At 54.5% G+C, this 115,343-nt stretch carries 104 protein-coding genes and 1 riboswitch (1 of these 105 running past the window's edge); of the genes, 47 read left to right on the forward strand and 57 right to left on the reverse strand.

All coding sequences use genetic code 11. From position 1 onward, the window contains the following. On the forward strand, positions 1 to 296 hold a 296-nt coding region (locus R9X49_RS17150; RefSeq protein WP_319849578.1), incomplete at its 5' end, for a hypothetical protein. Positions 297 to 340: 44 nt separating this feature from the next. Here R9X49_RS17150 and murI read toward each other — a convergent pair. Further along, a complete protein-coding gene (gene murI, locus R9X49_RS17155; protein WP_319849579.1) occupies positions 341 to 1,198 on the reverse strand; it encodes a glutamate racemase in 858 nt (285 codons plus the stop codon). Next, positions 1,143 to 3,038 (reverse strand): TonB-dependent vitamin B12 receptor BtuB, encoded by a 1,896-nt coding sequence (gene btuB, locus R9X49_RS17160; protein ID WP_319849580.1) that lies wholly within the window; start codon positions 3,036 to 3,038, stop codon positions 1,143 to 1,145. Before btuB ends, murI begins: the two co-directional genes overlap by 56 nt. Before the next feature lie 65 nt (positions 3,039 to 3,103). Next, positions 3,104 to 3,337, reverse strand: a riboswitch (cobalamin riboswitch). A gap of 131 nt (positions 3,338 to 3,468) precedes the next feature. Between btuB and trmA the strand changes: the two genes are divergently transcribed. After that, complete coding sequence (trmA, locus tag R9X49_RS17165; protein WP_319849581.1) at positions 3,469 to 4,572, forward strand: tRNA (uridine(54)-C5)-methyltransferase TrmA; 1,104 nt, start codon at positions 3,469 to 3,471, stop codon at positions 4,570 to 4,572. Positions 4,573 to 4,611: 39 nt separating this feature from the next. On the opposite strand, the gene R9X49_RS17170 is transcribed toward trmA, so the two are convergent. Both R9X49_RS17170 and fabR read right to left on the reverse strand, forming a co-directional pair. Next, on the reverse strand, positions 4,612 to 4,998 hold the full coding sequence (locus R9X49_RS17170) for a YijD family membrane protein (protein WP_319849582.1): 387 nt from the start codon (positions 4,996 to 4,998) through the stop codon (positions 4,612 to 4,614). 35 nt (positions 4,999 to 5,033) lie between these two features. Then, positions 5,034 to 5,663, reverse strand: a complete 630-nt coding sequence (fabR, locus tag R9X49_RS17175) for an HTH-type transcriptional repressor FabR (protein WP_010308157.1) — start codon at positions 5,661 to 5,663, stop codon at positions 5,034 to 5,036. A 212-nt stretch (positions 5,664 to 5,875) separates the two neighbouring features. Between fabR and sthA the strand changes: the two genes are divergently transcribed. Beyond that, the gene (sthA, locus tag R9X49_RS17180) at positions 5,876 to 7,282 is read left to right on the forward strand and encodes a Si-specific NAD(P)(+) transhydrogenase (protein ID WP_012772922.1); all 1,407 of its coding nucleotides are present in this window, start codon (positions 5,876 to 5,878) and stop codon (positions 7,280 to 7,282) included. Here sthA and oxyR read toward each other — a convergent pair. The 10 genes from oxyR to metB form a co-directional block, all read right to left on the reverse strand. Beyond that, positions 7,274 to 8,182: a DNA-binding transcriptional regulator OxyR gene (oxyR, locus tag R9X49_RS17185; protein WP_010281486.1), complete on the reverse strand. Its 909-nt coding sequence runs from the start codon at positions 8,180 to 8,182 to the stop codon at positions 7,274 to 7,276. The genes sthA and oxyR overlap by 9 nt on opposite strands. A gap of 551 nt (positions 8,183 to 8,733) precedes the next feature. Continuing rightward, positions 8,734 to 9,630 (reverse strand): methylenetetrahydrofolate reductase, encoded by an 897-nt coding sequence (gene metF, locus R9X49_RS17190; protein ID WP_319849583.1) that lies wholly within the window; start codon positions 9,628 to 9,630, stop codon positions 8,734 to 8,736. A 597-nt stretch (positions 9,631 to 10,227) separates the two neighbouring features. Next, positions 10,228 to 11,085, reverse strand: coding sequence for a phosphodiesterase (locus R9X49_RS17195; RefSeq protein ID WP_319849584.1), 858 nt, complete (start codon positions 11,083 to 11,085; stop codon positions 10,228 to 10,230). Then, positions 11,037 to 12,041 (reverse strand): LacI family DNA-binding transcriptional regulator, encoded by a 1,005-nt coding sequence (locus R9X49_RS17200; RefSeq protein ID WP_319849585.1) that lies wholly within the window; start codon positions 12,039 to 12,041, stop codon positions 11,037 to 11,039. Before R9X49_RS17200 ends, R9X49_RS17195 begins: the two co-directional genes overlap by 49 nt. Then, positions 12,038 to 12,844 (reverse strand): ABC transporter permease, encoded by an 807-nt coding sequence (locus R9X49_RS17205; protein WP_012772917.1) that lies wholly within the window; start codon positions 12,842 to 12,844, stop codon positions 12,038 to 12,040. The genes R9X49_RS17200 and R9X49_RS17205 overlap by 4 nt, the downstream gene beginning before the upstream one ends. Continuing rightward, positions 12,841 to 13,680, reverse strand: coding sequence for a sugar ABC transporter permease (locus R9X49_RS17210; RefSeq protein ID WP_319849586.1), 840 nt, complete (start codon positions 13,678 to 13,680; stop codon positions 12,841 to 12,843). Before R9X49_RS17210 ends, R9X49_RS17205 begins: the two co-directional genes overlap by 4 nt. Before the next feature lie 183 nt (positions 13,681 to 13,863). Then, the gene (locus R9X49_RS17215; protein ID WP_104209604.1) at positions 13,864 to 14,997 is read right to left on the reverse strand and encodes an extracellular solute-binding protein; all 1,134 of its coding nucleotides are present in this window, start codon (positions 14,995 to 14,997) and stop codon (positions 13,864 to 13,866) included. A gap of 22 nt (positions 14,998 to 15,019) precedes the next feature. Beyond that, positions 15,020 to 16,186, reverse strand: coding sequence for an ABC transporter ATP-binding protein (locus tag R9X49_RS17220; RefSeq protein WP_319849587.1), 1,167 nt, complete (start codon positions 16,184 to 16,186; stop codon positions 15,020 to 15,022). Positions 16,187 to 16,674: 488 nt separating this feature from the next. Further along, positions 16,675 to 19,110, reverse strand: a complete 2,436-nt coding sequence (locus R9X49_RS17225) for a bifunctional aspartate kinase/homoserine dehydrogenase II (RefSeq protein WP_319849588.1) — start codon at positions 19,108 to 19,110, stop codon at positions 16,675 to 16,677. Positions 19,111 to 19,112: 2 nt separating this feature from the next. Next, positions 19,113 to 20,273 (reverse strand): cystathionine gamma-synthase, encoded by a 1,161-nt coding sequence (metB, locus tag R9X49_RS17230; RefSeq protein WP_319849589.1) that lies wholly within the window; start codon positions 20,271 to 20,273, stop codon positions 19,113 to 19,115. Between the two features lie 187 nt (positions 20,274 to 20,460). Here metB and metJ point away from each other — a divergent pair, with 187 nt between their 5' ends. From metJ to R9X49_RS17250, 4 genes are all read left to right on the forward strand, one after another. Further along, positions 20,461 to 20,778 (forward strand): met regulon transcriptional regulator MetJ, encoded by a 318-nt coding sequence (gene metJ, locus R9X49_RS17235; protein ID WP_005973355.1) that lies wholly within the window; start codon positions 20,461 to 20,463, stop codon positions 20,776 to 20,778. Positions 20,779 to 20,993: 215 nt separating this feature from the next. Next, on the forward strand, positions 20,994 to 21,791 hold the full coding sequence (locus tag R9X49_RS17240; protein ID WP_319849591.1) for an ABC transporter ATP-binding protein: 798 nt from the start codon (positions 20,994 to 20,996) through the stop codon (positions 21,789 to 21,791). Positions 21,792 to 21,800: 9 nt separating this feature from the next. Next, a complete protein-coding gene (locus R9X49_RS17245; protein WP_319849592.1) occupies positions 21,801 to 22,763 on the forward strand; it encodes an ABC transporter substrate-binding protein in 963 nt (320 codons plus the stop codon). Further along, entirely contained in the window at positions 22,760 to 23,773 is a 1,014-nt protein-coding gene (locus tag R9X49_RS17250) for an iron ABC transporter permease (protein ID WP_319849593.1), read from the forward strand. The genes R9X49_RS17245 and R9X49_RS17250 overlap by 4 nt, the downstream gene beginning before the upstream one ends. 101 nt (positions 23,774 to 23,874) lie before the next feature. Here R9X49_RS17250 and rpmE read toward each other — a convergent pair whose 3' ends face one another. Continuing rightward, on the reverse strand, positions 23,875 to 24,090 hold the full coding sequence (rpmE, locus tag R9X49_RS17255; RefSeq protein ID WP_012772907.1) for a 50S ribosomal protein L31: 216 nt from the start codon (positions 24,088 to 24,090) through the stop codon (positions 23,875 to 23,877). A gap of 272 nt (positions 24,091 to 24,362) precedes the next feature. On the opposite strand from rpmE, the gene priA reads away from it, so the two are divergent. The 7 genes from priA to rraA all read left to right on the forward strand — a co-directional run bounded on the left by priA (position 24,363) and on the right by rraA (position 32,494). Continuing rightward, positions 24,363 to 26,561 (forward strand): primosomal protein N', encoded by a 2,199-nt coding sequence (gene priA, locus R9X49_RS17260; RefSeq protein ID WP_319849594.1) that lies wholly within the window; start codon positions 24,363 to 24,365, stop codon positions 26,559 to 26,561. A gap of 321 nt (positions 26,562 to 26,882) precedes the next feature. Then, positions 26,883 to 27,893: a DNA-binding transcriptional regulator CytR gene (cytR, locus tag R9X49_RS17265; protein ID WP_413775897.1), complete on the forward strand. Its 1,011-nt coding sequence runs from the start codon at positions 26,883 to 26,885 to the stop codon at positions 27,891 to 27,893. 88 nt (positions 27,894 to 27,981) lie between these two features. After that, a complete protein-coding gene (gene ftsN / locus R9X49_RS17270; protein WP_319849596.1) occupies positions 27,982 to 28,857 on the forward strand; it encodes a cell division protein FtsN in 876 nt (291 codons plus the stop codon). Between the two features lie 83 nt (positions 28,858 to 28,940). After that, positions 28,941 to 29,471 carry an ATP-dependent protease subunit HslV gene (gene hslV, locus R9X49_RS17275; RefSeq protein ID WP_005973334.1) on the forward strand — a complete coding sequence of 177 codons (531 nt, stop codon included), beginning with the start codon at positions 28,941 to 28,943 and terminating at the stop codon, positions 29,469 to 29,471. A 9-nt stretch (positions 29,472 to 29,480) separates the two neighbouring features. Next, positions 29,481 to 30,812 (forward strand): HslU--HslV peptidase ATPase subunit, encoded by a 1,332-nt coding sequence (gene hslU, locus R9X49_RS17280; protein ID WP_319849597.1) that lies wholly within the window; start codon positions 29,481 to 29,483, stop codon positions 30,810 to 30,812. A gap of 145 nt (positions 30,813 to 30,957) precedes the next feature. Further along, a complete protein-coding gene (locus R9X49_RS17285; protein WP_319849598.1) occupies positions 30,958 to 31,875 on the forward strand; it encodes a 1,4-dihydroxy-2-naphthoate polyprenyltransferase in 918 nt (305 codons plus the stop codon). Positions 31,876 to 32,008: 133 nt separating this feature from the next. Next, positions 32,009 to 32,494, forward strand: coding sequence for a ribonuclease E activity regulator RraA (gene rraA, locus R9X49_RS17290; RefSeq protein ID WP_180743875.1), 486 nt, complete (start codon positions 32,009 to 32,011; stop codon positions 32,492 to 32,494). Positions 32,495 to 32,611: 117 nt separating this feature from the next. Here the strand turns inward: rraA and zapB are convergent, their stop codons facing one another. Next, positions 32,612 to 32,851: a septal ring assembly protein ZapB gene (gene zapB, locus R9X49_RS17295; protein WP_010281529.1), complete on the reverse strand. Its 240-nt coding sequence runs from the start codon at positions 32,849 to 32,851 to the stop codon at positions 32,612 to 32,614. Between the two features lie 696 nt (positions 32,852 to 33,547). On the opposite strand from zapB, the gene R9X49_RS17300 reads away from it, so the two are divergent. From R9X49_RS17300 to fpr, 4 genes are all read left to right on the forward strand, one after another. Further along, positions 33,548 to 34,387, forward strand: a complete 840-nt coding sequence (locus R9X49_RS17300; protein ID WP_319849599.1) for an MIP/aquaporin family protein — start codon at positions 33,548 to 33,550, stop codon at positions 34,385 to 34,387. Between the two features lie 53 nt (positions 34,388 to 34,440). Beyond that, positions 34,441 to 35,952 carry a glycerol kinase GlpK gene (glpK, locus tag R9X49_RS17305; protein ID WP_319849600.1) on the forward strand — a complete coding sequence of 504 codons (1,512 nt, stop codon included), beginning with the start codon at positions 34,441 to 34,443 and terminating at the stop codon, positions 35,950 to 35,952. Between the two features lie 325 nt (positions 35,953 to 36,277). After that, the gene (glpX, locus tag R9X49_RS17310; protein ID WP_319849602.1) at positions 36,278 to 37,288 is read left to right on the forward strand and encodes a class II fructose-bisphosphatase; all 1,011 of its coding nucleotides are present in this window, start codon (positions 36,278 to 36,280) and stop codon (positions 37,286 to 37,288) included. 174 nt (positions 37,289 to 37,462) lie between these two features. Next, positions 37,463 to 38,209: a ferredoxin--NADP(+) reductase gene (gene fpr, locus R9X49_RS17315; RefSeq protein ID WP_319849603.1), complete on the forward strand. Its 747-nt coding sequence runs from the start codon at positions 37,463 to 37,465 to the stop codon at positions 38,207 to 38,209. Between the two features lie 17 nt (positions 38,210 to 38,226). Here the strand turns inward: fpr and R9X49_RS17320 are convergent, their stop codons facing one another. After that, the gene (locus tag R9X49_RS17320) at positions 38,227 to 38,649 is read right to left on the reverse strand and encodes a DUF805 domain-containing protein (RefSeq protein ID WP_319849604.1); all 423 of its coding nucleotides are present in this window, start codon (positions 38,647 to 38,649) and stop codon (positions 38,227 to 38,229) included. 237 nt (positions 38,650 to 38,886) lie between these two features. Between R9X49_RS17320 and R9X49_RS17325 the strand changes: the two genes are divergently transcribed. After that, entirely contained in the window at positions 38,887 to 39,486 is a 600-nt protein-coding gene (locus R9X49_RS17325) for a YiiQ family protein (protein WP_319849605.1), read from the forward strand. A gap of 180 nt (positions 39,487 to 39,666) precedes the next feature. Then, a complete protein-coding gene (gene tpiA / locus R9X49_RS17330) occupies positions 39,667 to 40,434 on the forward strand; it encodes a triose-phosphate isomerase (RefSeq protein WP_319849606.1) in 768 nt (255 codons plus the stop codon). 138 nt (positions 40,435 to 40,572) lie between these two features. Here the strand turns inward: tpiA and aguA are convergent, their stop codons facing one another. From aguA to R9X49_RS17365, 7 genes are all read right to left on the reverse strand, one after another. Continuing rightward, positions 40,573 to 41,676: an agmatine deiminase gene (aguA, locus tag R9X49_RS17335; RefSeq protein ID WP_319849607.1), complete on the reverse strand. Its 1,104-nt coding sequence runs from the start codon at positions 41,674 to 41,676 to the stop codon at positions 40,573 to 40,575. Positions 41,677 to 41,679: 3 nt separating this feature from the next. Beyond that, the gene (gene aguB, locus R9X49_RS17340; protein WP_205531411.1) at positions 41,680 to 42,564 is read right to left on the reverse strand and encodes an N-carbamoylputrescine amidase; all 885 of its coding nucleotides are present in this window, start codon (positions 42,562 to 42,564) and stop codon (positions 41,680 to 41,682) included. Positions 42,565 to 42,888: 324 nt separating this feature from the next. Continuing rightward, positions 42,889 to 43,647, reverse strand: a complete 759-nt coding sequence (locus tag R9X49_RS17345; RefSeq protein ID WP_319849609.1) for an ABC transporter ATP-binding protein — start codon at positions 43,645 to 43,647, stop codon at positions 42,889 to 42,891. 17 nt (positions 43,648 to 43,664) lie between these two features. Continuing rightward, positions 43,665 to 45,263, reverse strand: coding sequence for an ABC transporter permease (locus tag R9X49_RS17350; RefSeq protein WP_319849610.1), 1,599 nt, complete (start codon positions 45,261 to 45,263; stop codon positions 43,665 to 43,667). A 21-nt stretch (positions 45,264 to 45,284) separates the two neighbouring features. Next, complete coding sequence (locus R9X49_RS17355) at positions 45,285 to 45,686, reverse strand: ExbD/TolR family protein (RefSeq protein WP_319849611.1); 402 nt, start codon at positions 45,684 to 45,686, stop codon at positions 45,285 to 45,287. A gap of 1 nt (position 45,687) precedes the next feature. Continuing rightward, positions 45,688 to 46,404, reverse strand: a complete 717-nt coding sequence (locus R9X49_RS17360; protein WP_319849612.1) for a MotA/TolQ/ExbB proton channel family protein — start codon at positions 46,402 to 46,404, stop codon at positions 45,688 to 45,690. Positions 46,405 to 46,414: 10 nt separating this feature from the next. Then, complete coding sequence (locus tag R9X49_RS17365) at positions 46,415 to 47,278, reverse strand: energy transducer TonB (RefSeq protein ID WP_319849614.1); 864 nt, start codon at positions 47,276 to 47,278, stop codon at positions 46,415 to 46,417. Positions 47,279 to 47,724: 446 nt separating this feature from the next. Here R9X49_RS17365 and R9X49_RS17370 point away from each other — a divergent pair, with 446 nt between their 5' ends. The 4 genes from R9X49_RS17370 (at position 47,725) to R9X49_RS17385 (ending at position 54,619) form a co-directional block, all read left to right on the forward strand. After that, the gene (locus tag R9X49_RS17370; protein WP_319849615.1) at positions 47,725 to 48,732 is read left to right on the forward strand and encodes an ABC transporter substrate-binding protein; all 1,008 of its coding nucleotides are present in this window, start codon (positions 47,725 to 47,727) and stop codon (positions 48,730 to 48,732) included. Between the two features lie 85 nt (positions 48,733 to 48,817). Beyond that, the gene (locus R9X49_RS17375) at positions 48,818 to 51,103 is read left to right on the forward strand and encodes a TonB-dependent receptor (protein ID WP_319849616.1); all 2,286 of its coding nucleotides are present in this window, start codon (positions 48,818 to 48,820) and stop codon (positions 51,101 to 51,103) included. A 4-nt stretch (positions 51,104 to 51,107) separates the two neighbouring features. Continuing rightward, positions 51,108 to 53,891: a Tat pathway signal sequence domain protein gene (locus R9X49_RS17380; protein ID WP_319849617.1), complete on the forward strand. Its 2,784-nt coding sequence runs from the start codon at positions 51,108 to 51,110 to the stop codon at positions 53,889 to 53,891. Continuing rightward, positions 53,891 to 54,619, forward strand: coding sequence for a DUF6250 domain-containing protein (locus R9X49_RS17385; protein ID WP_319849618.1), 729 nt, complete (start codon positions 53,891 to 53,893; stop codon positions 54,617 to 54,619). The genes R9X49_RS17380 and R9X49_RS17385 overlap by 1 nt, the downstream gene beginning before the upstream one ends. On the opposite strand, the gene R9X49_RS17390 is transcribed toward R9X49_RS17385, so the two are convergent. The 7 genes from R9X49_RS17390 to cpxP form a co-directional block, all read right to left on the reverse strand. After that, positions 54,606 to 55,535, reverse strand: coding sequence for a LysR family transcriptional regulator (locus R9X49_RS17390; RefSeq protein WP_319849782.1), 930 nt, complete (start codon positions 55,533 to 55,535; stop codon positions 54,606 to 54,608). The genes R9X49_RS17385 and R9X49_RS17390 overlap by 14 nt on opposite strands. A 537-nt stretch (positions 55,536 to 56,072) precedes the next feature. Further along, positions 56,073 to 57,035 (reverse strand): 6-phosphofructokinase, encoded by a 963-nt coding sequence (gene pfkA, locus R9X49_RS17395; RefSeq protein WP_010306854.1) that lies wholly within the window; start codon positions 57,033 to 57,035, stop codon positions 56,073 to 56,075. A 205-nt stretch (positions 57,036 to 57,240) separates the two neighbouring features. After that, on the reverse strand, positions 57,241 to 58,143 hold the full coding sequence (gene fieF / locus R9X49_RS17400) for a CDF family cation-efflux transporter FieF (RefSeq protein ID WP_319849783.1): 903 nt from the start codon (positions 58,141 to 58,143) through the stop codon (positions 57,241 to 57,243). A 59-nt stretch (positions 58,144 to 58,202) separates the two neighbouring features. Then, positions 58,203 to 59,390, reverse strand: coding sequence for a sugar transporter (locus R9X49_RS17405; protein ID WP_319849619.1), 1,188 nt, complete (start codon positions 59,388 to 59,390; stop codon positions 58,203 to 58,205). 375 nt (positions 59,391 to 59,765) lie between these two features. After that, complete coding sequence (locus tag R9X49_RS17410) at positions 59,766 to 60,128, reverse strand: type II toxin-antitoxin system HicB family antitoxin (RefSeq protein WP_319849620.1); 363 nt, start codon at positions 60,126 to 60,128, stop codon at positions 59,766 to 59,768. Next, positions 60,125 to 60,400, reverse strand: a complete 276-nt coding sequence (locus R9X49_RS17415; protein ID WP_319849784.1) for a type II toxin-antitoxin system HicA family toxin — start codon at positions 60,398 to 60,400, stop codon at positions 60,125 to 60,127. Before R9X49_RS17415 ends, R9X49_RS17410 begins: the two co-directional genes overlap by 4 nt. A gap of 234 nt (positions 60,401 to 60,634) precedes the next feature. Beyond that, entirely contained in the window at positions 60,635 to 61,144 is a 510-nt protein-coding gene (cpxP, locus tag R9X49_RS17420; RefSeq protein WP_319849621.1) for a cell-envelope stress modulator CpxP, read from the reverse strand. A gap of 153 nt (positions 61,145 to 61,297) precedes the next feature. Here cpxP and cpxR point away from each other — a divergent pair, with 153 nt between their 5' ends. From cpxR to R9X49_RS17440, 4 genes are all read left to right on the forward strand, one after another. Beyond that, positions 61,298 to 61,996 (forward strand): envelope stress response regulator transcription factor CpxR, encoded by a 699-nt coding sequence (gene cpxR, locus R9X49_RS17425; protein WP_319849622.1) that lies wholly within the window; start codon positions 61,298 to 61,300, stop codon positions 61,994 to 61,996. Then, positions 61,993 to 63,363, forward strand: coding sequence for an envelope stress sensor histidine kinase CpxA (gene cpxA, locus R9X49_RS17430; protein ID WP_010281575.1), 1,371 nt, complete (start codon positions 61,993 to 61,995; stop codon positions 63,361 to 63,363). The genes cpxR and cpxA overlap by 4 nt, the downstream gene beginning before the upstream one ends. Before the next feature lie 198 nt (positions 63,364 to 63,561). Then, complete coding sequence (locus tag R9X49_RS17435; protein ID WP_319849623.1) at positions 63,562 to 65,736, forward strand: hypothetical protein; 2,175 nt, start codon at positions 63,562 to 63,564, stop codon at positions 65,734 to 65,736. Then, the gene (locus tag R9X49_RS17440; protein WP_319849624.1) at positions 65,706 to 66,506 is read left to right on the forward strand and encodes a DUF3142 domain-containing protein; all 801 of its coding nucleotides are present in this window, start codon (positions 65,706 to 65,708) and stop codon (positions 66,504 to 66,506) included. The genes R9X49_RS17435 and R9X49_RS17440 overlap by 31 nt, the downstream gene beginning before the upstream one ends. A gap of 10 nt (positions 66,507 to 66,516) precedes the next feature. Here R9X49_RS17440 and R9X49_RS17445 read toward each other — a convergent pair whose 3' ends face one another. Further along, the gene (locus tag R9X49_RS17445; protein WP_319849625.1) at positions 66,517 to 66,981 is read right to left on the reverse strand and encodes a tRNA (cytidine(34)-2'-O)-methyltransferase; all 465 of its coding nucleotides are present in this window, start codon (positions 66,979 to 66,981) and stop codon (positions 66,517 to 66,519) included. A gap of 261 nt (positions 66,982 to 67,242) precedes the next feature. On the opposite strand from R9X49_RS17445, the gene R9X49_RS17450 reads away from it, so the two are divergent. Beyond that, positions 67,243 to 67,539 (forward strand): hypothetical protein, encoded by a 297-nt coding sequence (locus tag R9X49_RS17450; protein WP_319849626.1) that lies wholly within the window; start codon positions 67,243 to 67,245, stop codon positions 67,537 to 67,539. Positions 67,540 to 67,883: 344 nt separating this feature from the next. Here R9X49_RS17450 and R9X49_RS17455 read toward each other — a convergent pair whose 3' ends face one another. The 11 genes from R9X49_RS17455 to ygbI all read right to left on the reverse strand — a co-directional run bounded on the left by R9X49_RS17455 (position 67,884) and on the right by ygbI (position 78,770). Continuing rightward, positions 67,884 to 68,840 carry an AEC family transporter gene (locus R9X49_RS17455; RefSeq protein WP_137741539.1) on the reverse strand — a complete coding sequence of 319 codons (957 nt, stop codon included), beginning with the start codon at positions 68,838 to 68,840 and terminating at the stop codon, positions 67,884 to 67,886. Positions 68,841 to 69,046: 206 nt separating this feature from the next. Then, entirely contained in the window at positions 69,047 to 69,796 is a 750-nt protein-coding gene (ugpQ, locus tag R9X49_RS17460; RefSeq protein WP_319849627.1) for a glycerophosphodiester phosphodiesterase, read from the reverse strand. Continuing rightward, positions 69,796 to 70,869: a sn-glycerol-3-phosphate import ATP-binding protein UgpC gene (locus R9X49_RS17465; RefSeq protein ID WP_319849628.1), complete on the reverse strand. Its 1,074-nt coding sequence runs from the start codon at positions 70,867 to 70,869 to the stop codon at positions 69,796 to 69,798. Before R9X49_RS17465 ends, ugpQ begins: the two co-directional genes overlap by 1 nt. Positions 70,870 to 70,894: 25 nt before the next feature. Next, the gene (ugpE, locus tag R9X49_RS17470; protein ID WP_319849629.1) at positions 70,895 to 71,740 is read right to left on the reverse strand and encodes a sn-glycerol-3-phosphate ABC transporter permease UgpE; all 846 of its coding nucleotides are present in this window, start codon (positions 71,738 to 71,740) and stop codon (positions 70,895 to 70,897) included. A 27-nt stretch (positions 71,741 to 71,767) separates the two neighbouring features. Then, entirely contained in the window at positions 71,768 to 72,655 is an 888-nt protein-coding gene (gene ugpA / locus R9X49_RS17475; protein ID WP_181845690.1) for a sn-glycerol-3-phosphate ABC transporter permease UgpA, read from the reverse strand. 72 nt (positions 72,656 to 72,727) lie between these two features. Continuing rightward, positions 72,728 to 74,062 (reverse strand): sn-glycerol-3-phosphate ABC transporter substrate-binding protein UgpB, encoded by a 1,335-nt coding sequence (ugpB, locus tag R9X49_RS17480; RefSeq protein ID WP_039491924.1) that lies wholly within the window; start codon positions 74,060 to 74,062, stop codon positions 72,728 to 72,730. A gap of 268 nt (positions 74,063 to 74,330) precedes the next feature. After that, positions 74,331 to 74,747, reverse strand: a complete 417-nt coding sequence (locus R9X49_RS17485; RefSeq protein WP_319849785.1) for a hypothetical protein — start codon at positions 74,745 to 74,747, stop codon at positions 74,331 to 74,333. A 220-nt stretch (positions 74,748 to 74,967) separates the two neighbouring features. After that, a complete protein-coding gene (gene feoC / locus R9X49_RS17490) occupies positions 74,968 to 75,204 on the reverse strand; it encodes a [Fe-S]-dependent transcriptional repressor FeoC (RefSeq protein ID WP_182100775.1) in 237 nt (78 codons plus the stop codon). An 11-nt stretch (positions 75,205 to 75,215) separates the two neighbouring features. Then, complete coding sequence (gene feoB, locus R9X49_RS17495; RefSeq protein WP_319849630.1) at positions 75,216 to 77,537, reverse strand: Fe(2+) transporter permease subunit FeoB; 2,322 nt, start codon at positions 77,535 to 77,537, stop codon at positions 75,216 to 75,218. 30 nt (positions 77,538 to 77,567) lie between these two features. Continuing rightward, the gene (feoA, locus tag R9X49_RS17500) at positions 77,568 to 77,795 is read right to left on the reverse strand and encodes a ferrous iron transporter A (protein ID WP_182100773.1); all 228 of its coding nucleotides are present in this window, start codon (positions 77,793 to 77,795) and stop codon (positions 77,568 to 77,570) included. A 213-nt stretch (positions 77,796 to 78,008) separates the two neighbouring features. Next, positions 78,009 to 78,770 carry a DNA-binding transcriptional repressor YgbI gene (gene ygbI, locus R9X49_RS17505; RefSeq protein WP_319849786.1) on the reverse strand — a complete coding sequence of 254 codons (762 nt, stop codon included), beginning with the start codon at positions 78,768 to 78,770 and terminating at the stop codon, positions 78,009 to 78,011. Positions 78,771 to 79,106: 336 nt separating this feature from the next. Here ygbI and ltnD point away from each other — a divergent pair, with 336 nt between their 5' ends. The 9 genes from ltnD (at position 79,107) to R9X49_RS17550 (ending at position 92,893) form a co-directional block, all read left to right on the forward strand. Next, complete coding sequence (ltnD, locus tag R9X49_RS17510) at positions 79,107 to 80,021, forward strand: L-threonate dehydrogenase (protein ID WP_319849631.1); 915 nt, start codon at positions 79,107 to 79,109, stop codon at positions 80,019 to 80,021. Next, complete coding sequence (otnK, locus tag R9X49_RS17515) at positions 80,018 to 81,292, forward strand: 3-oxo-tetronate kinase (RefSeq protein ID WP_319849633.1); 1,275 nt, start codon at positions 80,018 to 80,020, stop codon at positions 81,290 to 81,292. Before ltnD ends, otnK begins: the two co-directional genes overlap by 4 nt. Beyond that, entirely contained in the window at positions 81,289 to 81,945 is a 657-nt protein-coding gene (otnC, locus tag R9X49_RS17520) for a 3-oxo-tetronate 4-phosphate decarboxylase (protein ID WP_319849634.1), read from the forward strand. The genes otnK and otnC overlap by 4 nt, the downstream gene beginning before the upstream one ends. A 33-nt stretch (positions 81,946 to 81,978) precedes the next feature. Continuing rightward, positions 81,979 to 82,761 carry a 2-oxo-tetronate isomerase gene (otnI, locus tag R9X49_RS17525; RefSeq protein ID WP_319849635.1) on the forward strand — a complete coding sequence of 261 codons (783 nt, stop codon included), beginning with the start codon at positions 81,979 to 81,981 and terminating at the stop codon, positions 82,759 to 82,761. 187 nt (positions 82,762 to 82,948) lie between these two features. Next, on the forward strand, positions 82,949 to 84,307 hold the full coding sequence (locus tag R9X49_RS17530; protein WP_225086456.1) for a GntP family transporter: 1,359 nt from the start codon (positions 82,949 to 82,951) through the stop codon (positions 84,305 to 84,307). Positions 84,308 to 84,612: 305 nt separating this feature from the next. Continuing rightward, the gene (locus tag R9X49_RS17535) at positions 84,613 to 86,292 is read left to right on the forward strand and encodes a methyl-accepting chemotaxis protein (protein ID WP_319849636.1); all 1,680 of its coding nucleotides are present in this window, start codon (positions 84,613 to 84,615) and stop codon (positions 86,290 to 86,292) included. Between the two features lie 285 nt (positions 86,293 to 86,577). Beyond that, on the forward strand, positions 86,578 to 88,248 hold the full coding sequence (locus tag R9X49_RS17540; protein WP_319849637.1) for a methyl-accepting chemotaxis protein: 1,671 nt from the start codon (positions 86,578 to 86,580) through the stop codon (positions 88,246 to 88,248). 735 nt (positions 88,249 to 88,983) lie between these two features. Further along, positions 88,984 to 90,654 carry a methyl-accepting chemotaxis protein gene (locus tag R9X49_RS17545; protein ID WP_319849638.1) on the forward strand — a complete coding sequence of 557 codons (1,671 nt, stop codon included), beginning with the start codon at positions 88,984 to 88,986 and terminating at the stop codon, positions 90,652 to 90,654. 592 nt (positions 90,655 to 91,246) lie between these two features. Then, the gene (locus tag R9X49_RS17550) at positions 91,247 to 92,893 is read left to right on the forward strand and encodes a methyl-accepting chemotaxis protein (RefSeq protein ID WP_319849639.1); all 1,647 of its coding nucleotides are present in this window, start codon (positions 91,247 to 91,249) and stop codon (positions 92,891 to 92,893) included. A gap of 90 nt (positions 92,894 to 92,983) precedes the next feature. On the opposite strand, the gene R9X49_RS17555 is transcribed toward R9X49_RS17550, so the two are convergent. The 6 genes from R9X49_RS17555 to R9X49_RS17580 all read right to left on the reverse strand — a co-directional run bounded on the left by R9X49_RS17555 (position 92,984) and on the right by R9X49_RS17580 (position 99,242). After that, positions 92,984 to 94,174, reverse strand: a complete 1,191-nt coding sequence (locus R9X49_RS17555) for a PLP-dependent aminotransferase family protein (protein ID WP_319849640.1) — start codon at positions 94,172 to 94,174, stop codon at positions 92,984 to 92,986. Positions 94,175 to 94,302: 128 nt separating this feature from the next. Beyond that, positions 94,303 to 95,004 (reverse strand): high-affinity branched-chain amino acid ABC transporter ATP-binding protein LivF, encoded by a 702-nt coding sequence (livF, locus tag R9X49_RS17560; protein ID WP_012772851.1) that lies wholly within the window; start codon positions 95,002 to 95,004, stop codon positions 94,303 to 94,305. A 5-nt stretch (positions 95,005 to 95,009) separates the two neighbouring features. Then, the gene (gene livG, locus R9X49_RS17565) at positions 95,010 to 95,780 is read right to left on the reverse strand and encodes a high-affinity branched-chain amino acid ABC transporter ATP-binding protein LivG (RefSeq protein WP_010306533.1); all 771 of its coding nucleotides are present in this window, start codon (positions 95,778 to 95,780) and stop codon (positions 95,010 to 95,012) included. Then, positions 95,777 to 97,051: a high-affinity branched-chain amino acid ABC transporter permease LivM gene (locus R9X49_RS17570; protein ID WP_319849642.1), complete on the reverse strand. Its 1,275-nt coding sequence runs from the start codon at positions 97,049 to 97,051 to the stop codon at positions 95,777 to 95,779. Before R9X49_RS17570 ends, livG begins: the two co-directional genes overlap by 4 nt. Beyond that, on the reverse strand, positions 97,048 to 97,974 hold the full coding sequence (livH, locus tag R9X49_RS17575) for a high-affinity branched-chain amino acid ABC transporter permease LivH (RefSeq protein WP_319849643.1): 927 nt from the start codon (positions 97,972 to 97,974) through the stop codon (positions 97,048 to 97,050). The genes R9X49_RS17570 and livH overlap by 4 nt, the downstream gene beginning before the upstream one ends. Before the next feature lie 155 nt (positions 97,975 to 98,129). Then, entirely contained in the window at positions 98,130 to 99,242 is a 1,113-nt protein-coding gene (locus tag R9X49_RS17580) for a branched-chain amino acid ABC transporter substrate-binding protein (protein WP_319849644.1), read from the reverse strand. Between the two features lie 404 nt (positions 99,243 to 99,646). Here R9X49_RS17580 and panM point away from each other — a divergent pair, with 404 nt between their 5' ends. Continuing rightward, positions 99,647 to 100,093 (forward strand): aspartate 1-decarboxylase autocleavage activator PanM, encoded by a 447-nt coding sequence (gene panM, locus R9X49_RS17585; protein WP_319849645.1) that lies wholly within the window; start codon positions 99,647 to 99,649, stop codon positions 100,091 to 100,093. A gap of 81 nt (positions 100,094 to 100,174) precedes the next feature. Here the strand turns inward: panM and rpoH are convergent, their stop codons facing one another. The 4 genes from rpoH to ftsY form a co-directional block, all read right to left on the reverse strand. Further along, entirely contained in the window at positions 100,175 to 101,032 is an 858-nt protein-coding gene (gene rpoH / locus R9X49_RS17590) for an RNA polymerase sigma factor RpoH (RefSeq protein ID WP_319849646.1), read from the reverse strand. Between the two features lie 356 nt (positions 101,033 to 101,388). Beyond that, positions 101,389 to 102,357, reverse strand: coding sequence for a permease-like cell division protein FtsX (ftsX, locus tag R9X49_RS17595; RefSeq protein ID WP_319849647.1), 969 nt, complete (start codon positions 102,355 to 102,357; stop codon positions 101,389 to 101,391). Then, positions 102,347 to 103,018 carry a cell division ATP-binding protein FtsE gene (gene ftsE, locus R9X49_RS17600; protein ID WP_012772843.1) on the reverse strand — a complete coding sequence of 224 codons (672 nt, stop codon included), beginning with the start codon at positions 103,016 to 103,018 and terminating at the stop codon, positions 102,347 to 102,349. Before ftsE ends, ftsX begins: the two co-directional genes overlap by 11 nt. Positions 103,019 to 103,023: 5 nt before the next feature. After that, positions 103,024 to 104,517 carry a signal recognition particle-docking protein FtsY gene (ftsY, locus tag R9X49_RS17605; RefSeq protein ID WP_319849648.1) on the reverse strand — a complete coding sequence of 498 codons (1,494 nt, stop codon included), beginning with the start codon at positions 104,515 to 104,517 and terminating at the stop codon, positions 103,024 to 103,026. A 349-nt stretch (positions 104,518 to 104,866) separates the two neighbouring features. Between ftsY and rsmD the strand changes: the two genes are divergently transcribed. Together rsmD and R9X49_RS17615 are read left to right on the forward strand one after the other, a co-directional pair. Next, a complete protein-coding gene (gene rsmD, locus R9X49_RS17610) occupies positions 104,867 to 105,442 on the forward strand; it encodes a 16S rRNA (guanine(966)-N(2))-methyltransferase (RefSeq protein WP_319849649.1) in 576 nt (191 codons plus the stop codon). A gap of 26 nt (positions 105,443 to 105,468) precedes the next feature. Next, positions 105,469 to 105,747, forward strand: coding sequence for a DUF1145 family protein (locus R9X49_RS17615; protein ID WP_319849650.1), 279 nt, complete (start codon positions 105,469 to 105,471; stop codon positions 105,745 to 105,747). A gap of 3 nt (positions 105,748 to 105,750) precedes the next feature. Here the strand turns inward: R9X49_RS17615 and R9X49_RS17620 are convergent, their stop codons facing one another. Both R9X49_RS17620 and R9X49_RS17625 read right to left on the reverse strand, forming a co-directional pair. Beyond that, a complete protein-coding gene (locus R9X49_RS17620) occupies positions 105,751 to 106,110 on the reverse strand; it encodes a DUF2500 domain-containing protein (RefSeq protein WP_319849651.1) in 360 nt (119 codons plus the stop codon). Next, positions 106,110 to 106,430, reverse strand: a complete 321-nt coding sequence (locus R9X49_RS17625; RefSeq protein WP_319849653.1) for a DUF1820 family protein — start codon at positions 106,428 to 106,430, stop codon at positions 106,110 to 106,112. The genes R9X49_RS17620 and R9X49_RS17625 overlap by 1 nt, the downstream gene beginning before the upstream one ends. A 191-nt stretch (positions 106,431 to 106,621) precedes the next feature. On the opposite strand from R9X49_RS17625, the gene R9X49_RS17630 reads away from it, so the two are divergent. Continuing rightward, a complete protein-coding gene (locus R9X49_RS17630) occupies positions 106,622 to 107,251 on the forward strand; it encodes a lysoplasmalogenase (protein ID WP_319849654.1) in 630 nt (209 codons plus the stop codon). A gap of 94 nt (positions 107,252 to 107,345) precedes the next feature. After that, entirely contained in the window at positions 107,346 to 109,712 is a 2,367-nt protein-coding gene (locus R9X49_RS17635; RefSeq protein ID WP_319849655.1) for a zinc/cadmium/mercury/lead-transporting ATPase, read from the forward strand. Between the two features lie 134 nt (positions 109,713 to 109,846). Here the strand turns inward: R9X49_RS17635 and tusA are convergent, their stop codons facing one another. Further along, positions 109,847 to 110,092: a sulfurtransferase TusA gene (gene tusA, locus R9X49_RS17640; protein WP_039350002.1), complete on the reverse strand. Its 246-nt coding sequence runs from the start codon at positions 110,090 to 110,092 to the stop codon at positions 109,847 to 109,849. Positions 110,093 to 110,308: 216 nt separating this feature from the next. Here tusA and R9X49_RS17645 point away from each other — a divergent pair, with 216 nt between their 5' ends. Both R9X49_RS17645 and R9X49_RS17650 read left to right on the forward strand, forming a co-directional pair. Next, positions 110,309 to 110,986 carry a 7-cyano-7-deazaguanine/7-aminomethyl-7-deazaguanine transporter gene (locus R9X49_RS17645; RefSeq protein ID WP_319849656.1) on the forward strand — a complete coding sequence of 226 codons (678 nt, stop codon included), beginning with the start codon at positions 110,309 to 110,311 and terminating at the stop codon, positions 110,984 to 110,986. 311 nt (positions 110,987 to 111,297) lie between these two features. Further along, positions 111,298 to 111,864 carry a DcrB family lipoprotein gene (locus R9X49_RS17650; RefSeq protein WP_012772832.1) on the forward strand — a complete coding sequence of 189 codons (567 nt, stop codon included), beginning with the start codon at positions 111,298 to 111,300 and terminating at the stop codon, positions 111,862 to 111,864. 49 nt (positions 111,865 to 111,913) lie between these two features. On the opposite strand, the gene R9X49_RS17655 is transcribed toward R9X49_RS17650, so the two are convergent. Then, entirely contained in the window at positions 111,914 to 113,110 is a 1,197-nt protein-coding gene (locus tag R9X49_RS17655; RefSeq protein WP_319849657.1) for an MFS transporter, read from the reverse strand. 129 nt (positions 113,111 to 113,239) lie between these two features. On the opposite strand from R9X49_RS17655, the gene yhjD reads away from it, so the two are divergent. Both yhjD and R9X49_RS17665 read left to right on the forward strand, forming a co-directional pair. Further along, the gene (gene yhjD, locus R9X49_RS17660) at positions 113,240 to 114,256 is read left to right on the forward strand and encodes an inner membrane protein YhjD (protein WP_319849658.1); all 1,017 of its coding nucleotides are present in this window, start codon (positions 113,240 to 113,242) and stop codon (positions 114,254 to 114,256) included. A 166-nt stretch (positions 114,257 to 114,422) separates the two neighbouring features. Then, a protein-coding gene (locus R9X49_RS17665; protein ID WP_319849659.1) for a sugar kinase crosses the window boundary here: on the forward strand, positions 114,423 to 115,343 show its 5' portion. It continues 12 nt past the right edge of the window; the window shows 921 of its 933 coding nt (coding positions 1–921); the start codon lies at positions 114,423 to 114,425; the stop codon falls past the right edge of the window.

The raw sequence follows: 115,343 nt of genomic DNA on the forward strand, positions 1-115,343 counted from the left end.
AAGAATTAAAACTGTTTATTCGTAATGAATTTACTGTTGTTCACTCTTCAAGACTTTTTATATCGTTAAGATACGGTCTTGTGAGTGCCCACACAGATTGTCTGATTAAATTGTTAAAGAGCAGTGCCACATCTTCCGTGGCGCGGGCCGCATATATTATGCGTTTCCGCTGTGAAGTCAAGTCATTACTGACCGCCTTCGTTGAATCTTTTTTCCTGTTACCGCAACCGCGTGTCGCTGTTGCCGTGTCAGTGGAGGCGCATTATAGGGACTTCTCGCCGCCTGACAAGCGCTAAATTCAAAATAATTATCGTTTGTCTACTATTTACCCACAAGGCTATTAAAGTGGCAGTTTTTCCAGCGAATCGAAGCCATAACGCTGCAATATTGGCCACAGCGTAGCGACTTTAGGTGTAATCGCCAGGCAATAAACCAGATTCTTATCTGTCGAAAGTGGCGGATTATCCAGATTGGCAATTAGCCACGCGGTTCTTCTGGCAATAGCGGCACCAGAATCGACAAGACGTGTTCCATCTGGCAACGCCGCTTTCAGCTCTTCTGCTAACAACGGAAAATGCGTACAACCCAGTACAACCGTATCTGGCGGTTCCGGTAAACGTAGCCAAGGGCGCAGAATTTTTTGCAGTTCGGAAATTGAGATCGTCTCACCCTGCAATTTCGCTTCTGCTAACTCGACCAGTTCTGACGATCCCAGTGACAAAATCTGGCAATCCGTCGCAAAACGGGTAATCAGTTCGTGCGTATAGGGGCGTTGAACCGTTGCGCGCGTCGCCAATAGGCCAACAACGCCGTTGCGCGTCAGTTTAGCTGCAGGCTTCACCGCAGGGACGACGCCCACGACAGGGAAAGTAAAACGCTCACGTAATGCAGGAAGGGAAATAGTACTCGCCGTATTACAGGCAATCACAACCAGTGCGAGCTGATGACGTAGTTGGACTGCGTTAACAATCTCAACCACGCGCTCAATAATAAACTGCTGTGATTTCTCACCATAGGGAAACGCTTCGTTATCGAATGCGTATATATAGTGAAGATCCGGCAAGAGCTGCCGGATTTCATCATAAACAGACAGCCCGCCTACGCCGGAATCGAAGACCAGAACCGTAGGACGGGATGGCAGGTTAGAAGGTATAGCTTCCGGTGAGATAGTATTCTCGCCCTGCCGTGCGGTAGCCATATGCCGTCTCGTAATCTTTATCAAACAGGTTGGCGATTCTACCACGAACTGTCAGATGAGAGGTGATCGGATATGAGGCGGAAACATCAACCGTACTGTAGCTAGGTAGGCGGCGGGTATTTGCTGCATTATCAAACCGCTTACCTACATACTGGTAGCTCAGATTAAAATCGACGTCATACAGGTTCCAATCAACTTGGTACTTCGCTTGCTGCTTCGCACGACGGGCCAAAACCTTATCATTTTCATCGTTGCGGGCATCAAGATAGTCCAAAGTGATTTGATGATTCAGCACACCAGTCTCAAATGATCCCGTCCACTCCAGCCCCTTCATCGTTGCTGCATCAACGTTATAATAAGTCCCAGTATTTGTTGCAAAAGCATACTCATACGCGATCAGATTATCGATCTTATTAATATAACCCGACAAACGCCAACTTAATGGCCCGGTTAAACCTTCCAATCCGGCTTCCCATTGTTTCGACTCTTCAGGCTTTAGGTTTTCATTTGATTCAATATCGAAACGCTTCTGCCCATACAACTGTCCCAAAGTGGGTGCCTGAAAGCCTGTCGCATAGGAGAGGGTTACTCGGTAATCGGGGAAAAATTCCCAGCCTGATGCAAGCTGCCAAGTACCATGTCTACCAAATTTCTCATGGTCATCACCGCGTACAGATCCTTCCAGAATAACAGCACCATATTGCTGTTGCGCGGTTAAATAGGCTCCTGAGTTATCCTGCTTATAGCGGTTACTCTCGCGGTTTAGTGTATTAAAACTAACACCTTCTGAAGTTAACTTCTGCTGGCGCCAGTCAATACCCGCACTGACCATACCATGGCTGAGCGCCAAGGTATTCCCCCACAGCACGTCATATTGGTCAATATCATCTTGAGAGTTATAAGCACCATAGCGCCCTTGAGTACTGAGATATTGGATTGAAGTATATTTCTGATAGCTGGCAATCAACTGAGAAGCATAATTTTCCTGGGAGAATCGCAACCCGCCACTATAGGTATGGTTGTAGCTCTGCTGTTCATTTTGAATAGGAAAACCAAAGTCTTGGGAAAGCGCATCATAGTCACCGTTGCTGCCATAACCGTAGCCACGGAAGAACCCAGAAATTGAATCGTTAAACTGATGTTCAACACCTGCCCAGAATGTTTTATTGCGCCAGCCATCTTTATCTGAGTCTAACGCCTGATTAGATGAATCCGGGTAAACATTGAATCCCCGAGTATCCTGATAAGCTCCAGCTAAAGAGACTCGTGTGCTATCACCAACCGACTGATGCAAACTTCCACTATATTCCTGATAGCGGTTCGAACCAGCCCCTGCATTAAGTACTGTTTTATTTTCTGTTGTTTGCGTAATGATATTAACCACGCCACCAATAGCGTCGGCACCGTATACCGCCGAGCGTGGACCACGCATAAACTCAATGCGCTGTACTAAAGCAATAGGGATAAGGTTGAAATCTGGATCGCCCGTAATACCGTATTTAGCAATAGGGACACCATCAATGAGTACCAACGTATGACGTGCTTCCGAGCCCCGAATATACATTGATGCGCTTTGTCCCAACCCACCAGTCTGAGCAATATTCACCCCTGGCAATCGACGCATAACTTCCAAAACATTCTTCGCTTGCCACCGATTGATGTCATCACGAGTGACCACGTCAATTGCCGCCAGCACCGAAGAAACCGGCTGCGCGAAGCGATTTGCCGTTACTACCATGTCATCGGTATTTTTTTCCGATGACGGATTTTGACTTTCCTGCGCCCAGCCAGAAAATGCCGTGACGGAAAGCGCCGTCAGCAGCGAAACTTTTTTAATCATTGTTAAAGCATCCGAGAAATAATAAGGATGCCGCAGGCTCTGCTAATAGCACGCGATATGCAGAACCAATTGCGACGTATTCCGGCAGGTCTTCGGGCTTGGATGCCGTTGTTACCACAAACCGTCAATGACGGTAAGGGATACAACGAAAGCGATGACTTCCCATCCTCAAAAGTTGAAGACAGTGTCTGCATAATAATGCTATCGCCGGGGCTTTCCTTACCGCTGCGCGTCAGCTCCAGATTTACACTGGATTCCCTTTTGACTTGTGATACAAGGCCGGACGCTCATCCTACAATCGCGAATTGCGGAAGTCTAGACTTCCATATCACTACAGGATAATAACGTAACAAAACTGGACTTCCTGGCCGGATTCCCTACAATTCCCGGCCAATAACACCCTTTTAGACGCTGTTCAGACGAGAAAACCATGACGCCAGAAATCCTGCCCATCGAACAATACGACGACCAGCTTGCAGAGAAAACCGAGCGTCTGCGTGGCATGATGGCACCGTTCAATGCACCGGAACCTGTCGTCTTCCGTTCTCCCGCCAGCCACTATCGGATGCGTGCCGAATTCCGCATCTGGCACGAGGGTGACGAGCTTTACCACATCATGTTTGACCAACAAACCAAACAGCGCATTCGGGTCGATCGCTTTCCGGCAGCCAGTGAGTTAATCAATCGCCTGATGCCAGAGCTGCTTGCTGCAATCCAGCCCGATTCCGTTCTGCGCCGCAAACTGTTCCAGATAGACTATCTGTCCACCCTGAGCGGCGAAGTGATCGTTTCACTGCTGTATCACCGCGCACTGGACGAGGAGTGGCAGGAGCATGCCCGTGCGCTGCGCGATAGCCTGACGGCGCAGGGGTTCCGTCTACAGCTGATTGGTCGTGCGACAAAAACCAAAATCTGCCTCGACCGCGATTATGTTGATGAATGCCTGCCGGTTGCAGGTCGGGATATGATTTACCGACAGGTAGAAAACAGCTTCACGCAGCCGAATGCCGCAATCAATATTCAGATGCTGGAATGGGCGCTGGATGCGACGGCGGGATCGACAGGGGATTTGCTAGAGCTGTATTGCGGTAACGGCAATTTTTCACTCGCGCTGGCAAGAAATTTCGAACGCGTACTGGCAACTGAGATCGCCAAGCCATCCGTCGCGGCGGCACAGTATAATATTACGGCGAACCAGATAGAGAACGTGCAGATTATCCGTATGGCAGCAGAAGAATTTACGCAAGCCATGCAAGGTGTGCGTCAGTTTAATCGCCTACAGGGCATCGATCTGACAAGCTACCAGTGCGAGACCATTTTTGTTGACCCGCCGCGCAGCGGACTGGATGACGAAACGGTGAAACTGGTGCAGGCGTATCCGCGTATTCTTTATATTTCCTGCAACCCGGAAACGCTGAGCCATAACTTGCAAACGCTCTCAGAAACCCACGACATTCGCCGTCTGGCGCTGTTTGATCAATTCCCTTACACCCATCACATGGAGTGTGGCGTGCTGTTGGAAAAACGTCAGTAACGCATACAATCTGGCGGGCTACCCCGCCAGCATCACCTGCTATAACGTCTCGCTCTCTTCTGCGGATACGGAATCCGCCTCTTTTCTGCGGCGCAGTTTCAGGCCAATCCAGAAAACCAGTACCACGCACAGGATTGAAGGAATAAAGTTCGATCCAATGGCAGGATATTCAACGCGCACAATGGCACTGTAAATCAATAAGCCCAACAGAAAACTGGCCGCCGCCAGCATCGGAATACCTTCCGGCATACTGTGGTGCAAATAGCGTTGATGCAGGCAATAAATGGACAAAACCAGCGCAATCAGGGGAAAAATCGAGAACGGAACAATACTGCTGAACAAGGCGGCGAATGCGCCATTGACGGATAAGCCCGCAATCAACGCCAGCACCAGCGTACCTTTTTCTTGGTGAGGTTTTTCTGTCATGGTTTCTCCCTTTTCATGTTGTTGGTATAGAGGCTCTATGGCACGGTAAAGCTACTATCGTGTTCTTTTCTGTACCAGTAATAAGCACCTTTGGCGATCATCCGCAGTTGCAGTACCAGTCGTTCTTCCAGCTGTTTACGCTGTTCCAGAGAAACATCCAGGGCTTCTGCCCCCGCGCTGAAAACAATGGTCACCATCGCTTCCGACTGCGCTTCCGCAAAACTGCGGGGAATATGGTTTTCCACCTCAAGATAATCCGCCAGTTCAGCGATAAAATGCTGAATTTCGCGCGCGACTGCCGCACGGAAAGCGGCCGACGTACCTGAACGTTCACGCAGCAACAGCCGGAACGCATTAGGATTATTGCCGATAAACTCCATGAAGGTGGAAACCGACGTCCTGATTACGCTACCGGTCTTGGCAATACGCTGCCGAGCCTGTCGCATTAACTGACGCAGCATCAGCCCGCTTTCGTCAACCATTGTCAGCCCCAGTTCATCCACATCACGAAAATGACGATAGAAAGACGTCGGCGCGATACCCGCTTCGCGGGCAACTTCACGCAGACTCAGGCTGGCAAAACTGCGCTCAGCGCTTAACTGGCTAAATGCAGCTTCAATAAGGGAACGACGAGTCCGTTCTTTTTGTTGTGCTCTGACACCCATTATGCTGCCCAAATGATCTACTCCCCTTTCCAGAGGGGCACTATAGCAAACTTTATTGTCCGCAGAATGAGACAAAGTTTGCCATATTAAGAATGTGAGAATCTGTTTCCATAGTAAAGGCAGGGATGATTGGGTTCTGCCGCAGTCGATGCTACAATCGCACGATGTTAAGGCCACGTTATTATTTTGTATAAAAACAGGTTTAACCTACCATGACTCTAGAACATCAATTCGATTATGATGCCATTGTGATTGGTTCCGGTCCCGGCGGTGAAGGTGCAGCAATGGGATTGGCCAAGCACGGTGCCAAAATTGCGGTGATTGAACGTCACTACAATGTCGGCGGCGGCTGTACCCACTGGGGTACGATTCCTTCCAAAGCCCTCCGCCACGCCGTCAGCCGTATTATCGAGTTCAATCAAAACCCCCTCTACAGTGACAACTCCCGCATTATCCGCTCCTCATTTTCCGACATCCTGCGCCACGCCGACAGCGTCATTGGTCAGCAAACCCGTATGCGACAAGGATTTTATGAGCGTAACCAGTGTGAGTTGTTCTCCGGCGAAGCCAGCTTCATCGACGCCCATACGATCGCCGTTCACTACCCAGACAACACCCATGAAACGCTGACCGCTGCAAATATCATTATCGCGACCGGTTCACGTCCGTATCATCCGGCAGAAGTCGACTTCAACCACCCGCGCATTTACGACAGCGACTCGATTCTGCAACTCGATCATGAGCCTCAGCACGTCATCATTTACGGCGCGGGCGTTATCGGCTGCGAATATGCTTCTATCTTTCGCGGCCTGAGCGTTAAAGTCGATTTAATCAATACCCGCGATAGGCTACTGGCGTTCCTCGATCAGGAAATGTCGGATGCCCTGTCCTACCATTTCTGGAACAACGGCGTGGTAATCCGCCACAACGAAGAGTTCGAGAGTATTGAAGGGCTGTCCGACGGCGTTATCGTTAATCTGAAGTCAGGCAAAAAGATGAAGGCAGACTGCCTGCTCTATGCCAACGGGCGCACGGGGAATACGGAAACGCTGGGGCTGGAGAATATTGGTCTGAGCACCGACAGCCGCGGCCAGCTCAAGGTCAACAGCATGTACCAGACGGCGCTGGCGCATATTTATGCCATTGGTGATGTCATCGGCTATCCCAGCCTGGCATCCGCGGCGTACGATCAGGGTCGGCTCGCCGCGCAGGCGATTATCAAAGGCGATGCCAGCGCGCATCTGATCGAAGATATCCCAACCGGCATTTATACCATCCCGGAAATCAGCTCCGTGGGGAAAACCGAGCAAGAGCTCACTGCAATGAAAGTGCCTTACGAAGTCGGGCGCGCGCAGTTCAAACATCTGGCGCGAGCGCAGATTGTCGGGATGAATGTGGGGAGCTTGAAGATTCTGTTCCACCGCGAAACCAAACAGATTCTGGGTATTCACTGCTTTGGTGAGCGCGCCGCGGAAATTATCCACATCGGACAGGCCATCATGGAACAAAAAGGTGAAGGCAATACTATCGAATATTTCGTTAATACCACCTTCAACTATCCAACCATGGCAGAAGCGTACCGCGTAGCGGCGCTAAACGGGCTTAACCGCTTATTTTGACAGGTTTTCCATATAGCCCTGCATATGCTCGCGGATGGTATCAGCAAGTTGCTCATAACGTCCGCGCAGCGGTGAACCGGGGCGATACACCAGCGCGATAGTGCGCTTGGGCTCCGGTTTATAGCACGGCAAATAGCAGACGCCGTCGCGTTCGCGTTCACGCGGAACCGACAACGACGGCAGCAGTGTAATACCGCTTCCGGCAGCGACCATATTACGCAACGTCTCCAGGCTGGTCGCCCGGAAATGCGTATCTTCATCCGCCCCCGCCTGAAAACAAAAGCCCATGGCCTGATCGCGTAGGCAGTGGCCGTCTTCCAGCATCAGCAGCTTCTCACCCGCCAGATCTGACATCGCCACACGTTCGCGGTTCGCCCAAGGGTGATCCTGATAAATGGCCAGCTTCATCGGCTCATCAAAGAGGGGAACTTCGATAAAGGCTTCGGACTCTTTCACCATCGCGAGAATGGCGCAGTCCAGTTTGCCGCTGTCCAACTGGGCCAGCAACTGGTGGGTTTGCGCTTCGTGCAGATACATTTCGAGTTTGGGAAACGTGCGATGCAGCATTGGAATAATTTGCGGCAGCAGATAAGGTCCCACCGTGGGGATCAGGCCGATATGCAAAGGCCCGGACATGGTTTCGCCCTGCTGGCTCGCCATCTCTTTTAGTACTTTTACCTCGCGTAATACCGTTCGTGCCTGCTCGACCAGCAACAGCCCCGCTTGCGTAAACAAGACTTTGCGACTGGTTCGCTCCAGCAACATCACGCCGAGTTCATCTTCCAGTTTACGAATCTGTCCACTGAGTGTTGGCTGACTCACATGGCAGGAATCTGCCGCACGCCGAAAGTGACGATGTTCTGCCAGCGCGACAAGATACTCTAAGTCCCGAATATTCATTATTATTCTCCTTATCATGATAGCTAACAGCGATAGATAGGATATCAATGAACGACAATCCCTATCAACATCCAAAATGAATAATATATCCCACCGAAGCGTATCTATTTATTTCTACAGGAATAAAACAATACTTTTACGATTTCGGTACTACTTGGGTATCTGCCAGACTCCAGCCACGCTATAACAAGCGGGCTAACATCTTCAAGCGATTTGGCAGTGACAGCATTTTGTGTGCGTCGGGCAACAATACCCTTGCGAACGATGTCTGGAAAGCTGACCAGCGGCAAAGCAAGGAAAGCATCGAAACTGGTGAAGAGAAAATAGGATTGAATATTCAGAGGGGGTAGTTAATAGGAGATAGTTAATAGGGGATAGTTAATCACGTCGCCGCGTGACCATCATACTGTGATGCGCCATGCGAATAGGAATCTCATCCCTGAGACTCCCCCTTTTCATGGCCGCTGTAAGTAACGTTGAAAGGTATTCCGATACCATTATTCTTCATCACCGCATGCGGCCTCGTTCTTCCTGAAATCTTGCGCGTCGCCTCAGCGCGCCACATCAGGGCGGACGCCCAGCGTATGGCAAATCGCGTAGCTCAGCTCGGCACGGTTCAGCGTATAGAAATGGAAATCTTTTACGCCTTCGCGGCTGAGAATTTTCACCATGTCCATAGCGATAGACGCCCCCACCATTTTGCGGGTTTCGGGATCGTTATCCAGGCCGTCAAACATGGTCGTCATCCAACTCGGCACACGGACGTTCGTCATCGTGGCAAACTTTTGCAGTTGCTTGAAGTTCGACACGGGCAGGATGCCCGGTACAATTTCTACATCGATACCCGTCGCCACACAGCGATCGCGGAATCGCAGGTAGCTTTCTACGTCGAAAAAGAACTGTGTAATCGCGCGATTCGCGCCGGCATCAATCTTGTGCTTCAGGTTAATCAAATCAGCCTGCGCGCTTTTCGCTTCAGGGTGTACTTCGGGATAGGCAGCAACGGAAATATCGAAATCGCCAACCTCTTTCAGCAGGGAAACCAGATCCGCCGCGTACATATCCGGTTTGCCACCTTCTGGCGGCAAGTCGCCACGCAGCGCGACAATATGGCGGATACCGCTCTGCCAGTAATCCTGAGCGATTTCACGCAGCTGTTCACGCGAAGCATCAATGCAGGTCAGGTGAGGCGCGGCTTCCAGACCGGTACGCTCTTTAATCGTTTTGATAATGCTGTGAGTACGGTCACGCTCGCCAGAGTTCGCCCCGTAGGTCACGGAAACAAACTTGGGTTTCAGGCTGCTCAGCCGATCGATAGAGCTCCACAGGGTTTCTTCCATATCGCTAGTACGCGGCGGGAAAAACTCGAACGACACATTAATTCGCCCCTGCAATTCCGCCAGACTTTGATTCAGCGCTTCCCGCTGGTTTGCGTGAAAAAAGCTCATACCTGCTACCCCGTTGACCGTGATTGTTATTATCATTCGCCACACGTCTATACGTTTAGACGTCTATATAGAAAATGACGTAATCTGCTTAAAGAGTCAACGCTTTTCAGCACGGCAAGCCGTGATGATTGCTCACGGTAAATGAAAAAAGTTCATGATGAGTTTCCGCAACACGCTGTCTTGTAGTCACATTGTTATGTCAACGCAGAGACGGTTTCGTGCGCGATAATGTCGTTATTTTCATGCTACTTCGTAGCACGCGCCCGACATGGGGCCGCTCAAACGCCGCTCGCCCCATGACCCCAGGCTTTCGGCGGGAATTATGCCGCTGACGCGGTTCCATCGGTGTTCCTGACCGCTAACCGAGCCGCCAGTGACGCGATTACTCACCCCATAAATGGGGTTCGCCCTGCGGGCCAGCACAAGTGCTGTTCAAAACGTCTTTGACGTTTTGTCCAACGCGGCACTGGCTTTCGCGACATCCTGTCGCTCACTCGGCGGTCAAGCCCACCGCTGCATAATTTTTTACGCCGGATAACAGCAAAACCGTCTCTCAGACTGCATAAAAAATATGATTAAACGAAAGAGAGCACGCCATCAGCCACCAGGAAAATCGTGAAAATGTACGGTATGCCCTTCTTCCGTCGTCAGAAAAATGGCGTACTGCGGGGCTTCCAGGCTGACCTCAAATCCCGGAGCGAAACGTAGGGCGGACTGGTGATTGGTGCCGCGTATCGTGGTGAACGATATTCCTCGCCAACCGCCGCTGGCAGGCCGATGGACGTGCCCTGCGGAAATATGCCGCACATTGCCGAAACGGCGGCACACCTGATACAGCGCCTCTGCCGCTTCGGGAGCCAATCGCACGCTATCCAGCGCCGGAAGCCCGATCGACATCGGAGGGTGATGCAAGAACAGGAACACGTTCTTTTCTTCCGCAGCCTGAAGCTGTTGCTCCAGCCACGCCAGCCGCGTAGAACACAGCGTTCCAGCCACCTCGCCGGCCTGCAACGAGTCCAGCAGAATGACACAATCATCCCCCACGGACGTCACGTTCTGCACAAACCCGTTTTCATCCGCCAGCGTCGGGAACTGGGCCAAAAACGCCTCCCGGTCGTCATGATTCCCCATCGTCACACGCCAGGGAACCTGGAGTTCAGCCAGCGCCGAGGCCAGAAACGTATAGGATGCCGCACTGCCGTCATCAGACAGATCGCCGGAGATCACCACCAGATCGGTATCGCGGTGGTGTACATTGATATCGGCAATCGCTGCCTTCAACTGCTGTTCGGGATCGCGACCGTGCAAATTGCCGCCTTGTGCGGTCAGATGGAGATCGGAAAGTTGAATCAGTTTCATATTATCCTCGGTTTTCACTATCCACGCGCTCTTGCCCGTCACTGCCGTTACGCCGACTGGCGGCGGATTAGCGGGGCAGCCACTTTCGCTCGACACGCGGGTTCTTGTACCTGAGACTGGCGTCGATCGAGCAACGCCAACGCCTGTGCCGCCATCGTTGCGGGATCCTGACGAAACGTCGTCAACGCATAGGCATCCCACCCTGCGGCCGGAATATCATCAAATCCGATCACCATGAGATCCTGTGGAACGGCAAGCCCAAACTGCTTTGCGCGATCGATCACGCCGAACGCGACTAAATCGTTAACGCAGAACACCGCATCTGGCCTGACGGCTTCAGGAAGCGAAAACAGCGTCTGCCCGACCACCAGCCCATCGTCATAATCCGTATCGCCGCCGCGCACCACGGCCACGGGCAGCCCTAACGCCCGCGCCTCATCACAAAACGCCTGTTCACGTTCAATGATATTGGGCGTTGCCGAAGCCGCTCCGGCCAGCGCCAGGCGCGTTCTGCCCGATGAGGCAAACAACCGCGCCGCCATACGAGCTGCGGTGTCATTATCAATGTGTACGCTGTCACACGCCGGTTCGTGCCGCCCGATGACAATCAGCGGCTGGCCGTTTAACTGCGCCAGCTCGACAAATTCTTTCGGCGGCGAGCCGGAAAGCACAATCGTCGCTTCCGCACGGTGTCCAAACAGAATGGAGCGTGCGGCCGCCATCGCTTCCCGCACATGGCTGGTATTGATGAGAACGGGAATCGAGCCGCGTTGAATTAACGCCTGCGACAGTTCCGCAACCAGATTGGCACGAAACCCAACCTCGGGGTGCGTCACCACCAGCCCAACCAGACGGCTGCTGTTCGCCAGCAGGCCGCGTGCCAGATCGTTAACCTGATACCCCAGCTCCTGTGCCGCCGTCATTACTTTGGCATAGGTGGCTGCCGACACGCTTGCGCCGGGTGTAAAACTGCGGGATACCGCCGAGCGCGATACACCAGCCCGGCGCGCGACATCCTGTGCGCTGACGTAGCCCTGTTTACCCACCGTCATTTCCCTATCCTTGCCATTACGTCGGCTTTCAAAAAGCGTTCCACCACCAGCATGAACAGCACGGAAGGGATCAGCAGCACCAGCGCGGTAATAGAAGCGATCTGGTAGTTGCCGCCCGCCCCTGCGGTATAGAGCAGCAGCGGCATCATCTGCACATCCGGTGCCCCCACGAAATAGCTGCCGGTAAATTCATCCAGCGATTCGAGGAAAACGAAGATGGCGGACGCCATCAGCCCCGGCATGGCCAGCGGCAGGGTGATATCGACAAAAGCACGCCACGGCCCCGCACCAATCGACCGTGCCGCCTGTTCCATTTCACGCCCCACCGCCGAGAACGCCGCCGAGGCAATCCAGACGGCAAACACCAGCCCGTGCACCGTGTGAACCAGCACGACACCCAGCAGCGTGCCGTTTAGCCCCCACTGATAGAACAGGCGAGCGATATTGACGTACACCGTCAAATTCGGAAACGCCTGTGGAATCAGGAATATCAGCAGTATCAATCCACGAGCAGGCAGCGGCAGACGCGCCAGCGCATATCCCGCCGGAATCGCCAGCGACAGCGAGGCCAGCACCGTAAACACCGCCACCAGCACGCTATTCCCCAGCGCTTCCCAAGCCACCCCGCGCGGTGAAAACACCCGTTTCCAGAAGGCGAAGCCCCAGTCATTAGGCAGCAGATGAGGGTAGAACCATTTTTCCGCCACCGACCACAGCAGGAGATTAGCCAATGGCCCAAAGATCAAGAAAATCAGCGTCCCCAGAATCAGCATTCTCGGGATCCACCACAATACGTTCTTCATGCCTTCTCCCTCATGTTCAAGCGGAGATAAATCACGGCAAACAGGCCAGTCATCAGCAGGGAAACCACCCCCAACGCATTCGCCACGCCATAATCACCGTAGGCGTTAATGCGGAAGGCAATGTTGGCGGTTAACATCGTCGGCGACTGAGCATTAATCATCATCGGCACGGACAGTACCGACATCATGGTGACGAAAGAGAGAATGAGCCCGGTGAGCAGCGTCTGCCCTACCTGAGGCACCACAATTTCACACAGGATACGCAAGCGCGACGCGCCTAAGTTACGGGCGGACTCGATCATCGTACGATCCAGCGACGCCATCGCGCCGGCAACCAGCAGCGCCACAAACGGCGTCTGTTTCCAGACAAAGGCGAACACGATGCCCCGCCAGTCCAGCCAATTGCTGGCGCTGGCCATATCGACAATGCCGAGCGTATCCAGCGCGCCATTCAGCCAGCCGTTCTTAGCCAAAAACGTGCGTAAAATTTGCCCGGTTACGATAAACGGAATAAACAGCGGCCAGCGATAGACCCAGCGCAGCAGCGCCACCATACGCGGGCTTTCCCCTAACGTCAGGTAACCGCCGATCATGACGGACAGCAGGCCAATCAGCAGCGTTGAGAGGCTCACTATCAGTAAAGTAAACAGGATATCGGGCAGATACAGCGTCAATGCCGTGACAAAATTATCAACGCCCACGCCATTTTGACTAACAAAAGCGCCCCCAACCGACAGCCCCAGCGGCGTGATAAAACAGACAGCCACCACCGCCAGCGCGGGTAGCACAAGCGCGATACCCGCCAGTCGGGAAGAGAATTGGGATACTTGCAACATGAATATCTCCGCGCTCTGGCTTCATCCCGCCAGAGCGCATGTGGTACTAGGTGTGTATACCCTAAATAATTCGAGTTGCATGAAGGCGGCAACCGCACGAGTCCCCAGGAGCTTACTCAGGTAAGTGACTGGGGTGAGTAAGGGCAGCCAACGCACAGGCAGCTTGAAGTATGACGGGTATAATTACTTCGCCATCGCCTGCTCATAGGCATTCAGAATCGCAGTGTGGTAAGGCGCGATAGGGAACGTCTTTCCTTTGCTCGCCAGCTCATCAGGCGTCACGTCCGTGAACAGACGTTGCCATACTGCGGGCTTCAGCTCGGCCTGAACGTACTTGGCATCGATCCCCGGATACCAATTAAAGCGCTCCACAATTCCTTCGGCCTGTACTTTGGCGCTGGTTGCCAGTTCGACAAACTGCTTAGCCAGTTCGCGGTTCGGTGCCTGTGCGGGGATGACATAGTGCATCGGCTGCCCCGGCATACCGGGCGCAGGCAGCAGCAATTTGAAATTGTCCGGCAGCTGTCCGCTCGCTTTCCAGGAATAGAACATGTCGACCCACACCGGCCCCATCGCGATTTCACCGCGGCTCAACATGTCGAGCGTGCCAGCGTTACCCGGCGTCAGCGTCACGTTCTTGTTAAAGGCTTTCAGCCGTTCAAACGCTGGCTGCCATTTCTGCGCTTCCGCTTCATCAAACGGCCCGTTCATCAGCTTCTGGGCATCGCCGCCGTAAGCGTAAATCCAGCCCATGACGAAGCTCACGCCCGATGCGCCGCCCTTAATGCCGTTGTAGCCGAACATCTTCGGATTCGCGGCGGCCCACTGCTGGATTTCGTCATAGCTTTTAGGCGGATTCGCTACCATGCTGGGGTTATAGGCCAGCGCCGTCTGGCTACTGAACATCGGCATGACATAGCCTTTCACGTCCGTGCCCATGGCTTTATCCGCCGCGGCCATGCTCACCAGCTTGCCGCTGGCGATATCATCGCGATATTTCAGCAGATCGCCCTTTTGCACCATTGGACCGACAAATTTCTCATGCACGACCGCCACATCGGTGTCCCAGACTTTGGCACCCGCGGCCTGCTGTGCATTGAAACGCTCAAGAATCTTCTGCGACCCCGCATCACCCGGTCCGGTACCGACTGCGCGGACTTTTACACCGGGATGCTGTTTCTCAAACAGCGGCCCCAGATATTCATTGACATAGTCGACCATGTTCTGGTCACCCGCCGTCAACACCGTTAATTCCTGAGCCTGTACAGCAGCCAGTGGCGTACTCATCATCAGCGTTGCAGCAAAAATGCGTTTCATATCATTTGTCTCCAATTCAGGATCAGGCCGTCAGGCCGGGAAGCGGGGAATAACGTGAAGTGGTATCCGGTACCGCCGACGAAGACGTAGCCTCTTCTGCCAGCGGGAAAAGAAACAGCGCCTCCGCAGGGATCTGCACCGCAACCCGCTGCCCGATGGCATAAGGGTGCGACGCATGAACCTGTATCCGCCAGGTGCCGCTGGAAATCGTATGCAGCCAGTATCCGCCAGGGTAACTTTGTGCCTGCACCGTGCCGTAACGCATCAACATGCCAGGCTGGATGAGCGGAACCTCTGCAGCATCGTAAAGACAAGCCGCTTCCGCACGAAAGCGCGCTTCTATCGGGCCGGGCTGTAGCGACGTATGCGTTGGCACCAGCGAGTGACTTTCGGCATCCCCGGGAATCATCAGCGTATCGCCGTCATAGCGCGCGTCCAGCACCAGCCGGTTTTCTGCGCCCATAAACGCCGCGACAAACGCGCTGGCCGGATGGTGATACACCTCTTGTGGGCTGCCTGCCTGCATGATGCGACCCTGATTCAAAATCACGATGCGATCCGCCATCACCATCGCTTCTTCGCGATCGTGCGTCACGTGGATCGCGGTCAATCCCAGTCGCTGTTGCAGCGCACGGATCTCATCACGCAGCTGTAGACGAATACGGGCATCCAGATTGGAGAGCGGTTCGTCCAGCAGCAAAATATCGGGTCTCACCGCCAGTGCACGCCCCAAGGCGACACGCTGACGCTGCCCACCGGACAGCTCCGCAGGCTTACGGGCGCTCAGCCCCGTCAACCCGAGCATGGTTTCCAGTTCCGCCACGCGGCTGGCAATCTCCGCACGCGGGACGCGGCGCAAGCGCAGCCCGTAAGCAATATGCTGTGCCACCGTCATATGCGGCCACAGCGCGTAGCTCTGAAACACCAGCGCCATTCCGCGTTTCTCTGGCGGCGCTTGCGTCATATCCTGCCCGTTAACGCGAATCGCCCCCGATCGCGGCGACGAAAACCCGGCAACAGTACGCAGTAACGTCGTCTTGCCGCATCCTGACGAACCGAGCAACGCCACGAATTCGCCCTGCGCAATCTCCAGATGGATATCGTTCAATACGGCTGTCGTACCGTATCCAACATGTAGATGGTCGATGACAATGTGCGGGGCTGCCGCAGAGGAAGTTGTTTTTTGCACAGCTGTGCATTCCGCGATAATCAAACAATGCGCCGATTGTGCGGTGAGATCGTGTCAGTGGCGTGTTGTCATCATGACATTTCAATGACACGACTGGTGGGGAATATGGGGAAATACTCTTAACGCTCGCCTTAATAAGTGCGCGAAAGCTCTGCGGAGTTTGCCATTATCCGGCGTAAAAAATTATGCTGAAGAGATAGCAGGCTTAGGATGAGCCGCAGGGAAGCGGCTCAAGCTTGCGCCACGTAGGGAACGTGTCGCAAGCGGTCCGTTAAGCCGGATATCGAAGAAGGCACCGCGTCAGCGGCATAATTTGCGCCGGAAAGCCAGGGGTCACGGGGCGAGCGGCGCGTGAGCCGCCCCGTGTCGGGCGTTTGCTACGAGGTAGCATGAAAATGGCGGGGTTGTGGCGCACGAAACCGTCTCTTGGTCTGCATAAAAATATGACTAAGAGACGGCCAACAATAATGTCGCGCTGACAACAGGCCCTACAGTAACTGCGCCAGACGGTTCAGGTCAGACTGAAGCGCACCAGCAGTGACATCGCGCCCCGCGCCCGGCCCACGGATAACCAGCGGATTATCCCGATACCAGCGGCTTTCAATCGCAAACACATTATCACCTGGCAACAGCGAGGCCAGAGGATGATCGGGACGGACGGCTTCAACGCCAACGCGCGCTTTACCGTTGCTGTCAAAGCGTGCAACATGACGCAGAACCAGACCCATTTCCTGTGCTGCTTCCAGACGACGCAGCATCTGCTCGTTCAGCGAATCGCCGTTCTCGAAGAAGTAATCGACTGAGCCCTGCTCACAGCCCGGCGGCACCAGCGACTCAACCCGAACCTGACTAGGCTCGATGTCATAGCCCGCTTCACGCGCCAGAATCACCAGCTTGCGCATCACATCCTGACCGGAAAGGTCAACACGCGGATCCGGCTCGGTCAGCCCCTGCTGGCAAGCCTGATCGACCAGCTCAGTGAACGGCACTGTGCCGTCGAATTGCAAGAACAGCCAGGAAAGCGTGCCGGAGAAAATCCCGCTAATCGCCAGAATACTGTCGCCGCTTTCCCGCAGATCGCGCACCGCAAAGTTGACTGGCAAACCCGCGCCCACGGTCGAGTTATACAACCAGTGGCGATCCGTTTTCGCGAACGCGTCGCGGATCTGGCGATAGTTATTGCCACCGGACGCACCCGCCAGTTTGTTGGCACTGATGACGTGGAAACCATAGCTGGCGAAATCCAGATACAGATCGGCGACCGACTCACTGGCGGTGACGTCCAGCACCACCAAATCATCGAAGGGGTGCGCACGCATCCACAGGAACAGATCTTCGCCATCCCTTTCCTGCGCGTCACTTTCGAAGAAAGCCAACGCCCGGCTGGCATCCAGTCCGTCATAGTTCAGCAGGCTACGCGTACTGTCCACCACGCCAGCCAGGACAAATTCAAAGCCAGTACGTGCAGACAGATTGCTCTGCTCACGCGCAAACAGCTCCAGCCAGCGTGAACCAATATTTCCTTTGCCGAACAGCACCAGACCGATGCGTTTCTCTGCCCGGAACAGCGAATGGTGCAGCCCGCGAATCAGATGCTCTGTCGGGCCGACACGCAGCACCGCCACCAGACTGATACCATCATCGGCCTGGCGGACGAATTCAATCGGCTGATCTTTCAACTGCTGATAGAAACGGTGGCTGTGCAGCGGGTTTTTACCCACGCCTGCACCAACCATCGCAACCATCGCCAGTCCGTCACGCTGGTTGAGTTCAACCGGCAGCGCGGCCTGTGCCAGCAGTTGCAGCGCGCTATCCACCACTTCGGAGGTGTAGCACAGTTGCAGCAGGTTACGATCCTGATGAACGCCGATTGCCAGCGGTTTCAGTTGCGCACGGTTCAGAAGCTGTTCGACTTCTTTTTGCAGCAGCGCGAAATCGTGTTCTGAAGGAACCTGAACTTCAATCAGGCACACGTCATCGTGGCTGGTGACAATTTTGGCGCCCGTGCCCGAGGCCAGCACGCGTTCGATGCGCGTAGACCCTTGTTCAGGCTGATAGCTGCAACGCAGTTGTAGGTCGATATCGCTGCCGGAAACAGGCTGCAAGGTACGCGTATGCAATACCGGCGCAGCCAGACGCGCCAGCTCACTGGCTTCATCCAAACGCAGCAGCGGCAGCAGGCAGGCATCTTTCACCTTGCGCGGATCGGCGCTATAAACCCCGGCGACGTCGCTCCAGATGGTCACGCGTTCCACCCCCGCCAGCGCACCAATTTGCGTGGCCGAGTAGTCGCTTCCGTTGCGCCCCAGCAGTACCGTTTCACCCGCATCATTGCGGCAGATAAAACCGGTTACCACTAAACGCTGCCCCGCATGTTGCGTCAGATATTGCTGCAACAGCGGCCAGGAACGGCCTTCATCAACCTGTGGCTGCGCGGCACGTTCCGCGCAGAGAAAATCGCGCGCATCCAGCCAGGCCGCATTCATATCCAGCTGATTCAACACAGCGGACATCAGGCGAGCCGACCAGATTTCACCGTGTCCGACAACTTCGGCGTAAACGGCATCGGTAATCTTGCCATCCAGCAGCGTAGCCAACCGCTCCAGATCGCGAATAAACTGGGCGGTCAGCGCTTCTGCCGTTTGCGCAGGCAGAAGGCCAGCGATCAGTTCGCTGTGATAACGGCGTAACGCCTGCTGGACCTGATGCGCCGACAGACGATCGCTCTGACTGAGTTTCAACCAGCTAATCAACTGGTTTGTGGTACTGCCTGCGGCGGATACCACCATTAAATCACCGGGGTGGCTATACTCCGCCATAATACCGGCAACGCGCAGGTAACACTTCACATCGGCCAGACTGCTACCGCCAAACTTATGCAGCTGTCGGCCCGTTACCGATGGCGCTACTCCTAATGCACTCATTCTTACCTCTTGGCTGCGGCTTGAAACGCACGATCCAGGTCGGCAACCAGATCATCGCCGTCTTCAATGCCGGTGGAAATACGCAGTAATGTTTCAGAGATACCCGCTGCGGCACGCGCTTCTGGCGCCATACCCGCATGCGTCATCGTTGCCGCATGAGAGATGAGGCTCTCAACCCCGCCCAGCGATTCCGCCAGCGTGAACAACTCCAGCGACGCCAGAAAACGCCGCAGGGTGTCTTCATCCCCATCCAGCTCAAAACTTAGCATAGCGCCAAAGCCGGATTGTTGACGGCGGGCAATATCATGGCCGGGATTATTTGGCAGTGAAGGATGGTACAGCGCCTTCACCAGCGGCTGCGTCTGTAAGAATTCAACCACCTGTTGCGCATTACGCTGCGCGGCCGCCATACGTGGCGATAAGGTACGCAGGCCGCGCAGCAACAGATAGCTGTCAAACGCCGCGCCTGTGACACCAATATTGTTCGCCCACCAGGCCAGTTCAGTGACAGTATCGGCATCTCTGGCAATCACTGCACCCGCGACGACATCAGAGTGGCCGTTCAGGTACTTGGTGCAGGAATGCACCACCAGATCGGCACCCAGCTCCAGCGGCTTCTGCAACGCCGGGCTCAGGAAGGTGTTATCCACCACGCTGACCGCACCCGCTTCCCGCGCGGCCTGACAAATCGCGGCAATATCGACGACGCGCAGCAGCGGATTGCTCGGGCTTTCCACCAGCACCAGCTTCGGCTTTTCTGCCAGCGCCGCGTTGAGCGCATCGGCATCACTTTGATCGACAAATTTGACGCGAAACGCGCCGCGTTTGCTCAGGCTGTCAAACAGACGATAGCTGCCGCCGTAGCAATCATGCGGCGCCACCAGCAGATCGCCGGGACGCAGGAACACCGTGCAAACCAGCATAATCGCCGACATTCCGCTGCTCGTCATTACCGCACCCGCGCCGCCTTCCAGTTCGGCAAGCGCACGCTGTACGACATCACGCGTGGGGTTACCGCGACGCGAATAGTCGTGTACGCGTGGCTGGTTGAATCCGGTAAAGTTATACGTGCTGGAAAGGTGAATGGGGGGGACGACACAGCCATACTGTTCATCATCATTTAACCCACTGCGGACTGCGATCGTTGCCTGTTTACGCGTCATCGGCTCATTTCCTGGCTGGAGGCTGAAAAGATAGGAACTTAAGAGTAAACGCAGTTTCAATAGACGTCAATACATCTAGACATCTAAACCTCTTTGCGTATAGATTGAGCACAGGCAGAATAACCGTTAGAATCGTGGCATTTCATGACAGATGCTGTCTTCATTAGATTAATTTTTAAGGTATCCCATGGCTGAGTGGAACGGCGAGTATGTCAGCCCTTACGCTGAACACGGTAAAAAAAGCGAGCAAGTCAAGAAGATAACAGTATCTATCCCACTGAAAGTATTAAAGATACTGACTGACGAACGCACGCGTCGTCAGGTGAACAACCTGCGCCATGCCACCAACAGCGAGCTGCTGTGTGAGGCCTTTCTGCACGCGTTCACGGGCCAACCGTTACCGAATGACGAAGACCTGCGTAAAGAACGCAGCGATGAAATTCCTGAAGCAGCGAAAATCATCATGCGTGAAATGGGTATCGACCCGGATACGTGGGAATACTGATCGCGTTTGCGCTATCGATTTTCTCGCTAGCCCCGCCTTCCCCGGCGGGGTTTTGCTATGCAGAGAATGCCCGCTCAATTCACCGCTCTCGTTAACATCCGCCGTCCTCTTCTTCCGACCGTTTCTTCTCAGCTCACGTTGTGAATCGGGATTGCATTTAATTTGTTATGTTATAACATATCATTTTTAACGTATAACGATGATATATCCACATCATGACAGAGCCTCTCTCCGCCAGACCCGTGCTGCTACAGCTGCACCATGTTTCCGTTGCCGACGCCAATCGCGCACCGAGGCTCAGTGATATTTCTCTGTCCATGCAGGCGGGTGAACGTTTAGCGCTGATTGGGCCCAACGGCAGCGGCAAATCCACGCTGCTACGCGTGTTAACCAGCGAACTCGGCACGACAACGGGGTACATCCATCTGAACGGCCAACCGCTGAATACGCTCAGCCGCCATGAGCGAGCAAAGCGCATCGCGATTCTGGCGCAGAACGATACGCCGGACCTGCGTCTGCGGGTCGCGGAATACGTCGCCTTAGGGCGGATTCCACACCACGGATTCAGCACGCCTGCGTACGATCGTCAGCTCATCGAAGAAGCGCTGGACGATACCGGATTATTACCGCTGCGCCATCGCCTGCTAGGTACCCTCTCCGGCGGGGAACGCCAACGTGCCGCGCTGGCACGCGCCTTTGCGCAAACGCCGCAGCTCCTGCTGCTGGATGAACCGACGAACCATCTTGATCCATTGGCGCGCGCACAGTTGCTGTCTCTGGTGCGGAAACGCGGTATTTCAACGCTGGCGGTGCTGCACGACCTGCCCCTCATCACCCCCTTTGCCGATCGCGTCGCCGTTTTGCAACAGGGCACGCTGCTCCGCTGGGGAACGCCTGCACACGCGCTGAGCGCCGACTGTGTGAAATCCGTATTTGGGATGGAGAGTTTTACGGTGCCACACCCGATAAACGGCTCGCCCATTCGCATCTTTGAAGCCCCTGAACTGCACTAAGGAATCATGATGAAAATAACGCTTCTGTCTGGACTGCTGGCATTGACGTCGTGCTGGGCACACGCCTCTGGTTTTCCGGTCACGGTCGACAGCTGTGGGCAACCGTTAACGTTCACCCAGCCGCCGCAGCGCGCCGTGATTCATGACCTGAATATGACGGAAATGGCATTTGCACTTGGGTTGCAAAAAAGTATTGTCGGGCTGACCGGTATCACTGGCTGGTATAAAGCGCCCCCTGACTTTATCAAGCAGCAGGGCACGATCCCTGAACTGGCAGCAAAATACCCCACGCTGGAAAACCTGCTGGCCGTACACCCGGATTTCTTCTTTGCAGGGTGGAACTACGGCATGAAAGTCGGTGGCGAAGTCACGCCACAAGCGCTGAAAAAATACGGCATTCAAACGCTGGTGCTTAGCGAAAGCTGCGTTTTCACCGAACCGCAGCAGCAGCGTCCGCGAGCTAGCATGGATCTGCTTTACGGCGACATGCTGAAACTGGGGAAAATCTTCGGTAAGCAGGAACAGGCTCAGGAACAGATTGATGGCTGGAAACAGCGCATTGCCGAACTGCAAACCCGTATTGGCGATCGGCCAAAGCAGACGGTTTTCCTGTATGACTCTGGCGACGATAAGCCGTTTACCAGCGGGAAATTCGCCATGCCAACCGCCATCATTGAGGCCGCGGGCGGCAAGAACGTCATGGACGATATGGCAACGAGCTGGGCCTCGACATCATGGGAAAGCGTAGCGGCACGCGAGCCTGATTTTATTATTTTGCTGGATTACCAGACGGGCAATGGCGCAGATGCGTTAAGGCGTTTTCTGGAATCACACCCGCTGATGAAATTTACCCCCGCCGTACAGCAGCATCGCTATCTGAAGCTGCAATATGCGGAGCTCACGCCGGGGCCGGCGAATATCGCTGCCGTCGATAAACTGGCGCACGCACTCTACCCGGATGCCTTTCAGTGAGTCCAACGTCTTCACGTTATGCGGTGACCTTCGTTATCGCGCTGCTGATACTGGCTGGGCTAATGCTGTTAAATATTGCGACAGGCAGCACGACGATTCCCCTCACGCAGGTCGCCAGCGTGTTGGGGCTATCGTCAGCAGACGTGTCGCCGATGACGTCACGTATCATTCTGGAACTGCGCATTCCCCGCAGCCTGCTGGCGGCGCTGTGCGGCGCGGGGTTAGCGATGGTCGGTGCCTTTTTGCAAACGGCAACCCGTAACGATCTAGCCGACCCTTTTCTGTTTGGCCTGTCTGCCGGAGCCTCGGCGGGGGCGGTTGCCATCATCACCCGTTTTGGCGAGCAGCTCGGTGACTGGGCGCTGCCGATGGCGGCTTTCTGTGGCGGTATCTTATCGGCCGTTGCCGTGACGGTGCTATTCCTGCTGCAACAGGCGCGGGGCGCAGAGCGCCTAATCATCTGCGGATTGGCGATCTCTTTTCTGTTCGGCGCACTGACGAACTATCTGGTATTTTCCGGCGATCAGCGGGCCGCCAGCTCGGTTCTTTTCTGGTCGCTGGGTGGGCTGGGCCTTGCCCGCTGGGACACGTTACCTTTTGCGGTGTTCAGCGTTCTGCTGCTATTCGGCCTCACCGCCTTACGCTGGCGTGCGCTCGATGCTCTGCTGGCTGGCGGACAAACGGCGGCCTCAATGGGGGTTAACCTGTCTCGTGTACGGGTGGAAATTTTCATCTGCTGCGCTTTTGCCACCTCGCTACTGGTCGCGCTGACTGGCGTGATCGGTTTTATCGGCCTGATGATTCCTCATCTGGCCCACCCGCTGAGCGGCGTGCTACACAAGAGGCTTCTGCCAATGACAGCCGTACTGGGTGCGATACTGCTGTGCAGTGGTGATTGGCTCAGCCGGCAGCTACTGGCGCCACAGGAATTGCCCATCGGGATTATTACGGCGGGGTTAGGCGGCGTCTTCGTTCTGGGGATGCTGGTAAAACGTCAGCAGGGTCACTGACATGCCAGAAACAACAAAGGCACCTGTCGGTGCCTTTGTCGAAAGTTACTATGTCAAAAGGGGCAATGCCAAAAAGGACAGTGCCAATTGACCAGTAAAACTTATTTTTTAGTGCCTGGTACGGAGAAACGCTTGTTGAAGCGGTCAACGCGGCCACCCGTTGCAACATCACGTTGTTTGCCGGTGTAGAACGGGTGGCATTCGCCACAAACGTCCAGGTTCAGGTCACGACCCACGGTAGAATGGGTTTTGATCACGTTACCGCAAGAGCAAGTTACAGTAACTGCAGAATAATTCGGGTGAATACCTTTTTTCATGGGGAAACCTCAGTTAAGGCCGTGTCGCTATCCAGCCCTGTTCCGCCAGACACCACACGAAAGTTGTATAAGTAAGTTTCATTATGCAAACGGCACAATGGCGGCGGATCATACAGAATCCGCTACCCTGATGCAATCGCATCCACACATTATCCCTCGCAGCATGTACACTAGCGCCTTGCGTTATTTTCACCCCGCGTCGCGCATGATACAGACCGCTCGGTTATGTCATTGATCGCCACGCAAATCACGTCGACTATCACGGAGAAGTTATGTCTGTCGCTCAGGTCGCTTTGCCCGTGCCATTGGCACGTACATTCGATTATTTGCTACCCGCAGGAGGCATCGCTCCGCAGGTCGGCGCGCGCGTCAGCGTCTCCTTTGGTAACCGTAAAGCGATCGGCATTATTACCGCGCTGAGCGACACCAGCGAACTTCCGCTTGAGCAATTAAAACCCGTGAATGACGTACTGGACGAGCAGCCTTTGTTTCCGCCCAGCCTGTGGCGCATTTTGCTGTGGGCCGTTGAGTATTATCACTATCCGATTGGCGAAGTGCTGTTCCACGCACTGCCGATCCTCCTGCGTCAGGGAAAACCTGCGCACCGAGCCCCGCTCTGGCAGTGGTTTGCCACCGAACAGGGTCGGGCGACGCCGCTCAGCACGCTCAAACGCGCCGTGAAGCAGCAACAGGCGCTGGCAGCCTTACTTCAGTCACCGATTTATCGCCATCAGGTAAGCGAAATCGGACTGACGGAAACGGCGTTGCAGGCGCTGCGCAGCAAAGGGCTGTGCGAATTGCAGGCCGCAGAGCAAACGCTTCGTGACTGGCGTCAAAGCTTTAGTCTGGCGACCGACCGGCTGCGTCTGAATACCGAACAGGCGACTGCCGTCGGTGCGATCCGCAGCGAAGATAACCACTTTGCCGCCTGGCTGCTCGCGGGTATCACCGGTTCGGGCAAAACCGAAGTCTATCTCAGCGTGCTGGAAAACGTACTGGCGCAGGGCAAGCAAGCGCTGGTGCTTGTGCCGGAAATTGGCCTGACGCCGCAAACCATCGCCCGCTTCCGCGAACGCTTTAACGCGCCGGTGGATGTGCTGCACTCTGCACTCAACGACAGCGAACGTCTTGCCGTCTGGCTACGTGCCCGCAGCGGTGAAGCCGCCATCGTCATCGGGACGCGGTCGGCATTATTTACTCCCTTTGCCCGTTTGGGGCTGATTGTGATCGATGAAGAACACGACAGTTCCTATAAACAGCAGGAAGGCTGGCGCTATCATGCCCGCGATTTGGCGGTGTTCCGCGCCAGAGAGGAAGATATTCCCATCGTGATGGGGACGGCGACGCCCGCACTGGAAACGCTGTATAACGTCCAGATCGGCAAGTATCGACGCTTGAATCTGACCAAAAGAGCGGGTAATGCCGCGTTGGCGAAACAGCACGTTATCGATCTGAAAGGACTGGCGCTGACGGCGGGGTTATCTCAGCCGCTGATTACCCGCATTCGCCACCATCTGACGAACGATAATCAGGTTATCTTGTTTCTTAATCGGCGCGGGTTCGCCCCCGTGGTGATGTGCCACGAGTGCGGCTGGATTGCAGAATGTCAGCGCTGCGATCACTACTATACCTATCACCAGCATCAGAAAATGTTGCGCTGCCACCACTGCGACAGCCAGCGTCCGGTGCCACAACAGTGTCCCAGCTGCGGCTCAACGAATATGGTGCCCGTCGGTCTGGGAACCGAGCAACTGGAGCAAAGCCTCGCCCCGCTATTTCCCGATGTCCCGATCACCCGCATCGACCGCGATACTACCAGCCGCAAAGGCGCGCTTGAACAACAGCTCTCGCAGGTCAGGCAAGGTGGCGCACGTCTTCTCATCGGCACACAGATGTTGGCGAAAGGCCATCACTTCCCTGACGTGACGCTGGTTGCCCTGCTGGACGTGGACGGTTCGCTGTTCTCTGCCGATTTCCGCGCAGCCGAGCGTTTTGCCCAGCTCTATACTCAGGTGGCAGGCCGCGCGGGACGTGCAGGCAAGGCAGGCGAAGTGGCGCTGCAAACTCACCACCCGGAACATCCGCTATTACAAACGCTGCTGCAACAGGGCTACGATGCCTTTGCCAGCCAGGCGCTTACCGAACGGAAAAGCGTCTTTCTGCCGCCGTTTACCAGCCATATCCTCTTCCGCGCTGACGATCACGATAATCAGCAGGCCGCCTTATTCCTCCAGCAACTGCGTAATTTACTGGAAGCGAGCCCGCTGCGGGACGAATCACTCTGGCTACTGGGGCCAGTCCCTGCTTTACAGCCAAAACGTGCGGGGCGCTTCCGCTGGCAGCTCTTGCTACAGCACCCTTCCCGAGCGCTATTACAAAAACTGGTCAGAACCTCAATGGCGCTGATCGGCACGCTGCCGCAGGCACGTAAAGTGAAATGGATGCTGGATGTCGACCCTACGGACGGTTAGCGTTTCCTGTTAGATCATTTCGGTTTTTTGCCACGCCTTTTTTGCGAGCGGCGTCGAGAACACGATATTCATCACACTTTCTGTGCAAATTAAGCAACAAAACCTGCGTTCAATCTGTTATCACTGTCTGCGCAGGCAGTATGCTGAGGCTGGTCGTGTACTGACGCATAGCGCCACTCCATCGGCACACTGCACCGAAAAGCGTTACCCGTCATCATAGAGAGTCAGCAGGCAGGAGCGTTCTGCTGACAGTCAGCGCCAGTTAACGCTGACGCAAGGAGAAAAGCGTTGAAGCAGAAGAAAGGCGTCACCACGGCGACGATGAAAGACGTGGCGGATGAGGCAGGCGTTTCCACCGCGACCGTCTCCCGAACGTTAATGAACCCAGAAAAAGTCTCTGCGACCACCCGCAGGAAGGTCGAGCAGGCCGTCATCGCCGTTGGCTATTCGCCCCACGCGCTCAACAGGAACCTCAAGCGTAACGAATCACGTACGATCCTGACGATCGTGCCGGATATTTGCGATCCTTATTTCTCTGAAATATTTCGCGGGATCGAGGAAACGGCAGCCGAACACGGCTATCTGGTGTTGATTGGCGACTGTGCCCACCAGCATCAGAAAGAAAAAACCTTCGTCGACCTGATTATTACCAAGCAGATCGACGGCATGCTATTACTCGGCTCTAATCTGCCGTTTGACGCAGGTCAGGAAGAGCAGCGTAATCTGCCGCCGATGGTGATGGCGAATGAGTTTTCACCGGATCTGGCGCTGCCCACCGTGCATATCGATAACCTGACCGCCGCCTTTGAAGCCGTACATTATCTGCATCAGGCGGGTCATCAGCGCATCGCCTGCATTGCTGGCCCGGAGCACATGCACCTGAGCCAATATCGCCTACAGGGATATATTCAGGCCCTGCGGCGCAACGGGATTCTCATCGATAACCAGTATATCTTTCGGGGCGATTTCACCTACGAAACCGGGATGAATGGCCTGATTGCGCTGATGCAGCACCCGCAGCCGCCTAGCGCGATTTTCTGTCATAGCGATCTTATGGCGCTGGGCGTGCTGGCGCAGGCCAGAAAGATGGGGCTGGATATCCCGCGCGACCTCTCCGTCGTCGGTTTCGATGATATTGAACAGGCGAAATACAGCTGGCCTCCGCTGACGTCTGTCGCCCAGCCGCGTTATCAGATCGGACGTGAGGCAATGCTGCTACTCTTAGAGCAGTTGCAAGGTAACACGGTACAAAGCGGTTCCCGTCTGTTGTCCAGCGAACTGGTTATACGCGACAGCGTCGCCGCGCCGAATTACGCCCGTAACAGGCTTTAAGACTTCAGGTGCTGGTCAAATATTTGAGGGTTCAGTAACATGACCCCCTAATTATGTTAATTACCTATAAATTCACAGCGAAACGACAGTGGCACAAAGAGACTACGTGAGCCGGGGACGTTCATCAGGGACGCGTCGGAAAACGACAAATAGCCGAAAAAAAGGCAAGACTTCAGGCGCATCCAAAACGATGATCGCACTGGCTGTTGCCGTTTTGGTCACCTTCGCGGGCGGTCTGTACTTTATCGCCCATAATAAACCCGATGAGTCCCCCGTTCTGCCGCATCAAAACGTGGGCAAAGGTAACGGACTGCCACCCAAGCCGGAAGAACGCTGGCGCTACATCAAAGAGCTGGAAAATCGTCAGTTGGGCGTCACAACGCCAACGGAGCCTTCTGCGGGTGGCGAAATTCGGTCGCCAGTGCAGTTGACGGATGAACAGCGTCAACTGCTGGAGCAGATGCAGTCTGATATGCGTCGTCAGCCAACGCAGCTCTCTGAGGTGCCGTATAACGACCAGACGCAGGTTCCGCGCTCTCAGGTAACGATTAAGCCGTCGACACAACCGATGCAGCAGCCACCTGTCGTGACGACACAGCCCACTACGCGGGCGCCTGCGGTCACGCAAACGACGCCTGTTGTTCCAAAGCAAGACATTCCAAGACAAGAAACACCAAGACAGGAAGCGCCGAAGCAACAGCCGGTCAAGCAGCCTGAAGCGCCAAAAGTCGAAAAAACGCAACGCTGGGCGATTCAATGTGGTTCCTTCAAAACCATGGATCCTGCCGAATCGGTGAGAGCGCAGCTGGCATTTGCGGGTATCGAAAGCCGTATCACCTCCAACGGTGGCTGGAACCGTATTATGCTGGGGCCTTATAACAACCGTGCTGCCGCAGATAGCATGATCCAACGCCTGAAAAGCGCGGGCGCATCAAACTGTATTCCTCTTGCCAGCGGGGGTTGAAAAACCCCACGCCTTCCCCCATCTATAACATCAATGCGCCCCGAATCATGCGGGGATCTTTTTCTTCAAACGGGGACTGACTCGTGACAACAATTGTAAGCGTACGCCGCAACGGCCAGGTGGTCATTGGCGGTGATGGACAAGCCACTCTGGGCAACACCGTGATGAAAGGCAACGTGCGTAAGGTACGTCGCCTCTACCATGACCGCGTCATCGCTGGTTTCGCAGGCGGCACGGCGGATGCCTTCACCCTTTTTGAGCTTTTTGAACGCAAGCTGGAATTGCACCAGGGTCATCTGGTGAAAGCCGCTGTCGAACTGGCGAAAGACTGGCGTACCGACCGTATGCTACGCAAACTGGAAGCCCTGTTGGCCGTCGCGGACGAAAATGCTTCTCTGATCATTACCGGTAATGGCGATGTCGTGCAGCCTGAAAACGATCTGATCGCTATTGGCTCCGGCGGTCCTTATGCGCAGGCCGCAGCGCGCGCTTTACTGGAAAACACCGAGCTGGGTGCGCGTGATATCGTCGAGAAATCTCTGGGGATTGCGGGCGACATCTGTATCTACACCAACCAGTTCCACACGATAGAAGAATTAGCCTCCAAGGCGTAAGGATCAACTATGTCTGAAATGACCCCGCGCGAGATAGTCAGCGAACTCGACAGCTATATCATCGGCCAGCATAAAGCGAAACGCGCCGTTTCCATCGCGCTGCGTAACCGCTGGCGCCGTATGCAGTTGGACGAAGCACTCCGCCATGAAGTGACGCCTAAAAACATTCTCATGATCGGCCCAACCGGCGTCGGTAAAACCGAAATCGCTCGCCGTCTGGCGAAACTCGCCAATGCGCCGTTCATCAAAGTGGAAGCCACCAAATTCACCGAAGTGGGCTATGTCGGTAAAGAAGTTGACTCCATCATCCGCGATCTGACGGATTCCGCGATCAAAATGGTGCGACTCCAGTCCATCGAAAAAAACCGCTTCCGTGCGGAAGAGATGGCGGAAGACCGCATTCTGGACGTGCTGATTCCACCAGCGAAAAACAACTGGGGGCAGGCAGAAAGCACGCAGGAGCCTTCCGCTGCACGCCAGGCATTCCGCAAGAAACTGCGTGAAGGCCAGTTGGACGACAAAGAGATCGAGATCGATCTGGCTGCCGCCCCTGTTGGCGTCGAGATCATGGCACCGCCGGGCATGGAAGAGATGACCAACCAGCTCCAGTCCATGTTCCAGAACCTGGCAGGCCAGAAGCAAAAAGCCCGCAAGATCAAAATCAAAGACGCGTTCAAGCTGCTGATAGAAGAAGAAGCTGCCAAATTGGTGAACCCGGAAGAGCTGAAGCAGCAGGCGATTGAAGCCGTTGAGCAGCACGGTATCGTGTTCATCGATGAGATCGACAAAATCTGTAAGCGTGGCGAAAGCTCCGGCCCGGATGTTTCTCGTGAAGGCGTTCAGCGCGACCTGCTGCCGCTGGTTGAAGGCTGCACCGTATCCACCAAGCACGGTATGGTCAAAACCGACCACATCCTGTTTATCGCCTCCGGCGCGTTCCAGGTTGCCAGCCCGTCCGATCTGATTCCAGAATTGCAGGGACGTCTGCCGATTCGCGTGGAATTGCAGGCGCTGACGACGGAAGATTTCGAGCGCATCCTGACAGAACCTAGTGCCTCGCTGACCGAGCAGTACAAAGCGCTGATGGCGACAGAAGGTGTGGATATTTCGTTCACGGCCGATGGCATCCGCCGTATTGCCGAAGCCGCCTGGCAGGTAAACGAAAGCACCGAGAATATCGGCGCGCGCCGTCTGCATACCGTGATGGAGCGTTTGATCGAAGACGTTTCTTACGACGCCAGCGAAATGAACGGTCAAAGCGTTACCATTGACGCAGATTACGTCCGTAATCATCTGGATGAATTAGTAGCAGATGAAGATCTGAGTCGATTTATCTTATAATCCGTTTTCGCGGATCGCACGATTAACGATAAAGTGGGAGGCGTTGGCCTCCCACTTTTGTTTCTGACGCCGCCATCACTGACTTTTCTTGTTTATAAACGGATGATTCACGCAATTGAATCGTCAATAAAAATTGAAGCGCACCATGACCTTATCAACCCATAGCAGCAAAACCAAAGCCTGGCTGGATAGTCTGCGTCCAAAAACGTTGCCATTAGCTTTCGCGTCCATCGTTACTGGCTCGGCGATTGCGAGCTGGCATAGCAGCTTTAAACCGGGCGTAGCATTACTGGCGTTGTTGACCGCCGGACTGCTGCAAATCCTTTCCAATCTGGCAAACGACTATGGGGATGCGGTAAAAGGCAGCGATACCGAGGACCGCATCGGGCCGCTGCGCGGCATCCAGACCGGGGCAATTACGCTGGCTCAATTGCGCAATGCACTGATCGTGACGGTGACGCTCACCATCATTTCCGGCGTGAGTCTGGTGATTCTGGCGTGTGAAAAGCCCGCGGATATCTTTGGTTTCCTGATTCTGGGGCTGCTGGCGATTTTCGCCGCCATCACCTATACCGTCGGTAACAAGCCCTACGGTTACATTGGGCTCGGCGATATCTCGGTGCTGATCTTTTTCGGCTGGCTCAGCGTCGCCGGGTCGTATTATTTGCAAACTGGCCACTTCGACAGCATCGTGATGCTGCCTGCTACAGCCTGCGGTCTGTTGGCGACAGCGGTCTTGAACATCAACAACCTGCGCGATATCGACAACGATCGCATCAGTGGAAAGAACACGCTGGCGGTACGCCTCGGTGCGGAAAAAGCGCGTTTCTACCACACGATGTTGCTATTGCTGGCGCCAGTTTGTCTCGGTCTGTTTGCAACGTTTTATCTGCACAGTCTGGCAGGTTGGCTCTTTATTCTGACGCTCCCGTTGCTGATTAAGCAGGCGCGCTATGTGCTGCGTGAAACCAGCGCATTCAGCATGCGTCCGATGCTGGAAAAAACGGTGAAAGGCGCGCTGCTGACCAACATTCTGTTCGCTGTTGGCGTGATACTGAGTTAGTGCGGGTGAAGTGAGCGCAGGCGAAAAGCGCGCGTATTTACTGATGCGCATCAAGTTAACATTTGATGATTTTGCCAACAGCCGCCAGAAAGGGATATACTCATGATTCCGGCGGCAAACAGACGTTAATCCTATGAAATACGATACTTCCGAACTGTGCGATATCTACCACGAAGAGGTGAATGTTGTTGAACCTCTGTTCTCTAACTTTGGCGGGCGTACTTCATTTGGTGGCAAAATCACCACGGTGAAATGTTTTGAGGATAACGGCCTGCTGTTCGATCTCCTTGAAGAGAACGGCCTTGGGCGCGTGCTTCTGGTCGATGGCGGAGGCTCCGTGCGCCGCGCGTTGATCAACGCGGAAATCGCCCGATTGGCGACGCAAAACGAATGGGAAGGCATTGTCGTTTATGGCGCAGTGCGTCAGGTTGACGATTTGGCTGAGCTGGATATCGGTATTCAGGCGATGGCCGCGATTCCGGTCGGTGCCAGTAGCGAAGGCATCGGCGAGAGCGATATTCGTGTCAACTTCGGTGGTGTGACCTTCTTCTCCGGTGACCATTTATATGCCGATAACACCGGTATTATTTTAGCGGAAGACCCGCTGGATATTGAATAATATCGTTAAATCTCCGCGTTTTTATTGCGGCAACTTCATCACAAAAAAGGGCGTATACGCCCTTTTTTATTTGGCTCAATCGATAATCAATTCCTTCGTCTGAGCCGGCAAGTCCTATCAGACTTCTTCCATTTTGCCTAACAGCGCGCGTAAGCGCTCTTGCCATACCACTTGCTCTTCTTTCAACTGTTCGTTCTCGCGCACCAGCGCTTCACGTGAACCAGCTGCCGCCTGAACATCCTGCGACAGCGCGTTGTTCTGCTCTTTCAGCTCTTCAATTTCCATTTGCAACAGCGTGATGGTATCAATCGCCTGCTGAACTTTCGCTTCCAGCTTTTCAAACACTTCAAATGACATTCTTCAAACCCCTTTTAATCGCAACAAGGCAAAGATCGGTTAACGCTGGCTTTCGGACTCTGCAACCAACACCCAACGGTGTCGCCATCCGCCCGTAAACATAATCCTGACCGCGGGACGGCTGGCAAGACAGACCATAGCGAAATTGTATGTAGCCAACCGCCACCTGTCTAGCGCACATCCCCCACTACACGAGTGTGGCAGCTTTTCTAACGTAACACTATCAGTACAAACTGAAAAACGGGCAGCGCGAGCTGAAAAACAGACTACGCAAACGGAAAAGCGAGTGGCATAGGTTGAAAACGACTCATGTTCGCTTCCTCATTACTCCTATGCTACCCAAAATAATTCAAATTGTAGGAAGGCGGCAATCGCACGAATCCCCAGGAGCTTACACCAGTAAGTGACTGGGGTGAGTAAGGGAAGCCAACGCACATACAGTTTGAAGTATGACGGGTAAGTGTTAATAAATTTAACCTGGGCGTTACTATCAACCTTGTGCGAAAAACCACGGCGAGTCATTTTATAAGCGAATACGCTCATTTTTTTGACGCGCAACACACATTTCAATTTCGATATTTCTCGTTTTCGAGCATTAACGATAAATTCACATCATAAATACATTTAAAACAGGGGATGCCACTAAGCGGTATCCTTAGACCTACCACTCTGTACGTTACCCAGCAGGAAAAAAATATGAGCCAAGCAGAACGTTCAACGCTAAAAGGCCAGTGTATCGCCGAATTTCTCGGCACTGGCCTGCTGATTTTCTTCGGTGTCGGCTGCGTCGCCGCATTGAAACTGGCGGGAGCCAGCTTCGGACAGTGGGAGATCAGCATCATTTGGGGTCTGGGGGTTGCGATGGCAATCTACCTGACCGCCGCGATTTCCGGTGCTCACCTCAACCCGGCCGTTACTATCGCCCTGTGGCTGTTTGCCTGTTTCGATGGACGCAAGGTGGTACCTTACATTTTGGCGCAAATTGCAGGCGCATTTTGTGCCGCCGCACTGGTCTACGGTCTGTATCACAATCTGTTTGTGGATTTTGAACAAGCCAACAATATGGTGCGCGGCAGTACGGAAAGCCTGAGTTTAGCGGGCATTTTCTCAACCTATCCGAACCCGCATATTTCCGTCATGCAGGCGCTGCTGGTTGAAACCGTCATCACCGCTATCCTGATGTGCCTGATTCTGGCGCTGACCGACGATGGTAACGGCATCCCACGCGGGCCGCTCGCTCCCCTGTTGATCGGTATTCTGATTGCTGTCATCGGTGCGTCCATGGGGCCGCTGACCGGCTTCGCCCTCAACCCGGCGCGTGACTTTGGTCCTAAACTGTTCGCGTTCCTGGCGGGCTGGGGCAACGTGGCCTTCACTGGCGCACGCGAAATTCCTTACTTCCTGGTTCCCATCTTCGGCCCGATTATCGGTGCCTGTCTGGGTGCCTTCGGTTATCGCGCACTGATTGGCCGTAATCTGCCATGTGATGTCTGCGAACCCGAGGCAGAAACTACCACGCGTCGTGAAAGCCGTTAAACTTAACGCCACGACCATCCTATTTCACGGTTAATCATTACAGGATTGGATTTATGAACCCGGAAAAAAAATACATTGTCGCACTCGACCAGGGCACAACCAGCTCTCGCGCCATCGTGCTGGATCATGATGCCAACATCGTTAGCGTTTCACAGCGTGAATTCACCCAGATCTACCCAAAAGCGGGCTGGGTAGAGCACGACCCAATGGAGATTTGGGCGTCACAGAGCTCAACGCTGGTCGAAGTGCTGGCCAAAGCCGACATCAGCTCGGATGAAGTCGCGGGCATTGGTATCACCAACCAGCGTGAAACCACCGTCGTCTGGGAAAAAGAGAGCGGCAAACCGATTTATAACGCCATCGTCTGGCAGTGTCGTCGTACCGCTGAAATTTGCGAAAAACTGAAGAAAGACGGTCTGGAAGAGTACGTTCGCAACACCACCGGACTGGTGGTTGACCCCTACTTCTCCGGCACCAAGGTGAAGTGGATTCTGGATCACGTTGAAGGCTCTCGTGAACGCGCTAAGCGCGGCGAACTGCTGTTTGGCACCATCGATACCTGGCTGATTTGGAAAATGACGCAGGGGCGTGTTCACGTCACGGATTACACCAACGCTTCCCGCACCATGCTGTTCAATATTCATACGCTGGAATGGGATACCCGCATGCTGGAAGCGCTGGATATCCCGCGTGAGATGCTGCCAGAAGTGCGCGCGTCTTCAGAAGTTTACGGCCAGACCAACATTGGCGGCAAAGGCGGCACGCGTATTCCTATCGCTGGTATCGCGGGCGACCAGCAGGCGGCGCTGTACGGCCAGCTTTGCGTCAACCCAGGACAGGCGAAAAACACTTATGGCACCGGCTGCTTCCTGCTGATGAATACCGGTAAAGAAGCGGTACTGTCCAAACACGGCCTGCTGACCACCATCGCCTGCGGCCCACGCGGCGAAGTTAACTACGCGCTGGAAGGCTCGGTGTTCGTTGGCGGCGCTTCTATCCAATGGCTGCGTGACGAGCTGAAACTGATCGGCGACTCAATGGACTCCGAATACTTCGCAACGAAAGTGAAGGACACCAACGGCGTCTATGTCGTACCGGCTTTCACCGGTTTGGGCGCGCCTTACTGGGACCCGTATGCTCGTGGCGCGATCTTCGGTCTGACCCGCGGCGTGAACGCGAACCACATCATTCGCGCGACGCTGGAATCCATTGCCTTCCAGACCCGCGACGTACTGGATGCCATGCAGGCAGACGCCGATACGCGCCTGAAAGCGCTGCGTGTCGACGGCGGTGCGGTAGCTAACAACTTCCTGATGCAGTTCCAGTCCGACATTCTCGGCACACGTGTGGAACGTCCGGAAGTGCGTGAATCTACCGCGCTGGGTGCAGCTTTCCTGGCGGGTCTTGCCACGGGATTCTGGAACGATCTGGACGAAGTGAAGAGCAAAGCTACAATTGAGCGCGAATTCCGCCCCAGCATCGAAACGGTGGAGCGTAACTACCGCTACAGCGGCTGGCAGAAAGCCGTGGCCCGTGCCCGTAACTGGGAAGATCACGACGCGTAATCCGCCAACTCATCTATCCACATCGGGCGCGCCTGTCGCGCCCGTTTTTTCCCTATCGCTCAACCGCCACTCTCCCCCGTTGTGATAAAATCCTTGCCCACATCCTAATGTTGCTCGTTTAAGAACCGAGATACCGGGGCGACCACAGTGCGAGGTGTCCCTGCGGGAACCTCATCACCGTGTTTCCCCTATAAAATGCAAACGCATTTTAAATGCCACTTGTGGCAGCCCGTCAGGGCGAGCACAGGAACTGGGCGAGTAATTCCATGCTTAAGTGGCTAACATGAGGCCGCTCCTTTTCCCGATCGACAATAGACAGGTATTTATGAAACGTGAATTAGCCATTGAGTTCTCGCGCGTCACCGAAGCAGCCGCGCTGGCAGGCTATAAGTGGTTAGGTCGTGGCGACAAGAATGCCGCCGACAATGCCGCCGTACAGGCGATGCGCATCATGCTGAATCAGGTCAATATCAACGGTCAGATTGTCATCGGCGAAGGGGAAATCGACGAAGCGCCCATGCTGTTCATCGGTGAGCAGGTCGGCACTGGTAAGGGTGATGCCGTAGACATCGCCGTCGATCCGATTGAAGGCACGCGGATGACGGCAATGGGTCAGGCGAATGCGCTAGCCGTGCTGGCCGTTGGCGAAAAAGGAGCGTTTTTGCACGCACCAGACATGTACATGGAAAAGCTGATCGTCGGGCCCGAGGCGAAGGGGTCGATTGACCTCAATCTGCCGCTGGCGGACAACCTGCGCAATATCGCGCTGAAGCTGGGCAAACCGCTCAGCCAGTTAACCGTGACTACACTGGCTAAACCGCGCCACGATGCCTGCATCGCGGAAATGCAGCAGTTGGGCGTGAAAGTGTTCGCCATTCCAGACGGCGACGTGGCCGCATCCATTCTTACCTGCATGCCAGACAGCGAAGTTGACGTGCTATACGGCATCGGTGGCGCACCAGAAGGTGTGATTTCAGCAGCCGTGATTCGCGCGCTTGATGGCGACATGCAAGGGCGTTTGCTGGCACGTCATCAGGTTAAAGGCGATAGCGCTGAAAACCGCCGTATCGGTGAAGATGAGCTGGCACGCTGCCGACAAATGGGCATCGAAGCCGGCGGCGTTCTCAAGCTTGATGACATGGCGCGTAACGATAACGTGATTTTCTCCGCGACCGGCATCACCAAGGGTGATTTACTGGACGGGATCGCGCGTAAAGGCAACATGGCCACCACGGAAACGCTGCTGATCCGCGGCAAATCCCGCACGATCCGCCGAATTAAATCGACACACTATCTGGATCGCAAGGATCGCACGCTGCACGAATTTTTGCTGTAGCAGGTGATTGCCCGGCTGACTGATTGTTTCACAGTTGTTAATAAATAGCGTATCTTATACGCACAAATAGTGGCGTCGATACCCTAAATAATTCGAGTTGCAGGACAAAACGTTATTGTTTTTAACAACGTACATGCAGCTTGAAGTATGACGGTATAACAGGAGCAAAAAAATATGGCTGAATGGGTGACAGGCAAAGTAGTTCAGGTGGAAAACTGGACAGAAAGTCTGTTTAGCATTCGGGTTCATGCGCCCGCCGATGCGTTCACTGCCGGGCAGTATGGCAAACTGGCGCTGGAGATTGAGGGTGAGAAAGTGCAGCGCGCTTATTCCTACGTAAATGCGCCCAGCGATCCCACGCTTGAGTTCTATCTGGTCACCGTACCGGAAGGCAAACTCAGCCCCCATCTGCATGCGCTGCAGCCCGGCTCAGAAGTCATGATCGTCAAAGAAGCTGCCGGCTTTTTCGTGCTGGAAGAGGTTCCTGATTGTGAAACGCTGTGGATGCTGGCAACAGGGACGGGCATTGGCCCTTATCTGTCAATCCTTCAGGAAGGTAAGGATCTGGAGCGCTTTAAGAATATCGTGCTGGTTCACGCCGCTCGATTCTCACACGATCTGAGCTACCTGCCGCTGATGCAGCAATTACAGCAGCGCTACCACGGCAAGCTGCGTATTCAAACGGTAGTCAGCCGGCAAGAGGAAACAGGCTCGCTGACAGGCCGCATTCCTCAGCTTATCAGCAACGGTTCGCTGGAAGCTGCCGTGGGCTTGCCGATGGATGCGGCAACCAGCCACGTCATGCTGTGCGGCAACCCACAAATGGTGCGCGACACCCAGCTGTTGCTGAAAGAAGAACGGCAAATGACCAAGCACCTGCGCCGCAGACCTGGTCATATGACTGCCGAAAACTATTGGTAAACAGCCGGTTATTTTAATTAGCGGCGGAAGCGAAACGGCTCCGCCTCTACGCCAAACCGGTTTTCCCCTTTTGTTCCGAGGAAAACGCCGCAGTCGAGCAGCGTCATCACAACAATCAGGATCGGCAGGAAGCGGCCAATTCCCCACTGCCAAATGGATGAGAACATCGTCCAGTTCCCCGAAGCCAGCATCCATGCCACTACTAACAGCAGCGCCCACCAGCCGCTTTTATTACGGTCGTGCAGCCGTTTCACCATAATCGCCGCCGTCGGCCACAGTAATACCACCAAACCAAACGCCGTCGATTGCGTATCCAGCCAGCTTTGGCCGGATAGCGTAAACAGCACCGCCATCAGCGCGACCCAAATAGCCATCCAAAGCCAGAAATCACGACGACCGACTCGGCCTTTAAACGAGAAGCACCACTGCTGTAATGTCATTAACGATAACGCCCTGAATTGTCGGCCTGTCTGACCGAATTAATCTGTATTTTACGCTGGCTGATTTTACCTCAACCTAGACAGTTGCCCGCAATCTTTACGCGATTTTTGTCAGCCACGTGCGATTTCTCACAACGACGTACTATTTTTGACAACGACGTACAAATGCCGCTTTAATCAAACGTATTCCGCCGTTATTGGCCTGGACATCTTCTGAAGTGGCTGACCCGAATCCCTATGACACGAAAACGCATCGCTTCACTTTTGGTTTTATCATCGCTGGTGCTGTACCAGACTCACGCGGCAGCCGACCCGACGTTCCCGCCTAAACCCTCAGCCAATGCGCCTTACCTGCTGGCCGGAGCCCCAACCTTTGATCAAACCATCACGCAGTTCCGTTCCCGTTACAACCTGAGCAACCCAACGCTGCCGATCGGTGAATTTCGGGTTGTCGACACCGGTAATATCACCAGCATGCTGACCCGCGCCGCCAGCCGAATCAACGACCACCTCTATGCCTCAACCGCGCTGGAAAAAGGCACTGGGAAAATCAAAACGCTGCAAATCACCTGGCTACCGCAGCCGCAGAGCGAACAAGAAACCACGGCGCGTCGTAAGCAGGCCATCGACTATATGGCTGCGCTGGCACGCACGTTCGCCCCGTCGCTGACGGAAGAACAGAGCGTGAAAAAAGTCACCGAACTGCTGGAAAAAGGCAAAGGAAAGCGCTTTTATCCGCAAACGGAAGGTGCCTTGCGTTATGTTGTTGCAGATGATGGCGAAAAAGGGCTAACTTTTGCTGTTGAACCGATTAAGCTAACGCTATCTGAACCGTGATCAACACGGTAATTCATGACGAAAAACAGAGCCACGGTCACATTTCGTCTCTATACTGTGGGCAGGTCATATTGCCTGATGGCAGTAAAATTTATGCACTGCTTCACTAACGCATTGATTTATTAAATTTTTATTTATTAATGCCTTGATTCATTCGCGATTCCGGCTGGAGGAAAAAAGATGCGACATCCATTAGTTATGGGTAACTGGAAGCTGAACGGCAGCACTCACATGGTCAACGAACTGATCGCGGGTCTGCGTAAAGAGCTCAGCACCGTTGACGGCTGTGGCGTAGCGATTGCACCACCTGCTCTCTACCTCGATCAGGCTAATCATCAACTGGCTGGCAGCCGCATCGCACTGGGCGCGCAGAACGTTGACGTGAACCTGTCTGGTGCCTTCACTGGTGAAACTTCTGCCGACATGCTGAAAGACATCGGTGCGAAATACATCATCATCGGCCACTCTGAGCGCCGCACCTACCACAAAGAAAGCGATGAATTCATTGCGAAGAAATTTGGCGTGCTGAAAGACGCAGGCCTGATTCCGGTGCTGTGCATTGGCGAAACTGAAGCAGAAAACGAAGCAGGCCAGACGGAAGCCGTGTGTGCACGTCAGCTGGACGCCGTGCTGAACACGCTGGGTGCGAAAGCATTTGAAAACACCGTTGTCGCCTACGAACCTGTATGGGCTATCGGTACCGGCAAATCCGCGACCCCTGCGCAGGCGCAGGCCGTTCACAAATTCATCCGTGACCACATCGCCAAGCAAGATGCCGCGGTTGCTGAACAAGTGATCATCCAGTACGGCGGTTCTGTGAATGCAGCGAATGCTGCCGAGCTGTTCACCCAGCCGGACATCGACGGCGCGCTGGTTGGCGGTGCTTCACTGAAAGCCGACGCCTTTGCCGTTATCGTGAAAGCCGCAGCCGACGCTAAACGTGGCTAAGCGTTTATAGCAAACGGACGGACACGCGTTCGTCCAATCAAAAAGCCGGTTCGCGCTATCGCGCCAACCGGCTTTTTTTATGGCGAGCAGAGCACGCTTTACTCTTCTTCTCTGCCGCGTCAGTTAACGGCTCAAACGTTACTTCACCGCAGGGATTTGCTGCGTAATGCAGTGAATATTTCCCCCACCCAGCAGGATTTCCCGCGCAGGCACGCCGCTAATCAGGTAGCCAGGGAACATCTGTTGTAGCAGATCGCGTGCAACGTCATCCGTCTTCTCATCCAGCAGCGGGAAAATAATCTGCTGGTTGCTGATCAGGAAATTCACATAAGACCCCGCCAGACGCGAACCGGCAAGGCGTTCAACGGCATCGCCGCTGTCCACGCCCTGTGCTTCCTCTTTGGTTGCATACAGCGGGCCGGGTGCCGGCAGTTTCCAGATTTTCAGCTCACGGCCTTGCGCATCCCGCGCGGCCGACAGCACCTCATAGGCCGCAACGGAGCGAGCATACTGCGGATCGTTTTCGTCATCCGTCCAGTGCAACGCCACTTCGCCGGGACGCACGAAGCAGCACATGTTATCGATATGGCCGTCGGTTTCGTCGTTGTACACGCCCTCTTCCAGCCAGATAATCGTCGAGATGCTGAGGTAATCACGCATCAGCTGTTCGATTTCTGCCTTACTCAGATGCGGGTTACGGTTCGGATTGAGCAAGCATTCCGCTGTGGTCAGCAATGTGCCTTCACCATCGACATGGATCGAGCCGCCTTCCAGAATCAGCGGCGCGGCATAGCGCGCAGCCTGATGATAGTCCAGCACCTGTGCCGCGACTTTCTCATCCTGACGCCAGTCTTCATACAGACCGCCCAACTCGCCGCCCCAGGCGTTGAACTGCCAGTCGATGCCCCGACGCTCACCGGCCTGATTCAGCACGATGGTTGGACCGGTATCGCGCATCCAGGCGTCGTCGCTTTCCATTTCCACCAGCGTGACGTTCACCGGCATCACTTGTTGCGCATCCGCCATGTAGCGTGCAGGCACGCCCATGATCACCGGCGTATTCTGAGCGATAGCTTCTGCCACGCGCGCGAACGTTTTTTGCGCCGGAATGCCTTGTTCGCGCCAGTTGTCAGTGCGATACGGCCAAATCATCCACACGGCATCATGCGGCGCCCATTCGGCGGGCATCGCAAAACCATCCTGATGCGGCGTCGTGAGAGAGGAAGTTGCTGGCTGTGACATGACTTATCTCCAGGTCTTGCCGTCAGAAGTGGCGATCGTGCCGTACATGTCCGGACGACGGTCGCGGAACAGGCCCCATGACGCACGCTGTGCAGCAATGGCTTCTAAATCAAATTCATGCACCAGAATCGCTTCATCCGTCTTATTGGCCTGTGCCAGCAACGCACCAGTTTGGTCGGCAATGAAGGACGAGCCGTAGAACGTCATTTCCAGACCGTCGATGTATTTGCTGGCTTCTGTACCAATACGGTTAGATGCGATCACTGGCACGAGATTCGCCGCAGCGTGACCTTGCTGAACACGAGTCCAGTGCGGCTGGCTGTCGATATCCGGGTAAGCAGGTTCGGAACCAATCGCGGTCGGATAGAAAATCAGCTCTGCGCCCTGCAACGCCAGGCTGCGTGCGGTTTCCGGGAACCACTGATCCCAGCAAATGCCCACGCCGATTTTTGCGTAGCGCGTCTGCCAGACTTTAAAACCGGTATCGCCCGGAATGAAGAATTGCTTCTCCTGATACGCCGGACCATTCGGAATATGTGTTTTGCGGTAAACGTCCAGCACGGTGCCGTCCGCGTCAATCATCACCAGCGAGTTGTAATAGGCGTTATTGGCACGCTCAAAGAAGCTCAACGGCAGCACCACGTTCAGCTCCGCCGCCAGTGCGGAAAAATGCTTAATCAGCGGGCTGGTTTCCAGCTCCTGTGCCAGCGCATAATGCTCTGGGCTTTGATCGATACAGAAATACGGTGCGGCAAACAGCTCCTGAATCAGGATAACCTGCGCGCCTTTTGCATGCGCTTGTCGCACCAGTTTTTCGGCGTTTTCAATGTTCTTAGGCAGATCCCAGGAACACGCCATTTGTGTTGCGGCAACGGTAACTTTTTTCATGCGAAAACCTCAATAATAACGATATATACCCGCCCTTTCTTACCGGCAAGTATCGGCAATAAGTGTTTCTCTCGGTCACGATTATGCATCGGCGCTAACCTGCGCGGCCTTAACGAGTGTAGGCCAACACACCTGCGCATGCCCAATAGGAATATCCTGTTAAGGTATTGACCGAAAATGACATGCGCATTATGCCAGTTAATCACAGCACTTCACTATGCTGAAAATGCACGATCTCGCGTGGCGGACAGAAAAGAAAAACCGCCTTTTCCACGGCGGTTTCTATCGATGATTAAGATTGAGAGAAAGCGGTAGGCAGCAGCATCAGGCTTCAACAGCATCCGCCTGATGTAGCGCCTGACTGACCGCTTGTCGTTGCTCCAACAATGCAGTGCTGGTTCGGTCACGAGGATAAGTGAGGTTTATCGGTATAATCCTGCTAATCCGGCCGGGTCGAGGCGACATCACCACCACCCTGTCCGCCAGAAAGACGGCTTCCTCCACATCGTGTGTCACCAGCAGGATCGTCAAATCCGTTTGCTGGCGTATCTCCGCCAGACGCACCTGCAACTGCTGTTTGGTCAGCGCATCCAACGCACCGAAAGGTTCATCCAGCAAGAGAATTCGCGGCGTCGACACCAGCCCCCGGGCGATCGCCACGCGCTGTGCCATTCCGCCCGACAGCTGGTGCGGCCACGCGGCGGCAAAGCCTTCCAACCCCATCATCTGGAGATAGTGCGCAATACGGCGCGTCACTTCCGCAGGAGAAAGATTGAGGTTGAGCATACCGAGGCGAATATTGTCCGTCACGGTGAGCCACGGAAACAGGCGCGGTTCCTGGAACACCAGACTGACATCATCAGGAATACCGCGCACAGGCCGTTCGCCAATCAGAATGCGCCCACGTTCCGTGGTATCAATCCCGGCCGCCAAACGCAGCAGCGTCGATTTACCACAGCCGCTGGCGCCGATGACCGCAACCAGTTCGCCCGCCTGCAACGACAGATCGATGTCCTGTAACACCGTCAGCGGTGCGCCGTTGACGGTAAAATGTTTAGTAATGTGCTGAAAATGCAGGGACATAGATTCTCCGTTAACAGTCACGCAAAACGCCAGCGGGTCAGCCGCCGTTCAGACAAGGTAATCAATCGGGAAAACAGCGCGGCCACCGCGGCAATCAGCACCACGCCCGCCATGATGCGATCGGATTCAAGCAGCTGCTGTGCGCGAATCATCATGCCGCCCAGCCCTTCTCCCGACGGCATGAAATACTCCGCGCCAATCGCCCCCGTCCACGCATGCATCAGCGCCAGCCGCAGGCCGGAAAACAGCGGTGGCAACACGCTGGGCAGTATCAGTGTGCGAAGCGTCTGCGTCGGCGTCAGACGCAGCACCTGCGCCACTTCCAATAGCGCAGGGGGAAGCTGGGCAATCCCCTGACGGGTTGCCAGCATCACGGGAAAGAACGCCGCCACGGCGATAAACACGATTTTGGCGATCTCCCCTAACCCGAACCAGGCCGTAATCAGCGGCAGCCAGGCGAATAGCGCCACGCAGCGCAGCGCGGACAGCGCCGGATTAAACAACCTGTCGGCGATGCGCCAGCCGCCGAGCACCGCGCCGACCAGCACGCCGATCGCACTGCCCAGTACAAAGCCCTGTAGCGCACGCAGCAGGCTGGCATGGAGATCGGCCGACAGCCCGCCCTGAACCAGCCCCGTCCACAACGCGTCGATCACGCGACTCGGCGCAGGAAGAAAAGCCACATTCACCCACGCGTACGTGCTGCTAACCTGCCACAGCACAACCAGTAACGCTGGCGCTAACCAGGGCGTCAGCGACAGGCTCGGCAACGCATGGCCCAAGCTATCGCGACCCAGCACCGGTGCAGGCCAGTGAATCCAGCGACGCTCCAGCTTCAGCAGCACACGCTCTCCGGCAAATCCCAGGATTCCAATGATCAGAATGCAGACGAACACTAAATCCAACATGAACAGCTGGCGGCTTTGCACCAGCAGATAGCCCAGCCCTTCGCTGGATGCCAGCAGCTCAACCGCAATCAAGGCGACCCATCCGGTAGAAAACGCCAGCCGAATGCCCGTCATCACATAAGGCAGCATCGCAGGCAGAATCAGGTAGCGCAGGAAAGCGGCAGGCGGTAAACGCAGGCTACGTGCCATTTCATGCAGCTTTTGCGGCGTCTGTTGAATGCCGGCACACGTGTAGAGCGTCACCGGCACCGTCACCGATTTCACCAGCACTACCAGCTTCAGCGCCTCGCCGATGCCCAGTGACAGCATCAAGAGTGGAATCCAGGCCAGCGTCGGGATCTGCGCGATAACGGTGAACAACGGCATAAATAGCGCATTCAGCCGCCGATTCAGACCGAAGAGACTACCGAGCACCAGACCCAGCGCGATCCCCCCGCTAAAGCCAATCACCAGCCGCAGCAGACTGATGGGCAACTGGTGAATCAGCTCCTCAGGGATAAAAGCCCGTGCGCTATCAATGACCGCCAGCGGCGAAGGCAGGATCTGTTCAGACATCCACCCGTGACGACTGGCAAGCCACCAGCCGACGAGCACCAGCAGCGGCACAACCAGAGACACGACTAACGCAGAGTATCCCGCCGACAGCGCAGCGGCTGTCAGCGAAGCATCAGGGGCGGAGCGTATCCGCAGCGGGTATTTGGGCATCATGATCGTCGGTATCCCGCGGCGTTATTTTTGCGTCAGCAGGGAAAGACGGGTAATCCCCGCCTGCTCGACATCAGCCAGCAGCGCGGCGACAGCACCGTAACTCGCGTCTTTATCTGCCTGCACCTGCACCACCAGCTCCGCATTACCCGCTTTAGCCTGTTGCAGACGCGGCACCAGCTGTTCACGCGCCAGATTCTCTTTATTGATGAACACTCGCTGCTCGCCATCAATGCTAATCACCACCGGATCGGCACGGTCAGCGGGTGCCACCGCCGACGTTTTTGGGAGCTGAATCGGAATGGCATTGGTCAACATCGGCGCGGTAACAATAAACACCACCAGCAGCACCAGCATGACGTCCACGAGCGGCGTGATATTCATTTCACTCATGACGTCTTCATCATTACGCGAGGTAAACGCCATATCAGACCACCTCTCTCAGGTTCTTCACGGAGAAAGCGGCGGCCGATGGCTCCGCGCTAGTATGAAACGCGTTGACGTGAAAATCGTGCGCCTGCATCACGCTGTAGACATCATGGGCGAAGTCGTCCATGTCTGCGACAGCCAGCTTGAGGCAGCGTAAAAAGTAGTTGTAAATCAGCACCGCAGGAACAGCGACGGCAATCCCGATTCCGGTCGCAATCAGCGCATTACCAATCGGCCCTGCGACGGTATCCAGGCTGGCAGAACCAGAAAGTCCAATCTCCTGCAACGCCGCCATAATCCCCCAGACGGTACCAAACAGGCCGATAAACGGCGATGTACTGCCGATACTGGCCAGAACCGCCAGCCCGCTTTCCAGCGAACGACGTTCACGCTGAATCTGCTGTTGCAGCGCACGTTCAACCCGATCGGGCAGATGAATATTCAGCGCAAGCTGTCCGCCAATACGTTCCGGCGCTTTAACGGCAGCCAGCGCCAGATTGGCGAGTGAACCGGGCTGTCTGGCGCTGGTTTCCGGCGTCTGGCTGATGTCATTCTGCTGCCAGAAGGCCGCGCGGAAACGCCGATCGCGCCGCTGTGCCCGCCCGTACTGGACAAATTTCAGTAGCCCCAGCCCCCAGGTGACGAGAGAAAACAGCAGCAATAACAGAATCACTGCGCCTTCCGCAGAAAAAAGCTCAATGTGTCCAAGCGTCATAACCAATACCTCATGAGTTCAGCGAAAAATCGACGGGAACAACCACCCAACCGCTAACCGGCTGATTGCCGCGGCGCGCCGGAACGAAAGACCAGCGCAGCACCGTGTTTCTGGCGGCATCGTCCAACGAGGGGTAGCCGCTTGATTGATGAATCCGAATGGTTTGCACCTTGCCGTCGGCACGTACCTGCACATTCAGGAGTACGGTGCCTTCATAACCGCGGCTAATTGCCACATCGGGATAAGACGGCGCGGGATTATGCAGATAGTCAGCATTAGCCAGCGGCGGCGTGAGCGGCGCGTCAACGGGCTGCGCGACGGCCTGTTGCGTCACCGACGCGGGCGTTATTGGGGCCGTTGCCGATACGGCTTCCGCCTGAGGTTTTGGCGTCGGCGCAGGTGGGGTCTTTTTCACGGCGACCTTTTTCGGCGCTGGCTCAGGCTTTTTCTCCGGTACTTTTCTCTCAGGTTCTTTTTTTTCAGGTTCCAGCGGCAATAGCGCATTATCATCCACCGGCTTGTCCGCGATGGACGGCGTAGGTTCAGGCGGTGGCGCCACAACGTCAGGTTCAACAGGCTGGGATTGCAATACCGGCTCTGCAACCGCCGCAACCAGTTCGACGCTGACAGGCTGTGGTCGGGCGGGCACCGTAACGGGCGGTGTCGACGCGCGGCTGAACAACGCCAGCACCGCCGCGTGCAACAGCAATGTCGCTATCACCGCCAGCCAACGTTCCGGTCGGGACGACACCGTCGTATTCAACGTCGGTACGCGCTGCTGCACGACGCCACTCACCCGGCTGGCGTGCGGCGTCGGCTCCGGTGGATAAGACCGGGATCCTGACACCGCTCCCGCATAGAGTAATTCCGTCATAATAAGTGCTCCTGACCGTGTCTATATCTACCCGTCATACTTCACATCGCAGACGTCATGAATAAAGAATCTAAAATAGTGCGGGAATAATCGATTCTTCCCGCACGCTTAATAAAGTCAACGTATGTATCTGTATATCGATATCTATTTCATCGGAAAGAGAATGATGCCCATTGCCTACCGACAAACTAAAGGCAATAAAGCCCAACAGGCTAATGCATAGTTGGAATAGTTTTTTTTCGTTCGCTGCATAGCGATGAAATAAGCGATGAATACTGATTTAGCTATTTACTAAAAATAATAATGCTTTTTTTGTATTAGTCAGTTTATTGCCAAGCCTTTAAATGTGTTTCTGCAACAAGATGACGCCGCGCTAAATCGGCGCAATAACAACATTTATATTCGCACACTCACATTCAAACATTTCATCACTGACGGGTAACATAATGACGACATTAGGACGAAAATGGTTAGTGACCGGCTTATTGGCAATGGGTATGGCCTGGTCAGGCATCGCATCGGCTATCACCGAAATTCGTATTGCCGCACCGGACATCGGCGCAGGCACAAAACCCAGTGGCGGCGGCCTGCTTGACGTCATTCACAGCCAGAAGCTGCTGGAGCGCGAGTTTGGCAAAGACGGGATCAGCGTCCGCTGGACGTTTATTAAAGGCGCAGGCCCCGTCATCAACGAAGCGTTTGGCAACCATCAGGTTGACGTGGCCTACCTCGGGGATTTAGCCAGCATTATCGGCCGTGCGCGCGGGCTGGATACACGCGTGATCGCCGTGGCATCACGCGGCATCAATCACTATCTGGCGGTGGCGAAAGGTTCCGGTATTGAGAAAATCGCCGATCTGAAAGGTAAACGCATCGGGATCTTTCGCGGAACAGCAGGTGAGCTTTCGTTCGTCAGCGCGCTCGATTCACAGGGCCTGAAGCCTTCTGACGTGAAGCTGATCAATCTCGATTTCGCAGCGGCCAGCGCGGCGTTAGCCGCTGGACAGATTGACGCTACCTGGGGCGGCAGCAATACGCTCTCGTTGCGGGATAAAGGGCTGGCGGACATTCCGCTGTCGAGCCGTGACCTGGGCGGTGCAGGCCAGCTCAGCGGCTTCCTGCTGGTGGATGAGAAATTTGCCAAAGGCAACGAGGATATTCTGCGCCGCTTAGTTAAAGTTCAACGAGAGGCGGCAAACTGGGCCAGCGATGCTAAAAATAAAGATGAATTTATTCAACTCTTAGCCACCCAGTCAGGCTACCCGGAAAATATATTACGCGTCGAATGGGACACATTACCGCCATTATCTGAGCGTCTTTCACCCGAATTAGATACCGCCTATGTGGATAAATTAAAACGCGCAGTAAAACTGGCCTATGAATCACGGCTTATTCGGCAACCTTTTGATGTCGATAAATGGCTGGATGATTCTTACCTGAAAGCCACCCAATAATTTATTTCCCCCAAATATTATAGCCCGCGTATTGCCGTGACATTCACGGCAATCGGCAGCTTATTGACTCCATTTGGAAGAAGCTATGTATTTTACAAAACAGCAGAAGTATTTAAAAAAACACCAGCGAAAAATAGCGTCAGGCATTTTAATGAGCTGCGTCTTAACACTCCCCGCGATAGCGCGGGCTGCCGACCCGCAAATCACAACGGATAGCCCATCACAACGGATAATACCAGCGACAGAGGCCGCAACCGCCGCTCCCGTCCAGTTGAAACGTGTGAAAGTGAACGCCCAGCGTGCGCCCGTTCAGCCGCCAACCACTCTGGCGTCAGTGATCGATGGCAAAACGCTTGAAGAAGAACGGATATATCGCTTTGAAGAGCTATCGCAGCTGGTGACAGGACTGGATGTCGATACGGTCGATGTGATGGACACCACCGTGACCATTCGCGGGATCGGCGACGGCGGTGAGAGCGGGACGAATATCGGTATGCCGGGCAGCGTAGGGCTGTTTGTCGATGGCGTTTACTTATCCCGCCCCGGCGTCATCTCTAATGACTTACTGGATATCGACAGCACCCGCGTATTGAAAGGCCCACAAGGGGCAGCCTACGGCTTTAACACCACCGGCGGCGCTATTGATATTCGCACCCGCAAACCGACCTTCACCCCTGAATATTCACTGGAGCAATCTTTCGGGCAGCGTGGCTATCTGCAATCCAAACTGATGGCGTCCGGGCCACTCAGCGACCACTGGGCAGGACGCATCAATCTGTCGCGCACGGAACGCGGTGGAAACGTCACGAATATCGAAAACGGCCATAAGCTGGGAGGCAGCACCAATAACGGCGTGCGCGGCCAGCTGCTTTATCAGCCTAATGACAGCTTTAGCCTCAGAATCACCGGCGACTACAGCGATTCCACTCAGCGTCCGGTCTCGGTGCTGGTGAGCGCAACCGACGATTTTCGCACCCGTGCGCAGCAGACTGGCCTCAAGGTCGTCGGCGGTCGCCAGGTCGCCATGGATGACGAGAATGTTATTCGTGTTGCGCAAGGCGGCGGCTCGGTAGAGGCCAATTGGAGGCTGAAAAACGGCTATAGCGTCAATTCGCTGTCGTCACTGCGCTATTTCCGCGTATTACCCAGCACGGCGGATAACTGGAACATTCCGCTCTATCACGACAGCGGCGCTGACGTGCGCGATCGCGTCTGGTCACAAAGTTTTTGGCTGGATTCGCCCAAAGGCAATACCTTCGATTATTCAGTGGGCGTCGATTACTGGGGAGAGAACCTTGATACCGAGGCAAACAGTCGCTACTACAACGACAACCGCGTACGGACATGGGTAGGAAATGGCTATCAGGGCATTAACGTTCAGCGCTTTGGCACGCTGGATGACACCGTTTATTCCATCTATGGCCGCGGAACCTGGCATGCCGCCGATAAACTGGATGTGATTGTCGGCCTGCGCCAGACCTATGAGAAAAAGGAGGGGACATTTGTTCGCAAAAACCGCGCCACCTTTGACTCTGGCCCGCTCTCGCAAACCAACCGCCTGCCCTCTGGCTCTATCAGCCTGAACTGGTTCGCGGCACCGAATGTCACTCCCTACGTCACGCTGGGCTACGGGGAAAAATCCGGCGGCCTGAACGTGTCCTCCGGTGCCGCACGACAGCTGGGCATCGATTCGCTGTACGTCGATCCCGAAAAAACCCGTTCGGCGGAACTGGGGGTCAAGACTCATTGGCTACAGCGCAAAGTGGAATGGAATACCGCGCTGTTCTGGAGCGTCGTCGAAGATTTCCAGAACAATGCCTATGACGAGGAAACAGATACCAGCTATCTGATTAACGCCGGAAAATTCCGTTCACGCGGCGGCGAAACCCAACTGACGCTGCGCCCCATTGACGGGTTGAGTATCAGCCTGGCCGGTACCGTTCTGGATGCCCGCTACCTGAATTTCCCTAACGCCCGCTGCCCGGCAGAAATCTCCGCCGTCTCATGTGATATGTCAGGAAAACGCGTCTTTAAATCCCCCACGCTGAGCTACAACACGCGCGTGCGCTATCAATGGGATACGCCGAATAATCTGCAAGCCTCGGTTTCCGGCCAATGGTCATGGCGAAGCTGGGCCTACGGCACGCTCGACGATTCCGAATACAACCGTATTCCAGCATATGGCGTCCTGAACCTGTCTAGCGGGCTGAGCGGCAAGCAAGGCGACAACCGCTGGAACGTCTCGCTGTGGGTAAAAAATGCGCTGGATAAAAACTACTACCGCTCCGTCAGAGGTTCCAGCGCCACAACGGGCGTGATTGGCGAACCGCGTATGGTCGGGATATCGGTCGGCTACGATTTCAAGGGCTAATGTCATGGACAAGATGACCTACTCACGCCGACGTTTCCTGCGCGACAGCACGCTGCTGGCGTTGTCGGCACCGTTCTGGAAATCTGCGCACGCCGCCGCGCCGCTTGCCGCGACCTCTGCCTACGCTGGCGAATCGGCACCGCAGGTCGGCCTGCGCTGGCTAGATGGGCAGCGGCCTCTCGCCTTCACTGGCGTGACCTGGGGCGTCGCCTGGCCGCAGGGGGCAATACGCAGCGACAGTGGTTTTCAGTTACATGATGCGCAACAGCGAGCTTATGACCTGCAAAGCTGGCCGCTGGCTCGCTGGCCGGACGGCTCGATTAAATGGTCGGCGCATGCGCTGGGCGGCGACATTCCGCCGGAAGACGGGCTAACGCTGCGGCCAACAGCCAAAGCAGAGAAACCATTGGCTTCCGGGATGGTCAGCGAGCATGACCACGGCTGGACGGTGGATACTGGCCGCATTCGCTGCGTGATTCCACGCTCCGGCTCTCTCCTGATCGAAGAAATCTGGCGGGATAATCGGCTGGCGTTAACCAACGGCAGGCTAGTGTTGCGCATGCAGCGAGGAGCGGAGACGGATAGCACGCTGACGCAGGACGCGTATCAGGGCATGATCGACACGGTCACGGTGGAGCAAAACGGGCCGCAGCGGACGGTGATTGCGCTACGCGGTACGCACCATGCACAGCAGCAGGGGCGGACGCACATCCCCTTTATTATCCGTATCTATAGCTATGCGAACACCGACTCGCTGCGTGTCCTACACACCCTGATTTATGACAACGATGACGACCTCGTTAGCCTAAAAGGACTTGGGCTGGCGTTTGATGTTCCGTTACAGGGGGAGTTGCACGATCGCCATGTCCGTTTCGTTTCCGATCAAGGCGGACTCTTTCGTGAGGCGGTACGCGGCCTGAGCGGGCTACGTCGCGATCCCGGCGCGGCCGTTATCGCGGCGCAGTTGGCGGGGCAAGCTACGCCGCCGATCGCGGATTTTTCACCGGAGGTCGGGAAAAGGCTGGATTATATTCCCGCGTTTGGCAGCTACCGCCTGACGCAGCACCATCCCGACGGTTTCCAGATACACAAACGCACCGCAACCGGACAGGGCTGGTTGCTGTCCGCCACCGGAGAACGGGCGGCGGGCGTCGGCTATCTGGGCACGCCGAAAGGCGGCGTGGCGTTCGGCATACGCCATTTCTGGCAGAGTTATCCGGCCTGTCTGGAAATCGACAATGCTCACACCGACGTGGCGACCGTCACGCTCTGGCTGTGGTCGCCGTGGGCGGAACCGATGGATATGCGTTTTTACCATGACGGATTGGGTCAGGATACCCATGACAAACAGCGCGAAGGGCTGGCGATCACCTACGAAGATTACGAACCGGGCTTCGGTTCGGCGGTCGGCGTGGCTCGCACCAGCGAACTGTTTATTGATGTACTACCCGCGACGCCAGACGCGGAAGATCTGGTGAATCGGGCGCGACGCATGCAACAACCGCCGTTGCTGGTGGCAGGGGCTCAGGATCTGCACCGCGCGCAGGCGTTTGGCCCACTGTGGGCCCCCGCCTCTTCCTCTTCTGCCACCGCGCCAGCCCGAATTCGGCTGGAGAAACAACTGGATGCGTATTTCGACGTCTACCAGCAGGAGGTCGAACAGCGCAAATGGTACGGTTTTTGGGATTTCGGCGACGTGATGCACACCTATGACAGCGACCGTCACGTCTGGCGCTACGATGTGGGTGGCTACGCGTGGGATAACTCGGAGCTCAGCACCGATCTGTGGCTCTGGTATTACTTTGTGCACAGCGGGCGCGCCGAGGCGTTTCGCATGGCAGAAGCCATGACGCGCCACACGGGCGAGGTGGACGTACACCATTTGGGACGCTTCAGTCCGCTGGGGTCGCGGCACAATGTCCGCCACTGGGGCGACAGTGCCAAACAGCTGCGTATTTCTACCGTTGCTAACCGCCGTTTTCTCTACTACCTCACCGCCGATGAGCGCATCGGTGAACTGATGGATGAACAGGTTGAGGCACTGCGTACACTCGGCACCGTCCTGCCCGGCCGCAAGATCGGCCAGACGCATCCCGATAACCCAAACCATATCAGTCTGGGTTTCGGCACCGACTGGGGTGCCGTCGCTGCCGCGTGGCTCACAGCGTGGGAACGCCATGGCGACCCATCGATGCGCGAACGCTTGCTCAACAGCATGCAGACGCTGGCCAGCCAGCCGCACGGTTTTTTCACTGGCAACGCCGCCATCGATCCCGACACCGGCCGCTTTCTTCCCGCGCCTGCGGATCAAGTAGAAATTTCACACCTGAGCGCGGTTTTCGGTCTGACGGAAATCTGTAGCGAGCTGGTTGAAGCGTTGCCTGACCCTGCGTTTACCCGCGCGTGGCTCGACTACTGCCGACTGTATAACGATCCCGTTGCGCTAAGCGCAGCCGTGGGTAAAACGGTGAAAAAGCTCAATCTGGCTCAGGGACATGCCCGACTGACTGCCTTTGTCGCACGACGGTTGAACGATCGTGCGCTGGCACAGCGCGCCTGGGCAGAGTTCACCACTGGCAGCGGCGGCATCGCTCATCCAACTCTCGAACAGCGGCGCTTAACACCTCCGACCGTTCTCTATCCGATCAATGAACCCGTGATCGATTCCACCATTGATAAACATTCCGGCAGCACCGCGGCCGCCAATCTGGCGACCAACGCCGTTGCCCAGTGGGGATTAACGGCCATCGCCCTGCTGGCCTTGCTGGATGACATTCCCTCTTCTTAATGCCGCCACCCGGCGGCACGCTACAGGACATCACCATGACTGACCCAGGCTGTACTGAAAACACGCTCCTCCTGTCACCGCAGGCAGACGACACACATGACATTATTGATTCGCCACACCGTTCAACGTTTATCTGGTCCACGGATTCAGCCGGTCAGCCGTTGCGCTGGCAAGTGGAGCAGGAAGATCCTGAGCGCACGGCGATCCAGACAACGCCAGAACAGCTGACGCTGGAAAGTGCCGCCGGGCTGACGATCTGGCTAGACACCCCACTATCTGGCACCTATCGCATCGCCTTCACGCGCGAGGTTTTAGTCGCGGATCGTCCCTACGACCGCGTATCCGACCTGAATCAATTCTGGGCCGCGCGCGACCTGCACCACCCGAACCTGTTTACCCGGTACGGCAAGCTCAACGAATATGACAGCCTGAATCTGTACTATGTCGGAATGGGCGGTAACTGGAACAGCACCACACGCTTTCGGTATTACGATGGTCACGGCGAGCGCCTGCTGCTCGGCGAATACACCGATGCCGCACACCTGCTGCGCCCTCATCATCGCTATCGCATCGTGATTGAGGTAGATCGGCGGGAAACGCGTTTTTGGGTCGACGATATACTCTATTTCCACGCCAGCTATCCGAATACGCCTGCCCCCGGCTATTTCGGCTTTCGGACGGTGTTATCGCGTCAGGAAATCAGCGAGTTCAGCATCACTCCGCTGTAAGCGCCGCTGGCGTACCGTGCAGGTCGCTGTCGACCTGCACAAACGTGTCGATCAGCTTGCGTGCCAACAGAGACAGACGGGCATCCGCCAGATAAATAATGCCGTAGTGGGTATAAAATTCGTCGGTGTTGTCGTCCAGGCCCGCAATCTTCAACATATGAATGCCGTGCCGATCGGGCTCGTTGAAATGGTTGGTTGTCCCGATGGCGTCCGAATGGCGTACCACATCCAGCAGACTGTAGCCATTCTCACACTCAATGCTGGTGCGAATATCCAGTTTACCGCTCAGTTGTACCAACGCACGGTGCAGGTTAGGCGGGCGGATCGTTGCCGCCAGCGGGTAGGAAAAGAACTGCTCGACGGTAATCTCTTCCTGCACCGCCAGCGGGTGCCCGCTGCGGCAGCAAAATCCCCAACGATGCTGGCTCAGCGGCTGTACCCGGTAGCGGGTATCGAATTCAAAGTTGCGCATATCCGCCACGATAAAATCCAGCTCTTCAGCCATCAACCGATGGCCCAGTGCCTGCCAGTTATCAACGCGAAAGACCATCCGCACCTTTGGGTAATGTCGCGAGAAGGTTCCGATCACCTGCGGCATAAGCCAGGCGGCAGGGGCCGGGCCACAGCCAAAATTCACTTCGCCCGCCTCTTTCTCATTGAACTGTTGGATATCGTTAAACAGATCGTGCGTCTGATTAATCAGGCGGCGCGCATGTTCCAGCACCACCAACCCTTTCGGCGTCGGCTCCAGCTGATTCATACGATCGATCAGGCGCGTGCCGATGGTCTGTTCCAACGACTGAATACTGCGGCTAAAGGCAGATTGGGAAAGCTTCATCGCCTGTGCTGCCGACGTAAAATTTCGATGTTCAATCAGAGCAATAAAGTGCCGCAGTTGGCGAAGATCGATGTTCATAGCAGCCATCGGCGTGTCATCAGGACGGAAGTAACGGGCAGGCTAGCAGGTCTAATCGTGCAGAAAAAATAATAAAACCGATGTTTATATGCTCACCAGTTATATATGTAGCGCGGTCTCTTACACATCAATCCAGAGGCATCGCGAGTTTTGCCGTTATCCGGCGTAAAAAATTATGCTGAGGAGATAGCGGGCTTAGGATGAGCCGCAGGGACGCGGCTCAAGCTTGCGCCACGTCGGACAAAAACGTCAGAGACGTTTTTGAACAGCACTCGTGCTGGCCCGAAGGGCGAGCCCCGTTTATGGGGCGAGTAAACGTGTCGCAAGCGGTCCGTTAAGCCAGATACCGACGAAGGCACCGCGTAGCGGCATAATTCGCGCCAAAAGCCAAGGGGTCACGGGGCGAGCGGCGCTTAAGCCGCCCCGTGTCGGGCGCATGCTACGAGGTAGCATGAAAATAACGACATTACCGCGCACGAAACTATCTCAACATCTGCATAAAAATGGACGAAGAGATAGAGCGTATCAACTCGTGGATCAGAACAGTTTTTTCGCTGTATCCAGCCAGTCGCCTTTGAAAGGACGCTTCATGTTCTCAATAGCATCAACGATGTCGTGGTGCACCATTTTCTCATTCTGGATACCGACACAGCGGCCGCCGTAGCCCTGCTGTAGCAGTTCAATCGAGTAGGCACCCATACGTGAAGCCAGAATACGGTCGTAGGCAACCGGCGAACCGCCGCGCTGAATGTGGCCGAGTACGGTCGCACGGGTTTCGCGCCCCGTTTCTTTTTCAATGTATTTCGCCAGTTCGTCGACGTCGCACACCAGTTCGGTGATCGCCACAATCGCGTGTTTCTTGCCTTTTTCGATGCCCGCTTTGATTTCGCAGACCAGATCTTCCGGGCTGAACGGCACTTCTGGCAGAACGATGAACTCACAGCCGCCGGCAATCGCCGCCGCCAGCGTCAGATCGCCGCAGTGGCGTCCCATGACTTCAACAATGGAAATACGCTGGTGTGAAGAGGAGGTATCGCGCAGGCGGTCAATCGCTTCCAGCACAGTTTCCAGCGCGGTAAAGTAGCCGATAGTGTAGTCCGTACCCGCAACGTCGTTATCGATCGTGCCGGGCAAGCCGATACAAGGGAAACCCATTTCGGTCAGACGCTTGGCACCCATATAGGAACCGTCACCGCCGATAACGACCAGCGCATCCAGACCGCGTTTCTTCATGTTCTCTACGCAGACCTGACGCACCGCTTCATCACGGAACTGTGGGAAACGCGCGGACCCCAGAAACGTACCGCCACGGTTAATCACATCCGATACGCTGTAGCGATCCAACTGCTCCATGCGATCTTCGTACAAGCCCTGATAACCATCATAAATGCCGTAAACTTCCAGCCCTTCCGTTAGTGCAGCGCGAACCACACCACGAATTGCCGCATTCATACCTGGTGCATCGCCACCGCTCGTCAACACTCCGATTCTTCTAATCATGACAACCTCTGGACTTGTAGATGTAATTTTGCAGGATTCTTCTATCGTAAATTCACCGCCACCGTGACACGGCAGCAACGCCTTATTCTTTTATTAGCATATTATAACAAACACCCGAAGCTGAATTGATTCAGGTCAGGCTAAATTGTGCATAAATTTTCATGGCCTATCACGTTTTTAACATAAAATGCTGAAACTCGGCCGACTATACCGTCAACCTGCCACGCTGATTTTCCGGCACAACGGAAACTGGATCCTGGTGGATAATAATATCGGCACCCGGAAACTGTTTAAGTAATGCCTGCTCCAGCTCGTCTGCAATTTGATGGGCCTGAACCAGCGGCAGTGCATCATCCATTTCCAGATGCAGTTGAATAAAGCGTGTTGGGCCAGAACGTCGGGTACGCAACGCATGTGCGCCGCGAATGCCCGGCCAGTTCACGATAACCTCAGCAATCGCACGGTGCTCGTCATCCGGCAGCGCCCGATCCAGCAACGACTGCACGGCGTCATACCCCATGCGCAACGCGCTATATAAAATATAGCCGCCGATACCCAGAGCAAACAGCGAGTCGGCGCGCGTAACGCCTTTCCAACTGAGCGCTAACGCCACCAGAATCGCGCCGTTCATCAACAGGTCGGACTGATAATGCAGCATATCCGCACGTACCGCCTGACTGTGCGTACGCTTCACGACCCAACGCTGGAACGATACCAGCAGCAGCGTGGCCACGAGCGCAATGAGTGTCACCCACACGCCCACTTCCGGCGCGTGCAGCGTCTGCGGTTCCAGCGAGTGTTGCAGCCCCGTCAGAATCAGGAACAACGCCGAACCAGAGATAAACATGCTCTGCGCCAGCGCGGCCAGCGATTCCGCCTTACCGTGGCCGAACGCATGTTCAGTATCCGCTGGCTGCAACGAGTAGCGTACCACCAGCAGGTTCACCAGCGACGCGGCGATATCCACCAGCGAATCAACCAGCGACGCCAGCAGGCTCACCGAACCAGTGTGCCACCAGGCAAACACTTTCATTATGAACAGCACCAGCGCCACGGCGGTTGCGCTCACTGCTGCCAGCGTCACCAGACGCGCATAGTGTGGATTCATCATGCCCTCACGTAACACGGATGCCCTTGCGAAAAAAGTGCTTGGGTAATGCCCTGCATTCAGCTCGTTAATGACGTTTTTAACACACGAGAATAGCGAACAAACGTCAAAATACAGCATACCGTCGCCAGCATCGCCATCGCCGCACCGATGAAGCCGATGTCAGGCAGGCCTAAATGGATAATAACCTGATTGCCCAGCAGCGCACCGCCGCCGATCCCAATGTTATAAATCCCTGAGTAGAGCGCCATCGCCACGTCGGTGGCATCCGATGCCAGCGTCAGCACCTTGACCTGCATCCCCAGGCTCAGCGCCATAATGGCGATGCCCCAGACGATACACAGCGTTGACAGGCTCCAGCCGCTAAATGACAACGGCAGCAGTAACAGCAAACATACCGCCAGAAACGCGAAAGAGACAATCAGAAAGCCCGCCGGATACTTACTGCTGTAACGGCTGAACAGCATGCTACCAATGATTCCGGCGCCGCCAAAAATCAGCAGCAATATGGTCGTGAAGTTCTCACTCAACAACGCCACTTTCTGGATAAACGGCTCAATATAACTGTAGGCGGTAAAATGCGCCGTCACGATCATAACGGTCAGGCCGTACACGCACAGCAACGCCGGGCGCTTAAGCAGGAGAGGCAAACTCTTCAATGAACCGGAATTGCTGCTCGGCAACACGGGCAACAGTTTCATCAGACCCAGCATAATCCCCGCAGCGATCAGGCCAATAAGGACAAACGTCACACGCCAGCCCAGATACTGCCCGACCACACGCCCCAGCGGTAACCCCAGCACCAGCGCCAGCGCCGTACCGGTCGCCAGCAAGCTTAATGCCTGCGCCTTTTTGTCCGCAGGTGCCAAACGTACCACCAGCGATGCCGTAATTGACCAGAACACCGCGTGAGCCAGCGCCACGCCGATACGAGCGATCACCAACACCCAATAATTCCAGGCCAGACCGGACAACACATTGCTGACGGCGAACAGAATAAAGATTTTGATCAGCAGGCTACGTCGTTCCATATCACTGGACATCAGCATGCAGGGCAGCGACATCAGCCCGACCACCCACGCGTAAATCGTAATGATCAGCCCAACCTGCGCGGCGCTCATGGAAAAGCTGGCGGCGATGTCTGACAGCAGCGCAACAGGGGCAAACTCAGCGGTGTTAAAAATAAATGCCGCCAGAGAAAGGCTGACGACGCGTAACCAGGCGGTCGAACGGGAAGAACGGGTCATGGTATTGATATCAAAAGTTAAAATAAAAGAATGCGCCCCCTGTCGTGGCAGAGGCTAACGCGATGGAGCAATGGTACAGGGAAAGTATGACATCGCCGTGTAATCGGCGAGCGGCCAAGGGTGTTTCAGCGTGCTTTTATGAGGATGTCAGCCAAAAGCCTGAAGACAGGTAAGGGAACATTCATGAGCATCATTTTTGGTGCTCATATTCTACGCTTTACCGCTCCCTTACGCTGTCTTTTTTCGTGCTCTTCTTAACTCAGTTTTTATCCTGTTCTCTGTCGGGAAAGCATGGATTGCTTCAAGAGATTTTGCGGTGTACTACGGGCTTTAACTATTGTGTTTATACAATAAAACCGCCTCATTGGGAGATCGTTAAGCCTGTTTCATACGTTCGCTAAGCGTTTCAACAATAAACGTATTCACTGAAATTTGACGTTCAGCGGCTGCAATGGTCAGTCGTTCTCCGAATGATTCAGGATAACGGAGAGTGAACGTTTTCACCTTCTCTTCACGTTCGTAAGGTTCAATGCCATTTTCCTGACAGTCTTCCAGATATTCACGTAGCGAAATTTCGCCCTCGTTTCTCAGCCCATTAATACTGTCGGCGACAAAATCACAGTAGCCAGATAAACCAATAAACTTACCGCGAAACATACCGATTTCCGGTACATAGCTGATAATGGCCGGTTGGCCGGAAACAACCATCGTATTTGGTGTGTTAAGTGTTTTAGTCATGGTTTTACTCCTATACTTTCCAACCATTCACGCAGGTTAACCAGTGCGCCTTTATCAGTATCCGGTGACGGGTGAGGACGATGGAATCGGGCGATACTCCCATTCAATAAAAATCGCACCCGTGACCCGCTACCTTCCTTAATTTCACCACCTAACGCAGTGATGAGTGACTCAACATTTGACCATTTAACACCTGAAAGCACGGGTGTCTTGAAAATTTGGCTCAGCGTTTCTCGCTGCTTTTTTCGTAGACTGGCTAGTTTTCCCTGCATTGCCGATTCCATGATGTCATTTTTTGAAGTCATTATAGACATCACTATTATGAAGTCAAATCATGAAGTCAATCACGTTATCGACGTTAAAAAAGGCAAAAAAAACCCTCCATCATGGAGGGCAAAAAGACAGGGATGGTGTCTATGGCAAGGAAAAACAGGGTGTGTACCTACTACACATTACTACTCGGACTGCACTACGTTTACTACAGACTACTTACTACACTAGCGCTACTACTCGGGATTGCTTGTCGTGCCTGGTGATGGCGCGGCCATCTGGTTAAACATGGATACCTGCTGCTGCATCTCTTTCATGCGTTGCTTATGCTTCAGCTCTAATATTTCTTTCTGCGCTGGCGTCAGCAGGTTATACATTTGGTTGCGCACTCGGGTCATCTGAATCTGACGCTCAATCTGCACACTCATCATTCGGGTTATCTGCGCTCGCACCGCCGCTTCATCAAATGTTTCTGCCGTCACCAACTTGTGCATGGCTTTAACATCTTCGGCATTAAACGCCGGTTTGTCCTGACGACTCTGGTGCATCAAATCACGCATTTGCTGGCGCTGTTGCTCAGTCAGCCTCACGCCATCGAACATACCTTGCTGGCCGGATACACCTTTTGTGGCGGAATCATCGATATGCCAGCCGCTCGCCGGGGCGTCTCCACTTTCTGCTGCAAAGGCGGTAAAAGTGCCTAACATAAGCAGTGAAGCAAGAGATAAGGTTGCGAACTGTTGCATCGATAACTCTCCAGAGCGGTACGTCATTTTGTGAATCAATGAGCAGGAGTCTACGCATCTTGCTGCAAACATGCGTCAGAGGATGTAAAACTACGTAAAGTCATGGAATAGCGCTAATCTATGTCGTATTTTGCCCTTGGAGGTAGAGAAAACATGAATAAAATTCTGCTGGTTGATGACGATAGAGAGCTAACGGCTTTACTGAAAGAGTTGCTCGAAATGGAAGGTTTTAACGTCGTTGTCGCCTACGACGGCGAGCAGGCGTTACAGGTATTAGATAGCTCCATCGACCTGTTATTACTGGATGTGATGATGCCGAAGAAAAACGGTATCGATACATTAAAAGAACTACGACAGCAGCATCAAACACCGGTCATTATGCTGACCGCCCGCGGCAGTGAATTAGACCGCGTTCTTGGTCTGGAGCTAGGTGCAGATGATTACCTGCCGAAGCCCTTTAACGACCGGGAACTGGTCGCGCGGATTCGCGCGATTCTCCGCCGTTCCAACTGGACCGATCAACAGCAGGCGGGTGATAACAGCGCGCCGACGCTGGAAGTCGATGGCCTGCGTCTGAACCCCGGACGGCAGGAAGCCAGCTTTGACGATATCGTGCTGGATCTGACAGGCACCGAGTTTACGCTGCTCTATCTGCTGGCACAGCGGCTGGGACAGGTGGTTTCCCGTGAGCATTTAAGTCAGGAAGTGTTGGGGAAACGGCTGACACCGTTTGACCGCGCGATCGATATGCATATCTCAAACCTGCGACGTAAATTGCCAGAACGCAAGGACGGTCTGCCCTGGTTTAAAACGCTGCGTGGACGAGGCTATCTGATGGTATCGGCTGCATGATCAACAGTTTGACCGCCCGTATTTTTGCCATTTTTTGGTTAACACTGGCGCTGGTTCTCATGCTGGTTCTGATGGTGCCCAAGCTGGACTCGCGCCAGCTTACTGCCCTGCTGGAAAACGAGCAGCGGCAGGGCATCATGCTGGAACAGCACATTGAAGCAGACCTTGCCAACACGCCCGCCAACGATCTGCGCTGGTGGCTACGGCTGTTCTGGGTGTTGGAGAAGTGGGCTCCGCCGGGACAGCGCCTTTTTCTGGTCACCAGTGAAGGCCGTATCTTCGGCGTAGAGAAACATGAAACCCCAATTGTGCGTAATTTTATCGGGCTGTCGGATAACGCCGATCACCCGCAAAAGAAAAATTACGGCCGCATTGAGCTTCTCGGCCCTTTTGCGATCCGCGATGGTGATGACAACTACCAGCTTTACCTGATTCGTCCTGCCAGCAGCCCACAGTCAGATTTCATCAGCCTGCTGTTCGATCGCCCTCTACTGCTGTTGATCTTCACCATGCTGATCAGTTCACCGCTGTTGCTGTGGCTCGCCTGGAGTTTGGCGAAACCCGCACGTAAGCTCAAACACGCGGCCGACGAAGTCGCTAAAGGCAACTTACGCCAGCACCCTGAGCTGGAATCCGGCCCACAGGAGTTTCAGGCGACGGGCGTCAGCTTTAACCAGATGGTCAGCGCACTGGAACGGATGGTCACCGCACAGCAACGTCTACTGTCGGATATCTCTCATGAGTTGCGCACGCCGTTGACGCGCTTGCAGCTGGCGACGGCGCTGTTGCGTCGGCGTCAGGGGGAAGGCAATGAGCTGAACCGCATCGAGACGGAAACGCAGCGGCTCGACAGCATGATTAACGATCTGCTGGTGCTCTCACGCAATCAGCACAAGAACGAGCTGACCCGTGAATTCCTGCGTGCCGATGAGCTGTGGGGTAACGTGCTGGACGATGCCGCTTTTGAAGCCGAGCAGATGGGGAAAACGCTGGAAGTACCTTATCCACCGGGGCCGTGGACGCTCTTTGGCAACCCTGCCTCGCTCGACAGTGCGCTGGAAAATATCGTGCGCAACGCGCTGCGCTATTCTCACAACCACATTGAAGTGGCCTTTTCAGTGGATAATCAGGGCATCACCATCAAAGTGGATGATGACGGCCCCGGCGTAAGCCCGGAAGATCGCGAACAGATTTTCCGCCCCTTCTATCGTACGGATGAAGCGCGCGATCGCGAATCCGGCGGCAGCGGCTTGGGCCTCGCGATTGTGGAAACCGCCATTACGCAGCACAAAGGCTGGGTAAAAGCGGAAGACAGCCCGCTGGGCGGGTTACGCCTGATCATCTGGCTACCGCTGCATCAGCGGTAAATCGGACAGGTTCTTTCCGCACCGCCGACGTTTTTTTCTAGCAGACCATACCTTCTCAGGTGCCCGACATGGGCACCTGTCATTTTCTGTTTATCTTCTCAAAGTTACACTGGATTGCGTTTTTTACGCGATTGCGTAGAGTGATCCCCACTCATGCCGAAAACAGGCAAGACCCGTGTTAAATGAAGGATACCAACCATGAAAGGAGTAACGCTGCTGGCTGGCGTACTGACCGCGTTAATGAGCAGTCAGGCATTCAGTTCCAGCGATGGAGTGTGCGGCTTTTCCGACTCAGAATGTGGCATGTCCGCCCTGCCTTACCTGCAACCGGGTAATGACACGCGTACGAATCTGATGTTGCTGCAAAGCCGTCTCCACGGAATTTCGCTTCCGTTACCCCATCCTTTACCCGATCAAACGCGTTCACGTATCGACCCTTTTACGGCCTACCGAGTCATGGGGATCGCGGCGACGGAAACGCCTCAGACGCCAGAGGCAGGAGAGGATGTCACGGCGGATGCGCCCTACCTCTCGACGCTCAACAAAGCGAAGCAACTGAATCTTCCGTTGTCCATTCAGAGCACGATCTCCACGTTTTCGCCTGATGACAACGAAGGACGGCATATTTCCAATGCGCTCTCCACGCTGGAAGCGTTTTTCGATGTCCTGTTGGCAGACAAACAGCTCACCGAGGAACAGCGCACGCTGCTGGCACATCAGCGGGTGAATCTCCTCAATCCGTTGTATACCAAAGAGGCGCTGAACGAGGGTCTTGCAAGCCTGCCGGACGAAGGACATGCCGGCGCACTTATGCAATATTTGTTCGCGGTTCTGGCGTTCTATCAGGGTCACTTTGATGAGGCGGAAAGCGGTTTTCAGGCGTTGGTATCATCACCACAGCCGTGGGTAGCGGAAACCTCGCGCTACATGTTGATTCGCGTGGCAATCAATAAAGCCATGGAAAACGCGCTTGATGAATACAACATGTTCGATGCCAGTAAAGCCGATAAGGCCGCCGCTCAGCTAGCCGTTCAGCATATTGATGACTACCTGAAGCAGTATCCCGAGGGGCAATACGTCGATTCCGCTAACGGACTGTATCGCCGCGCATACTGGATCATGAATGATACGAATGCTCTGGCGAAAACGTACCAACACGAACTGGACGGCACCGCCGACATCGAAGACCTCCTTGAATTGAACGATGAGATCGACAATAAGCTGCTGGAAAATCGGCAGTTCACCAGTGCGCCCGGCAGCGCACCGTTGACGATGGTGCAAGATATCAAGCGCTTGCGTTCGGATGAAGGCTGGCTGGCATTACCCGCCTTATCCGCCGACGAACTGGCCGCGCAGAAACCGCTGTTTGAGCAAGACAACATGCAGGACGCGTTCAACTACCTTCAAGCCGCCCAGCTGTTTTATGGTCAAAAAGATTACGCCGCCGTGGTTAACAGCGTTCCCGCTACGCAGGAAAACGATCTGACCGATACCGTGCGTTTTAGTCTGCAAGTATTACGCGGTCGGGCGCTGGTACGTCTGGAGCGCTGGGATGAGGCAGAAGCGCACTGGCGCCAGCTGTTAACGCGCAAGATGGGGTACACGCAAAATCAGTTCCTGCAACTAGCACTGGCGGAAACGCTGGTCAAGGCAGGCCATCCCGAGCGAATTTTTACCGCTGATAGCCCGGTGAAAAACCTGCGCTTCCGTTCTGCCGTGCTGAAGATTAGCGCCAACGCCGATTTGCTCCGTCAGCAAACGGGCGCGCAGCAGAGCCATGAGGAGCGGGCCATTGCGCTACATACGCTGTTAACCAAATCACTGACTCACGGCGATTACGCCAGCTATCTCAAGGATGTTCAGTTGCGAAAAGACATCGCACCACTGGTCAGCAGCGAAAATCAAAGCTGGAATCAGGAAGATCTGACGGCATTTGACTGGGATGGCAGCGACACCGAAGAAGACTATCAGTGTCCGGCGCTGAACGACGTGGTCACAACATTGAACCAACGCCCCAATGACGCGCGTGCGATTAACTGCCTTGGCGAGTTCTTCCTGCGCACCAATAACAGCGTGGGCTTCGACTGGGGTGAAGGCAGCATGTTGAGCGGGCTCACCAACGCGCCAACGCAATTCGTCGGCACTGAATATAACCGTCTGGATGGTTATATGAAGGTGATTGCCGATCCGAAAGCGCCACCGGAAGATAAAACCTATGCCCTGTATCGCGCGGTCTACTGCTATGCGCCGAGCGGCTATAACGACTGTGGTCCACAGGAAATCAGCAAGGCAACCCGCAAAGCCTGGTTTACTCAACTGAAAACCAAATACAAAGGCAGCGTGTGGGCAGACAAGCTCGATTATTACTGGTAACGCCGTCAATCGTGCTGGCCTGCATAGTCTCATTCTGTACGCAGGCCACTTCCGTTAACGCAGCACCTTCAACCGTCAACGCGGCGAACGCCACCGTCGATGCGACACGCTATCAGGATTTCTGGCTGTGGGCAGCGGTAAAGCCGCAGCCCATCCTGCATCAGGCACAGACGCTGTACTTGCATCAGGGAGAAGTGGCTCGCCGTCAGGGCAAGGTCGTTTTCCTGCGTCAGGGAATTCCGCCCAGCCAGCTGCGCGTTAACCGCGTCTGGCTGGCTTTCCGCATGACCACGCTGGAGCTCTCCGATCGCCATTTGAACCGGATGCTAAAGCTACGGGAAAAGTGGCAGCGCCACGGTAATCAGATTGTCGGGATTCAGATTGATTTTGACGCGAAAAGCTATCAATTGGCTGGCTATGTCGCGTTTCTGACACAGCTGCGTGAGCGTTTACCCGAAGATTGTCAGCTCAGTATTACGGGGCTGCTCGACTGGTCGAAAACTGGAGATGTGTCGGCGTTGAACCGCTTACAGGGCAAGCTGGATGAAGTGGTGGTGCAAACCTATCAGGGGCGCAGCACCATTACCAACTACGCCGAGTACCTACCCGCGCTGATGAAGCTGACCCTGCCTTTCCGGGTAGGACTGGTACAAAACGGCAAGTGGGAACCGCAGTGGCAGCAGCGCCTTGCCACGTCACCGTATTATCGCGGGGAAGTGGTCTTTCTGGTGAATCCGCCACTGAAAAAAACCGCCACCGGCAGGCTGTAGCACGCTGTGGCTACAGGCAACCGCCGAAGCCATTTTGCCGCCAGGCTTCATAGCTGATGATCGCCACCGCATTGGACAGATTCAGGCTACGGTTATTAGATTGCATGGGAATGCGGATACGGAAATCTGGCTCGAAGCCATTGCGAATCTCATCCGGCAGACCGGACGTTTCCGATCCAAACAGCAAGACATCACCTGGCTGGTAGCTCGGCTGATCATAAGGACGGCTGCCTTTGGTGGTACAGGCAAAGATGCGCTTACCCGGAACAGCGGCCAGAAAATCCTGATAGTTTTTATGACGGCTGACGTTCGCCAGATCGTGATAATCCAGCCCCGCACGGCGTAGTTTTTTCTCTTCAAAATCAAACCCCAGCGGTTCAATCAAATGAAGCGTACAGCCGTTGTTGGCCGCCAGTCGAATAATATTGCCGGTGTTTGGTGCAATTTGAGGCTCATAGAGCGTGATATGAAACATGAGATAACGTCAACCACGAAGGAAAATTCCGCCGCAGTATAACGCATTCCAACAGGGCAACCCAAAACCTGTGCGCATAGGATTGCGGATTACTCTGCACGACGTTTTCACCCACAGCGATTACACTTGATCTTACGGAAAAAGGCGTTCGAACAGCGATAATGGATAGATCGTAAAGACGCTGTACTCTTCTATCTCATTATCGCTGTTTGCGTTTCACAAATGGCTTATCGACAGGCCGAAGGCTTGTGTGGAGGTTTAATGAAACACCCTAAGACATTATTGGCCTGTGCTGTGCTGCTCGGCCTGCCGCTTCTGGCAAGCGCTAACACGCCGCAAGCACCCACGCAACAGCAGCAGTTTGAGAGCGGCATCAGCAGCCAGAAACAGTTGCAGCAGAATATGCAACAGAGCCAGAAATTGCAGCAACAGCAGTTGAATCAGCAGCTCCAGCAGCGTAACCAACAGTTGAATCAACAACGTCAGCAGCAGCTACAGAAAGATTTAGAGCGATCGCAGAGAACCACGCCGCCGCCGCCAATTCAACAGAATCCTTGATCAACGGGTCTGCTCTTTTGGTTTTTTATTATCTTACGCGCGTAAAGAATTACGCTGAGGTGGGCATGACCGTCGGATGAGCGGTATGGACACCGCGAAAGCCTGTGCCGCGCCGGGAGCGCGTCACAGGCGGTCCGGGTAGCGGGCATGAGCACCGAAGGTACCGCAAAGCGGCGTGATTCCCCGCGAAAAGCCGGGGGTCACGGGGCGGCGGCGATTGAGTCGCACCGTGTCGGGCGCGTGCGACAACGGTTGCAGAAAACCACGAGAGCAAACGCGCACGAAACATTACATAACACTAACAGAGTGCCTAACCACAGGCTTCCTCAGCCAAGCGTGGCTGACTATAACCGCACACCCATCAGCGTCAGAATCAACGGCGTGGTTAATGCCGCCATCGCCGTTGATAGCAGCAGGCTTGATGCCACCGGGCCGCCCAGCACATCGAACTGGCGTGACATCAGATAGACGTTGACGCCTACCGCCATCGACCCCAGCAGCACAACCGCACGCGTTTCCATTTCCGGCAGGCCAAGCGCAATAGCAATCCCCCAGATCACCAGCGGCTGTACCAGCAGCTTGATCGTGCAAATCGCCGTGCTGATCTGCCAGCCGTCGCGCACGCGGTATTCCGCCAGCCCCATTCCCAAAGCCACCAGCGACAGCGGCGCGGCAATCTGCCCCAGCATGGAAAGCGGCTGATCGACATACGACGGCAGCGGCAGGCCGGTCAGGCTGAACGCCGTACCGGACAGAATGCCGATAATCAGCGGATTCTTCAGCACGCCCAGCGCGGTTTTAGTAAAGCCTTGTAGCGACAGTGCCCCGTTACGCGCCCATTCCACCGACACCGTCACCAGCGTCCACAGAATAAGCCCGTTAAACACCACCACCAGCGCAACCGACGGAATAGCCTCTTCGCCCAGCATCAGCGTGGCAATCGGCAGCCCCAGCATCACGTTATTGGAAAAGATACCGCTCAGCGCAAACAGCGAGCCAGAGACACCATCGAGATGAAAGATCTTGCGCGCCACGATGCGGCCTAAAACAAACACCAGCAGGCAGCCGCCAAAAAAGGCGATCAGCAGTCGGGCATCCACCACCGGACGTTTGGAAAAATCCGACATCAGACGGAACAACATGGCAGGCATGGCGACGGAGAAGACAAAACGTGTCATGCCGTCGGTCACGGTGGTCGGCCATTTACCGTAGCGAATCAGGCTATAGCCGAGCGCGATAAGAACAAAGAGGGGTAACGACAGAAAAATCTGGTGCCAAAGCGAAACAATAAATGCGGGCATGACGCCACTTCCTTATTACCGGCACCAAGTCAGAAAGATAATCCCCGCAAGCAAAGATCATGCGGCAATTGGCGAATGCTGGTCACTTAATCATGAGTATGGATTTAGGGGAAACACGGTGATGAGGTTCCCGCAGGGATGCCTCACACCGTGGTAGCCCCGGTATCTCGATCCTTAAACGATCGACATTCGACGATGAGCAGACCTCAGCCGGTCGCGAAATTTGCCCCGATTAAATCTATCCGGTCAGTACAGATACAGTCAACGCCCCAATCCAGCAAAGTTTGCGCGCGATCAGGTTGGTTGACGGTATAAACCAGAATGCGCAAACCCGCAGCTTTCAGCGCCGCGACGCGTTCTGCCGTCAGCAGTTTGTGATTCAGGTGGATGGACACACAACCCAGACGCTGTATTAACGCCAGCCAGTCCTCTTCCCACTCATCCAGCAGCAGCCCGCGCGGCAGTTCCGGCACCGCTTCTTGCGCCGCTTCCAGGGCTTCGATAGAGAACGATGACAGCAGCGGTGCAACCGGATGATCGGCCCACAGTTGGCGCGCCGCCAGCGCAATCACCCGTCCGGTTTCTGTTTCATATCCGGTAGTGGGTTTAATCTCGATATTGGCTGCCATGCCATACTGCACGCAGCGTTTTGCCACTTCCGATAGCAGCGGCAGGCGTTCACCAACAAATTTATGACCGTACCAGCCGCCGACATCCAGCCCGACCAGCTTGTCCCACGGCAGTTCTCCTGCAATGCCCCAGCCGTTGCTGGTGCGCTCAAGCGTATCGTCGTGTAGGAGGAAAATCTGGCCGTCCTGCGACAGCTTGGCGTCAAATTCGATCATCTTGTGACCGAGGCTAGCACCGACATCAATCGCCGCCAGCGTGTTTTCCGGTGCCAGTGAACCGCCGCCGCGATGGGCGACAATGCTCGGGTAAGGCCAGATTGTTTCCATTATTCCATCCGTAATCCGCTTTGCGAATCAAACAGGTGCCATGATGACGTCGGTAAATGCAGCCAGAGCGTCGAACCGATATCGGGGCAGTGCTCATAAGAGAGCCGCACAATTACGTTCTGCCCGCCCCACTTGCCGTGCGCTAAATTGTCCGCACCCAGCAGTTCGAGTGTTGAAATCTGTAACGGGATACCGCCGGTTTCGCGCGTCGCCAGCTGAATATGCTCTGGTCGTACCCCCAGCGTCAATGCTTTACCACTCCACTGCGGCTTCGGCTCAGGCAGCGCCAGAGCGATGTCGCCACCGATTTCAAAACGGCAGCCGTCATCGCTAATGCGACCCGACCACAGATTCATGGCCGGCGAGCCAATAAAACTGGCTACAAACAGCGATGCCGGACGGCGATAAATCTCCGCCGGTGCGCCGATTTGTTCGGCGATCCCTTTGTTCATGACGATGACGCGCTGCGCCAGCGTCATCGCTTCAACCTGATCGTGCGTGACGTACAGGCTGGTGGTTTTCAGGCGCTGGTGCAGCTGTTGCAATTCCAGCCGCATCTGTACACGCAGTTTGGCATCCAGATTCGACAGCGGTTCGTCGAACAGGAACACAGCCGGTTCACGTACAATCGCCCGCCCCATCGCCACGCGCTGACGCTGCCCACCTGATAGCTCACGCGGTTTGCGTTGCAGCAGCGGCATCAGCTCCAGAATTCGCGCCGCATCTTCCACGCGCTCACGAATCTGCACCTTGCCGAAGCCACGGATTTTCAGGCCGTAAGCCATATTGTCAAACACGTTCATATGGGGATAAAGCGCATAGTTCTGGAACACCATCGCAATACCGCGATCTTTCGGTTCCAGATTGGTGACCCGCTGGTTATCAATATAGATATCACCGCTGGTGGTGCGTTCAAGGCCTGCCACCATGCGCAGCAGCGTCGATTTACCGCAGCCTGACGGTCCGACCATCACCACGAACTCGCCGTCAGCGACATCCAGGTCGATGGGTTGGATAATCTGTGTTTTGCCATCGTAAGACTTGGTGACGGCCTGAAGTTTTAAACATGCCATAAGTGTTTCCGAAATTCGTCTTGATTTATTTTTCGCTGTCGACCAGACCGCGAACGAACCAGCGCTGCATCAGTAGCACGACCAGCAGCGGCGGCAGCATGGTCAACAGCATGGCAGCCATTACCTGATTCCACTGGGTCGCCCCATCACCGGAGGCAATCATGCTTTTAATCCCGGCGACCGCAGTCCCCAGATTGGCATCGCTGACTATCAGCAGCGGCCACAGGTACTGGTTCCAGCCGTAGATGAACGTGATCACAAACAGCGCCGCCAGATTGGTCTTCGACAGCGGCAACACCATGTCGAAGAAGAAACGCATCGGGCTGGCGCCGTCGATACGCGCCGCTTCCATCAGCTCATCCGGCAGCGTCATAAAGAACTGGCGAAACAGGAAGGTCGCAGTCGCCGAAGCCATCAGCGGCAGCGTTAAACCGGTGTAGCTGTCCATCATGTCCAGCCGCGCGATCACTTCCACCGTCGGGAAAATACGCACTTCCACCGGCAGCATCAGCGTCAGGAAAATCATCCAGAAGAACAGGTTGCGCAGCGGAAAACGGAAATAGACGATGGCGTAAGCGGACAGGATCGATACGGTAATTTTGCCCACCGTAATCGCCAGTGCCATTACGAAGCTGTTAAGCAGCATCAGTCCGAACGGCGTGGTGTTGTTGCCCGCACCGTGCAGCCAGATATAACGCAGGTTTTCCCACAGGTGAGAACCGGGGATGAGCGTCATGGGAGCCTGAAAGACTTCCTGGTTATCCAACGTGGCGGCCACAAACCCCACGTACAGCGGAAACAGTACGGCAAGGATGCCGACGATCAGCATGGCGTGGCTGAAAATATCTAACCCGCGACGATTCTCAATCATTGGCCGTTGACCTTAGTAGATTCACCTTCATTGATAGTTCACCTTCCGTTCAACAAAACGGAACTGAATAATGGTCAGCCCGATAACCAGCATCATCAGTACCACCGACTGCGCTGCCGAACTGGACAGATCCAGCCCTGCAAAGCCTTCACGATAAATTTTGTAGATCAGCGTGGTCGTCGACTGCACCGGCCCACCGGCCGTCGCGGCATCGATAATCGGGAAGGTATCGAAAAAGGCGTACACCAAATTGACCACCAGCAGGAAGAAGCTCACCGGAGAAATCATCGGCAGCACCAAATTGAAGAAGCGCCGCACGGGCCCTGCGCCATCAATCGCGCCCGCTTCCACCAGCGAACGGGGGATCGATTGCAGCGCCGCGAGGAAGAACAGGAAGTTATAGCTAATCTGCTTCCAGACTGACGCCAGTACCACCAAAAACATCGCCTGACCGCTGTGCTGCGCGTGGTTCCACGTATAGCCCATCAGCCCGAGAAAATGGGTAATCAGCCCCAGACCGGGGTTAAACAGGAACATCCACAGTACGGCCGCAACGGCAGGTGCCACGGCATACGGCAGGATGATCAACGTCTGGTACAGGCGGCTGGCACGGATCACATAGTCCACCAGCGCAGCCAGAAAGAGTGAAATCAGCATGCCAAACCCGGCTACCAGAAAGCTGAATATCAGCGTGGTGTAAAACGAATCGAGGTAGTAGGGGTTATTGAACAGCTGCCTGAAGTTTTCCATGCCGACAAATTCGCTGGATAACCCAAACGGATCGAGATTCTGCACCGAATACCACAGCGCCTGGCCAGCAGGCCAGATAAAGAAAATTACGGTAATCAGCAGTTGGGGCAACACCAGCACGTAGGGCAACCAGCTGCTGCGAAAAACGGGGCGGGATGATGTCATGCGGTAACTCATTGCAAACAGAAAAGAAACAGGCCGATTCCCTTCGGCCCGGTATTGCTCAACAGAAGCGTATTACTTCGTCGATTGCTCAAAGCGACGCAGCAGCGCGTTACCGCGTTCTACTGCGCTATCCAACGCCTGTTGAGGCGTCTTCTTACCTGTCCATACGCTTTCTAATTCTTCATCCACAACGGTACGAATTTGTGGCATGTTGCCCAAACGCAGACCTTTGGTGAACGGCAACGGTGGCTTGTTCAGCATCTGACGCGTAGCAATATCCGCACCTGGGTTTTTCTCGTAGAAGCCCTGCTTCTGCGTCAGCTCATACGCCGCAGTAGTGATTGGCAGATAACCGGTTTTCTGGTGCCATTCAGCGGCATTTTCCGGCTCGGCCAGGAACTTCATAAACTCAGCGACGCCTTTGTAGGTCGCGGCATCTTTACCGCCCATCACCCACAGGCTGGCACCACCGATAATGGCGTTCTGCGGTGCACCTTTCGCATCGGCGTCATACGGCATCATACCAACGCCGTAGTTGAACTTGGCGTGTTCCCGAATGTTCGCCAGAGAACCAGAAGAAGCCGTCGTGATGGCGCAGTCGCCGTTGTAGAATTTCTCGGTCGGCTCATCTTTACGCCCGAAATAGGTGAAGTCACCCTTCTTGTTCATGTCCTGCAACAGCTGGATGTGCTTAACCTGCGTCGGCTTGTTGAATTCCAGTACGGCATCGGTGCCGTCAAAGCCGTTATTCTTGCTCGCAACCGGCAGACCGTGCCAGGCGCTGAAGTTTTCAATCTGAATCCAGCCCTGCCAGCCGCTGGCGTAGCCGCACTTCATCCCGGCTGCACGCAGTTTGGCGGTATACTCAGCCATTTGCTGCCAGGTTTTCGGTGGCTGTTCTGGATCTAAACCCGCCTTCTTGAAGGCATCTTTGTTGTAGTACAGCACCGGAGTAGAGCTGTTAAACGGCTGCGACAGCAGGTGGCCGCTCTTCGCATCGGTGTAATAACCAGAGACAGTCGGCACAAACACCGACTCATCGAAATTAATGCCTGACTCTTTGAAGACTTCATAGACAGGTTTGATGGCTTTGCTTGCCATCATGGTGGCCGTACCGACTTCATAGACCTGCAAAATGGCGGGCGCATTCCCCGCGCGGTAGGCCGCAATCCCGGCAGCCAGATTCTGCTCGTAGTTGCCTTTGTAGACCGGCACAATTTTTACATCGCTGTGTGCTTGGTTAAAACGGTCAGCCAGAGAATTCACTTCTTTCCCTAGCTCGCCTTCCATAGAGTGCCAGAAAGGAATTTCTGTCGCGGCCTGCGCACTGGCGCTCATCAGCGCTAATGCCACACACGCCGCGGCGGTGCGAATAGCATGTGTTTTACGAATTGTGTTGTTGAACATGCCTGTCTCCTGCAATCAATTAAATGCGCCATCATCACGGCGTTTTTTATGCGAAGGTAAACATGACATGAGCGCATGACAGAAAAATAACTGGAAGATGACGGGAAAGTGACAGAGGGAGGGCTGGCATAAGTAAAGAATTCACTTATGCTACAGGAAATAAATTTTACAGGTTTTCACTAAACATGGACGACAATCGGCGTAAGAAGTGAAATAACGGCATGAAACCATAAGGTTCTATTAAACACTCTGGATACCCTACTCAGGGCTATTTTCGAATAACATCAACGATAACGGTTTTAGGATCGTTGATGATTCCTATATGTATCGTTTTATCTGAATCCTTCGAATTCCAATACTCACCCGTCGTGTCTGTGTAGCTCAGCGTAAAACCGAGCGACGCTAGATAGCCGCGTATGCTTGTCGCGTCATTGGTGTTTTGAAACGTAATATTGCTGACTTCCAACGCAGGGCCATCAACCGTGGCATAGCCAAAATCATAGATAGAAGAAATACGCGGGCAATTTTTAATGATCTCGTCCGTCAGCATTCCATATCGTCGAGTGTCCTGCTCCGTATAACGAGAACTCCCTTCCGTCAGAATGACCATTGCAGGCCAATAATAGATAAGCGGCAAGGCAATTAGGATCAATATACTCAGCAGTATGCTTATTCTTCTTTCCATATCTCTAAAACATTCGCTGGGAGAAAGTCGTGGAATCTGCATAAAAAAGTCGTCAGCAAGTTCCAGCTTCCATAGTAACGAAAGCTGGAATCACTAGCTTATTTACACATCCGATTCGATAACAGGCAACAACGCCAGACAACCATGGGCACTTTTCACTGTCACGTTTTGACACGCTTCAAAGCCAGCTTCATGCGCCCATATGCCGCAAAGGATAATCTTAAGAAAGCCTCCACCATTCGCGCATGCAAGCCTCCCCTTCTGGGCAATGCTTGCACGTCCCCGATAGACAGCCCTCTTTTTCTTCTTGAATACGCACGGCTTTCCCCATCATCTCCAGGCGGTGGAGCATAGCGTCGATCAGATGTTGGGACGTATATAGCGCAGCACTGATTTGGCGCGAATCCATGCGCCCCTGCAATGCCAACAAATCGCGAACCTGAATCAGTGATGCCATGCTGTTACACCTTAGTGGCAGTCGCCCGCTGTTCTGTTTCCACAGCACTGTTCAACGGTTTTACGTGTGGACAGCAGGTTAACATCAACGCGGCTGCGCGCACGACGTAGCCCACCGATAACCAACACATTAAACAGAACGACGGCAAGGATACACGTCAGGCTGTAAACCGGATGCTGAGTAAACGTGGCAAGCTGATAGAATATCGTCGCCAGTGAGTAGGCGGTGTTCAGCCCCCAAAGGATTGAGAAGCCCATCCAACCACGGCTCGATTCGCGAGCCATTGCTCCCATGACCGAAATACAGGGGATATAGAGCAACACAAATATCAGATAACTGTAAGCGGCGGCTGCACTGCCAAATTTCTGGCTCATTATCCCCATCGCTCCCATTTCCATTTCCCCATCCCCCTTACTGGCTTCAATAGGGTTGGCAAGCACGCTTAAACTAAAGGTATTCTTCAGGTTGTTCCCTGTCTCTTCCACGGCACCGATCAGCTCATCCGTCAGGCTAAAACTGGCTGGGTCGAATGTCTCTTTCTTGATGCTTTCAGCGGTGTAGAGCGTATTTAACGTACCCACTACAACCTCTTTAGCCATCGCGCCTGTAAAGAGCCCCACGGTTGCCTGCCAATGGTTCGGCTGAATGCCAATAGGTTCCAACAAGGGTGTGAAGACATGGCTCACGGAAGCCAACGCAGAGTCATTGATGTTATCAACGACCTGTCCGTTCAGCGAGAAGCTGTTTAGTCCGCTCAGAAAGATACTAACGACGATAATGACCTTACCAGCGCGTAGCACAAACCCTTTTAGGCGCTGCCACGTCTGGAGTATCAGGCTCTTCACATGTGGCGCGTGGTATACCGGCAGCTCCATCACGAACGGCGTTGCTTCACCACGCATAATGGTGTGCTTCAGCATGAGACCGGTCAGGATTGCCATCACAATCCCCAGCACATAGAGCGAGAATACGACCAGTGCCCCCTGCTGCCCGAAGAAGGCGGCAGAAAATACGGCGAAGATCGCCAACCGTGCGCCGCAGGACATAAACGGAGCCATCATGATGGTCATCAGACGTTCACGCGGCGCATCCAGAGTACGAGCTCCCATGACCGACGGCACGTTACAGCCAAAGCCGACAATCAGTGGCACGAACGATTTTCCCGGTAGCCCGAGCGACTGCATCAGGCGATCCATAACGAACGCTGCACGCGCCATGTAGCCGGAGTCTTCCAGAAATGACAGAAACAGATACATCATGCCGATTTGCGGCACCAATGGCATCACGGTGTTAATCCCGCCACCTAACCCCTGAGAAAGGAAGATAGTCAGCCAGTCCGGGAAATGCAGTGTATACCCAAGCCACTGAATACCATGAATAAAGAGTGCAACCGAACCTGCATCGAAAATGGGTTGCAGTGCCCCGCCAATGTTAATAGCAAGCAGGAACATCAGGTACATGACGAACAGGAAGATTGGCAGCCCCAGCACACGGTTAAGGACGATGCGATCCACCGCTGCCGTGAAACGGCTGGGCTCTGCCGTCAGGGTGTTACTGACCGATTCACAAATGGCGGCGATCGTCTGATAACGCGCATCCACAATGTGCAAGGCGGGATCGTCCATCTCTTTTTGCAGGTTTGCCAGTGAACTATCCAACTGTTCGGCGGCCTCACCTGCATAGGCGCGGCTATATATATCACCTTCCAGCATTTGCAGGCCGAGCCAGCGACGTTGATGTAACGGCATGTCCGCCGCCATTGCCTGTGCCAACACATCGGCTTCGCGGAGCAACGATTGAGCATAACGCACCCGCACCACACTCTCGTTTTCATGATGGCGATCAATCGCCATTTTCAGCGCCTCGATACCGCGTGCGCGCGTGGAAACCAGAGGGATCACCGGACAACCCAGGCGTGCAGACAGCGCATCAATATCAATATGTATCTTCTGTTTTTCCGCGATATCCAGCATATTCAATGCAACGATACAAGGAACACCCAGTTCCAGTAGCTGCAACGAAAGATACAGATTGCGTTCCAGATTAGACGCATCCACCACGTTAATGAGCAAATCCGCATCACCACTGAGGATGTAATGGCAGGCAATCTGCTCATCCAACGACGTTTGCGATGAGATGGTAGTTAATGAGTAGGTGCCGGGCAAATCCACCAGCGTCACTTGACTGTCCGCTGTGGTGAAAAAGCCTTCCTTGCGTTCAACCGTTACCCCAGCCCAGTTCCCCACTCGCTGACGAGCACCCGTTAACTGATTGAATAATGTCGTTTTCCCCGAATTAGGGTTGCCAATCAAACCAATGGTCATTTTCTTCATATAACACCATTCTCTGTAGCGATAAGGCGATTAGCGTGAAACGGCTTCCAGCTCTAATAGCGCCAGATCTTTCTTGCGTAAAACCAGATTGACTCGACGAGTTTCGATATGGAGGGGATCGCCCAATGGTGCAACGCGGATTACATTAAAAGATGAGCCAGGCAGCATACCGAGTGAAAGCAGTTTCTGACGATAAGCCGGACTGATCTCACGAGAAAATCCGGTAATTTTCCACGTACTATCAGGGAATAATTGCATAAGGCCTACTTACTTGGTCATTGGTTTATTCATCACAACTCGCAGGAAGGGACACAAACCAAATTGCTCGCCAACACAGAGCACATCACCAGTTAGTAAGGGTAGCGATAATGAGAATGGTTTGTACCATTACTCATTAGATATCGAACGGAGAAGGGTTTAAATAGTGATTCAAATCATCCTTGATGTGGCTCAATAATCAGCGCTATTTTCTCACCCCGCCACCAGCACCTCGACCCCCATTTTGTTCAAGGCGTCTTTGGCGGCGGCGGGCAGGCCGTCGTCGGTGATGATGCTGTCGAATACGCTGAGCGGCGTGGCGAGGTGGGTGGCGATGCGGCCGTATTTTGAGGTGTCACACAGCAGTACGCACTTGCTGCTAGCCTCTACCGCCGCGCGTTTTACGACCACTTTGTCTTCATTCGGCGTGGACAGCCCACGCAGGCTCCACGAAGAAGCAGAGATAAAGGCGATATCGATAAACAGGTTGCGCAGCGCTTGTGCGACAGCTTCCCCAATGCAGGATCGGTTTTCCCGACACAGCGTGCCGCCGGTGTGGATCATGCGGCACTGGCTGGACTCAATCAGAAAGGCCGCGATCGCAAAGTCGTTAGTGACAATCAGCAGATCGTCGCGCTCGGCGAGTTCGCGCGCCAGCGATAGCGTGGTAGTACCTGCATCCAGATAAATGCAGCTATTGAACGGAATATGCTGCGCCGCCAGTTTGCCCATCGCCGCTTTCTGCTGGCTGAACATTACCGATTTATCTTGGTGCGACGGCTCAATCGCCAGGCGTTCGGGCGAGCGCACGCCGCCGGAGACGCTCAGCAGCAAGCCGTCCTGCTCCAGCTTTTGCACATCGCGCCGCACCGTCATGTGCGACACGCCCAGCCGCTCGGTCAGTTCGTTAATGCTTACCGCGCCGCGTTCGGCGATCAGCGCCAGAATCTGTTGATGACGTTCTACTGGAATCACGCTGTCCGTTCCCTGTTTGATAGTGCTGGTCTGATAAATCAGGTTTGATAAAGATTGTGAGAGATACCCCATTTGATGACGATAATTATCATAAATTCACGTCATAAACTACGCCAGACATGACTGCGTTCATCGTCACGTAACGCCAAAATAGACATAATCACATGATATATAAAGATAATTAAGGGTATCTCTTTCCCAACGGTGTTCAGCTACACTGAATCATCATGATCTCAATGTTAATTTATGTGATAAAAATCACCATAATTTGTTCTGATAGTCCTTATATTTAACACCAGAGAACAAAAAATCACTAATTTTAACAAGGCAACCACGATGAAAAAGACTTCTGATTATGCTGTCGCCGTTATCGGTCTGGGTTCCATGGGTTTTGGCGCTGCGGCGTCCTGTATCAACGCTGGCCTGACGACATACGGCGTCGATATCAACCCGCAGGCACTGGAAAGATTACGTCAGGCGGGTGCGGAGCAGGCCGACACGCGTATTGATGCCTTCGCTGACAAGCTGGATGCCGTCGTGCTGCTGGTGGTGAATGCCGCACAGGTCAACGGGATTCTGTTCGGTGAACCGCAGGTTGCAGCGAAACTCAAACCCGGCACCGTGGTCATGGTGTCCTCCACTATCTCCGCGCAGGACGCCAAAAACATTGAACAGCGTCTGGCTGAGCATCAGCTCATCATGCTGGATGCACCAGTATCCGGCGGTGCGGTAAAAGCTGCCGCAGGCGACATGACGGTCATGGCATCCGGTTCCGATCTGGCTTTTGAGAAACTGAAGCCAGTGCTCGACGCTGTCGCGGGCAAGGTCTATCGCATCGGTGAAGAGATCGGGCTGGGCGCGACCGTTAAAATTATCCACCAACTGCTGGCAGGCGTGCACATCGCCGCCGGTGCAGAAGCGATGGCGCTGGCCGCTCGCGCCGATATCCCGCTGGATATTATGTATGACGTGGTGACCAACGCCGCCGGGAACTCGTGGATGTTTGAGAACCGCATGCGCCACGTGGTAGACGGTGACTACACGCCAAAATCCGCCGTTGATATTTTCGTGAAAGATCTGGGCCTGGTCACCGACACCGCCAAATCGCTCCATTTCCCGCTGCCGCTGGCTTCCACCGCGTTCAACATGTTTACCGCCGCCAGCAACGCCGGATTCGGTAAAGAAGACGACAGCGCGGTCATCAAGATTTTTAACGGCATTACGCTGCCGGAAAAGAAGGAGGCGCCATGATCAAGCTAGGTGTCATCGCCGACGATTTTACCGGTGCCACGGATATCGCCAGCTTTCTGGTCAACAACGGGCTGCCGACCGTGCAGCTCAACGGCGTACCGCCGTCCGATTTTAAGGTCGACACGCAGGCCGTGGTCATTAGCCTGAAATCGCGCTCCTGCCCGGCGGAACAGGCCGTAGCGGATTCACTCAAGGCGCTGGCATGGCTGCAACAGCAGGGCTGCCAGCAGTTCTACTTTAAGTACTGCTCCACCTTCGACAGCACCGCGAAAGGCAACATCGGTCCGGTAACCGATGCACTGTTAGAACAGCTCGGCGAAACGCAGACCATCATTTCTCCGGCGCTGCCAGTGAATGGCAGAACCGTCTATCAAGGGCATTTATTCGTGATGGATCAACTGCTGTCCGAATCCGGGATGCGCCACCATCCGGTTACGCCAATGACGGACAGCAACCTGATGCGCGTCATGGAACAGCAGGCTGCCGGACGCTGCGGGCTGGTGCCGTATGCCGTGATGGATCAGGGTGCGGAAGCCGTCAAACAGCAGCTGGCGCAGTTGAAAGAACAGGGCATCCGCTATGTAGTGCTGGATACGTTGAACGAAAAACACCTGTTAACGCAGGGTGAAGCACTGCGCGACATGAAACTGGTCACTGGCGGTTCCGGCCTGGCGATTGGTCTGGCACGCCAACTGGCAGACTCAACAAAACAAACCGGTTCCGCCACCGAGGCGGGCAAGCCACAGTCCGGCGCAGGCGTTGTGCTGTCCGGCTCCTGTTCAGTGATGACCAACAAGCAGGTCGCCCACTACCTGAAACAGGCGGCGGGGCGCGCGATTGACGTCGCTCGCTGCCTGGAAAGCGATGATGCTCAGCAAGCCTATGTGCAGGAACTGGCCGACTGGGTAAAAGCACACCGTGGCGACGCACTTGCTCCGCTGCTATACGCCACGTCGTCACCCGACGAACTGGCGCAGATTCAGCAGCGCTGGGGCGCAGAAGCCAGCAGCCAGGCGGTGGAGAAACTGTTTGCCGCCGTCGCCCGCCAGCTCCAGCAGGACGGCTTCCAGCGCTTTATTATCGCGGGCGGTGAAACCTCCAGCATCGTGGTGCAAACGCTGGGCATTCACGCGTTCCATATCGGGCCGTCCATTTCTCCCGGCGTGCCGTGGGTGCGTTCCACCAATCACCCACTCTCGCTGGCGCTGAAATCCGGCAATTTTGGCGATGAAGACTTTTTTGCCCGCGCCCAAAAGGAGTCTGCCGCATGAGTGAAAAACACCACAGCACCGAAGCCACGTTGAACAACGAGCAGCGCGCACGCGCGGAAATGGTCAAGCTGGGCGCGTCCTTTTTCCAGCGCGGCTACGCCACTGGCTCAGCGGGCAACCTCTCGCTGCTATTGGATGACGGCACGCTGCTGGCAACGCCGACCGGCTCCTGCCTCGGCGATCTGGATGCCGAGCGGCTGTCCAAAGTCAGCCTGAGCGGCGAGTGGATCTCCGGGGATAAACCGTCGAAAGAGGTCAGCTTTCATCTGTCGATTTACCGTAACGATCCCGAGTGCAAAGCGATCGTGCACCTGCACAGCACCTACCTGACGGCGCTCTCGTGTCTGGAAGGGCTGGATACGCAGGATGCCATCAAGCCGTTCACACCTTATGTGGTGATGCGCGTCGGTAAAGTGCCCGTCGTCCCTTATTACCGTCCCGGCGATGCCCGGCTCGGGGAAGACCTGGCGAAGCTGGCTTCGCGTTACAAGGCGTTCTTATTGGCTAACCACGGCCCGGTCGTCACCGGCAAGGATCTACGCGCGGCGGCGGACAACATGGAAGAGCTGGAAGAAACCGCCAAGCTGATTTTTATTCTCGGTGACCGAAAAATTCGCTACCTCACCGCTGACGATATTGCAGAGCTCTCTTGATGAGCCATTTTTTGCTGAACCGAGGAGTTAACCATGCCTAAGTTTGCTGCCAACCTTTCTATGCTGTTTACCGACGTGCCGTTTCTCGATCGTTTTAAAGCCGCTGCCGATGCGGGTTTCACCTCGGTCGAGTACCTGTTTCCTTATGAATATCCGGCACCGCTGCTGGCAGAAAAGCTGCGGGAAAATGGCCTGAAGCAGGTGTTGTTCAATACCGCGCCCGGTAATATCGCCGCAGGCGAATGGGGCGTCTCCGCCCTGCCCGACCGCATTGAGGATGCTCGCCGGGATATCGATAACGCACTGGAATACGCGCTGGCGCTCAACTGTCCTTCAGTACTGGTGATGGGAGGCGTCGTCCCGCCCGGTGAAGACCGCGCGGCCTATCAGCAAACCTTTATCGATAACCTGCGCTACGCCGCCGATAAATTTGCACCGCACGGCATCAATATCATGATTGAGGCGCTGAGTGCGAAGGTGAAACCGAATTATCTGTTCGCCAGTCAGTATCAGGCGCTGGAATTAGCCAATCTGATCGATCGACCGAACGTCTATATCCAGCTGGATTTCTTCCACGCGCAGATTGTCGATGGCAACCTGATGCAAATTATTCACGATTTGGCTGGTCGCATCGGACATATTCAAATTGCCTCGGTGCCTGCACGGCATGAACCCGATGAAGGGGAAATTAATTATCCATTCATCTTTGCCGAATTGGATCGCGTGAATTATTCCGGCTGGATTGGCTGTGAATATAACCCACGTGGCAAAACCGAAGACGGATTGGGATGGGCTAAACCCTGGCTGAAGAAATAAGCCATCGCGGCAATGCATTACTATTTTTATAAAAAAACACCAGAGACACATTTATAAAATACGAGAAAAGGTCAGATTCCCGCATTATTTCAATGTGGGAATCAGGTCACCCTTTTCTTCAAATAAAACAATAACCCAATACCTTTTCAGCCTCTGAATTGCAAAATGGGTCAATGAGGATAAGAACATGGCCACCTCGCTCTTACTCTGCATCGCTATCGCCGGGGTATTACTCCTGCTGCTGATGGTCATTAAATTTAAAATTCAGCCCTTTGTGGCCCTGCTGGTCGTTAGCTTGCTTGTTGCACTGGCAACGGGTATTCCCACCGGCGAAGTGATGAAGGTTATTACCTCCGGTATGGGCGGTATTCTCGGTTCGGTGGCGATTATTATCGGCCTCGGCGCCATGCTGGGCAGAATGATCGAAGTGTCCGGCGGCGCGGAATCTCTGGCGCACCGCTTTGCCCAATTAATGGGGCCGGGATTGATGGTGGCAGCATTAACCATCGCCGCCTTTATTCTGGGTATTCCGGTCTTTTTTGATGTCGGCTTTATTATCCTCGCCCCGATTATTTACGGCTTTGCGAAAGTCGCGAAAGTCTCTCCGATTAAATTTGGTTTGCCCGTCGCGGGCGTGATGCTGACAGTGCACGTTGCGCTGCCGCCGCATCCCGGTCCGGTCGCCGCCGCTGGCCTGTTAAATGCGGATATCGGCTGGCTGACCATCATTGGCCTGCTGGTGTCGATTCCTGTCGGCATCATCAGCTATTGGGCTGCCAAGGCCATGAACCGCCGTAAGTATGCGCTTTCTGTTGAAGTATTAGAGCAGTTACAGCTGGCAAAACCGGAAGATGCGACGCCAGATACCGCGCCTGTATCGGCTCCCTCGGCTGGGCTGATCGCTGCGCTGATTGCGATTCCCATCGCCATCATTATGCTCGGCACCGTGTCTGCGACCATTCTGCCTGCCGGACACCCGGTACGTAACGTGATGTCGCTGGTCGGCTCTCCTGCCGTGGCGCTGCTGATTGCGCTGGCGTTAGCGTTCTGGCTGATTGCCCTGCGTCGTGGCTGGTCGCTGGAGAAAGCCAGCGGTGTAATGGGCGATGCCATGCCTGCCGCGGCGATGGTCATTATGGTGACCGGTGCGGGTGGCGTATTCGGTAAAGTGCTGGTGGAATCAGGCATCGGTAAAGCACTGGCGGATACGTTGACCAGCATTCACCTGCCGCTGGTGCCTGCCGCATTTATTCTGTCGCTGGCGCTGCGCGCTTCGCAAGGCTCCGCCACCGTCGCCATTCTTACCACCTGCGGCCTGCTGAGCGAAGCCGTCAGCGGCCTGAACCAGATGCAGCTGGTGCTGGTAACGCTCTCTGCCTGCTTTGGCGGACTGGGCCTGTCGCACGTCAATGACTCCGGTTTCTGGATCGTCACCAAGTATCTGGGGCTGTCCGTCGCCGATGGCCTGCGTACCTGGACGGTACTGACGACCATTCTCGGACTGGCCGGATTCCTCTTCACCTGGGCGTTGTGGCTGGTGATGTAAACCTCTCACTGTTTCACCCCTTACGACGTTTCACTAAAGGAAAAACCGCTGAATATCAGCGGTTTTTCTTCTTATGCCGGAAAATGCGCCCGTTTTATTCCTATATTCCACATCTGCCTATCCACGCCCTGTCTTTATACTGTGCATGGGGTAAAGAACCGCGCGTTCCCTTGCCACCGCTAAGCAAGTCTGCATACCAAAACATGACGTCATCAGAAGTACACCCTATTCCTGACCTGTCGCAGAAGAGACCCAATCCACAAAGCAGAACCTGCATCACCGATAAAAAATAATAAAGGAACATTATGAATTTTCTCGCAAAAATGAAGCTTGGCACCATGCTCGGTACCGGCTTCGCCTCTGTCATCATCATCGGTCTGATGGTCGCCGTTCTGGGGCGTTTCCATCTGCTCGATCTGGGTGAAGATATTGAATCGCTATCCGAAAAAAATCTGGCCAGCCTCATCCTGATACAAGACGCCAAAAGCGGCTTTGATGCCGTGGCACGTTCAGTGCGTAACATTGGCCTGACCGATGACAGGAACCGTATTCAGGAAGAAAAGCGCCTGATCGATCAGCAAATTGCCCGCAATACTGAAACCCTGACCAAACTGTATGCGCACCTGTCCGAACCTGAAACCCGCGACTCTTTGGAGAGCCTGACACAGGCGCGTCCGGCCTACCGGGATGCTGTGAATAAAGCGGTTGAACTTGGTCTGTCCGAAAACGCAGAAGAAAGAGCGCGTGCCGTGCAGATCATGGTCAATGAGATGCAGGTGACGCAGGCACCGGTTTTCACCGCGCTGGATAGCATGGCGCAATTCCAGAAAAAGCGGACGCAGGACATGACAACCAGCGCCATGCAGGAAGCACGTGGCGACGGCAACACGCTGATTATCTTCGCCGCGATTGCGGTGCTGGTCGGTATTCTGGTTTCCGTACTGATTACCCGCACGATTAAAGGACTATTGGGTGGAGAAGTGGTTTATGCCGCTCAGATCGCACAGGCCATTGCCCAGGGAAATCTGGCCGTCACGGTCAATCTGCGTCCCGGCGATAACCACAGCATGCTGGCAGCCATGAATGCGATGCGTAAAAGTCTGAGCGGCATTGTTGAACAGGTACGTGAGAGCAGTGAATCTATCGCCACCGGTGCCAGCCAGATCGCCGCAGGCAGCACTGACCTCAGCCAGCGTACGGAAGAGCAGGCGGCCAACCTGCAACAAACCGCCGCCTCAATGGAAGAGATGAGCCAAACCGTACGCCAGAACTCAGACACCGTGCGTAATGCCGCTCAACTGGCGCAGGCCGCCAGCAACACCGCGGCTAAAGGCGGTGAAGCCGTCGGCAATATCGTGGTCACCATGAAAGAAATTACCGACAGTTCGCACAAAATTGGCGACATCATCAGCGTCATTGACGGCATCGCCTTCCAAACCAACATTCTGGCGCTCAACGCGGCGGTAGAAGCCGCTCGGGCGGGTGAGCAGGGCCGTGGCTTTGCCGTGGTGGCAGGTGAAGTTCGCTCGCTGGCGCAGCGCTCCGCCACCGCAGCTAAAGAAATTAAAGAGCTGATCGGCCACAGCGTCGAGAAAGTGGAAACAGGATCCGCGCTGGTCAGCGATGCGGGAACGACGATTGAAGAACTGGTTCGTCAGGCGCGCCACGTTGCCGATCTGATTAACGAAATCGGCGTGACCACCCAGGAGCAGGAATCCGGCGTCTCACAGATTCATGACGCAGTGAACCAACTCGATCAGGTTACGCAGCAGAACGCCGCACTCGTTGAGCAATCCGCGTCCGCCGCCGATAGCCTGAGCGATCAGGCAGCCCATTTGGTCGAACTGATGAAAGTCTTCATCGTTGAAGGTGGATCGTCACAGCGCCCAGCTCCGCAGCTAAAAAGACCTGACAGCGCAAAGCTTTCACTTACCCATCACAGAAGCAGCACGGGAAGCGATAATCAAAACTGGGAACAGTTCTGATTCTACACAGGGGGATGGATCGCGCATCCCCCTCTTCACTTTTACCTCTATTCACTGCCAGTCCCCGCCATCCCCTACGTTTTCTGGTTTTTCCTCATCCACATGCGCCATACAGCAAAGGCGACAATTAAAATCAATGTTTTCCCTGCTCATGCCGATATTCTAGAGTGAAGTGCTTAATTATTCATCAAATGGACGAGATGCCGCAGCAGAACATGGCTTCCCGCGTGCAAAGGAAAATCTGCTTAATAACAATAAATACTGTAAATAAGTCATGAGGATAACATGCAGCGTACAAAAAAAATGAAACTGGGTACTCAGGTCGGTTCAGGCTTTGCCATTGTTATTATTATTGGCCTGTTAGTGGCCATCTTCGGCAGAATGCATCTGGTTGGCCTCGGTAATACGACGGATAGACTGGCCAAACACCACCTTGCCAATCTCATCGTGCTACAAGAATTGAAAGATAACCTTAACGTCACGATCAAAGCCACGTTGCGTATGCTTATCGCGACCGAACAAAAGGTACTGGAAGACAATCAAAAGCTGATTGAAACCACGAGTGCCAAAAACACGACGCTCGTCGCTCAACTGGAAGCCAATTTACGGGCAACCGAGGTCCGCAATATTTTGGGTGAACTTCAGCAAAATCGCACCGAATTTGCCACCGTGGGCCGCCAGGCCGTCGCACTGTCACTCAGCAATAGACAGGCTGAATCTATCGAGTTGGTGAAAACCCAGCTTGAACCTATCCAAACCAAGCTTTTTAACAATCTGAACACCATGATTCAGTTGCAGAAAGACTACACCACGCAAACGGCAACCAACGCGATTGAAGAGTCCTACTACGATGGCAATTCACTGCTGATTCTGGCGGTCATCGCTTCATTGTTCGGCGCAGGCATCGCCTGGCTGATTACCCGTCATATCAAGAAGCAACTGGGTGGTGAACCTGCCTATGCCACACAGGTAACACAAGAAATCGCACAAGGTAATCTGGCAATACCGGTCGCTCTTACGTCAGGCGACAATACCAGTTTGCTGTTCGCAATGAATAACATGCGCAAAAGCTTAAGCAGCATTGTTGAGCAGGTGCGTGAGAGCAGCGAATCTATCGCCACCGGTGCCAGACAGATTGCGGCTGGCAGCGCGGATCTTAGCCAACGTACGGAAGAACAGGCGGCCAACCTGCAACAAACCGCAGCCTCTACGGAAGAAATGAGCCAAACGGTGCGTCAAAATACCGATACGGTGCGTAACGCCGCCCAACTGGCGCAGGCCGCCAGCAATACCGCGGCGAAAGGCGGTGAAGCCGTCGGCAATATCGTGGTCACCATGAAAGAAATTACCGACAGCTCGCACAAGATTAGCGACATCATTAGCGTGATTGACGGCATCGCTTTCCAGACCAACATTCTGGCGCTCAACGCAGCGGTAGAAGCCGCCCGGGCGGGTGAGCAGGGCCGTGGCTTTGCCGTGGTGGCAGGCGAAGTTCGCTCGCTGGCACAGCGCTCCGCCACCGCAGCCAAAGAGATTAAAGAACTGATCGGCCACAGCGTCGAGAAAGTGGAGACGGGATCCGCGCTGGTCAGCGATGCGGGAACGACGATTGAAGAACTGGTTCGTCAGGCGCGCCACGTTGCCGATCTGATTAACGAAATTGGCATTACCACGCAGGAACAAGAATCCGGCGTCTCGCAGATTCATGAAGCCGTTAACCAGCTCGATCAGGTCACGCAGCAGAACGCCGCACTCGTTGAGCAATCAGCATCCGCCGCCGATAGCCTGAGCGAACAGGCCGCCCATCTGGTTGAGTTGATGAAAGTCTTCATCGTTGAAGGCGGATCGTCGCAGCGCTCTGCCCCACAGTTGAAAAGACCTGACAGCACCACGCTCTCACTTGCCAAGCCGAAAAGCACCCCGGGAAGCGATAAGCAAAACTGGGAAACCTTTTAACGGTTAATCAAAAAACGCCGAAGCCGCTGAGCGATCGGCGTTTTTACCCCCTTCCGATCCAAATTTTTCTCATGACGACTCAGCACGTGCCACTACGTATGCTTTACCCGCACGCACCGAAGAAACACGCCAATTCCTTTCAATAGGGAAAAGCAATTAATAAAAACCAGCAATCAGCTTTATTTTAAGCGAAATAGAATGAAATCAATACAAAAAAAGAGAAACGACAATTTGAGATGATAAAAACATCAAATATATGATGGTAAAAACATCATATCTTTCGAAAAAAAAGAATGAATAAAAAATAAAGATCGCTTTAGAGCTGAATAAATAAGCAAAAAATCATAATCACAACGTTTATTAACAACACTGTCAATTTAACATTACACCTATCCACCTCCGCTAGCACCAAATATAAACCCTACCGATATTGCGGCTTTTCTTTCCCCCCTTTATACTCCTGCGCCATCATCTCTTCTTATATGTAGATGTTATTCCGATCGGCTCACACTCACAGCACACCGCATTTTATCCATCGTCATCATTTAATGAATAACGTCACAGGAACCAGTAAGCGCAGCTTACGTTTATTACCATAAGGAAACGGGCAATGAGTAAAGGGAAACATAAACGCTATGACGTTTGCAAAATCAATATGTTCTCGCAACGTCTCTTTCACATTAAAAATACACCAGTTTTAACAAAAATCGCTTTCAACATATAATAAGGGACACAATGAATCTCATCAAAAATAGCAGCCTGGGTAAAATGCTAGGGACTGGCTTTACCTTGGTCATCGCCATCGGTTTTCTGGTGGCAGTATTTGGCCGTATACAGTTAGATAAACTCGGGGAAAATATCCAGCTGCTGTCGCAGGTTCGCATTACCAACCTCATCATGATGCAGGAGTTTAAAGACAACATAAACACCAATGCCCTCGCCATCAGAAACCTGACGATGCTGGAAGACAGTCGGCAGATGCAGGAAGAGAAAGTGCGTATCGAGGAGATGGTCTCCCGCAATAACGCGTTACTCACCAAAATACACGACAGCGCCGTCGATAAACGTGCTCAGGAATTGGTCGCGGAACTGGAGCGCGTGCGCCCGGCTTACAGCAGTAGCTATACCCATACCATCACATTAGCCATGGCGAATAAGAACAGCGAAGCGCAACATCTGTTACTGACAGACGTGCGGGTGAAACAGGACGCCGTCTTCAAGGCCCTGAATGACATGGTCAACTGGCAAGAGAAGCTCACGGTAGAAATCGCCGACCAGTCTTTAAAAAATGCGACTCACGCGGGCACGCTGATGGTCATCATCGCCCTGCTTTCTGTCGTGCTGGGTGCCATGATCTCATGGTGGATTACCCGCACCATTAAGCGCCAGCTCGGGGGTGAGCCAGCCTACACGCTGGAAGTGACGCGTCAGGTTGCACAGGGGAATCTGGCCGTCGCGATTGAACTGCGCGATGGCGACACCACCAGCGTACTGGCAGCGATGGAAGAGATGCGTCAAAACCTGAGCAACCTGGTCGGTCAGGTGCATCAGAGCAGCGAATCGATCGCCACCGGCGCGACGCAGATTGCCATGGGCAACACCGATCTGAGCCAACGCACGGAAGAACAGGCTGCAAATCTTCAGGAAACCGCCGCCTCGATGGAACAAATGAATACCACGGTGAAGCAGAATGCGGCGACCGTGCGCACCGCAACGGAACTGGCCCATTCCGCCAGCACCACGGCGCAAAAAGGCGGCGATGCGGTCAATAACGTTGTGCGTACCATGGAAGATATCACCGCCAGCTCGCGTAAGATTGGCGACATTATCGGCGTTATTGACAGCATTGCGTTTCAGACCAACATCTTGGCACTTAACGCCGCCGTTGAAGCCGCCAGAGCCGGTGAACAAGGCCGTGGCTTCGCCGTGGTCGCGGGTGAAGTGCGCTCTCTGGCACAGCGTTCCGCTTCCGCCGCCCGTGAAATCAAAGATCTGATTAACGTAAGCGTGGCTAACGTGGAAATGGGCGAGAAGATGGTGAACGACGCGGGCATCACCATCAAAGACATTGTCGAAAAATCTCAGCATGTTGCCAATCTGCTCAGCGAAATCGGCCTGACAACGCACGAGCAGGAACAGGGCGTTGCTCAGGTGAATGATGCCGTGAATCAGCTCGATCAGGTGACCCAGCAGAACGCCGCACTGGTTGAAGAGTCGGCCTCCGCCGCCGACAGTCTGAGTGAGCAGGCCAGAACGCTGCTGGAATTAATGGGCGTGTTCAAAATCAGCGGCGTTCAGACGCCAGCGCCACGCCTGACCGCACAGCTGAAGCAGCAGACAGCGCCGAGACTGGCTCTGGCAAGCCAATCGGGCGGCACAAGCCGCGATAACTGGGAAACGTTTTAACGAACGCGATCGATCGACAGATTCCCCCAGTCTTATCGCAAAAAAATAAAGCCGCTGAGTCTTCAGCGGCCTTTTATTGTATAAGGATAAAAGAAATAACAAGGTTAAAAAACCGCACTCATTAATAAATAACACAGCTGGAAATAATGATTTACAAATTAATGGGCGTTAAGAAAAAGGCCTAACTCTTATTAGGTATAAATTTATTGATTAGCATTTATTATCTATTCTTATCACCATAAGAAAATAATATTAAATTTTTTCCATCTAATAAATCAGGGGTTTTTGTTACGTTTATTCTCCCATCAACCTACCACGTTATTGTCTACACTTTATTTGTCATTCCCTTAGTCTGTAAATATTCCCAACAGACATTCCATACCTGTATGCAAGCGACAGCGAGCTCCGTTCGATAATGTAGCGATCGGGGCATAAATGTCGCTGTTCTTCCTGTACCAGAAAGACACCGGGAGATAAAGGGAATGATGCAAGTAATAGAGTTCACCGGGTGAATCGCGTCTGTACCATCACCCCTTAACAGAAAATAACGACACCTGCCGTGTCAGACTTCAATAAATAAAAAAGGAACATCATGAAAAATATGAGTTTGGGAAAAATGTTAGGAACAGGCTTTACGTTAATTATCGTGATTGGGTTTTTAGTCGCCATATTGGGTCGCGTCCAGTTAGAAAAACTTGGAGGAAACATCCAGCTTTTGTCACAAATGCGTATTACCAACCTTCTGCTGATGCAGGAAGTGAAAGATAACGTCAACATCGCAGCACGCTCTATCAGAAATATTGCGCTTTTGACCGATCAACAGCAAATGAAGGTGGAAAAAGATCGTATTGAGCAAACCATCGCACGTAATAGCGAGTTGCTGGAGAAAATACGGAAGAACCTCGTGGATAACGACGCTAAAACGCTGCTCAGCACGCTGGATCAAGCTCGCCCTGCGTATACCAGCAGCATGAAAAAGGCGACTGAACTGGCCATGTCCAACGAACACGACGCGTTTCGCAATTTCCTACTGACGGAGGTTCGTACCACGCAAGCAAGCGTATTCGACATTCTGGATAAAATGGTTGAGATGCAAAAACAGCTGACTGTCGAGCTCGCCAATGACTCTGAGAATAATGCGTTACACGCTGGCACCCTAATGCTAATCATCGCATTGTGTTCTGCCCTGTTAGGAGGCGTTGTTGCCTGGTGGATCACCCGGAAAATCAAGCGCCAGTTGGGTGGGGAGCCCGCCTATACGCTGGAGGTGACCCGCCAGGTCGCCCAAGGGAATCTTGCCATCGCCATTGAACGGCGTGACGGAGACACCACCAGCGTCCTCGCCGCAATGGAGGAAATGCGCCAAAGCCTGAGCAGCATTGTCGGGCAAGTCCATCAAAGCAGCGAGTCTATCGCCACAGGTGCCAGCCAGATTGCCATCGGCAATACCGATCTGAGTCAGCGCACGGAAGAACAGGCCGCGAACCTGCAGGAAACCGCCGCCTCTATGGAACAAATGAACACTACGGTGAAACAGAACGCCGACACCGTGCGTAACGCCGCACAGCTCGCAAATACAGCCAGTGCCGCCGCCCGCAAAGGAGGGGATGTGGTTAACCATGTCGTGCGAACCATGGAAGAGATCACCGCCAGTTCACGTAAAATCGGCGATATTATCGGTGTGATTGACGGCATTGCTTTCCAGACCAACATTCTGGCGCTCAACGCCGCCGTCGAAGCCGCCCGCGCCGGAGAACAGGGGCGTGGGTTCGCCGTAGTTGCCGGAGAAGTGCGCTCGCTGGCTCAGCGTTCTGCTTCCGCAGCACGTGAAATCAAGGATCTGATTGGCATCAGCGTAAGAAAAGTGGAAGCGGGCGAGCAGTTAGTTAACGAAGCAGGTGTAACCATCGAGGAAGTCGTGGAGCAGTCGCAGCGTGTCGCCAACCTTATCAATGAGATCGGCCTGACCACCCACGAGCAAGAACAGGGCGTTTCTCAGGTGAACGATGCAGTTAATCAGCTCGATCAGGTCACCCAGCAGAACGCGGCGCTGGTTGAAGAATCAGCTTCCGCTGCGGATAGCCTGAATCAACAGGCCAGACATCTGGTTGAATTAATGAGCGTGTTCAAAATCGACGGTATCCAGCCACAGCGTGCTGCACCACAGGCCGCTACGCTGCCCAGGCCCAAACTGGCGCTGGCCGGTAGTTCAAGTCACACAAACTGGGAAACCTTTTAAACACACAACCGATTAACGCGACGTTAAAAAAGAAAAACCGCTGAGATATCAGCGGTTTTTTCACATTAACGGGCAATTCATTATCGGTGATTACAGCGCTCGACGCAGGCGTGCCACCGCTTCATGCATTTGCTCATCCGTTGCCGTTGCAAAGGACAGACGCAGCGTTGAGTAATCGATATTGTCTGGGAAGAAGAATTCGCCCGGCACGAAGACAACGCCCTGCTCCAGCGTCTTCTTCAGCCACTCCGTCGTGTTGAAATCGTCTTGGCGGAACTTCGCCCACAGGAACATCCCGCCTTTCGGCTGGTTGAAGGTGATCACATCACCCAGTTCCTTCTCGACCAGTTGCGCCAGCAGTTCGCCTTTGTGCTTATAGGCGTGGCGAATTTTTTCGATCTGCGAATCCAGACGACCCAGGCCCAGATAGCATTCCGCGACAGTCTGCGACAACGCGCTGGCGTGCAGGTCGGCGGCCTGTTTGATAATCGCCACTTTGTGCAACAGCCAGTCCGGCAGAATCGCCCAGCCAAGACGCAGTCCCGGTGCCAGCACTTTCGAGAACGTGGAGGTATACAGCACGTATTCCGTGCTACCCAGCTTCTCCTGCGCCAGTTGGAACAGCGTAGGGTTACGCTCTTCGGTGAAGCGCAGCTCGCCATAGGGGTCGTCTTCGATAATGACAAAACCGTAGCGCTCCGCCAGCTGAATTAGTTGCAGACGACGTTCATAGCTCAGCGTAACGCCGCTCGGGTTGCCGAAGTTAGGAACGATATAAACGCCTTTGATACGCTGTTTCTTCAGCAGCTCTTCCAGCTCGTCGACGACCATGCCGTTGGCATCAGATGACACAGACATCACCTGCGCCTGCGCCAGTTCCAGCGTTTGCAGCGCCGCCAGATACGTCGGGCGCTCAACGACGAACACGTCGCCCGGATCGACCATCGAGCGCATAATCAGGTCCAGCGCCTGCTGTGAACCGGCCGTCACAACAATATCATCACCGCGCGTTTTTACGCCGCGCACGGCGCATAATTCGGCAATGCGATCGCGCAACACGCCGCTGCCTTCGGTTAAGCCATACTGGAATGCCGTTTTCGGCTGTTCGGTAATCGCTAACTGCGTAGCCTGGCTTAACCCTTCAAAATCAAACAATGCATCTGACGGAATTCCGCCAGCCAGCGAGATAATATTTTCCATCTTGCTGTGTTTCAGCAGTTCACGGATGGCGGAACTTTTTAACTGAGCGATACGGTGCGCTAACAACCCTTCAATGGCCATCTCTTCTTAACCCTTCTACGAAACAGGCCGGTAAACCGGCCCGGTAGCGATTTCCCTGTCACCCTTCAAGCGGCATGTGCATTCACTTTCCGCCACCCGAATGATTTAGGGTAGATCTGCTCTAAAAATTATCCGCCCAGATAGGCCGAACGTACCGCTTCATTAGCTAACAATGCCGCACCGGTATCTTCCAACACGACATGACCGTTTTCAAGTACATAACCCCGGTCGGCCAGTTTCAACGCCTGATTGGCGTTCTGCTCCACCAGGAAGATGGTCATGCCCTCTTCACGCAGTTGCTGGATCGTATCGAAAATTTGCAAGATGATAATCGGCGCCAGCCCCAGCGACGGCTCGTCCAGCAACAGTAAACGCGGCTGGCTCATCAGCGCACGACCAATCGCCAGCATCTGCTGCTCACCGCCGGACATCGTGCCGGAACGCTGGGCGCGTCGCTCATACAAGCGCGGGAACAGATCGTAGACACGCGCAATGCGTTCCTGATACTGCTCGCGATCGGCAAAGAACCCACCCATCGCCAGATTTTCTTCTACCGTCATGCGGGAAAAGACGCGACGGCCTTCCGGTACAATCGCGATCGCTTCACGCATAATCTGCGCGGTCTGCCAGTTCGTGATGTCCTTACCGTCAAACGTGATGGTGCCTTCCGTCGCGCGCGGGTCGCCACACAGCGTGCCCAGCAGCGTGGTTTTACCGGCGCCGTTCGCGCCGATAAGCGTAACAATCTCGCCCTGATTAATATGCAGGCTGACCTGATGCAGCGCCTGAATTTTTCCGTAGTGGGCCGAAACCTGATGTAATGACAGCATAAACGTTATCCTTCACCCAGATAGGCACGAATGACATCCGGGTTGTTACGAATTTCAGCTGGGGTGCCCTGTGCCAGCGGCGTGCCCTGATTGACGACATAAATCCGGTCGGAAATCCCCATGACCAGCTTCATATCGTGTTCAATCAACAGCACCGATACCTGATGGCTATCGCGCAGTTCCGCAATCAACTGATTTAACTCGTCAGTTTCTTTCGGGTTCAGACCGGCCGCCGGCTCATCCAGCATCAGCAGTTCAGGCCGCGTCACCATACAGCGGGCAATCTCCAGACGGCGCTGCTGGCCGTAAGCCAGATTCCCCGCCTGACGGTTCGCTAAATCCAGCAGGCCAATACGCTCGAGCCACACCGCGGCACGCTCCTGCGCATCGGCTTCCGCACGACGAAAGCCCGGCGTTTTCAATAGCCCGGCAAACACGCCGCTTTTCAGGTGTTGATGCTGCGCCACCAGCAGGTTCTCCACCACCGTCATTTCACGGAACAGGCGAACGTGCTGGAACGTACGCACCACGCCCATTCGAGCAATAGCCTGCCCGGGTAACCCTTCCAGATGACGATCGCGCAGCATGATGGTGCCACCGCTCGGGCGATAAAAACCGGTCAGGCAGTTGAAGACCGTGGTTTTCCCCGCCCCGTTCGGGCCGATCAGCGAGACGATTTCGCCAGCATGAATATCCATTTCAACGTTGTTGACCGCCAGCAGGCCGCCAAAACGCATCATCAGACCTCTGACTGATAATAGTGGCTGCGTGCTCATGCTTGATCTTCCTTCTTCGCGACTTTCAACTTCATCTCAGGACGCTTCATCGGCAGCAGGCCTTGCGGACGCCAAATCATCATCAGAACCATCAATGCACCCAGCAACAGCATGCTGTATTCATTCAGATCGCGCATCAGTTCGCGAGACACCACCAGCAGGATTGCCGCGAGAATGACCGCAAACTGCGACCCCATTCCGCCCAGCACGACGATGGCCAGCACAAAGGCAGACTCGGCGAACGTGAATGATTCCGGGCTGACAAAGCCCTGACGCGCGGCAAACAGCGTACCGGCAAAACCTGCAAACGCGGCGCTGATAGTAAAGGCCGTCAGCTTGATGCGCGTTGGGCTCAGACCCAGAGAGCGACAGGCGATTTCATCATCGCGCAGCGCTTCCCACGCGCGTCCCAGCGGCATCCGCAGCAGGCGGTTAATCACAAACAGAGTCAACACGACCAGCAGCAACGCGACCAGATACAGGAAGATAATACGGTCGCTGGGGTCGTATTGCAGGCCAAAGAAATTGTGGAACGTATCCCAACCGCCATCGCGCGCGCTGCGGCTGAATTCCAGACCAAAGAAAGTCGGTTTAGGGATCTGGCTGATGCCGTTCGGGCCACCGGTAATTTCGGTGTTATTCAGCAACAGGATACGGACAATCTCACCGAACCCGAGCGTCACAATCGCCAGATAGTCGCCGCGCAAACGCAGCACCGGGAAACCGAGCAGGAAGCCGGACAGCGCCGCCGTCATGCCCGCCAGCGGCAGACTTTCCCAGAAGCCCAATCCGTAATAGTGGTTCAGCAGCGCATAGGTATACGCGCCGATGGCGTAAAACCCGCCGTAGCCCAATACCAGCAGGCCAGACAGGCCAACCACCACGTTCAAACCCAGACCCAGCATCACGTAAATCAGCGTGAGGGTGGCGATATCCACCGTACCGCGCGACACCAGAAACGGCCAGGCGATAGCGGCGATAATCAATGCCGCAGCCAATACCTTCTGCCGAGGCGTACTGCCATCAAAGCTCGGCAACACCAGCGACGGCGCTGAAAATTTCTTGATGCTTTGCTGGAAGAACGGGCGAATCAACTGGAAGAAGAACACCACGATGCAGCCCGCGCCAATCCAATACCAGCGGACTTCATCAGCACCGCGCACCACCAATTTGGTGCCATCCAGCGCCAGCTGCATGCCCATTAAGAACGAGGCAAGCACCAGCAGCATGAACGCGGAAACCAGCGCGTTAAACAGGTTGAGCTGTTTCATACTTTCTCAACCTCCGGGCGACCCAGAATGCCGGTAGGCATCACCAGCAGCACCACAATCAGCAGAGCAAACGACACCGCATCTTTGTATTCCGTGCTCAGGTACGCGGACGTCAGCGCTTCGGCTACGCCCAGAACCAGCCCACCGATCATCGCGCCAGGGATACTGCCGATTCCGCCCAGTACCGCAGCAGTAAAGGCTTTCATCCCGGCCATAAAGCCAATATAGGGGTTAATGACGCCGTAAAACTGCCCCAACAACACGCCTGCAACGGCGGCCATCAGCGCACCGATGACGAAGGTCAGGGAAATGACGCGATCGGTGCTGATACCCAGCAGACTCGCCATTTTCAGGTCTTCCGCGCAGGCGCGGCAGGCGCGTCCCATACGGGAATAGCGAATGAACAACGTCAGCGCCAGCATGGCGAGGAACGTAACAATCCAGATGATCAGCTGCATGGAGCTAATGGTCGCGGCAAAGCCATTGCTTTCGCCCAGCACCCACTGGCCGGTCACCAGACTCGGCAGCGCAACATCACGCGAGCCCTGATTCAGGCTGACGTAGTTTTGCAGGAAAATTGACATCCCGATGGCAGAAATCAGCGCAATCAGGCGCTTTGACGTTCGAACAGGTCGATAGGCCACCCGTTCGATACTCCAGCCGTAGGCGCTGGAAATGACCACGGCGGCAATGAAAGCGGCGCCAATCAGCAGCCAGCCAGCATCAATGCCCATCATCATCAGGGCCGCAATCACAATAAAGGAGACATAGCTACCGATCATATACACTTCGCCGTGTGCGAAGTTAATCATGCCGATAATGCCGTAAACCATGGTGTAGCCAATGGCGATCAGCGCATAGGTGCTGCCCAACGTCAGGCCGTTGAACATCTGCTGAAAAAAGTAAAGGAACTGCTCGGACATACCTTAACCTTAAATGCTGCCCCCGCGCCTTGCGGCAACGGGGGCTCGGTATTGAGGGATTATTATTGGTACACACTCAGCGGGCGAAGAATGCTCTCCACGCCGGAGAGGCAGACAACGGCGAATTCATCCGTTATCCGCCTCCGGCATGGTGATTATTTCACTGCGCTGGACGTACCGTCTTTGTGCCACTCAAATACGCCAAATTCAAACCCTTTCAGGTCGCCTTTTGCATCCCAGCTTAATGGTCCCATTACGGTATCCACGGAATTCGCTTTCAGATCCGCGACCAGTTTTTCCGGCTCATCGCTACCCGTACGCGCCATCGCGGTGGTCAGCGATTGCAGCGCGGCATAAGTTGTCCAGACGAACGGGCCAGTCGGGTCCAGTTTCTTGGCTTTCAGCGCATCCACAATCGGTTGGTTCGCTGGAACCTGATCGTAGCGCTTTGGCAGCGTGACCAGCATCCCTTCAGACGCATCGCCCGCGATGTTGGACAGCGAGGAGTTACCCACGCCTTCCGGCCCCATGAACTTGGTGGTCATGCCAGCCTGACGCGATTGGCGCAGAATCTGCCCCATTTCCGGGTAGTAGCCGCCGAAATACACGAAATCGACGTTCTCTTTCTTCAGACGCGCAACCAGCGTAGAGAAATCTTTGTCACCCGCCGTCACACCTTCAAACAGCACGACATTCGCACCGGCTTTTTTCAGGCTATCCTGAACAGAGCGGGCCAGGCCTTCACCATATTGCTGTTTGTCATGCACCACGGCGATACGCTGCGGTTTGATGGTTTCAACGATGTACTTCGCTGCGGTTGGTCCCTGATCGGAATCCAGCCCCGTCGTACGCAGCACCATTTTGTAGCCGCGCGTGGTCAAGTCGGCGTTGGTTGCCGCAGGCGTAATCATGATCACGCCTTCTTCTTCATAAATATCAGACGCAGGCTGCGTAGAGGAGGAACACAGATGGCCAATCACATAACGGATACCGTCATTGATGACCTTGTTCGCTACGGCAACCGCCTGCTTGGGGTCGCACGCGTCATCATATTCAACGCCAACCAGTTTGTTACCGTTTATGCCGCCTTTTGCGTTGATATCAGCAATAGCCTGACGCGCGCCAATGAACTCCATATCGCCATACTGGGCAACCGGGCCAGACATCGCGCCAACAACCGCAACCTTAATATCGGCAGCATTGACCGCATGGCTAAACGCCGCAGCCATACAACCCATCAGCAATACTTTACCTTTACTGAATTTCATTCTTTTTACCCCATCTGTCATTATGGATATTGCCGAAAACCTGACCGCCTTCTGCCATAACCCGCTATTTTCTTATAAGTAAGAAAGGCTTAGGTTATTATTAGTAATGATTTCTAATAAGGCTTTATTTTTCATATTATTAAACAGGAATATTATGCTGCAAATCAACTCACATTGTCAGAAACAAGCGGAGCAAACAGCACAAAACACCAGATGCAAAATCCAGCATTTAATTTATATATAGTCAGATATTCTACTTTATGCATTAATTGTTGATGGATTACTCGAAAAACAGAGAATGAGAAAAACATTTGCCCTATTAACCATAACGCTCAAATTACACAACCGATCCACTACAAAACAACTACATTATTCTTCACTCATATGATGGAGTGCCGATAAAAATGAAACTCACCGTTGAATGCCTCACCCGATTCAGTCCTCAGGATAAAATTGATCTGGCAAAAATTTGGCCGCATCAGAACATTGATTTACTTGAAGAAGGGCTCACGCTCGATCGGCGGTTGTTTGCCGCCCGTTTTAACGATCGGCTGTTAGGTGGCGTGCTGGTCGAAATTGAAGGGGAATATGCGGAACTGAGCGATCTGATGGTGCGAGAAGTCACGCGGCGGCGGGGCGTAGGGCAGCTTTTGATTGATGAAGCGCGTCGTCAGCTTCCTGAAGTGAAAGAGTGGTGGCTGGCCACGGCCAATCATGCCGCGATCAAAGAGGAAGTGCTGGCGCGGTTTATGGTGTCCTGCGGCTTCTCACCGGTATCCGGCGGCTGGCGCTATATTCGCAGAAAAGAAACGCCGCTGATTCTTGACGAAATCAACCCAGAGAAACCATAACCCAAACGCGACAGCCTGACATCAGACAAAAACAAAACGACCGGGCATTACCCGGTCGCTACAGAGAAGCAGTGAGAGCGATTACGCTTCTATCGCCGCTCGCAGTTTTTTCATCGCATTCTTTTCTAACTGACGCACGCGCTCTGCGGAAACGCCGTATTGATCGGCCAGTTCCTGCAAGGTGGATTTGTTGTCATCATCCAACCAGCGGGCACGAATAATATGCTGACTACGTTCATCCAGCCCTTCCAGCGCGTAGGTGAGCTTATCCGCCGCATGCGTTTCCCAGTTATCTTCTTCAATGCCATCGGCAAAATCAGACGATTTATCCTGTAGGTAAAGCATCGGCGACATCGCCTTGCCGTCGTGCGAATCTTCTTCCGGCGTTGGATCGAACGTCATGTCCTGCGCAGCCATACGGGATTCCATCTCGCGCACGTCTTTGCTGGTCACGCCAAGTTCACGTGCTACCAGCTCGACTTCATCCTGATTAAACCAGCCGAGACGCGTTTTCGTCTTCCGCAGGTTAAAGAACAGCTTACGCTGTGCTTTGGTGGTCGCGACTTTCACAATACGCCAGTTACGCAGCACGTATTCGTGAATTTCTGCTTTGATCCAGTGCACGGCGAAAGAGACCAGACGCACGCCCACTTCAGGGTTAAAGCGACGTACCGCCTTCATCAGGCCGATGTTCCCTTCCTGAATCAGGTCCGCCTGTGGCAGGCCGTAGCCGGAATAGTTACGGGCAACGTGAATAACAAAACGCAGGTGTGACAGAATCAGGTGCTTAGCCGCATCCAGATCGCCCTGATAATGCAGTCGTTCAGCCAGCGCCCGCTCTTCCTCCGCCGTCAGCATCGGATAGGCATTGGCGGCACGAATATACCCTTCCAGACTGCCCTGGGGAACTAAGGTGAAAGTTTGCATATCTTTGGTCATTCAACCCTCTCAGTTGCTCTACTCGTCATATTGACGTCGACTATCTTAGCACTGCTTCACCGCATCGTTTTGCGCGAAAATGGCAAAACACGGCACCTTAAAGATAACTTTTATTAAAAACCCTAAAACTGGGTTACTCAAATCTTAAAAGCTGTCTATTCAGACTGTGATTTCGCTCGCAAGTTCCCATCATTTTATTCACCTCCTGCCAGAGATCAAGCAGGGGAAAAACGAGCCGTTAACGCACGAAAAACCAAGGGGAAAACACAGCGGGAAACGCAAAGAAGAGATGTCGCTGAGGAGATTTCCCCTGCAATACGGTCTGAATTACAGGGGATAATTATACCAGAAAACGCTTACTGTGGTGTAAAGCGGCGTAAATGTTGCACGGTGGCCAGCCAGGCGGCCAACCAGCCAATCATGCCGGCGATTAACAGCAGCAGCAGGGACTCATCCCAGCTCAGCCCTTTGACAGCAAACGTCGTACCAAAGACGGAAGCCACCTGTGCCACCACCGCATCCAGCTTCCAGACCAGCGCCTGCGATAGAATCAGCGATAGCACCGCGCCGCCGACGCCCATTGCCGCGCCACCATTCAGGAACGGACGCAAAATAAAGCCGTCCGTCGCGCCAATCAGCTTCATTACGTTGATGGTTTCACGGCGGCTGAAAATGCTCAGACGCACGCTGTTGCCGATCACCAAAAAGACAGCGACGACCATCAAAATGCCAATCGTCGCGGAAATCTGCCCGACCAGATTGGTCAGCGCCACCAGCCGTGCAAACCAGCTGTCGTCCATCCGAACTTCATCCACGCCCTGCGTCGCCGCGACGCGATCGCGCAGCGTCGTCAGCGTGGTGGAATCCTGAAAGCTCATTTTCGGCGTGATAATCGCTACGGCTGGCAGCGGGTTCTCTTCCAGCATATCGAGCGCGCCGCCAAAACCGGACCAGTTGCGGAACTCGCCCATCGCTTCATTGCGCGACAGGTAATTCACTTTATCAACGCCCTCTTCCGATTGAAGCTGCGTGATAACCGCCTGCGCCGCGTTGTCATCCAGCGATTTATCCAGATACACCGTCAGCTGAGGCGAGGGATACCACTGCGAAGCAGCCTGACTGACGTTTTTCCACACCAGATAACAGATGCTGGGCAATGCCAGCGAAATAGCGATGACCATGACGGTCAGGAACGTCGCCAGCGGCTGGCGCAGCATATCAGCCAGCGTATTCGTCCAGGCATAGCGCCACTGTTCCTGCCAGCCGCCGCGCAACGCTTTCGATTTTGCGACAGGCTTTTTCGCATTACGGACGTTATTCGCCATCGTGGTTTCCCCCCACCATGCGGCCATCCGACAGCGTCAGCACACGGTAATTACGGCGGGCAATCAGCCCGGTATCATGCGTCGCCATCAGGACGGTGACGCCGACGCGATTGAACTCTTCAAACAGACGCAAAATGCCTTCTGACAGCGCTTCGTCGAGGTTGCCAGTCGGTTCATCCGCCAGCAACACGGCGGGTTTGTTCACCACCGCGCGCGCAATGCCAACGCGTTGCTGCTCACCGCCGGACAGCTGGATAGGGTAGTTTTTCGCTTTATCCAGCAGGCCAACCTTGTCCAGCGCGGCGGAGACCCGACGACGGATATCCTCACTGCTGGCACCCGCGATGATGAGCGGCATCGCGACGTTGTCATAGACCGTGCGCTCCATCAGCAGATGGTGATCCTGAAAGATCATGCCGATCTGACGCCGCAGGAACGGGACTTCGCGTTTTTTCAGGCGGCTGATATTGTGGCCGCCAAACAAAATCTGACCCGCGCTGGGACGTTCAATGCCACAAATCAGTTTCAGCAGGGTGCTTTTCCCTGCGCCAGAATGGCCGGTCAGGAACGCCATTTCCGCGGGGCGCAGATGGAAATCCACCCCTTGCAATGCCTGACGCCCACCGAGGTAAGCTTTACTGACCTGTTCAAAACGAATCATCCGTTTTAATCCTCTCGGGCAAAAAGTGCCTCAATAAAATCGTCGGCCTTGAAGGGCCGTAAATCATCAATGCCTTCCCCTACCCCAATATAGCGGATAGGAATAGCGAACTGGTCGGCAATGGCGAAAATCACCCCGCCTTTCGCGGTACCGTCCAGCTTCGTCAGGGTAATCCCCGTCAGCCCAACGGCTTCATTAAACAGTTTGGCCTGGCTCACCGCGTTCTGCCCAGTGCTCGCATCCAGCGTCAGCATCACTTCATGTGGCGCGTCTTCGTCCAGCTTTTTCATCACGCGCACAATCTTTTTCAGCTCTTCCATCAGGTGCGCTTTGTTCTGCAAGCGACCGGCGGTATCCGCAATCAGGACATCAACGCCGCGCGCTTTCGCTGCCTGAATCGCATCGAAAATCACCGATGCCGAATCCGCACCCGTATGCTGCGCGACCACCGCCACGTTATTACGCTGTCCCCAGACCTGAAGCTGCTCGACCGCTGCCGCACGGAAGGTATCACCCGCCGCCAGCATCACGGATTTGCCCTGCGCCTGGAACTGGCGCGCCAGTTTCCCGATGGTGGTGGTTTTGCCCACGCCATTAACGCCAACCATCAGAATGACATAAGGCGTTTTGCCTTCGATATTCAGTGGGGCGTCCACCTTAGCAAGAATCTCCGCCATTTCGTCTTTCAGCTTCACAAAAAGCGTATCAGCATCTTTCAACTGGCGGCGGCTGGCGTGCTCTGTCAGGCTGGTGATGATTTTACGGGTCGTTTCGACCCCAACATCCGCAACCAGCAGTTGTTCTTCCAGTTCATCAAACAGATCGTCGTCGATTTTCTTACCGCGAAACAATCCGATAAATCCTGAACCGAGGTTCTGGCGCGTTTTTACCAGACTGCGTTTCAGGCGAGCAAAGAATCCCTCTTTTGTTGGGCGTTCCTGCTCTTGCGCAACAACCGGAACATCCTCTGGCTGCACGGATTCTTGTTCTTCGTATGTTTGTTCTTCCTGCTGCACGACGTCCGGTTCTGCTTCAGCCGCTGTCGCACTTTCGGCGATCTCGGTCTGTACGATCGGATCGACGACATCCCGATCGAGAACGTCATGTTCGATCGCGTCACGATCGTCTGTTTCAGAAATAATAGGGGCAGAAACGACAGGTTCAGAGGCGATAGGTTCAGAAACGTTGGCTTCCGGGACCGCGACGGTCGGTTCGTCAGCCGCTGCGGTAACGTCACGCTCGGCGGCCGGTTGGATCAGCGCTTCCGCTTCAACCTTTATCTCTTCTTCAACGACAGGCGCTTCCGGCAGCGGTTTCTCTACCTGCTCCGGCGCGTGCTCAACGGTTTGGTGAGCCGATGCTGCGGCATCCGACTCCGCCGCTGACGGCTGTTCTTCCACAACAATCTTCTCTTGAACAGTCGGCTGCTCTTGTTGTTTTTCTTCCTGTTTCCCTAATCCCAGCCAGGAAAAAAAACCGCGCTTCTTTTCTTTTGACATGTGCGATCGCGCTCCACGCTGCTCACCGCAGCGAATCAATCAATGAAAATCATATTTAAACAACAAGTTTAACACTTTCCTGCCGACAGCAACACGCAGCCAACGGGAGCAATGCCAGACAATTCTCCACGCGGCCAACAATCTTCGTAACGAAAGGCAATGTCCGTAACGAAGTGTGTCAAACGCCGCACGTTACCGGAAGGCCGCAGACAGCACAAAATTTTGGGTTAAGCGCCTTAACATCCATCTTAACATTCCCTCTACACGTAACCGCCGCTAGAATAGCGCCAGAAATTTCCTGCCCGTATCCACACCATGATGATGCGGCACAACAATAACCCTGTGAGCTATGGCTAAAAAAAACGCATCGTCAGCCGCCGGACAAATCCGAATCATCGGTGGTCAATGGCGCGGCAGAAAACTTCCGGTTCCTGATAGCCCCGGTTTACGTCCCACCACCGATCGCGTGCGGGAAACACTGTTTAACTGGTTGGCTCCCGTCATCCAACAGGCGCGCTGTCTGGACTGTTTTGCCGGCAGCGGCGCGCTCGGGCTGGAAGCCTTATCCCGTTATGCTGCTCACGCCACATTATTGGAAATGGAACGTGCAGTCGCCCAGCAATTAACGCAAAATCTGGCGCTGCTTCGGGCGGACAATGCCGAGGTGGTCAATACTGATGCCCTGAGCTGGCTGGCGAAGCCGGGCACACCATTTGACGTCGTGTTTCTCGATCCACCGTTTCGTAAAGAGCTGCTGAACAACACGCTTGCCCTGCTGGAACAACAGGGTTGGCTGGCGCCAGACGCGTGGATTTACGTGGAAACCGAGGCGGAAAATGCGCAACTGACCATCCCGGAGAATTGGCAACTGCACCGTGAGAAAATTGCGGGTCAGGTCGCCTACCGTTTATATATCCGTCAATAATCTTCGCAGCAGCGTAAGGGTAAGAGATGATTTTGATTAACCTTGGCAGGCTACTGATGCTGGGCGTGTGGGGATTTTTGTTGCTCAACCTGATTCAGCCGTTTCCCAGACCGTTGAATATCTTCATGACCGTGGCGATGGTGTTTATGATCCTGATGCATGGTTTTCAACTGCTGCTGTTAAAATCCAGCCAGCCGAAAGACAGCCCCGCGCTGAACCGCGCACTTCAGGCACGTATTTTCCTTTTTGGCGTGTTTGAACTGCTGGCGTGGCAGAGAAAGCAGCCTAAGCCGCCGAAGTCGTAACCGCTACTTCTGCTGGGGCACAAAGCGGATAAAGCGCGTGCCCTTTAGCTGCAACGATCCCTGCATACCGGTATCAAGCTGGTGGTAATCCGCGTTCTCAAGGCGCAACGTGATAGTCGTGCCGCTGGCAATCGGCCTGAACGTGACCTCATAAAGCATGTCCTCTACGACCATCACCTGATGCTCGCGCGCACGCCGACGGCTACGGGGAAACTCGCGTTTGTGCTTCACCTCTGCGGCCACAATACGCAGCGGGGCCGCATCATTCTGTGCTTCCCGGTCACGTTGGCGCCGATACTGCCGCGCCGCCAGCACCAAAATCGCGCCAACGGCCAACGCCAACAGCCAGGGGAAGTCATTCATCAGGGTTTCTTGCCGGGAAGATACGGAAACGCGGTCACGTTATCGCCTAAATCAGAAATGCGAGCGCTGCCTTTTTCCGTCACGGCATCAATACGGATGATCGCCTGTAGGGGGATAAAACTGCGGCTAACGCCGGAAAATTCCGTTTTCAGTTTCTCGGTTGATGGGTCAACCAACACCGCAGACTGGCTATCAAACACGAAGTCGGCAATTTCAATAAAACCGAACAGGCTGCTCTGCACCAACTCACGCACGTAAAGCTGGTAATTTTTACCGTTATTTATAAATTGAATACAATAAAGCGCGGACTCATTACTCATTCAACACAATGCTCCCTTCGAGACTTAACGGCGCCCATCTACAATAAAAACAGGCGATAACATACCATGAAGCTCACAGAAGTCGCATCCGTCTCACGACGTGTTGTTTAACTTCCTCACAATCCCCTACACTGAATAAAGAACGGTTTATTTTTATCCTGACACAAACAAAAACACAAAAAGGACACGCTATGCTTTGGTCATTTATTGCTGTGCTTTTTTCTGGTTGGTTATATGTGGACGCCAGCTACCGTGGTCCAACGTGGCAACGTTGGTTATTCAAACCGGTCACGATGCTACTGCTGCTGGCGCTGGCCTGGCAGACACCGCTGCTTGGCGTGCCGGGCTATTTGATTGTGCTGGGGCTGCTGGCAACGCTGGTCGCAGACACTTTGCTGTTGCTACCGACTCAGCGTCTGCTTTACGCATTTGGTGCTTATTTCCTCTCCCATCTGCTCTACACCATTAGCTTTTTTACCGGACAAATCGCGCTCACATTCTTCTGGCCGCTGGCATTAACGCTCGTCATTCTGGCCGCGATCCTGATCGCGATTATCTGGGGGCGATTGGAAGCACAGCGCTGGCCCGCCTGCGCATTCATCATCATGACCACGCTGATGGTCTGGATTGCCGGCGAGCGGTATTTTGCGCTGGGAACAAACGCAAATTTCTCCCTGCTGACCGGCACCGTACTGCTGTTTATCGCCCATGCAGCCTGGCTGATTCACCATTACCGTTTTCCGTTCCGCGCCCATCAGGCGATTGTGGCAGCGGGCTATTTTGGCGGCCATTTCCTGATTGTTCGCTCCCTCTATTTCTGACGTTGACGGCGCTCACGAAAGTCTGGCTAAGCATTGAGCGGCGGTGTAAAGTTCCTGATGAGAATCGCTATCACTAATAACCCAGGAGGAAAAGATGCACTCTCATCAGCACCACCACAGCGCTGAAAAGTCAGCCTGCTGCAATAACGGCGTTCACCACGCGTCGCGCAAAACCGCGCAACATACAAAAAGCTGCTGCAATGAACACGCGCAGCATTCGACTCACGCAGACCACAGCTGCTGTTCAACGAAACACACGTCTGATGCCACCGTACAGAGCGCGTGTAGCACAGAGCAGCATTCATCAGACAGCGGCGGTAGCGCGGATTCAGACGACCCCGACGGCGGAGACAGCGACAGGCCCCGATCCAACCAGCGTTTCAGCTGGAAAATCAGCGGGATGGATTGTCCCAGCTGCGCACGTAAAATCGAAAATGCAGTAAAAAATCTCACCGGAATTGAACAAGCCAAAGTGCTGTTCGCCACCGAAAAATTGGTTGTTGATGCCTACACCGATATTCGTCCTCAGGTTCAACACGCCGTTCAGCAAGCTGGCTTCACCTTGCAGGACACCGCACTCCCCCTCGCCCCACCAGAACCCTCTACCGTACGCCGTTTCGTACATGAATATGGTTTCTTAATACTTTTCACTTTGCTGGCTGCTGCAAGCTGGGGGCTTTCCCTGCTAAGCGAGCGCGGCGGGCAGATCGCGTTTATCGCGACCACGATTGTCGGGCTGGTGCCGATCCTGAAAAAAGCGGTGCAGCTCATTCGCACGGGCACGCCCTTCGCGATTGAAACGCTGATGAGCGTGGCTTCCATCGGGGCGCTCTTGATTGGCGCTACCACCGAAGCCACGGTCATTTTGCTGCTGTTTATGCTGGGCGAATACCTGGAGTCTTACGCGGCAAACCGCGCACGGCGCGGCGTAACAGCACTGATGGCGCTGCTTCCCGAAGACGCCACGGCGATCGTCAACGGGCAACGGCGTCTCGTGCCTGTCGCCAGTCTGGTTCCTGGCGATGTGATTGAAGTCGCGCCCGGCGGGCGACTCCCCGCCGATGCGGAGCTCTTGAACAGCGACGCCAGCTTTGATGAAAGCGCCCTGACCGGCGAGTCGGTACCCATTGAGCGTACGCCGGGTGAGAAAATTGCCGCCGGCAGCCTGTGCGTCGATCGGGTCGTGCAGCTGCGCGTGGTGTCACAGCCGGGCAACAGCGCAATCGACCGCATTCTGCAACTGATAGAAGAAGCGGAAGAGCGCCGCGCGCCGATAGAACGCTTCCTTGATAAGTTCAGCCGCTATTACACGCCGGCCATCATGCTGCTGTCGCTGCTGGTAATTCTGGTGCCACCGCTACTGCTGGCGCAGCCGTGGCAAGAGTGGATTTATCGCGGTCTGACGCTGCTGTTAATTGGCTGTCCGTGTGCGCTGGTGATCTCAACGCCTGCGGCGATTACGTCCGGGCTGGCTGCCGCAACGCGCCGTGGGGCGCTCATTAAAGGCGGTGCAGCGCTGGAATCGCTGGGCAGTATCAAGACTATCGCATTTGACAAGACAGGCACGCTAACGGAAGGCAAACCGCAGGTGACGGACGTGTTACCCGCCGCAGGCATTAGCGAAACGGCGCTGCTGACGCGCACCGCCGCCGTGGAGTCGGGTTCCCATCACCCGCTTGCCAAAGCCATCGTCCAGCATGCGTTATCCAGCAGCACGTTCCTGCCCTTGGCAGAAAACCGCCAAGCGCTGGCGGGTATCGGCGTGGAAGGCACGATAGGTGGCAAACGGATTCAAGTCAGCGCGCCGACTCGCGTCGCGCCCGATCTGCTTGATGACGGCTGGTTGCAGCGTGTTAACGCACTGGAAAACGAAGGGAAAACCGTCGTGGTGGTGCAAGAAGACGACAGCCTGCTCGGCATACTGGCGTTGAGCGATACCCTACGCCACGATGCACGTGAAGCGCTGGATGCCTTGCAGCAGTTGGGGATCCGAGGCGTGATGCTCACGGGCGATAATCCTCGCGCGGCGGCGGCGATTGCGGCGACATTAGGGATCGATTACCGCGCCAGCCTGCTTCCTGCCGATAAGGTCACGGCGGTCAGCGAGTTGAGTAAACAGCATCCCGTGGCGATGGTCGGCGACGGCATCAACGACGCCCCGGCAATGAAGGCTGCAACCATCGGGATTGCGATGGGAAGCGGTACGGATGTGGCGCTGGAAACAGCCGATGCGGCACTCACGCACAGCCGTCTGACCGGGCTGGCTGCCATGATTAGCCTGTCGCGGGCGACGCAGCATAATATTCGTCAGAACATTGCCATCGCGCTGGGGCTGAAAGCCGTCTTTCTGGTCACCAGCATTCTGGGTATTACCGGGCTGTGGCTCGCCGTGCTGGCAGATTCCGGCGCAACGGCACTGGTCACCGCCAACGCGCTGCGGCTGCTGAGAAAACGGGACTAATATTACCGTTGCAGGCTGTGGATTGAAGGATCGAGATACACGGAGCGACCACGGGGCGAGGCCTCCCTACGGGAACCTCATCCCCGTGTTTCTCCTAATCACACACGTCAACGAACGGTATAACGCACTGAGTATTATTGGCCTTTGCGCAGCAGATACCGATAGGGAAGCTGCTCGGTTTCCTGTGCCAGAAGCTCATGCTCCATGTACACACAAAAACCGGGAATATCGCGGGTGGTGGCCGGATCGTCGGCAATAATCAGCAGCGTTTGCCCGGTTTCCATCTGGCGTACCGTCTTACGCACCATCATCACAGGCTCAGGGCAGCGCAGCCCCTGCGCATCAAGGGTTTTATCCGGGTTGGTAAAGGGATCGGTCATCAACGTTCTCAGTGCAGGAATCAAAAAACCGCCTTAGTTTACGCTGAGGATTTCCCGACGCAAGCGACGACAACGTTTGCGCAGAAAACAACCATCCTTTCCCGGTAAAACACATTGCATTAGCGAAGCAATTGCGTATTATGCCGCCGCGTTGCAGCATAAATCTGCACGTTATCTCTTGGGTTCCCTAACCCCAATAACCAAAAAGGTCACATTATGTATCGTTTTACTCCCCAGCAGCGGCTTACGGCGCTGATCTGGCTATCGTTGTTCCATGTCCTGATCATTACGTCGAGTAATTATCTGGTCCAGCTCCCGGTATTGATTTTCGGTTTTCATACCACCTGGGGCGCGTTTACCTTCCCGTTTATTTTTCTGGCAACTGACCTGACGGTACGGATTTTCGGTGCACCGCTGGCGCGTCGTATCATTCTGACCGTGATGGTGCCTGCGCTGGTGATTTCCTATCTGGTGTCGAGTCTGTTCTATCAGGGATCGTGGCAGTCGTTCGAGGCGTTAAGTCAGGTGAATATCGTCGTGGCGCGTATCGCCTGCGCCAGCTTCATGGCTTATGTTCTCGGCCAGATTCTGGATGTTCACGTCTTCAACCGCCTGCGCCAGAAACGCGCGTGGTGGGTCGCGCCGGCCGTGTCGACCATGTTTGGTAATTTCAGCGATACGCTGGCCTTTTTCTTCATTGCGTTTTACCGCAGCACCGATACCTTTATGGCAGCAAACTGGGTTGAAATCGCGATGGTGGATTATGCCTTCAAGCTGCTGATCAGCCTGGCGTTCTTCCTGCCGATGTACGGCGTGATGCTGAACATGGTGCTCAAACGTCTGAGCGAGCAGAAAGGCTCGACCGACTACCGCTCCGTCCGCAGCCACCATTAATGCCTATCGGGCGGCCATTTGCGCCGCCTTTTCTCATTAAGTCACTCATCGTTTTGTAAAAATAACGCAGGCAACAACAACGGTTTGCAACAACAAAATGCTTGTTTTTGCTATCTGAATAGGGTGCCATACTGTTATTACCTGTTTATACCCGTCATATTTCAAGTTGCATGTGCGTTGGCTGCGTTCACTCACCCGAATCACTTACCTGAGTAAGCTCATCGGGATTCCTTCCCTTGCCGCCTGCCTGAAACTCGAATTATTTAGGGTATAGAAAGATTACCTGTTCAAAAACGAGAGAAAGGGATCCCATGTCGAATGTAATCAAATACCTCGGTGTCGGCTTGCTTGTCGGCCTGCTTGCTGCCTGTGATGGCAAAACGGATGACGCCGCAAAAGCGGGCGCGCAAGATAAACCTGCCGCAGAAGCCAGCGCGGGTCAGAATATTGAATTAATGGAAGGCAAGATTGCGTTTACCCTGCCCGCCGATATGCGCGACCAGAGCGGCAAAGTCGGAACGCAGGCGAACAACATGCACGTTTACGCCAATGACAATGGGCAGAAAGCGGTCATCGTGATTCTGGGCGACAACACCACGGAAGAGTTGACCGTGCTGGCGCAACGTCTGGAAGATCAACAGCGCACGCGTGACGCCAACCTTCAGGTCGTGACCAACAAAACCATCGACGTTGACGGCAAGAAGCTGCAACAGCTCGACAGCATTATTACCAGCAGCGGGCAGCAGGCTTATTCCTCTGTCGTGTTGGGCAAAGTGGAAAACCAACTGCTGACGTTGCAGATCACGCTGCCAGCCAGCAATCAGCAACAGGCACAGAGCGAAGCAGAAGGCATCATCCATACCCTGAAGCTGAAATAATCGGTATTATCGTCGGACAGTAGCCACCGAGGTGGCTACTGTTGTTCTCTTATACGTTAACGATCCGCTGAGCCAGCCGCCACGTCAGCGCCAGACCGCATAGTCCCAGCAGCGCCGCCGCCAGATAAATAGAGGCGATACCGGTATAGGCCATCAGCACACCCGCCACCGGCCCGACGACACCCAGCGACAAATCGAGAAATATGGTATAGGTTGCCAGCGCACTGCCTTGATTCTGCGGCGAGACAGCCTGAACGGCGACAACGCCTAATGCCGGGAACACCAAAGAGAAACCCGCCCCCGCGAGGAATGCGCCGATTTCTGCCATCAGCGGTTGCGTCGCGCCCCAGACCAGCAGCAACCCCACGATCTCAACCACAAAGCACGCCATCGCCACGCGCAATCCGCCAAATCGCTGAATACTGTTAGGAAACACCAGCCGTGCGCCGACAAAAGCACAGCTGAAAATCGTCAGCGTCAGCGCTGCGCCCTCCCAGTTCCGATCGGCATAAAACAGCGTAATAAAGGTGGCGATCACGCCAAAACCCGCAGAGGCGATCGCCAGAATAATGCCGTAAACCCAGACTTTCCCCAGCACTTCGCGAAAAGGAATCTTTTTCCCCGGCGCAACCTGCACCGCCGGGCGCGGCAGCGCAAGCACAATCGCCACCGCTGCGATCAGGATAATGCACACGGAGAGCAGTTTTAGCCCACCGATATGGTTAAGCCAGACGCCGAGCGGTGCGCCAATCGCCATCGCGCCGTAGGTGGCAATACCATTCCATGAAATTACGCGTCCGATGTGTCGGGAACCCACCACGCCAACTCCCCAGAGCGTCGCGCCGGTCCCGGCAAAACTCTGTCCGGCCCCCAGAACGATACGCCCGAGACACAATAACAGCAGCGTAATCACCGGCGAGGCGTCGCTAAAGGCAGCCAGCAGGTAAAACACCCCGCTCAGCATGACGCCAGCCAGCCCCCAGACGACGATTTTCTTCGGCCCTTTTTCATCGGCGCTACGCCCCGCGTGCGGGCGGCTCAATAGCGTGGAGAAGTATTGCAGGCTGATCACCAGCCCGGCCCAGAAGGCGCTATAGCCAAGGTGATCGTGCACGTATCCCGGCAGCACCGCCAACGGCAGACCAATATTCAAATAGCTGGCGAAGTTGAACGCCACAATTGAAACGATGCGCAGATTAAGGCGCAGACCGCTCAGCGACGGCTCGGATGGGGAAGGTGTTGGCATGGAAAATTCACTCGCTTAACGTCCGTGTATGACGTACGTTCAGAAAAACATCGAAAAGTAACATTCTTATATTGTTGGTTATAATCAAGCTTATGCTAATAAACTAATCCCGAACACAGGAGAAACGCAATGCCTGTACCGGCAGACCCGGATCGCAAATCAACATCGTCACCCCCAGAAGGGGACACATCGCCACAGCAACCTCTCTCGTTTCTGGGCAAGAGCAAACGTCTGGCCGCTCGTATTCAGGCAATTCCCAGTGTGGCACACCTGATCCGCGCGGGCGAACGCTTCAACGATCGCATGGGCAACCAGTTTGGCGCGGCGATTACCTATTTTTCCTTTCTGTCGCTGATCCCGATTCTCATGGTGTCTTTTGCCGCCGTCGGTTTTGTGCTGGCCTCCAATCCCGATCTGCTGACAGGGCTGATTAACCGCATCGTTAACAGTATCAGCGATCCGAATCTGGCTACTACGCTGAAAAATACCGTCAACACGGCCGTGCAGCAGCGTACCACCGTCGGGATTACCGGTTTGCTGATCGCGCTCTATTCCGGCATTAGCTGGATGGGAAACCTACGTGAAGCGATTCGCGCCCAGTCGCGCGATGTGTGGGAACGGAACCCGAAAGACGAAGAGAAGATTTACTTTCAATACACGCGGGATTTCCTGTCGCTAACGGGCCTGGTCATTGCGCTTATCATTACGCTTTTCCTGACTTCCGTTGCTGGCACCGCGCAAAACATGATTGTGACCGCGCTGGGGCTGGATGGCATCGAGTGGTTGCGCCCCGCGTTGACGCTGATTGCCCTGTCGATCTCCATCTTTGCCAACTATTTGTTATTTCTGTGGATATTCTTCGTTTTACCGCGTCATAAACCCAAGCGCAAAGCGCTCTTTCGCGGCACGCTGATCGCCGCCGTGGGCTTTGAAGTCATCAAATTCGCGATGACCGTCGCGCTGCCTAAACTGGCCAGCTCGCCTTCTGGTGCCGCGTTCGGTTCAGTCATTGGCCTGATGGCGTTCTTCTATTTCTTCGCGCGTCTGACGCTCTTTTGCGCCGCCTGGATCGCAACGGCGAACTATAAAGGCGACACCTCGACAGATCAGAATGAACAAGAGAAAGAACCGCCGTCACCTCGCTAAAAGCAGCGGGAAAGCACTGGTTTTCCGATCTGCATCATGAAAAAATAAAACATCGTTTCAAGACTATTGACTCAGTCTCACGTAATGTTGAGACTGACGTTAATTTCCGCGTTTTTTATACCCAATAAACATCAGGTGCAGGGTACCTTTTCAAAGGCCAAAAGTGATGACAACTACTAACATTGCCGTAATCGGCGAATGCATGATCGAACTGTCGCAGAAGGGCACGGATCTTAACCGTGGATTTGGCGGCGATACGCTGAACACTGCCGTTTACATTGCCCGTCAGGTAAACGCCGATAAGCTGGGCGTGCATTACGTGACCGCACTCGGCACCGATAGCTTCAGTACCGAAATGGTTGCCGCCTGGCAAAAAGAAGGGGTGAAAACCGACCTGATTCAGCGACTGGACAACAAGTTGCCCGGTTTATACTTCATTGAAACTGACGCAAGCGGCGAGCGCACGTTCTACTATTGGCGCAATGACGCCGCTGCCCGCTACTGGCTGGACAGCCCGGAAGCAGAAAAGATCGGTCAGTCACTGGCACACTTTGACTATCTCTACCTGAGCGGCATCAGTCTGGCGATTCTGAACGCCGAAAGCCGTCAACGTCTCCTCGTCCTGCTGCGCGCCTGCCGCGCCAACGGCGGTAAAGTGATTTTTGATAACAACTACCGCCCACGTCTGTGGCAGAGCAAGGAAGAGACGCAACAGGCCTACACCGACATCCTGTCCTGTACGGATATTGCTTTCCTGACGCTGGATGACGAAGATATGCTGTGGGGCGCGAAGCCGCTGGAAGCAGTGTTGGAGCGGACGCACAATCTGGGCGTTAGCGAAGTGGTGATCAAACGCGGCGCGGATTCCTGCATCGTGTCAGAACGTGGACAAGCGCTGGTTGATGTCCCGGCGATCAAACTGCCAAAAGAAAAAGTGGTCGATACCACCGCAGCGGGCGATTCTTTCAGCGCAGGCTACCTGTCAGTGCGCCTGAATGGCGGCAGCACGCAGGAAGCGGCACAGCGCGGCCACCTGACGGCCAGCACGGTCATTCAATACCGTGGCGCGATTATCCCGCTTGAGGCA

The sequence above is a fragment of the Pectobacterium carotovorum genome (assembly GCF_033898505.1).
Classification (GTDB): Bacteria; Pseudomonadota; Gammaproteobacteria; order Enterobacterales; family Enterobacteriaceae; genus Pectobacterium; species Pectobacterium carotovorum_J.

What these genes read in the sequence shown, in the direction of transcription:
- pfkA (WP_010306854.1), bottom strand. Translation starts at nt 57,035, where the DNA reads ATGATTAGAAGAATCGGAGTGTTGACGAGCGGTGGCGATGCACCAGGT.
- fabR (WP_010308157.1), bottom strand. Translation starts at nt 5,663, where the DNA reads ATGGGTGTCAGAGCACAACAAAAAGAACGGACTCGTCGTTCCCTTATT.
- feoC (WP_182100775.1), bottom strand. Translation starts at nt 75,204, where the DNA reads ATGGCATCACTGATTCAGGTTCGCGATTTGTTGGCATTGCAGGGGCGC.
- R9X49_RS17365 (WP_319849614.1), bottom strand. Translation starts at nt 47,278, where the DNA reads ATGACGGAATTACTCTATGCGGGAGCGGTGTCAGGATCCCGGTCTTAT.
- ltnD (WP_319849631.1), top strand. Translation starts at nt 79,107, where the DNA reads ATGAAAAAGACTTCTGATTATGCTGTCGCCGTTATCGGTCTGGGTTCC.
- R9X49_RS17620 (WP_319849651.1), bottom strand. Translation starts at nt 106,110, where the DNA reads ATGAATGACTTCCCCTGGCTGTTGGCGTTGGCCGTTGGCGCGATTTTG.
- otnI (WP_319849635.1), top strand. Translation starts at nt 81,979, where the DNA reads ATGCCTAAGTTTGCTGCCAACCTTTCTATGCTGTTTACCGACGTGCCG.
- R9X49_RS17240 (WP_319849591.1), top strand. Translation starts at nt 20,994, where the DNA reads ATGACAGAGCCTCTCTCCGCCAGACCCGTGCTGCTACAGCTGCACCAT.
- R9X49_RS17535 (WP_319849636.1), top strand. Translation starts at nt 84,613, where the DNA reads ATGAATTTTCTCGCAAAAATGAAGCTTGGCACCATGCTCGGTACCGGC.
- aguB (WP_205531411.1), bottom strand. Translation starts at nt 42,564, where the DNA reads ATGAAAAAAGTTACCGTTGCCGCAACACAAATGGCGTGTTCCTGGGAT.
- R9X49_RS17645 (WP_319849656.1), top strand. Translation starts at nt 110,309, where the DNA reads ATGTATCGTTTTACTCCCCAGCAGCGGCTTACGGCGCTGATCTGGCTA.
- R9X49_RS17380 (WP_319849617.1), top strand. Translation starts at nt 51,108, where the DNA reads ATGGACAAGATGACCTACTCACGCCGACGTTTCCTGCGCGACAGCACG.
- livH (WP_319849643.1), bottom strand. Translation starts at nt 97,974, where the DNA reads ATGTCCGAGCAGTTCCTTTACTTTTTTCAGCAGATGTTCAACGGCCTG.
- ugpB (WP_039491924.1), bottom strand. Translation starts at nt 74,062, where the DNA reads ATGTTCAACAACACAATTCGTAAAACACATGCTATTCGCACCGCCGCG.
- ftsX (WP_319849647.1), bottom strand. Translation starts at nt 102,357, where the DNA reads ATGGCGAATAACGTCCGTAATGCGAAAAAGCCTGTCGCAAAATCGAAA.
- R9X49_RS17200 (WP_319849585.1), bottom strand. Translation starts at nt 12,041, where the DNA reads ATGACGGTGGGTAAACAGGGCTACGTCAGCGCACAGGATGTCGCGCGC.
- R9X49_RS17570 (WP_319849642.1), bottom strand. Translation starts at nt 97,051, where the DNA reads ATGAAACAGCTCAACCTGTTTAACGCGCTGGTTTCCGCGTTCATGCTG.
- R9X49_RS17655 (WP_319849657.1), bottom strand. Translation starts at nt 113,110, where the DNA reads ATGCCAACACCTTCCCCATCCGAGCCGTCGCTGAGCGGTCTGCGCCTT.
- oxyR (WP_010281486.1), bottom strand. Translation starts at nt 8,182, where the DNA reads ATGAATATTCGGGACTTAGAGTATCTTGTCGCGCTGGCAGAACATCGT.
- R9X49_RS17385 (WP_319849618.1), top strand. Translation starts at nt 53,891, where the DNA reads ATGCCGCCACCCGGCGGCACGCTACAGGACATCACCATGACTGACCCA.
- rpmE (WP_012772907.1), bottom strand. Translation starts at nt 24,090, where the DNA reads ATGAAAAAAGGTATTCACCCGAATTATTCTGCAGTTACTGTAACTTGC.
- R9X49_RS17650 (WP_012772832.1), top strand. Translation starts at nt 111,298, where the DNA reads ATGTCGAATGTAATCAAATACCTCGGTGTCGGCTTGCTTGTCGGCCTG.
- R9X49_RS17625 (WP_319849653.1), bottom strand. Translation starts at nt 106,430, where the DNA reads ATGAGTAATGAGTCCGCGCTTTATTGTATTCAATTTATAAATAACGGT.
- metJ (WP_005973355.1), top strand. Translation starts at nt 20,461, where the DNA reads ATGGCTGAGTGGAACGGCGAGTATGTCAGCCCTTACGCTGAACACGGT.
- R9X49_RS17390 (WP_319849782.1), bottom strand. Translation starts at nt 55,535, where the DNA reads ATGAACATCGATCTTCGCCAACTGCGGCACTTTATTGCTCTGATTGAA.
- R9X49_RS17435 (WP_319849623.1), top strand. Translation starts at nt 63,562, where the DNA reads ATGAAAGGAGTAACGCTGCTGGCTGGCGTACTGACCGCGTTAATGAGC.
- hslU (WP_319849597.1), top strand. Translation starts at nt 29,481, where the DNA reads ATGTCTGAAATGACCCCGCGCGAGATAGTCAGCGAACTCGACAGCTAT.
- R9X49_RS17375 (WP_319849616.1), top strand. Translation starts at nt 48,818, where the DNA reads ATGTATTTTACAAAACAGCAGAAGTATTTAAAAAAACACCAGCGAAAA.
- R9X49_RS17370 (WP_319849615.1), top strand. Translation starts at nt 47,725, where the DNA reads ATGACGACATTAGGACGAAAATGGTTAGTGACCGGCTTATTGGCAATG.
- rraA (WP_180743875.1), top strand. Translation starts at nt 32,009, where the DNA reads ATGAAATACGATACTTCCGAACTGTGCGATATCTACCACGAAGAGGTG.
- fpr (WP_319849603.1), top strand. Translation starts at nt 37,463, where the DNA reads ATGGCTGAATGGGTGACAGGCAAAGTAGTTCAGGTGGAAAACTGGACA.
- R9X49_RS17345 (WP_319849609.1), bottom strand. Translation starts at nt 43,647, where the DNA reads ATGTCCCTGCATTTTCAGCACATTACTAAACATTTTACCGTCAACGGC.
- ugpQ (WP_319849627.1), bottom strand. Translation starts at nt 69,796, where the DNA reads ATGGAAACAATCTGGCCTTACCCGAGCATTGTCGCCCATCGCGGCGGC.
- R9X49_RS17445 (WP_319849625.1), bottom strand. Translation starts at nt 66,981, where the DNA reads ATGTTTCATATCACGCTCTATGAGCCTCAAATTGCACCAAACACCGGC.
- otnC (WP_319849634.1), top strand. Translation starts at nt 81,289, where the DNA reads ATGAGTGAAAAACACCACAGCACCGAAGCCACGTTGAACAACGAGCAG.
- trmA (WP_319849581.1), top strand. Translation starts at nt 3,469, where the DNA reads ATGACGCCAGAAATCCTGCCCATCGAACAATACGACGACCAGCTTGCA.
- R9X49_RS17485 (WP_319849785.1), bottom strand. Translation starts at nt 74,747, where the DNA reads ATGGAAAGAAGAATAAGCATACTGCTGAGTATATTGATCCTAATTGCC.
- tusA (WP_039350002.1), bottom strand. Translation starts at nt 110,092, where the DNA reads ATGACCGATCCCTTTACCAACCCGGATAAAACCCTTGATGCGCAGGGG.
- glpK (WP_319849600.1), top strand. Translation starts at nt 34,441, where the DNA reads ATGAACCCGGAAAAAAAATACATTGTCGCACTCGACCAGGGCACAACC.
- R9X49_RS17170 (WP_319849582.1), bottom strand. Translation starts at nt 4,998, where the DNA reads ATGACAGAAAAACCTCACCAAGAAAAAGGTACGCTGGTGCTGGCGTTG.
- aguA (WP_319849607.1), bottom strand. Translation starts at nt 41,676, where the DNA reads ATGTCACAGCCAGCAACTTCCTCTCTCACGACGCCGCATCAGGATGGT.
- zapB (WP_010281529.1), bottom strand. Translation starts at nt 32,851, where the DNA reads ATGTCATTTGAAGTGTTTGAAAAGCTGGAAGCGAAAGTTCAGCAGGCG.
- R9X49_RS17325 (WP_319849605.1), top strand. Translation starts at nt 38,887, where the DNA reads ATGACACGAAAACGCATCGCTTCACTTTTGGTTTTATCATCGCTGGTG.
- R9X49_RS17545 (WP_319849638.1), top strand. Translation starts at nt 88,984, where the DNA reads ATGAATCTCATCAAAAATAGCAGCCTGGGTAAAATGCTAGGGACTGGC.
- ugpA (WP_181845690.1), bottom strand. Translation starts at nt 72,655, where the DNA reads ATGACATCATCCCGCCCCGTTTTTCGCAGCAGCTGGTTGCCCTACGTG.
- R9X49_RS17355 (WP_319849611.1), bottom strand. Translation starts at nt 45,686, where the DNA reads ATGGCGTTTACCTCGCGTAATGATGAAGACGTCATGAGTGAAATGAAT.
- R9X49_RS17360 (WP_319849612.1), bottom strand. Translation starts at nt 46,404, where the DNA reads ATGACGCTTGGACACATTGAGCTTTTTTCTGCGGAAGGCGCAGTGATT.
- metF (WP_319849583.1), bottom strand. Translation starts at nt 9,630, where the DNA reads ATGAGCTTTTTTCACGCAAACCAGCGGGAAGCGCTGAATCAAAGTCTG.
- sthA (WP_012772922.1), top strand. Translation starts at nt 5,876, where the DNA reads ATGACTCTAGAACATCAATTCGATTATGATGCCATTGTGATTGGTTCC.
- R9X49_RS17450 (WP_319849626.1), top strand. Translation starts at nt 67,243, where the DNA reads ATGAAACACCCTAAGACATTATTGGCCTGTGCTGTGCTGCTCGGCCTG.
- R9X49_RS17350 (WP_319849610.1), bottom strand. Translation starts at nt 45,263, where the DNA reads ATGATGCCCAAATACCCGCTGCGGATACGCTCCGCCCCTGATGCTTCG.
- R9X49_RS17555 (WP_319849640.1), bottom strand. Translation starts at nt 94,174, where the DNA reads ATGGCCATTGAAGGGTTGTTAGCGCACCGTATCGCTCAGTTAAAAAGT.
- R9X49_RS17615 (WP_319849650.1), top strand. Translation starts at nt 105,469, where the DNA reads ATGATTTTGATTAACCTTGGCAGGCTACTGATGCTGGGCGTGTGGGGA.
- R9X49_RS17205 (WP_012772917.1), bottom strand. Translation starts at nt 12,844, where the DNA reads ATGAAGAACGTATTGTGGTGGATCCCGAGAATGCTGATTCTGGGGACG.
- R9X49_RS17225 (WP_319849588.1), bottom strand. Translation starts at nt 19,110, where the DNA reads ATGAGTGCATTAGGAGTAGCGCCATCGGTAACGGGCCGACAGCTGCAT.
- cpxP (WP_319849621.1), bottom strand. Translation starts at nt 61,144, where the DNA reads ATGCAACAGTTCGCAACCTTATCTCTTGCTTCACTGCTTATGTTAGGC.
- R9X49_RS17540 (WP_319849637.1), top strand. Translation starts at nt 86,578, where the DNA reads ATGCAGCGTACAAAAAAAATGAAACTGGGTACTCAGGTCGGTTCAGGC.
- rpoH (WP_319849646.1), bottom strand. Translation starts at nt 101,032, where the DNA reads ATGACCAAAGATATGCAAACTTTCACCTTAGTTCCCCAGGGCAGTCTG.
- cytR (WP_413775897.1), top strand. Translation starts at nt 26,883, where the DNA reads ATGAAAGACGTGGCGGATGAGGCAGGCGTTTCCACCGCGACCGTCTCC.
- R9X49_RS17455 (WP_137741539.1), bottom strand. Translation starts at nt 68,840, where the DNA reads ATGCCCGCATTTATTGTTTCGCTTTGGCACCAGATTTTTCTGTCGTTA.
- fieF (WP_319849783.1), bottom strand. Translation starts at nt 58,143, where the DNA reads ATGAATCCACACTATGCGCGTCTGGTGACGCTGGCAGCAGTGAGCGCA.
- murI (WP_319849579.1), bottom strand. Translation starts at nt 1,198, where the DNA reads ATGGCTACCGCACGGCAGGGCGAGAATACTATCTCACCGGAAGCTATA.
- ftsE (WP_012772843.1), bottom strand. Translation starts at nt 103,018, where the DNA reads ATGATTCGTTTTGAACAGGTCAGTAAAGCTTACCTCGGTGGGCGTCAG.
- cpxA (WP_010281575.1), top strand. Translation starts at nt 61,993, where the DNA reads ATGATCAACAGTTTGACCGCCCGTATTTTTGCCATTTTTTGGTTAACA.
- R9X49_RS17285 (WP_319849598.1), top strand. Translation starts at nt 30,958, where the DNA reads ATGACCTTATCAACCCATAGCAGCAAAACCAAAGCCTGGCTGGATAGT.
- ftsY (WP_319849648.1), bottom strand. Translation starts at nt 104,517, where the DNA reads ATGTCAAAAGAAAAGAAGCGCGGTTTTTTTTCCTGGCTGGGATTAGGG.
- R9X49_RS17210 (WP_319849586.1), bottom strand. Translation starts at nt 13,680, where the DNA reads ATGTTGCAAGTATCCCAATTCTCTTCCCGACTGGCGGGTATCGCGCTT.
- btuB (WP_319849580.1), bottom strand. Translation starts at nt 3,038, where the DNA reads ATGATTAAAAAAGTTTCGCTGCTGACGGCGCTTTCCGTCACGGCATTT.
- priA (WP_319849594.1), top strand. Translation starts at nt 24,363, where the DNA reads ATGTCTGTCGCTCAGGTCGCTTTGCCCGTGCCATTGGCACGTACATTC.
- R9X49_RS17215 (WP_104209604.1), bottom strand. Translation starts at nt 14,997, where the DNA reads ATGAAACGCATTTTTGCTGCAACGCTGATGATGAGTACGCCACTGGCT.
- R9X49_RS17245 (WP_319849592.1), top strand. Translation starts at nt 21,801, where the DNA reads ATGAAAATAACGCTTCTGTCTGGACTGCTGGCATTGACGTCGTGCTGG.
- glpX (WP_319849602.1), top strand. Translation starts at nt 36,278, where the DNA reads ATGAAACGTGAATTAGCCATTGAGTTCTCGCGCGTCACCGAAGCAGCC.
- rsmD (WP_319849649.1), top strand. Translation starts at nt 104,867, where the DNA reads ATGGCTAAAAAAAACGCATCGTCAGCCGCCGGACAAATCCGAATCATC.
- cpxR (WP_319849622.1), top strand. Translation starts at nt 61,298, where the DNA reads ATGAATAAAATTCTGCTGGTTGATGACGATAGAGAGCTAACGGCTTTA.
- R9X49_RS17300 (WP_319849599.1), top strand. Translation starts at nt 33,548, where the DNA reads ATGAGCCAAGCAGAACGTTCAACGCTAAAAGGCCAGTGTATCGCCGAA.
- R9X49_RS17415 (WP_319849784.1), bottom strand. Translation starts at nt 60,400, where the DNA reads ATGCAGGGAAAACTAGCCAGTCTACGAAAAAAGCAGCGAGAAACGCTG.
- metB (WP_319849589.1), bottom strand. Translation starts at nt 20,273, where the DNA reads ATGACGCGTAAACAGGCAACGATCGCAGTCCGCAGTGGGTTAAATGAT.
- yhjD (WP_319849658.1), top strand. Translation starts at nt 113,240, where the DNA reads ATGCCTGTACCGGCAGACCCGGATCGCAAATCAACATCGTCACCCCCA.
- feoB (WP_319849630.1), bottom strand. Translation starts at nt 77,537, where the DNA reads ATGAAGAAAATGACCATTGGTTTGATTGGCAACCCTAATTCGGGGAAA.
- R9X49_RS17630 (WP_319849654.1), top strand. Translation starts at nt 106,622, where the DNA reads ATGCTTTGGTCATTTATTGCTGTGCTTTTTTCTGGTTGGTTATATGTG.
- R9X49_RS17635 (WP_319849655.1), top strand. Translation starts at nt 107,346, where the DNA reads ATGCACTCTCATCAGCACCACCACAGCGCTGAAAAGTCAGCCTGCTGC.
- R9X49_RS17410 (WP_319849620.1), bottom strand. Translation starts at nt 60,128, where the DNA reads ATGACTAAAACACTTAACACACCAAATACGATGGTTGTTTCCGGCCAA.
- R9X49_RS17405 (WP_319849619.1), bottom strand. Translation starts at nt 59,390, where the DNA reads ATGACCCGTTCTTCCCGTTCGACCGCCTGGTTACGCGTCGTCAGCCTT.
- panM (WP_319849645.1), top strand. Translation starts at nt 99,647, where the DNA reads ATGAAACTCACCGTTGAATGCCTCACCCGATTCAGTCCTCAGGATAAA.
- ugpE (WP_319849629.1), bottom strand. Translation starts at nt 71,740, where the DNA reads ATGATTGAGAATCGTCGCGGGTTAGATATTTTCAGCCACGCCATGCTG.
- tpiA (WP_319849606.1), top strand. Translation starts at nt 39,667, where the DNA reads ATGCGACATCCATTAGTTATGGGTAACTGGAAGCTGAACGGCAGCACT.
- R9X49_RS17580 (WP_319849644.1), bottom strand. Translation starts at nt 99,242, where the DNA reads ATGAAATTCAGTAAAGGTAAAGTATTGCTGATGGGTTGTATGGCTGCG.
- feoA (WP_182100773.1), bottom strand. Translation starts at nt 77,795, where the DNA reads ATGCAATTATTCCCTGATAGTACGTGGAAAATTACCGGATTTTCTCGT.
- R9X49_RS17550 (WP_319849639.1), top strand. Translation starts at nt 91,247, where the DNA reads ATGAAAAATATGAGTTTGGGAAAAATGTTAGGAACAGGCTTTACGTTA.
- R9X49_RS17530 (WP_225086456.1), top strand. Translation starts at nt 82,949, where the DNA reads ATGGCCACCTCGCTCTTACTCTGCATCGCTATCGCCGGGGTATTACTC.
- livF (WP_012772851.1), bottom strand. Translation starts at nt 95,004, where the DNA reads ATGCTGTCATTACATCAGGTTTCGGCCCACTACGGAAAAATTCAGGCG.
- R9X49_RS17320 (WP_319849604.1), bottom strand. Translation starts at nt 38,649, where the DNA reads ATGACATTACAGCAGTGGTGCTTCTCGTTTAAAGGCCGAGTCGGTCGT.
- livG (WP_010306533.1), bottom strand. Translation starts at nt 95,780, where the DNA reads ATGAGCACGCAGCCACTATTATCAGTCAGAGGTCTGATGATGCGTTTT.
- R9X49_RS17465 (WP_319849628.1), bottom strand. Translation starts at nt 70,869, where the DNA reads ATGGCATGTTTAAAACTTCAGGCCGTCACCAAGTCTTACGATGGCAAA.
- otnK (WP_319849633.1), top strand. Translation starts at nt 80,018, where the DNA reads ATGATCAAGCTAGGTGTCATCGCCGACGATTTTACCGGTGCCACGGAT.